The sequence below is a fragment of the Methylobacterium sp. M6A4_1b genome (assembly GCF_053345175.1).
In genome coordinates this window covers 1-100,555 of record NZ_JBKEZQ010000016.1, presented here as the reverse complement: position 1 = coordinate 100,555, position 100,555 = coordinate 1, and the positions used below count along the sequence as shown (strand labels likewise).

General features: G+C 70.1%; 83 protein-coding genes, 1 tRNA gene, 1 other RNA gene and 1 riboswitch. Of the genes, 34 read left to right on the top strand and 51 right to left on the bottom strand.

Annotated elements, in window-relative coordinates; all coding sequences use genetic code 11:
- The 7 genes from ACLBWX_RS16130 to ACLBWX_RS16100 all read left to right on the top strand — a co-directional run.
- Positions 1 to 1,110, top strand: a 1,110-nt coding sequence (locus ACLBWX_RS16130) for a polysaccharide biosynthesis/export family protein (RefSeq protein WP_447678031.1), incomplete at its 5' end; no start/stop codon positions are given.
- Positions 1,111 to 1,322: 212 nt separating this feature from the next.
- On the top strand, positions 1,323 to 2,459 hold the full coding sequence (locus tag ACLBWX_RS16125) for a branched-chain amino acid ABC transporter substrate-binding protein (RefSeq protein ID WP_447678030.1): 1,137 nt from the start codon (positions 1,323 to 1,325) through the stop codon (positions 2,457 to 2,459).
- A 192-nt stretch (positions 2,460 to 2,651) separates the two neighbouring features.
- Positions 2,652 to 3,764: a TRAP transporter substrate-binding protein gene (locus ACLBWX_RS16120; RefSeq protein WP_447678029.1), complete on the top strand. Its 1,113-nt coding sequence runs from the start codon at positions 2,652 to 2,654 to the stop codon at positions 3,762 to 3,764.
- Positions 3,765 to 4,180: 416 nt separating this feature from the next.
- A complete protein-coding gene (locus ACLBWX_RS16115) occupies positions 4,181 to 5,581 on the top strand; it encodes a deoxyribodipyrimidine photo-lyase (RefSeq protein ID WP_447678028.1) in 1,401 nt (466 codons plus the stop codon).
- A 157-nt stretch (positions 5,582 to 5,738) separates the two neighbouring features.
- Entirely contained in the window at positions 5,739 to 7,061 is a 1,323-nt protein-coding gene (locus ACLBWX_RS16110; RefSeq protein WP_447678038.1) for a chloride channel protein, read from the top strand.
- A gap of 74 nt (positions 7,062 to 7,135) precedes the next feature.
- Positions 7,136 to 7,315, top strand: coding sequence for a DUF1328 domain-containing protein (locus ACLBWX_RS16105; protein WP_056469231.1), 180 nt, complete (start codon positions 7,136 to 7,138; stop codon positions 7,313 to 7,315).
- A 13-nt stretch (positions 7,316 to 7,328) separates the two neighbouring features.
- Positions 7,329 to 8,189, top strand: coding sequence for an SDR family NAD(P)-dependent oxidoreductase (locus tag ACLBWX_RS16100; protein ID WP_447678037.1), 861 nt, complete (start codon positions 7,329 to 7,331; stop codon positions 8,187 to 8,189).
- A gap of 356 nt (positions 8,190 to 8,545) precedes the next feature.
- Here the strand turns inward: ACLBWX_RS16100 and ACLBWX_RS16095 are convergent, their stop codons facing one another.
- Positions 8,546 to 10,219 (bottom strand): lysine--tRNA ligase, encoded by a 1,674-nt coding sequence (locus tag ACLBWX_RS16095; RefSeq protein ID WP_447678027.1) that lies wholly within the window; start codon positions 10,217 to 10,219, stop codon positions 8,546 to 8,548.
- A gap of 343 nt (positions 10,220 to 10,562) precedes the next feature.
- On the opposite strand from ACLBWX_RS16095, the gene ACLBWX_RS16090 reads away from it, so the two are divergent.
- Positions 10,563 to 11,744, top strand: coding sequence for an MFS transporter (locus ACLBWX_RS16090; RefSeq protein ID WP_447678026.1), 1,182 nt, complete (start codon positions 10,563 to 10,565; stop codon positions 11,742 to 11,744).
- 182 nt (positions 11,745 to 11,926) lie between these two features.
- Here the strand turns inward: ACLBWX_RS16090 and ACLBWX_RS16085 are convergent, their stop codons facing one another.
- On the bottom strand, positions 11,927 to 12,742 hold the full coding sequence (locus ACLBWX_RS16085) for a transporter substrate-binding domain-containing protein (RefSeq protein WP_447678036.1): 816 nt from the start codon (positions 12,740 to 12,742) through the stop codon (positions 11,927 to 11,929).
- Positions 12,743 to 12,892: 150 nt separating this feature from the next.
- On the opposite strand from ACLBWX_RS16085, the gene ACLBWX_RS16080 reads away from it, so the two are divergent.
- Complete coding sequence (locus ACLBWX_RS16080) at positions 12,893 to 14,752, top strand: glycosyltransferase family 2 protein (protein ID WP_447678025.1); 1,860 nt, start codon at positions 12,893 to 12,895, stop codon at positions 14,750 to 14,752.
- A 320-nt stretch (positions 14,753 to 15,072) separates the two neighbouring features.
- Here the strand turns inward: ACLBWX_RS16080 and ACLBWX_RS16075 are convergent, their stop codons facing one another.
- The 12 genes from ACLBWX_RS16075 to ACLBWX_RS16020 all read right to left on the bottom strand — a co-directional run bounded on the left by ACLBWX_RS16075 (position 15,073) and on the right by ACLBWX_RS16020 (position 30,802).
- A complete protein-coding gene (locus ACLBWX_RS16075) occupies positions 15,073 to 15,957 on the bottom strand; it encodes a dihydrodipicolinate synthase family protein (RefSeq protein ID WP_447678024.1) in 885 nt (294 codons plus the stop codon).
- Between the two features lie 76 nt (positions 15,958 to 16,033).
- Positions 16,034 to 16,615 carry an SCO family protein gene (locus ACLBWX_RS16070; RefSeq protein ID WP_447678023.1) on the bottom strand — a complete coding sequence of 194 codons (582 nt, stop codon included), beginning with the start codon at positions 16,613 to 16,615 and terminating at the stop codon, positions 16,034 to 16,036.
- A gap of 240 nt (positions 16,616 to 16,855) precedes the next feature.
- Complete coding sequence (gene cysG / locus ACLBWX_RS16065; protein ID WP_447678022.1) at positions 16,856 to 18,349, bottom strand: siroheme synthase CysG; 1,494 nt, start codon at positions 18,347 to 18,349, stop codon at positions 16,856 to 16,858.
- 39 nt (positions 18,350 to 18,388) lie between these two features.
- Positions 18,389 to 21,061, bottom strand: a complete 2,673-nt coding sequence (locus ACLBWX_RS16060) for a nitrate reductase (protein ID WP_447678021.1) — start codon at positions 21,059 to 21,061, stop codon at positions 18,389 to 18,391.
- Between the two features lie 106 nt (positions 21,062 to 21,167).
- Positions 21,168 to 22,769 (bottom strand): sulfite reductase subunit alpha, encoded by a 1,602-nt coding sequence (locus tag ACLBWX_RS16055; RefSeq protein ID WP_447678020.1) that lies wholly within the window; start codon positions 22,767 to 22,769, stop codon positions 21,168 to 21,170.
- Positions 22,766 to 24,556 (bottom strand): NirA family protein, encoded by a 1,791-nt coding sequence (locus ACLBWX_RS16050; protein WP_447678019.1) that lies wholly within the window; start codon positions 24,554 to 24,556, stop codon positions 22,766 to 22,768. The genes ACLBWX_RS16055 and ACLBWX_RS16050 overlap by 4 nt, the downstream gene beginning before the upstream one ends.
- Before the next feature lie 11 nt (positions 24,557 to 24,567).
- Complete coding sequence (locus ACLBWX_RS16045; protein WP_447678018.1) at positions 24,568 to 25,791, bottom strand: NAD(P)/FAD-dependent oxidoreductase; 1,224 nt, start codon at positions 25,789 to 25,791, stop codon at positions 24,568 to 24,570.
- A gap of 16 nt (positions 25,792 to 25,807) precedes the next feature.
- Positions 25,808 to 26,602, bottom strand: coding sequence for an ABC transporter ATP-binding protein (locus ACLBWX_RS16040; RefSeq protein ID WP_447678017.1), 795 nt, complete (start codon positions 26,600 to 26,602; stop codon positions 25,808 to 25,810).
- Positions 26,603 to 26,614: 12 nt separating this feature from the next.
- Positions 26,615 to 27,484 carry a nitrate ABC transporter permease gene (gene ntrB / locus ACLBWX_RS16035; protein WP_447678016.1) on the bottom strand — a complete coding sequence of 290 codons (870 nt, stop codon included), beginning with the start codon at positions 27,482 to 27,484 and terminating at the stop codon, positions 26,615 to 26,617.
- Complete coding sequence (locus ACLBWX_RS16030) at positions 27,484 to 28,773, bottom strand: CmpA/NrtA family ABC transporter substrate-binding protein (protein ID WP_447678015.1); 1,290 nt, start codon at positions 28,771 to 28,773, stop codon at positions 27,484 to 27,486. Before ACLBWX_RS16030 ends, ntrB begins: the two co-directional genes overlap by 1 nt.
- 411 nt (positions 28,774 to 29,184) lie before the next feature.
- On the bottom strand, positions 29,185 to 30,201 hold the full coding sequence (locus ACLBWX_RS16025; RefSeq protein WP_447678014.1) for a CmpA/NrtA family ABC transporter substrate-binding protein: 1,017 nt from the start codon (positions 30,199 to 30,201) through the stop codon (positions 29,185 to 29,187).
- A gap of 13 nt (positions 30,202 to 30,214) precedes the next feature.
- Complete coding sequence (locus tag ACLBWX_RS16020) at positions 30,215 to 30,802, bottom strand: ANTAR domain-containing response regulator (RefSeq protein WP_056469287.1); 588 nt, start codon at positions 30,800 to 30,802, stop codon at positions 30,215 to 30,217.
- Between the two features lie 284 nt (positions 30,803 to 31,086).
- Between ACLBWX_RS16020 and ACLBWX_RS16015 the strand changes: the two genes are divergently transcribed.
- From ACLBWX_RS16015 to ACLBWX_RS16000, 4 genes are all read left to right on the top strand, one after another.
- On the top strand, positions 31,087 to 31,692 hold the full coding sequence (locus ACLBWX_RS16015; protein ID WP_447678013.1) for a hypothetical protein: 606 nt from the start codon (positions 31,087 to 31,089) through the stop codon (positions 31,690 to 31,692).
- Positions 31,693 to 31,837: 145 nt separating this feature from the next.
- A complete protein-coding gene (locus ACLBWX_RS16010) occupies positions 31,838 to 33,742 on the top strand; it encodes a glycoside hydrolase family 15 protein (RefSeq protein ID WP_447678012.1) in 1,905 nt (634 codons plus the stop codon).
- A gap of 51 nt (positions 33,743 to 33,793) precedes the next feature.
- Positions 33,794 to 35,869 (top strand): transketolase, encoded by a 2,076-nt coding sequence (gene tkt / locus ACLBWX_RS16005; protein ID WP_447678011.1) that lies wholly within the window; start codon positions 33,794 to 33,796, stop codon positions 35,867 to 35,869.
- A 108-nt stretch (positions 35,870 to 35,977) separates the two neighbouring features.
- A complete protein-coding gene (locus ACLBWX_RS16000) occupies positions 35,978 to 38,800 on the top strand; it encodes a bifunctional transaldolase/phosoglucose isomerase (protein ID WP_447678010.1) in 2,823 nt (940 codons plus the stop codon).
- A 138-nt stretch (positions 38,801 to 38,938) separates the two neighbouring features.
- Here ACLBWX_RS16000 and ACLBWX_RS15995 read toward each other — a convergent pair whose 3' ends face one another.
- Positions 38,939 to 40,384 carry a PAS domain S-box protein gene (locus tag ACLBWX_RS15995; RefSeq protein ID WP_447678009.1) on the bottom strand — a complete coding sequence of 482 codons (1,446 nt, stop codon included), beginning with the start codon at positions 40,382 to 40,384 and terminating at the stop codon, positions 38,939 to 38,941.
- Between the two features lie 203 nt (positions 40,385 to 40,587).
- Here ACLBWX_RS15995 and ACLBWX_RS15990 point away from each other — a divergent pair, with 203 nt between their 5' ends.
- Positions 40,588 to 42,033: an acetamidase/formamidase family protein gene (locus ACLBWX_RS15990; protein ID WP_447678008.1), complete on the top strand. Its 1,446-nt coding sequence runs from the start codon at positions 40,588 to 40,590 to the stop codon at positions 42,031 to 42,033.
- Positions 42,034 to 42,052: 19 nt separating this feature from the next.
- Here the strand turns inward: ACLBWX_RS15990 and ACLBWX_RS15985 are convergent, their stop codons facing one another.
- From ACLBWX_RS15985 to ACLBWX_RS15960, 6 genes are all read right to left on the bottom strand, one after another.
- Positions 42,053 to 42,802 carry a class I SAM-dependent methyltransferase gene (locus ACLBWX_RS15985; RefSeq protein WP_447678007.1) on the bottom strand — a complete coding sequence of 250 codons (750 nt, stop codon included), beginning with the start codon at positions 42,800 to 42,802 and terminating at the stop codon, positions 42,053 to 42,055.
- Between the two features lie 226 nt (positions 42,803 to 43,028).
- Positions 43,029 to 43,352, bottom strand: a complete 324-nt coding sequence (locus tag ACLBWX_RS15980) for a hypothetical protein (protein WP_447678006.1) — start codon at positions 43,350 to 43,352, stop codon at positions 43,029 to 43,031.
- 51 nt (positions 43,353 to 43,403) lie between these two features.
- Entirely contained in the window at positions 43,404 to 44,951 is a 1,548-nt protein-coding gene (gene ppx / locus ACLBWX_RS15975) for an exopolyphosphatase (protein WP_447678005.1), read from the bottom strand.
- A gap of 22 nt (positions 44,952 to 44,973) precedes the next feature.
- The gene (locus ACLBWX_RS15970; protein ID WP_447678035.1) at positions 44,974 to 47,451 is read right to left on the bottom strand and encodes an RNA degradosome polyphosphate kinase; all 2,478 of its coding nucleotides are present in this window, start codon (positions 47,449 to 47,451) and stop codon (positions 44,974 to 44,976) included.
- 118 nt (positions 47,452 to 47,569) lie between these two features.
- Positions 47,570 to 48,349 (bottom strand): hypothetical protein, encoded by a 780-nt coding sequence (locus ACLBWX_RS15965; protein ID WP_447678004.1) that lies wholly within the window; start codon positions 48,347 to 48,349, stop codon positions 47,570 to 47,572.
- Positions 48,350 to 49,441 (bottom strand): AI-2E family transporter, encoded by a 1,092-nt coding sequence (locus ACLBWX_RS15960; protein ID WP_447678003.1) that lies wholly within the window; start codon positions 49,439 to 49,441, stop codon positions 48,350 to 48,352.
- A gap of 221 nt (positions 49,442 to 49,662) precedes the next feature.
- Here ACLBWX_RS15960 and purM point away from each other — a divergent pair, with 221 nt between their 5' ends.
- Positions 49,663 to 50,730: a phosphoribosylformylglycinamidine cyclo-ligase gene (gene purM, locus ACLBWX_RS15955; protein WP_447678002.1), complete on the top strand. Its 1,068-nt coding sequence runs from the start codon at positions 49,663 to 49,665 to the stop codon at positions 50,728 to 50,730.
- Positions 50,730 to 51,386: a phosphoribosylglycinamide formyltransferase gene (gene purN, locus ACLBWX_RS15950; protein WP_447678001.1), complete on the top strand. Its 657-nt coding sequence runs from the start codon at positions 50,730 to 50,732 to the stop codon at positions 51,384 to 51,386. The genes purM and purN overlap by 1 nt, the downstream gene beginning before the upstream one ends.
- 22 nt (positions 51,387 to 51,408) lie before the next feature.
- Here the strand turns inward: purN and ACLBWX_RS15945 are convergent, their stop codons facing one another.
- The 4 genes from ACLBWX_RS15945 to ACLBWX_RS15930 form a co-directional block, all read right to left on the bottom strand.
- Complete coding sequence (locus ACLBWX_RS15945; RefSeq protein ID WP_447678000.1) at positions 51,409 to 52,353, bottom strand: aspartate carbamoyltransferase catalytic subunit; 945 nt, start codon at positions 52,351 to 52,353, stop codon at positions 51,409 to 51,411.
- A gap of 86 nt (positions 52,354 to 52,439) precedes the next feature.
- On the bottom strand, positions 52,440 to 55,424 hold the full coding sequence (locus ACLBWX_RS15940; protein WP_447677999.1) for a response regulator: 2,985 nt from the start codon (positions 55,422 to 55,424) through the stop codon (positions 52,440 to 52,442).
- Between the two features lie 235 nt (positions 55,425 to 55,659).
- Positions 55,660 to 56,430 (bottom strand): potassium channel family protein, encoded by a 771-nt coding sequence (locus ACLBWX_RS15935; protein ID WP_447677998.1) that lies wholly within the window; start codon positions 56,428 to 56,430, stop codon positions 55,660 to 55,662.
- A gap of 18 nt (positions 56,431 to 56,448) precedes the next feature.
- Positions 56,449 to 57,825, bottom strand: coding sequence for a pentapeptide repeat-containing protein (locus tag ACLBWX_RS15930; RefSeq protein ID WP_447677997.1), 1,377 nt, complete (start codon positions 57,823 to 57,825; stop codon positions 56,449 to 56,451).
- Positions 57,826 to 57,923: 98 nt separating this feature from the next.
- On the opposite strand from ACLBWX_RS15930, the gene ACLBWX_RS15925 reads away from it, so the two are divergent.
- Positions 57,924 to 58,982, top strand: coding sequence for an endonuclease/exonuclease/phosphatase family protein (locus ACLBWX_RS15925; protein ID WP_447677996.1), 1,059 nt, complete (start codon positions 57,924 to 57,926; stop codon positions 58,980 to 58,982).
- A gap of 24 nt (positions 58,983 to 59,006) precedes the next feature.
- On the opposite strand, the gene ACLBWX_RS15920 is transcribed toward ACLBWX_RS15925, so the two are convergent.
- The 4 genes from ACLBWX_RS15920 to ACLBWX_RS15905 form a co-directional block, all read right to left on the bottom strand.
- The gene (locus tag ACLBWX_RS15920; RefSeq protein ID WP_447677995.1) at positions 59,007 to 59,660 is read right to left on the bottom strand and encodes a DUF1345 domain-containing protein; all 654 of its coding nucleotides are present in this window, start codon (positions 59,658 to 59,660) and stop codon (positions 59,007 to 59,009) included.
- Between the two features lie 52 nt (positions 59,661 to 59,712).
- A complete protein-coding gene (locus ACLBWX_RS15915; protein WP_447677994.1) occupies positions 59,713 to 60,156 on the bottom strand; it encodes a thiol-disulfide oxidoreductase DCC family protein in 444 nt (147 codons plus the stop codon).
- Between the two features lie 48 nt (positions 60,157 to 60,204).
- Positions 60,205 to 61,494, bottom strand: coding sequence for a phosphopyruvate hydratase (eno, locus tag ACLBWX_RS15910; RefSeq protein ID WP_447677993.1), 1,290 nt, complete (start codon positions 61,492 to 61,494; stop codon positions 60,205 to 60,207).
- Between the two features lie 206 nt (positions 61,495 to 61,700).
- Complete coding sequence (locus tag ACLBWX_RS15905) at positions 61,701 to 61,904, bottom strand: hypothetical protein (protein ID WP_056183260.1); 204 nt, start codon at positions 61,902 to 61,904, stop codon at positions 61,701 to 61,703.
- Between the two features lie 123 nt (positions 61,905 to 62,027).
- Between ACLBWX_RS15905 and queF the strand changes: the two genes are divergently transcribed.
- Positions 62,028 to 62,489: a preQ(1) synthase gene (gene queF / locus ACLBWX_RS15900; protein ID WP_447677992.1), complete on the top strand. Its 462-nt coding sequence runs from the start codon at positions 62,028 to 62,030 to the stop codon at positions 62,487 to 62,489.
- 25 nt (positions 62,490 to 62,514) lie between these two features.
- Here the strand turns inward: queF and ACLBWX_RS15895 are convergent, their stop codons facing one another.
- The 10 genes from ACLBWX_RS15895 to otsB form a co-directional block, all read right to left on the bottom strand.
- Complete coding sequence (locus ACLBWX_RS15895) at positions 62,515 to 63,036, bottom strand: hypothetical protein (RefSeq protein ID WP_447677991.1); 522 nt, start codon at positions 63,034 to 63,036, stop codon at positions 62,515 to 62,517.
- Positions 63,037 to 63,184: 148 nt separating this feature from the next.
- Positions 63,185 to 63,514 carry a hypothetical protein gene (locus tag ACLBWX_RS15890; protein ID WP_056469351.1) on the bottom strand — a complete coding sequence of 110 codons (330 nt, stop codon included), beginning with the start codon at positions 63,512 to 63,514 and terminating at the stop codon, positions 63,185 to 63,187.
- A 212-nt stretch (positions 63,515 to 63,726) separates the two neighbouring features.
- The gene (gene kdsA / locus ACLBWX_RS15885; RefSeq protein ID WP_447677990.1) at positions 63,727 to 64,587 is read right to left on the bottom strand and encodes a 3-deoxy-8-phosphooctulonate synthase; all 861 of its coding nucleotides are present in this window, start codon (positions 64,585 to 64,587) and stop codon (positions 63,727 to 63,729) included.
- Between the two features lie 9 nt (positions 64,588 to 64,596).
- The gene (locus tag ACLBWX_RS15880; protein ID WP_447677989.1) at positions 64,597 to 65,109 is read right to left on the bottom strand and encodes a hypothetical protein; all 513 of its coding nucleotides are present in this window, start codon (positions 65,107 to 65,109) and stop codon (positions 64,597 to 64,599) included.
- 39 nt (positions 65,110 to 65,148) lie between these two features.
- The gene (locus tag ACLBWX_RS15875) at positions 65,149 to 65,622 is read right to left on the bottom strand and encodes a hypothetical protein (protein WP_447677988.1); all 474 of its coding nucleotides are present in this window, start codon (positions 65,620 to 65,622) and stop codon (positions 65,149 to 65,151) included.
- A gap of 82 nt (positions 65,623 to 65,704) precedes the next feature.
- Positions 65,705 to 67,000 (bottom strand): aminotransferase class I/II-fold pyridoxal phosphate-dependent enzyme, encoded by a 1,296-nt coding sequence (locus tag ACLBWX_RS15870; RefSeq protein WP_447677987.1) that lies wholly within the window; start codon positions 66,998 to 67,000, stop codon positions 65,705 to 65,707.
- Between the two features lie 285 nt (positions 67,001 to 67,285).
- A complete protein-coding gene (locus ACLBWX_RS15865) occupies positions 67,286 to 68,815 on the bottom strand; it encodes a Do family serine endopeptidase (protein WP_447677986.1) in 1,530 nt (509 codons plus the stop codon).
- An 86-nt stretch (positions 68,816 to 68,901) separates the two neighbouring features.
- Complete coding sequence (locus ACLBWX_RS15860; RefSeq protein WP_447677985.1) at positions 68,902 to 69,642, bottom strand: DUF2459 domain-containing protein; 741 nt, start codon at positions 69,640 to 69,642, stop codon at positions 68,902 to 68,904.
- 14 nt (positions 69,643 to 69,656) lie between these two features.
- Entirely contained in the window at positions 69,657 to 70,667 is a 1,011-nt protein-coding gene (locus ACLBWX_RS15855) for a glucokinase (RefSeq protein ID WP_447677984.1), read from the bottom strand.
- A gap of 66 nt (positions 70,668 to 70,733) precedes the next feature.
- Complete coding sequence (otsB, locus tag ACLBWX_RS15850; protein ID WP_447677983.1) at positions 70,734 to 71,489, bottom strand: trehalose-phosphatase; 756 nt, start codon at positions 71,487 to 71,489, stop codon at positions 70,734 to 70,736.
- 160 nt (positions 71,490 to 71,649) lie between these two features.
- Here otsB and ACLBWX_RS15845 point away from each other — a divergent pair, with 160 nt between their 5' ends.
- The gene (locus ACLBWX_RS15845) at positions 71,650 to 72,144 is read left to right on the top strand and encodes a DUF427 domain-containing protein (protein ID WP_447678034.1); all 495 of its coding nucleotides are present in this window, start codon (positions 71,650 to 71,652) and stop codon (positions 72,142 to 72,144) included.
- 87 nt (positions 72,145 to 72,231) lie between these two features.
- On the opposite strand, the gene ACLBWX_RS15840 is transcribed toward ACLBWX_RS15845, so the two are convergent.
- Entirely contained in the window at positions 72,232 to 73,350 is a 1,119-nt protein-coding gene (locus ACLBWX_RS15840) for a metallophosphoesterase (protein ID WP_447677982.1), read from the bottom strand.
- Between the two features lie 221 nt (positions 73,351 to 73,571).
- Between ACLBWX_RS15840 and ACLBWX_RS15835 the strand changes: the two genes are divergently transcribed.
- Positions 73,572 to 74,798 carry a serine hydrolase domain-containing protein gene (locus ACLBWX_RS15835; protein ID WP_447677981.1) on the top strand — a complete coding sequence of 409 codons (1,227 nt, stop codon included), beginning with the start codon at positions 73,572 to 73,574 and terminating at the stop codon, positions 74,796 to 74,798.
- 81 nt (positions 74,799 to 74,879) lie between these two features.
- On the opposite strand, the gene ACLBWX_RS15830 is transcribed toward ACLBWX_RS15835, so the two are convergent.
- Positions 74,880 to 75,542, bottom strand: coding sequence for a DUF2147 domain-containing protein (locus tag ACLBWX_RS15830; RefSeq protein WP_447677980.1), 663 nt, complete (start codon positions 75,540 to 75,542; stop codon positions 74,880 to 74,882).
- A gap of 319 nt (positions 75,543 to 75,861) precedes the next feature.
- Here ACLBWX_RS15830 and ACLBWX_RS15825 point away from each other — a divergent pair, with 319 nt between their 5' ends.
- The 5 genes from ACLBWX_RS15825 to ACLBWX_RS15805 all read left to right on the top strand — a co-directional run bounded on the left by ACLBWX_RS15825 (position 75,862) and on the right by ACLBWX_RS15805 (position 81,360).
- Positions 75,862 to 76,449, top strand: coding sequence for a phosphatase PAP2 family protein (locus ACLBWX_RS15825; RefSeq protein WP_447677979.1), 588 nt, complete (start codon positions 75,862 to 75,864; stop codon positions 76,447 to 76,449).
- Between the two features lie 84 nt (positions 76,450 to 76,533).
- A complete protein-coding gene (locus ACLBWX_RS15820; protein WP_447677978.1) occupies positions 76,534 to 77,409 on the top strand; it encodes an SDR family oxidoreductase in 876 nt (291 codons plus the stop codon).
- 318 nt (positions 77,410 to 77,727) lie between these two features.
- The gene (locus ACLBWX_RS15815; protein ID WP_447677977.1) at positions 77,728 to 77,943 is read left to right on the top strand and encodes a hypothetical protein; all 216 of its coding nucleotides are present in this window, start codon (positions 77,728 to 77,730) and stop codon (positions 77,941 to 77,943) included.
- A gap of 610 nt (positions 77,944 to 78,553) precedes the next feature.
- The gene (locus ACLBWX_RS15810; RefSeq protein ID WP_447677976.1) at positions 78,554 to 79,120 is read left to right on the top strand and encodes a TetR/AcrR family transcriptional regulator; all 567 of its coding nucleotides are present in this window, start codon (positions 78,554 to 78,556) and stop codon (positions 79,118 to 79,120) included.
- 245 nt (positions 79,121 to 79,365) lie between these two features.
- Entirely contained in the window at positions 79,366 to 81,360 is a 1,995-nt protein-coding gene (locus ACLBWX_RS15805) for a DUF3313 family protein (protein WP_447677975.1), read from the top strand.
- A gap of 104 nt (positions 81,361 to 81,464) precedes the next feature.
- Here the strand turns inward: ACLBWX_RS15805 and ACLBWX_RS15800 are convergent, their stop codons facing one another.
- The 3 genes from ACLBWX_RS15800 to ACLBWX_RS15790 all read right to left on the bottom strand — a co-directional run bounded on the left by ACLBWX_RS15800 (position 81,465) and on the right by ACLBWX_RS15790 (position 85,647).
- Positions 81,465 to 81,866: a glyoxalase gene (locus ACLBWX_RS15800; protein ID WP_447677974.1), complete on the bottom strand. Its 402-nt coding sequence runs from the start codon at positions 81,864 to 81,866 to the stop codon at positions 81,465 to 81,467.
- Between the two features lie 230 nt (positions 81,867 to 82,096).
- Positions 82,097 to 83,512 (bottom strand): PepSY domain-containing protein, encoded by a 1,416-nt coding sequence (locus tag ACLBWX_RS15795; protein ID WP_447677973.1) that lies wholly within the window; start codon positions 83,510 to 83,512, stop codon positions 82,097 to 82,099.
- Entirely contained in the window at positions 83,512 to 85,647 is a 2,136-nt protein-coding gene (locus tag ACLBWX_RS15790; RefSeq protein ID WP_447678033.1) for a TonB-dependent receptor, read from the bottom strand. Before ACLBWX_RS15790 ends, ACLBWX_RS15795 begins: the two co-directional genes overlap by 1 nt.
- 418 nt (positions 85,648 to 86,065) lie before the next feature.
- Positions 86,066 to 86,266: riboswitch (cobalamin riboswitch) on the bottom strand.
- 145 nt (positions 86,267 to 86,411) lie between these two features.
- Here ACLBWX_RS15790 and ACLBWX_RS15785 point away from each other — a divergent pair.
- Both ACLBWX_RS15785 and ACLBWX_RS15780 read left to right on the top strand, forming a co-directional pair.
- Positions 86,412 to 86,600 carry a DUF2934 domain-containing protein gene (locus ACLBWX_RS15785; RefSeq protein WP_447677972.1) on the top strand — a complete coding sequence of 63 codons (189 nt, stop codon included), beginning with the start codon at positions 86,412 to 86,414 and terminating at the stop codon, positions 86,598 to 86,600.
- 42 nt (positions 86,601 to 86,642) lie between these two features.
- Positions 86,643 to 87,995 carry an acyltransferase family protein gene (locus tag ACLBWX_RS15780; protein ID WP_447677971.1) on the top strand — a complete coding sequence of 451 codons (1,353 nt, stop codon included), beginning with the start codon at positions 86,643 to 86,645 and terminating at the stop codon, positions 87,993 to 87,995.
- A gap of 42 nt (positions 87,996 to 88,037) precedes the next feature.
- Here the strand turns inward: ACLBWX_RS15780 and ACLBWX_RS15775 are convergent, their stop codons facing one another.
- Positions 88,038 to 90,011, bottom strand: coding sequence for an acyltransferase family protein (locus ACLBWX_RS15775; RefSeq protein ID WP_447677970.1), 1,974 nt, complete (start codon positions 90,009 to 90,011; stop codon positions 88,038 to 88,040).
- A gap of 572 nt (positions 90,012 to 90,583) precedes the next feature.
- Here ACLBWX_RS15775 and ACLBWX_RS15770 point away from each other — a divergent pair.
- Positions 90,584 to 90,829: a hypothetical protein gene (locus ACLBWX_RS15770; protein ID WP_447677969.1), complete on the top strand. Its 246-nt coding sequence runs from the start codon at positions 90,584 to 90,586 to the stop codon at positions 90,827 to 90,829.
- Between the two features lie 43 nt (positions 90,830 to 90,872).
- Here ACLBWX_RS15770 and ACLBWX_RS15765 read toward each other — a convergent pair whose 3' ends face one another.
- Positions 90,873 to 91,250, bottom strand: a complete 378-nt coding sequence (locus tag ACLBWX_RS15765) for a hypothetical protein (protein ID WP_447677968.1) — start codon at positions 91,248 to 91,250, stop codon at positions 90,873 to 90,875.
- A 277-nt stretch (positions 91,251 to 91,527) separates the two neighbouring features.
- Positions 91,528 to 91,604: transfer RNA gene (locus ACLBWX_RS15760), tRNA-Arg, on the bottom strand.
- A 439-nt stretch (positions 91,605 to 92,043) separates the two neighbouring features.
- Here ACLBWX_RS15760 and ACLBWX_RS15755 point away from each other — a divergent pair.
- On the top strand, positions 92,044 to 92,430 hold the full coding sequence (locus ACLBWX_RS15755; protein ID WP_447677967.1) for a hypothetical protein: 387 nt from the start codon (positions 92,044 to 92,046) through the stop codon (positions 92,428 to 92,430).
- Between the two features lie 52 nt (positions 92,431 to 92,482).
- Positions 92,483 to 93,172, top strand: coding sequence for a hypothetical protein (locus ACLBWX_RS15750; protein ID WP_447677966.1), 690 nt, complete (start codon positions 92,483 to 92,485; stop codon positions 93,170 to 93,172).
- 202 nt (positions 93,173 to 93,374) lie between these two features.
- Here ACLBWX_RS15750 and ssrA read toward each other — a convergent pair.
- The 4 genes from ssrA to ACLBWX_RS15730 all read right to left on the bottom strand — a co-directional run bounded on the left by ssrA (position 93,375) and on the right by ACLBWX_RS15730 (position 95,637).
- Positions 93,375 to 93,740, bottom strand: a transfer-messenger RNA (tmRNA) gene (gene ssrA / locus ACLBWX_RS15745).
- Positions 93,741 to 93,745: 5 nt separating this feature from the next.
- A complete protein-coding gene (locus ACLBWX_RS15740) occupies positions 93,746 to 94,087 on the bottom strand; it encodes a hypothetical protein (protein WP_447678032.1) in 342 nt (113 codons plus the stop codon).
- A 31-nt stretch (positions 94,088 to 94,118) separates the two neighbouring features.
- A complete protein-coding gene (locus tag ACLBWX_RS15735) occupies positions 94,119 to 94,301 on the bottom strand; it encodes a hypothetical protein (RefSeq protein ID WP_447677965.1) in 183 nt (60 codons plus the stop codon).
- A 163-nt stretch (positions 94,302 to 94,464) separates the two neighbouring features.
- Entirely contained in the window at positions 94,465 to 95,637 is a 1,173-nt protein-coding gene (locus ACLBWX_RS15730) for a zinc-dependent alcohol dehydrogenase (protein ID WP_447677964.1), read from the bottom strand.
- Positions 95,638 to 95,875: 238 nt separating this feature from the next.
- On the opposite strand from ACLBWX_RS15730, the gene ACLBWX_RS15725 reads away from it, so the two are divergent.
- The 4 genes from ACLBWX_RS15725 to topA form a co-directional block, all read left to right on the top strand.
- On the top strand, positions 95,876 to 96,106 hold the full coding sequence (locus ACLBWX_RS15725; RefSeq protein WP_447677963.1) for a hypothetical protein: 231 nt from the start codon (positions 95,876 to 95,878) through the stop codon (positions 96,104 to 96,106).
- Positions 96,107 to 96,381: 275 nt separating this feature from the next.
- On the top strand, positions 96,382 to 96,765 hold the full coding sequence (locus tag ACLBWX_RS15720; RefSeq protein ID WP_056469573.1) for a response regulator: 384 nt from the start codon (positions 96,382 to 96,384) through the stop codon (positions 96,763 to 96,765).
- Between the two features lie 85 nt (positions 96,766 to 96,850).
- The gene (locus tag ACLBWX_RS15715; RefSeq protein WP_447677962.1) at positions 96,851 to 98,755 is read left to right on the top strand and encodes an AI-2E family transporter; all 1,905 of its coding nucleotides are present in this window, start codon (positions 96,851 to 96,853) and stop codon (positions 98,753 to 98,755) included.
- Between the two features lie 159 nt (positions 98,756 to 98,914).
- The coding region (topA, locus tag ACLBWX_RS15710) for a type I DNA topoisomerase (RefSeq protein ID WP_447677961.1) at positions 98,915 to 100,555 on the top strand (1,641 nt) is incomplete at its 3' end.

Below are 100,555 nucleotides of genomic sequence, written 5' to 3'. Positions count from 1 at the left end.
CTTCCCGCGGCCGGACCGACGACGGGTGCGGTTGTGGAGGGGGCCGACATTTCGACGAGCGAGGGCACGTTCGCGCGCTACGAGATCGTCGACCTGTCGGCGGCGACCATCGAGGCCCTGCGGGGTCGTGCGCTGGACAGCCTGCTGGCCTCCTTCGGCGACCGGCGCCCGTCCCTCGAGCCCGTCATCGGGGTGGGCGACTACGTGGCGATCTCGGTCTGGGAAGCCGGCTCGGGCGGCCTGTTCTCCGGGCCGCTGGTGGCCGACCGCTTCTCGGCCGGCTCCAAGTCTGCCCTCATCCCCGAGCAGGTGGTGCCCCGGGACGGGGCCATCAGCGTGCCCTATGCCGGGCGCATCCAGGTGGCCGGGCGCCGGCCCCAGGACGTGCAGGCCCTCATCGAGACCGAACTCGCCGGCAAGGCGATCCAGCCCCAGGTGCTGGTCTCGGTCACCAAGGCGGTGTCGCAGACGGTGACCGTCACCGGCGAGGTCGTGGCCGGCGCCCGCGTGCCGCTCTCGGGCAAGGGCGACCGCCTGCTCGACGTGGTGGCCACCGCCGGCGGCGTGCGCGCAGCCGTCAACGAGACCTTCGTGCGCCTCTCGCGCGGCCAGCAGACCGCCACGGTGCCGCTGACCACGGTGGTGTCGAACCCGGCCGAGAACATCTTCCTGCGCCCGGGCGACACCCTGACCCTGGTGCGCGATCCCCAGACCTTCCTGGCGGTGGGCGCCCTGGGCAACTCCACCGAGATCCCGTTCCAGGCCGAGGGCATCACGCTGGCCCAGGCGCTGGCCAAGGCGCGCGGCCTGTCCGACTTCCAGGCCGATCCCTCCGGCACCTTCATCTTCCGCTTCGAGCCCGCCGCGGTGGTGCGCCGCCTCAAGCCCGGCAGCCCCCTGCTCGGCACCCCCCTGGTGCCGGTGGTCTACCGCATCAACATGCGCGATCCCAACAGCCTGTTCCTGACCCAGGCCTTCCGCATGCGCAACCGCGACCTCGTCTACGTCTCCAACGCCCCCTTCACCGAGGTCCAGAAGGTCCTCTCCGTCTTCTCCACCATCACCGCCCCCGTCTCCGCAGGAGCCTCGGTCTACAGCGTCTCGCGCTGAGGCCGGGTTCGGAGGGGCGTGAGGCTTCGCCGCCTCGCGCCCGTGCCGAAAGTCCCTCTTGCGTTCTCGCGCGGCATCGCGCACGGGTCCCACGGCCCGATCGATGCCGGAAGGCGCCGGGCCGTGGACCTGGTGCGCCCGCCGAACCTTGGCGGCTGGCCGATCCGCCTCTATGTTTCTGCGAGGTCGACCGAGGCGTGAGACGGGGCGGGATGAGGTTCAGACGCGCGGCCCGGCGCTTCGGGCGCGCCGGCGGCTTGGCTGGCAGCCTGTTCCTCGGCGCCGCCGCGCTCGTCGGCGTGACGGCGGCCCGGGCCGACGTGGTGATCGGCGTCGCCGTGCCCCGTTCCGGTGCCTACGTGGCGGTGGGCGAGCAGGTCCTGCGTGGGGTCCAGGCCGCGGCCCGCGACGCCAACGCCAAGGGCGGCCTCGACGGCCAGACCATCGTGCTCGACGTGCAGGACGACGCCTGCGATTCCAACAAGGCCGTGGCGGTGGCCAATCACTACGCGACGCAAGGGGTGCGCCTCGTGGTCGGCCACGTCTGCTCGAACGCGTCGCTGGCGGCCTCCGAGGTCTACGCCGCCAACGGCACGGTGATGATCACCGCCGCCTCGGTCGCCGCCAAGCTCACCGACCGGGGCCTGCCGACGATCTTCCGGGTGTGCGGCCGCGACGACGACCAGGCCAAGCTCTCGGCCACCGTGCTCGCGGAGCGGTTCCGCGACAAGAAGATCGCCATCCTCAACGACCTGACGCCGGGCTCGCGCAACCTCGCTGCCGCCACCAAGGAAAACCTCAACCGGATCGGCATCAATGAGGCCATCGCCACCGCCTTCGCGGCGGGCGACGCCGACGACGCGGCCCTGGCCGACCGCCTGAAGGAGGCCGGGATCGCGGTGGCCTATTACGGCGGGGACGCCCGCGAGATGGGCCGCCTCGTGCGGATCTCGGCCGAGCGGGGCTTCAAGCCGCAATGGTTCGGGACCTCCGCCATCGCCACGCAGGAATTCGCCACCATCGCCGGGCCGGCGAGCAACGACGTTCTGATGACCTTCTACCTCGATCCGCGCCGCAAGCCGGAGGCCGCCGCCGTGGTCGCGGCCTTCAAGGCCGAGGGCGTCGAGCCCGAAGGATCGACGATCTACGGCTACGCGGCCCTTCAGGCCCTCGTGGCGGCCGGCAATTTCGCCCATACGGCGGAGTCGAAGCGCATCGCCGCCACCCTGCACGCGGAGCGCTTCGACCTCGTGCTCGGTTCCGTCGGCTTCGACGGCAAAGGCGACGTCACCGCACAGGGCTACGTCCTCTACGTCTGGAACGACGGCACCTTCACGTACGCCAAGTAGTTCTACGCCAAGTAGTTCACTGAACGCGGGTCGTTCTCGCCGCCTCGCGTCCTTCCGGTCGACTTCCGGGCGGCCAACGGAGACATCCGAACGTTTCGGGATCGTTTCCGGCCGTCCGTCGTTCGTGAACGGCGGACGTTCGGGGCGGCGCCGGCCGCAACGGGACGATTCCAGATCGAGCAGCGAGGCGTCATGCCCCCATCCTCCGCACGCCCGACATCCGGGCGCCGTGCTCTCCTCTCCGCAGGCCTCGGCGGCGCGGCGGCCCTCCTGGCCGCGCCCGTGCGGGCCGAGGCGACGCCGGACCTGCGCTGGCGCCTCGCCTGCGCCTTTCCCAGGACCCTCGACATCCTGTTCGGCGCCACCGACATGCTCGCCCGCATCGTCGCCGAGGCCAGCGACGGCCGGTTCCAGATCCAGCCTTCCGGGCCGGGCGAGCCGGTCCCGGCCGAAGGGCTCTTCGATGCCGTGGCCGCCGGCACGGTCGAGATGGGCTACGGCCCGGCGACCCTGGGACTGGCCAAGGATCCGACCTTCGCGCTGGCGACCGCCCTGCCCTTCGGCCTGAACGCCCGCGGCCAGAGCGCCTGGTGGCTCCAGGGCGGCGCCGCCGACCTGTTCGGCGAGATCTTCGCCAGGCACGGGCTGGTCGCCCTGCCGGCGGGCAATACCGGGGCGCAGATGGGGGGCTGGTTCCGCCGCGAGATCAAGGCGCAGACGGACCTCCAAGGGCTGAAGATGCGGATCGGCGGCCTCGGCGGCCAGGTGCTGGCCAAGCTCGGGGTGGTGCCCCAGGCGACTCCGGGGCCGGACATCTACGCCGCCCTGGAATCCAAGGCGATCGACGCCGCCGAGTGGATCGGCCCCTACGACGACGAGAAGCTCGGACTGCAGAAGGTGGCGCCGACCTATCACTATCCGGGATTCTGGGAGGGCGCCTCGACGGTCCATCTCTGGATCCAGGCCGAGGCCTGGAAGGGACTGCCCAAGAGCTACCGGGCGATCCTTCAGGCCGCCGCCGCCCAGGTCCATGCCGACGTCCAGGCGAAGTACGATGCGCGCAACCCGCGCGCCCTGCGCCGCCTCGTGGCGGCCGGGGCGCAGCTGCGCCCGTTCCCGCAGGAGGTGATGGAGACCGCCCTCAAGACCGCCAACGACGTCTATGCCGAGATCGGTTCCAGGAATGCCGACTTCAAGCGCGTCCACGAAGCCATGAAGACCTTCCGGAACGAGGAATACCTCTGGTTCCAGGTGGCGGAATACACCTACGACAATTTCATGATCCGCGCCCGCGCCCGCGGGTGAGGGGCCGGAAAAGAAAAAAGGCCGCTCCGAAGAGCGGCCCGAAGTCTAGGGAGGAAACGCCCAAGGAGGGCAGCAGGACCGCGACGCCATCGCGTTCCCGCAATGCACAATCTGAACCTCTCCCATAAAATTGCAAGGCGGATAGGGCAGCATCCATGTCGCTTTTGGTGCCGCGGCACACATTGCCCTATTTCTGTATCCAAAATGACGCACCCGAGCAGCGGCAAATGCTCATGGCATCGCGCGGCTCCAGCCCCAGATGAGCTTGCATCAAAGGATTGGTCGAATTCAGTTTTCGCGGCTGCGTCTGCTCGGTTCGCGCGGGCAGGCCTGCCCGGGGCGGCCACTCTGCCTCGGGTGCCGGACGGATGCGGCGACCCGACCTTTCACGACGAACCAGGAGACGACGAGCGGCGATGGCGATTCAGGCGGGACGGATCCGACTCCTCAAGGACGCTGAGCCCCGGGCGGAGGGGCGCTACGTGCTCTATCTCCTGCAACAGGCGAATCGCGCGCATGAGAATCCCGCCCTCGAGCTGGCGATCGAGGAAGCCAACCGGCTCGGCCTGCCGGTCCTCGCCTGCTTCGGTCTGCTCGACGGCAAGAACGGGTTTCCGGAGGCCAATGCCCGCCACTACGCCTTCCTGCTCCAGGGGCTCGCCGACGCGGCGTCCGGCCTGAAGGCCCGGGGCATCGGCTTCTGCCTGCGCAAGGCCTCGCCCGCCCAGGTCGCGATCGACCTGGCCAAGGATGCCGCCCTCCTGGTCCTCGACCGGGGCTATCTCGCGATCCAGAAGCGCTGGTACGCCGAGATCGTCGAGGGCGTCGACGCGCGGATCGTGCAGGTGGAGGGCGACGTCGTGGTGCCGGTGGAGGTCGCCTCGCCCAAGCACGAATACGCCGCCCGTACCCTGCGCCCGAAGCTGCACAAGCACCTCGACGACTACGTCGCGCCTCTGACCGCCCGGAAGGTGAAGCACCCGGCGGGGCGCGGCCTTCCGAAGTCCGAGGTGGACATCGCCGATCCGGATGCGGTGCTGGCCGGCATGAGCCTCGACCGCATCGTCGGCCCGGTGCGCCGCTTCACCGGCGGCGAGACCGAGGCGCGCCGGCGCCTCGAGGCCTATCTCGAAGGCCCGTTCGCCGATTATGGCAGCGACCGCAACCGGCCCGAGGCCGGGGCGGCCTCGCACATGAGCCCCTACCTGCATTTCGGGCAGATCTCGCCCGTGGAGATCGTGCTGGCGGTCCGGGCCGCCAAGGCCGGCGGACGCGAGGACAAGGCGGCCTACGTCGAGGAGGTGGTCATCCGCCGCGAGCTGGCGATGAACCACGTCCATTACACGGACGGCTACGACAGCTACGCGCGCGCCGTTCCCGAATGGGCCCGCAAGGCCCTGGCCGAGCATGCCGACGACCCGCGGCCGAAGACCTACACCGAGGCCGAGCTCGCGGAGGGCAGGACGCATGACGTCTACTGGAACGCCGCCCAGGCCGAGATGCGCGAGACCGGCTACATGCACAACCACCTGCGCATGTACTGGGGCAAGAAGATCCTCGAATGGTCGCCCACGCCCGAGGAGGGCTTCGCCCGCACGCTGCGGCTCAACAACCGCTATTTCCTCGACGGGCGCGACGCGAACTCCTTCACCAACGTCGCCTGGGTCTACGGCCTGCACGATCGCCCCTGGGCGCGGCGCAAGATCTTCGGGACGGTGCGCTACCAGAGCGAGAATTCCCTGCGGAAATTCGACGCGAAGGCCTATCTGCGGACCGTCGAGGCGCTCTGCCGGGCGGAGGGCGAGGACAAGGCTTGAGTCTCCCCGGGGTATGCCCCTTGCCTGAAGCCCGCCCGACGCTCCGCCTCCCGAGTTCCCGCCCCGAGCCTTCGATCGCATGCCCTCCACCCGTCCCGCCAAGGTGCCGCGCGTCAAGGTTCTGAGAGCCAAGGTCCGCTCCGGGGTCGTGCCGCGCATGCGGCGCCTGCGCGGGGCCACCCGCGACGCCTTCGGGCTGTGGCGCCATCGTCTCCTGTTCCTCGTCGGCGGCATCGGCGTCGGGCTCGCCGCCGTTCTGATGGCGGGGCTGGCCGATGCGGCCCAGGGCGCCTTCCGGCGCCTGCTCGGCCTCTCGCCCCTGGTGGCCCTCGGCCTGACGCCCTTCGGATTCGCCCTCTGCGCCTGGCTCGCCTGCGCGGTGTTTCCGAACGCGCAGGGCTCCGGCATTCCTCAGGTGATCGCGGCGCGCCAGACCGGCCAGCTCGCTCTGCGCCGCGCCCTCGTCTCCCTGCGTGTCGCGGCGGGCAAGATCGTGGTGATGAGCCTCGGCCTGCTGTTCGGCGCCTCCACCGGGCGCGAGGGGCCCACGGTGCAGGTGGGGGCCGCGATCATGGCGGCCGCCGGTCACCTCACGCCGGAGCGGGTGCCGGGACTGATCCTGGCCGGCGGAGCGGCCGGCGTGGCCGCGGCGTTCAACACGCCGCTCGCCGGCATCGTCTTCGGGATCGAGGAGCTCGGCCGCGCCTACGAGGCCCGCACCGGCGGGCTCATCGTCGCCGCCATCGTGGCGGCCGGCCTGACCGCGATGGCGCTGACCGGCAACTACACCTATTTCGGCACATCCAGCGCCGCCCTGCCCTTCGGGCCGGGCTGGATCGCCGTCCCGGTGATCGGGGCGCTGGGGGGCCTCGCCGGCGGCGGCTTCGCCCGCATCGTCATCCTGTTCGCGCGGGGCCTGCCCGGACGCCTCGGGGCGGCCATCGCCGCGCGCCCCGTCGCCTTCGCGGCCGCCTGCGGCCTCGGGGTCGCCCTCTGCGGTCTCGCCTCGGGCGGCACGGTCTACGGCACCGGCTACGAGGAGGCGCGCGCCCTCCTGCACGGCACCGCGGAACCCCATCCCGACTTCGCGCCGCTCAAGTTCGTCGCGACCCTGCTCTCGGCGATCAGCGGCATTCCCGGCGGCCTGTTCGCTCCATCCCTCAGCGTCGGGGCCGGCCTCGGCGCCGCCCTGCACGGCTGGTTCTCCGGCGTTCCCGTGGCGGCCCTGGTGCTCATCGGCATGGTCGCCTACCTCACCGGCGCCCTGCAGGCGCCGATCACCGCCTTCGTCATCGTCACCGAGATGACCCAGGACCACGCCCTGATGATCCCCCTCATGGTGGCGGCCCTGATCGCCGACGCGGTCTCGAAGGCGGTCTGCCGCGAGGGGCTCTACCACGCCCTGGCCCACCTCCTCCTGGAGCGGGCCGGCACGCAAGCGCGCCCGGTGGCCCCGGCCCGGCCCGGGACCCTATCGTAAAACAGCCGAGCTTGGGCGGAACGCTTGCGGGCGCAGGCGGTTGACGGTCGGTTCCGCGAGCTGGAGTGTTGCGCATGACCCTGTTGAAATGGGCCCTCATCTGTTTCGTGATCTCCCTCATCGCGGGCGGCCTCGGTTTCACCGGCATCGCGTCCGGCGCCGGCTCCCTGGCCCGCATCCTGTTCGGCCTCTTCCTGCTGGTGGCCATCGTCATCGTGGTCGTCGCCTTCGCCATCGGGCAGGCGGTGTTCTAGCGTGAGCCAGGCGATGCCGGAGCGGATCGCCCTCGTCACCGGAGCGACCTCCGGCATCGGCGCGGAGACCGCCCTCGGCCTTGCGCGGGCAGGGTTCCGCGTCGGCCTCGTCGGCCGGGATGCCGACCGCACCGGCCGTACCGCCGCCCGGATCCGGGAATCCGTGCCCGGTGCCGTGATCGACGGCTTCGTGGCCGACCTCGCGTCGCAGGCCGAGATCCGCCGCCTCGCCGGCGAGGTCCGGGCGCGGTATCCGCGCCTGGACGTCCTGGTGAACAATGCCGGCGCGATCTTCGACCGCTACGCCGCGACGGTGGACGGGATCGAGCGGACCTGGGCGCTCGACCACCTCGCCTACCTGAACCTCAGCCTCGAACTCCTCGACCTCCTGAAGGCGAGCGCCCCGGCGCGCATCGTCAGCGTCGCCTCGACGGCGCATCGGCGCGGACGGATCGCCCTCGACGATATCGGCCACGCCAGCCGGTACAGCGCGATCGCCGCCTATTCGCAGGCCAAGCTCGGCAATGTGCTCTTCAGCGCCGCCCTGTCACGGCGGCTCGCCGGCACCGGCGTCACGAGCAACGCCCTCCATCCCGGCGTCATCGCCAGCGGGTTCGCCTCGGGCACCGGCGGCTGGTTCGGCCTCGGCTGGCGCCTGATCCGCCCGTTCCTGTCGAAGCCCGAGGACGGCGCCGCGACGTCGCTGTATCTCGCGACCTCCCGGGACGTCGAGGGCGTGACCGGTCTCTACTTCGATCGGTGCCGGGCCGTGGCCCCCTCGGCTCTCGGCCGGGACACGGCGCTGCAGGAGCGGGTCTGGGCCTTCAGCCTGGGGCAGCTCGGGATGCCGGACATCCCGCCCGCCGGGGCCTGAGGGTCGGTTTCATGCAAACCGCGCATACCCCATCCGACTCGGGAAGCGATTGCATGGTGCGGTGCGACATGGCATTTGGACGCCATGCACCGCGGCGATGGCGTCGCCGCGGTGTGCCCTTCTTGGGCGTTTCCTCCCTAGACTTCGGGCCGCTCCCTCACCGGGGCGGCCTTTTTTCTGTCCAGTGGTTGGGCGTTTTATCTGCGGATTGGCGCCCCGACAAGCACAATTGTGCGCAATCACACCGCGACACGCAGACATTATCCTGCGCCGCCGACATGGGACCGGCGCAGGGCGTCCGGGCTTACCGGACTCTTTGGCCCGACTGAATTCCCGGGCTTACTGAATTCCTGACGTCACGCGGCCGGCGTCTGCACCAGGAAGGCACCGGACAAGGCCTGTCCGATCAAGGCCCGGGTCTCGGCGACGCCGTACAGGGCGATGAACGAGCCGAAACGGGGTCCGCGCGCCTCGCCGAACAGGACGTTGTAGATCGTGCCGAACCAGGCCTGCGAGACGCCGGGGCGCCCGTCCGGGCTCTTGGCCTTGCCCGACAGATCGGGGAAGTGCCGGCGCCCCACCTCGTAGACCACCGCCTGCAGGCCCTCCGGATCGACGGAGCCCTCGTGCGCGGCGAGCGTCGCGGAGAGGTCTTCCAGCGCCGCGCGCTCGGCTTCGGTGGCGGCCCGGTAGGTCTTGGCCGGTCGCACGAGATCGCGGAAATACGCGAGCGCGTGCCCGACGAGGCGCGCGAGCACCGGGTGGGTCTCCGGCCCGACATCCGGATCGTAGCGACGGATGAAGCCCCACAGGACCGCCGGATCCTCGGTGTTGGCCACCGCCGCGAGGTTGAGGAGCATGGCGAAGGTCAGCGCACCGCCCTTGCCGACCGCCTCGGCCGCCGGCGGGTGCCCGGCATGCAGGTGCCAGACCGGATTGCCGAGCTTCTGCGCCGGCTCCTGGGTCGGATACTTTTCCAGGAAGCTCAGGTAGTCGTCGACCTGGCGTGGGATCATCTCCACGAACAGGCGCTTGGCCTCGCGCGGCTTGTTGTACATGAACAGCGCCAGGCTGTCGGCGGTGCCGTAGACCAACCAGTCGTCGATCGAGAGGCCGTTGCCCTTCGACTTGGAGATCTTCTTGCCGTCCTTGTCGAGGAAGAGCTCGTAGTTGAACCCCTCCGGCGGCTCGGCCCCCAGGGCGCGCGCGATCTCGCCGGAGAGCTTGACGGAATCGATCAGGTCCTTGCCCGCCATCTCGTAGTCGATGCCCAGCGCCACCCAGCGCATGGCCCAGTCGGGCTTCCACTGCAGCTTGGCGTGGCCGCCCGTCACCGGGGTCTCGTAGCCCTCGCCGGTCTTCGGATCGCGCCAGACCAGGGTGCCGGCCGAGACCCGGACCTCGTCGATGGCCACCTGCATCACCTCGCCGGTGACCGGGTGGATGGGCAGGAACGGCGAATAGCTCGCCGAGCGCTCGGCCCGCAGCGACGGCAGCATGATCGCCATCACCGCGTCGTAGCGCTCCAGCACCGTGAGCAGGGCCGTGTCGAACACGCCCGCCCTGTAGCACTCGGTGGCCGAGCGGAACTCGTAGTCGAAGCCGAAGGCGTCGAGGAAGCGGCGCAGTTCGGCGTTGTTGTGGGCGCCGAAGCTGTCATGGGTGCCGAACGGGTCGGGCACGCGGGTCAGGGGCTGGTTCAGGGCACCGATCAGCAGGGGCTTGTTCGGCACGTTGTCCGGCACCTTGCGCAGGCCGTCCATGTCGTCCGAGAACGCGATCATCCGGGTCGGCACGCTGTCGTTGGTGAGAACCCGGAAGGCGTGGCGCACCATGGAGGTCCGCGCGACCTCGCCGAAGGTGCCGATATGCGGCAGGCCCGAGGGCCCGTAGCCGGTCTCGAACAGGACCTCCGCTTTCGGGCGACGTTCCAGCCGCGCCACGAGCTTGCGCGCCTCCTCGAAGGGCCAGGCCGCGGCGGTGGCGGCCGCCGCAATGAGATCGGGGTCGGAGGGAAGCGGGGACGGCATGGGGCCAGCGTCAGTTCTGCAAGGATGTCGGGACGGGTGATCGCGAAGGCCGGCACCGTAGGGAGGGCGACCGGGAGGGTCAACGCGTGCCTGCGCGGCCGCGACGGCGACACCGTTCCGCGGATCCGGCGCCGGTCCGGCCCTTCGATCGCCGATCTCCGGAGGCAGGACGGCTCGATGCTCGACCGGGCATCGGCATCGGCTGCCGATGCAACCTTTGCAGACCTGAGACGAGCCGGGCGCAGCCCCGGAGGCGGCCCGGCTTCACACCGTTGCCGTGTCCACCTGCGAGACGTCGGCCCGTCCCGCTGCGCGGCCCCGGCCGGCCTGCCCGAAAGGCGTCATGACCTCAAGCTCGACGATCACGAGCGCCGCGCCCGCCGCGCGCCGCCTCGCACGCGCGGCCGGCCCCGTCGAGGCGCGCGCGACCCGGCTCCTGTTCCTCGTCGTCGGCTTCGGCGTCGCGGCCTGGGCGCCCCTGGTGCCCCTCGTGAAGGCGCGGGCGGGCCTCGACGACGGCACCCTCGGCCTGCTTCTCCTCTGCCTCGGCGTCGGGTCGCTCGCCACCATGCCGATGGCGGGCGCCCTGGCCGGGCGCTTCGGCACCCGCCCCGTGCTGGCCGCCGCCGTGCTCGTCACCGGGGCGGCTCTGGTGACCCTGTCGCGCGCCGCCGGCCTGCCCGTCCTCGCCGTGGCTCTCACCGCGCTCGGGATCGGCCTCGGCCTCCTCGACTGCCTGATGAACCTGCAGGCGGTGGTGGTGGAGCGCCGGGCCGGACGGCCGATGATGTCGGGCTTCCACGGCCTCTACAGCCTCGGCTGCATCCTGGGCGCGGCCGGCTTCAGTGCCCTCCTGAGCCTCGGCCTGGAGCCAGCGGTCGCGACCCTGGTGGTGGTGGTCGCCATCGCGGTCGCCTTCCTCGCCGCCCTGCCGGGCATCCTGCCGGCGATGGCGGAGGGACCCCGAGGCCCGGCCTTCGCCCGGCCGCGGGGGCCGGTGCTCCGCATCGGGCTCCTGTGCTTCGTGGTCTTCCTCACGGAGGGCTCGGCCCTCGACTGGAGCGGCGTCTTCCTGATCCAGGAGCGCGGCCTCGATCCGGCCCGCGCCGGCCTCGGCTATGCGGCCTTCTCGCTGTCGATGACGGTGGGCCGCCTGACCGGCGACGCGCTCGTGCGCCGGATCGGACGCCGCCGCATCGTCGTCCTGGGCGCGCTCCTGTCGGCGGCCGGCCTCGGCCTCGCCACCGCCGTACCCCTCTGGCCGGTGACGCTCCTCGGCTACGCCCTCGTGGGGGCGGGCTGCGCCAACATCGTGCCGGTCCTGTTCACGGCCGCCGGCCGCCAGGAGGCGGTGCCCGCCGCCCTCGCGATCCCGGCCGTGACAACCCTGGGCTATGCCGGCGTTCTCGCCGGCCCCGCCGCCATCGGGCTCCTCGCCCACGCCACCAGCCTGACCCTCGCCTTCCTCGCGGTGGCCGCCCTCCTCCTCGCCGTCGCGGCCGGCGCCCGGCGCCTGCGCCCCTGAGGAGGCCGACGGTCCCGGCCAGGAGAAGCGGATGCCGCCGTCGCGCAGGCCCGCCTGCACGAGCTCGACGCCGCCCGACCGGGCCATCCCTTCGAGCCGGTGGTCACGGTCTTCGCGGCGCGCGGACAGCCGCTCGCGTCACCGCCCGATCGCCGCGCGGCCGCCGCCGGTGCACCGGTCGTTCAGAACGGACTCACCGGGAAGAACCGCAGGTACAGCTCGGCATATTTCCCCTCGTCCCACAGGCGTTGGAGCGCGTCGTCCAGCGCCCGCGACAGGACCGGGTCGTCGGGGCGGGTAACGAGGCCGATGCCCTCGCCGAAGTAGCGGTTCTCGAGGTAGTCGCCGCCCGTGAAGGCGCAGCATCCCGCGGCGTCGACGCCGCCGATCCAGAGGGCGAGGTTCAGGCCGTCCGCGAAGACGTAGTCGACCTCGCCCCGGCGCAGCGCCCCCTCGGCCGTCGCGAGATCGGTGAAGTCCTTGGCCGCTGCTTTCGGGAAGAACGCCTTCAGGTAGGCCGCGTGCGCGCTGCCGCCGACCACGCCGACGCTCCGGTCCGCGAGGGCGGTCGCCGAGGGGGCGGGCAGGCCCTTGTCGGTGCGGGCGGCGAAGCGCGCCGGCCAGCGGAAATACGGCCGTGTCGCCAGAAAGCGCGCGCGCAGGGCCGGGGTCAGCGGGATCGCTGCGGCGACGACGTCGCCCTGCCGGTCGGCCAGGGCATCGAGCAGGGTGTCGAAGCGCCGGGCCTGGACCGTGCAGGTCATGGCCAGGCGCTCGCAGACCGCCCGGGCGAGTTCCACCACGAAGCCCGTGGGGGTGCCGTCCGGGCCGGCGAAGTGAAGGGGCGGGAAATCGTCGTCGGTGAGAAAGCGGACCGTGCGCGCGCTCGGCTGGGTCTCCATGCGCTCCTGGCGCGCGCGCGGATTCCAGAAGTTGGGGATCGTCACGCCCTCCGCTCGGGCCGGCGGAGCGGCGGCGAGGCACGCCAGCGCCGCCAGTGCACAAGCCGCGTCCCAGCCCCGGAGCCGCCTTGCCTTTCGGCGGATAACCGCAGAAGTTGTTCTGGTGGCGCGCGGGTTGCGCGTGGAAACGGACTGGCTCACGGCCCTCCCCTAGCACATCCGCGGGCCGCCGGGAGGCCGCGCGCGGTGTCGCTCCTTGGTTTCGGCACCTCCGATGAACGGCCCGCCTCGCTGCCGCCCGAAATCGCGTTCCTCGCGCGCCAGGGGTTCGATCCGGGCCTCCTGGCACAGGCCGCCGCGCTGGCGCGGGCCTGCGGAAGCGACGCCGCCACGGCGCTCATCCATGCCGACCTGATCACCGAAGAAGCCTATTACCGTGCCCTCGCCGCCGCCCTCGGCGTCCCGTTCCTCGCCGGTGATCTCCGCCTCGGCGAGGACACGCATTTTCCCGACAGTCTCGTGGCCGGGATCGCGCCTCTCTGCCCGAGTGGTTCCCGGGCGTTCCACGGACCTCGCACGGTTCGCGCCCCGCGTGGGGCGGCCATCGCGGCGCTGCTGCGGAGGGGGACCCGTTCGGCCATCACCACGCCGCGGGCCCTGCAGGCGGCGGTCTTCGCCGCCAATCCGGCGGGCATCGCGGCCTACGCCGCCGATACGCTCCAGCGTCACAGGCCCGATTGGGCGCTGGAGGCCGGCAGCCAGGCGCCACGCCTCGCCATCGTTGGCCTCGTCGTCGGCGCCGTTGGCCTCGTCGCCGGGCTGATCCCCGGGGCCGTCCTGATCGGCGCCTGGACGCTGGTGCAAGTCGGCTTCCTGGCCATGGTGACGGTCCGCATCGCCGCCGTCAGCGTCGAGGCCGAGGCGGCACCCGAGGTGCCGCTGCCGGACACCGCCCTGCCGGTCTACACCGTACTGGTGGCTCTCCACCGGGAGGCCCGGGTGGTGCCCCGCCTCGTGGCGGCCCTCTCGCGCTTCGACTACCCGGCGGCCAAGCTCGACCTCAAGCTGGTGATAGAGGCCGACGACCGCGAGACGGATGCGGCGCTCGGGGCGGCCGGCCTCCCGGCCCGGTTCGAGGTCGTCCGGGTGCCGGCGGGCCTGCCGCGCACCAAGCCGCGCGCCCTCAACGCCGCCCTGCCCCTGGCGCGGGGGGCCTGCCTCGTGGTCTACGATGCCGAGGACGTGCCCGATCCGGGGCAGCTCCGCGCCGCCGCGACCCGCTTCGCCCGCGCCTCCCGCACCACCGCCTGCCTGCAGGGCCGCCTCGTCATCGACAACATGGACGACGGGCGCCTCACCCGCTGCTTCGCCATCGAGTACGCGGCCCTGTTCGACGTCCTGATCCCCGCCCTCGCCTCCTGGTGCGTGCCGATCCCCCTCGGAGGTACGTCGACGCATTTTCGCACCCGCGTCCTGCGCGAGCTCCACGGCTGGGATGCCTGGAACGTCACCGAGGATGCCGATCTGGGCATCCGCCTCGCGAGGGCGGGCTATCGCGTCGGCGACCTGCGCAGCGACACCCTGGAGGAGGCGCCGCGCACCGTCCGGTCCTGGCTGCACCAGCGCACCCGCTGGATGAAGGGTTTTCTGCAGACCAGCCTCACCCATGCGCGGACGCCGCGCCGGACCGCGCGGCAGCTCGGCGTTCTCGGGACCTTCTGCGCCGTCGCCCTCGTGCCCGGGACCGTGATCTCCGCCCTCGCCTATCCCTTCCTGATGGGGCGGGCGGCCTACGATTTCGCGGCCTTCGTATGGAACGGCTTCCCAGCGCCCGGTGGCTTCTGGGCGAACTTTCCCACCGGCGCCGCCGTCACGCTGTTCGTCGCCGGACTGCTCGCCATGCTGCTGCCGGCAGCCCTCGGCTGCGTCCGGCGCAACTGGTTCGATCTGCTCGCATTCGTGCCGTGGATGCCGGTCTACTTCCTGCTCATCAGCCTCGCCGCCTGGTCCGGTCTGTACGAACTCGTCCGTGCGCCCAACCGCTGGAACAAGACAGAACACGGCCTCGCGCGCACCTCCCGCACCGGCGCGCTGCGCGCGGAGTGAGGGCCGGACTTGACCATCGCCTCCACCGCCCGGGTGTTTGAGCCTACGGTTGCCGAAGTATTAATTTGGACGCATCGGAGTCCACGTCGATAGCACGATCCATCCACGCCGAGTCGCCGCTGCGGCCTCGGTGAACGCTACGCCCGCCGCGAGTATCAGGAAGAGGACGAGCAGTATGAAGCGGTTTTCTTCTTCCGGTACGTTGTCTGTTTCACTTCGGGCCATTGCCGTTCTCCGGGCGGGCGACTGCATGCGTATCGCAATCGACCGGCCACGAAGGTGTGAACGCTTTGTCCGACGACCTTTGCTTGGCGGTCTGGTCAGCCCAGTTCCAGCGCTGCGAGCGTGTCGGCCACCCGCTGGCGCGCCTCCCCTCCCAGCAGCAGGATCGGGCGCGGCGGCTCCGCCCGGCAGAGACCGAGGAGGTCGGCACAGGCGTAGATCACCCGCAGGCTCGAATAGGTCCGGAACAGGTCCCAGAGCGGCTCGAGCCGGGCATTGAGGCGGCGCGCCTCGGTGGCGTCTCCCGCGTCGACCGCCCGAACGATCGCCAGGGCGGTGTGCGGAAACAGCCCGGCGAGGACGCTGTACCAGGCCTCGCCGCCCGCCAGCAGCGTCGCGACGGCGTTCCAGTCGCCGCTGTAGCCGAGGGAGAACCCGGCCGGCACCACGGCGCGCAGCGCCGCGACGTGCTCCGCCGCCCCAGCCGGCTCCGGGGCCGGGCTCTTGATCGCGACGATTCCCGGAACCCGGGCGAGGCGGCCGGTGAGGGCCGGGGTGAAGCGGAAATGGGTCGTGCCGGGATTGTCGTAGAGGCAGAGCGGCAGGCCGGATTCCCGTGCCACGGTCTCGCAGTGCACGAACACCTCGTCCTCGGTCAACGGCGTGTAGGACATCGCCGCCAGGAGGCCCGCCTCGGCCCCGGCGCCCTTGGCGTCCTGGGCCATCCGCACCGCCTCGTCGGTGCGCAGGGCGCCGACTCCGACGAGGACCGGCAGGCGGCCCGCCGCCACTTCGACGGCAGCTTCCACGGCCCGGCGGCGCTGGTGGCGCGCGAGGAACGGATAGGTGCCGGTGCTGCCCAGCAGGCCGATCGATCCGACGCCGGCCGCGACCAGGGGATGCAGCAGGGCGCGCAGGGCGCCGAGATCGACCTGGCCGTCGGCATTCGAGGGCGTGATCGGGAAGGCCGACAGGATGGTCATGGTCGCTCCGGGGGCAGGCGAGACGGGAGGCGGCAGCCCCGGTCGTCAGTTCCGAAGGCTTACAGCATCTCGGTGGTCAGAGCATTTTGGCGAGTTCGCCCGCCGCCTCTTCGGGCGGGCGGGCAAGGTTCAGGGCGTTCAGGAAGCGGTTCTGGCCGTTCATCACGTAGACGAGGGCGGTATGCTCCATGGTGTAGTCGCCGTCCTTGGTCGGGACCTTCCGGACATAGGCCCGGTAGGCCTTCACCGCCGCGTTCACCTCCTCGGGCGAGCCGGTCAGACCGACGATGCGCGGGTCGAAGCTCGCCAGATAGGTCTTCAGGGCGGCCGGCGTGTCGCGCTCGGGGTCGACCGCGATGAACAGCGCCCGGGTGTCCCGGCCCTTCGGCCCGAGGGCCTGGAGCACGTCGCCGATCTGCTGCAGCGTGGTCGGGCACACGTCGGGGCAGTGGGTGAAGCCGAAGAACACGAGATGCGTCCGCCCCGCATAGTCGCGTTCGGTGACGCGCTGCCCGTTCTGATCGGTCAGGGTGAAGGGTCCGCCGACGCTGCTCGTCCCGGCCTCCTGGGTCTTCGGGGCGAGCACCAGGAAGGCGGCGACGCAGAGTCCCACGAGGCCGATCGCGAAGGCGAGAAGGGGCAGGAGCGTGCGACGCATGGGACGGCCTTGCAGTCGAGGGACGAGGCGGCTTCAGACCACAGGCGCCGCGCCCCGGCAATCCACCAAACCGTCGCCGCCGAACTGTCGCCACCGAACCTTGGCCGGACGGGCTCAGCCGGGTTGCGGCTCGTCCGTGCCCGGCTAGATTGGGCGCCGATCCTACGCCAGGGCCGCGCGCTCGCGCCGATGCCTCGGCTCGGAGCGTGCCGGCACGTGTTCCGCTGACCCCCCTTGCCCTCAGATCGCGCGCTTGCCCGGCTCGATCGCGGCGATCGCCACCTGGGTGCCCAGGCGGCGCAGGGCCTCGCCCACCATCAGCAGGGCGGGTCCCTCGTGGCCCGAGGCCTCGACCCGGTCGGCGAGGTCGGCGGCGCCGGCCTCCACCACCTGCTGGTTCGGGCGGGTGGCGTTGAAGACGAGCAACGCCGGGGTCGACGGCGCGAGGCCCTCGGCGATCGCCCGCTCCAGCAGCACGCCGAGGGTCTTCTTCGGCATGTAGACCACGGTGGTGACGCTCGGGTCGGCCAGGGCGCCCCAGTTCAGGTCCTCCGGCAGGACGCCGCGCCGGTCGTGGCCGGTGACGTATTGCAGGCGCCGCGCCGCGTCGCGGTTCGTCAGCGAGACGCAGAGCGAGGCCGCCGCCCCTTGCGCCGCCGAGACGCCCGGAACCACGCTGACGGGGATGCCGGCGGCCCGGCAGGCCTCGATCTCCTCGCCGGCCCGGCCGAACACCAGGGGGTCGCCGGATTTCAGGCGCACGACCTGCTTGCCGGATTTGGCGAGTTGCACCATCAGCGCGTTGATGTCGTCCTGGCGGCAGGACGGGCCATGCCCGGTCTTGCCCACCAGCATGGTGCGGGCCTCGCGCCGGGCATAGTCGAGGATCTCGGGCGCGACGAGGTCGTCGTACAGGATCACGTCGGCGTTCCGCAACGCGCGCAGGGCCTTGAGGGTGAGGAGCTCGGCATCGCCCGGGCCGGCGCCGACCAGCGTCACCGCCCCGCCCTTCGGGGCGGCCTCGGTCTGGCCCAGGAGCTCGGCGAGATCCTGGTCCGTGGGGATGCGGTCGGGCTCGGCGAAGGCGCGGTCGGTGAAGCGCTCCCAGAAGGCGCGGCGGTCTGAGAAGCCGTGGAAGCGGCTGGTGACCTCTTCGCGCCAGTCGCGTGCGGCGCCGATCCAGGCCTTGAACCCACGCGGCAGCATGCCCTCGATCCGGGCGCGCACGGTCTGGCCGAAGACCGGGGCGGCCCCCTCCGTCGAGATGCCCACCACCATGGGCGAGCGATTGACGATGGCGCCGAACTTCACGTCGCAGAGATGCGGCCGGTCGACCGCGTTGACGATGGCGCCGGTCGTCCGGGCGGCGGCCACGAAGGCGATGCAGTCGGCCTCGTCCTCCATGGCACCGATGCAGAAGGCAGCGCCTGCGAGGTCTTCGGCCTGCCACTGGCGCTCGTGCAAGGCGACGGAGCCCGCGACGATCTCGCCCGGCACGGCCCGCAGCTCTTCGCTGGGCTCGGGCGCGTAGACGTCCACGTGGGCCCCGGCCGCGGCGAGCAGCTTCACCTTCCAGGGGGCGCCACCGTTGGAGCCGGCCAGCACCGCGCGCTTGCCGTGCAGCGGCACGAAGACGGGAAGGACAGCCAGGGGCTCCAGGCCGGCCGGGCCGGCGCCACCGGCCGGATCGATGCCGGCGGGCCGGGTTTCGCGGGGGGTACGGGGCGTGCTCATGATGCTCGGAGATGGGGGTCGATTCGGCCCAAATTGAGCCTATGCGGCGTTGCGTGCAAGCGCCTCGGGCAGCAGCTTGCGGATCTCGGGGATGCACGAGCCGCAATTCGTGCCGGCCTTGCAGGCGGCGCCCACCGCCTCGACGGTGCCGGCCCCGGCAGCGATGACCCCCGCGATGATGTCGAGGCCGACCCCGTGGCAGGCGCACACGGTGGGACCGGCCGAGGCGGTCTCGGCGCGGCCCGACAGGAGGGCGCGCCGGGCCGAGGCCTCCGGGGCCGGCTCCGCGAACAGGGCCTTGGCCTCGTCCCAGACTGGGCGCGCCTCGGCCGGTCCGAGCGCCAGGCAGGCGACGAGGCGATCGGCCTCGTAGACGGCGCAGCGGTAGCGCCCGCGGGCGTGGTCGGCATACTCGGCGAGCTCGAGGCCCTGGAACAGGCCGCGCATCATCAGCGCCACCGCGCGGGAACTCTCCTGCGTGGCGAATTGCAGGCCCGAGCCGCCGGAGATCGTGGCCCTGGCCCACCACCAGCCCTCGGGCAGGGTCTGCTCGCCGCGGGTCAGGAGGAAGCCGCGGTTGCGGTAGGGCACCGGTGCGATTCCGGCCGGCGTCGCCTTCAACTCGGGCTGTCCCGAGACCGGGTCGGGCACGCCGCGCACCAGGGCGCCGACGCGGGCGTCGGAGGCGGTGGCCGCGCTCCAGTGGAAGGCGGCGAACAGGTTGCCCGGCCGCACGGCGTCGGTGACCATCGCCTCAAGGGTGGCGGTGCCGTGCGGGGTGGCGATCCGGGCCAGATCGCCCTCCTTCAGGCCCAGCGGAGCGGCATCGTCGGGATGGATCTCCACGAAGGGCACGGAGCGGTGCGCCGAGAGGCGCTGGCTCTTTCCCGTCCGCGTCATCGTGTGCCAGTGATCGCGGACGCGGCCGGTGTTGAGGACGAGGGGGTAGGCCTCATCAACCGCTTGGGCGAGCGCCGGAGCCTGCACGGCCACGAAGCGGGCGCGCTTGTCGAAGGTGTAGAACTGGCCGTCCGCGAAGAGCCGGGCCTTGGCCTTGCCCCGCCTGGGCAACGGCCATTGCAGCGGGGCGCTCGTCGCATAGGCCGCATCGGCCATGTCGCTGACGGCGCCGATGTCGAAGTCGCGGGTGCCGTTGTTCTCGAAGGCCGAGAGGCTGGCATGCTCGCGGAAGATCGCGGCGGGGTTCGCATAGGCGAAGGCTTCGGCGTGGCCGAGGCGCTTGGCGACGTCGCAGACGATCTGCCAGTCGGCCCGGGCCTCGCCGGGCGGTTTCAGGAAGCTGCGCTGGCGCGAGATCCGGCGCTCGGAATTCGTCACCGTTCCGTCCTTCTCGCCCCAGGCCAGGGCCGGGAGCAGGACGGTCCTGCGTCCCGTCGCCCGGGCGCTGTCGCTGTCGGCCACCGCCTCCGAGACGACGTAGAGGTCGAGGGCCTTCAGGCTCTCGCGGATCCGGTCGGCGCGCGGCATCGACACGATCGGGTTGGTGCCCATCACCCACAGGGCCTTGATCTTGCCGCGCTCGATCGCCTCGAACAGGGCGACCGCCTTCATGCCCTCGCCGGTGATGATGTTGGGCGCCGACCAGAAGCGGCGGACCCGGTCCACCTCCTCGGGGGTGAAGTGCATGTGGGCGGCCAGCATGTTGGCCAGTCCCCCGACCTCGCGCCCGCCCATGGCGTTGGGCTGGCCGGTCAGCGAGAAGGGGCCCGCCCCGGGCAGGCCGATGCGGCCGGTGGCGAGGTGGCAGTTGATGATCGCGTTGCCCTTGTCCGTGCCCTGCGCCGACTGGTTCACCCCCTGCGAGAAGGCGGTGACCACCCGCTTCGTGCGGGCGAACAGCTCGAAGAAGCGCGCCACGTCGGCCTCGGACAGGCCGGTGGCGGCGGCGGTGGCGGGAATCGTCGGCGCGATGGCGCGCGCCCGCTCCAGGGCGCCGTCGAGGCCGCTCGTGTGGTCGAGGACGAAGCGGTAATCGAGGGAGCCGGTGCTGGCGAGATGCACCAGCAGGCCGGAGAACAGGGCGGTGTCGGTGCCGGCCTTCAGGCCGAGGAAGAGGTCCGCCTCCTCGCCGGTCTGGGTGCGGCGGGGATCGATCACCACCAGCTTGGTGCCGCGCTTGGCCCGTGCGTCGACCATCCGGCGGAACAGGATGGGGTGGCACCAGGCGGTGTTCGACCCCACCAGGACGATGAGATCGGCCTCCTCGAGATCCTCGTAGCAGCCCGGCACGGTGTCCGAGCCGAAGGCGCGCCGGTGGGCGGCGACCGCGCTCGACATGCAGAGGCGCGAGTTGGTGTCGACGTGCGGCGTACCGAGGAAGCCCTTCGCCAGCTTGTTGGCGACGTAATAATCCTCCGTGAGAAGCTGGCCCGAGAGGTAGAACGCGATCGCGTCCGGCCCGTGCCGCTCGGCGATGCGGCGCAGGGACCCCGCCACGGTGCCGAGCGCCGATTCCCAGCTCGCGCGGGCGCCGTCCACCTGCGGGTGAAGCAGGCGGTTGTCGAGGGAGAGCGTCTCGCCCAGCGCCGAGCCCTTGGAGCAGAGCCGGCCGAAATTGGCCGGGTGTGCGGTGTCGCCGGCGATGTCCGCGCCGCCCTGCCCATCCGGCGTGGCGAGCACGCCGCAGCCGACGCCGCAATAGGGGCAGGTGGTCTTGACGGCGGCGGTCGGTGCCTGGACGTGCGCGGTCATGGCGTGTGCCTCGGCGGGTTTTTTGGTCTTGGGGTTGGAGGCAAGAGACGGGCCTGAAGGACGCCGCCGATCCCTCCCCCGCAGTGGGGGAGGGTTGAGGTCGCGCTCAGTACACGTCGGCCTGATACCGCCCGGTCTTCTTCAGGTGGGCGAGGTAGGCCACCGCCTCGTCCGGGTTCTTGCCGCCGTGGCTCCCGGCCACATCGATGATCGCCCGCTCCACGTCCTTGGCCATGCGCTTGGCGTCGCCGCAGACGTAGAAATGCGCGCCGCCCTCGAGCCACTTCCACAGCTCCGCGCCGTTCTCGCGCATGCGGTCCTGGACGTAGGTCTTCTCGGCGCCGTCGCGGGACCAGGCCAGCGACAGGCGGGTGAGGCACTTCTTGTCCTTCAGGGCGTTCAGCTCGTCCTTGTAGAAGAAGTCGCTGGCCTGCTTCTGGTGGCCGTAGAACAGCCAGTTGCGGCCCGGCGCCTGCGTGGCGTCGCGCTCGCGCAGGAAGGCGCGGAAGGGCGCGATGCCGGTGCCCGGGCCGACCATGATGACGTCCTTGCCCAGATCCTCCGGCAGGGCGAACCCATGGGCCTTCTGCAGGTAGACCTTGACCTTCATGCCCTCGGGGATGCGCTCGCCGAGATGGGTCGAGGCGACGCCGAGGCGCAGGCGCGAGCGGTGGCTGTAGCGCACCGCGTCGACCGTGAGCGAGACCCGGCCCGGATCGGCCTTGGGCGAGGACGAGATCGAGTAGAGCCGCGGCTGCAACTCGTCGAGCGCTTCCAGGAAGACCTCGGCATCGGGGCGTGCGCCCGGGAACTTGTGGAGCGCGCCGAGCACGTCGAGATGGGCGGCGTCGCCGTCCGGGTCCTCGCCGGCGGCGAGGGCCTGGGCCTTCCTGCGGGCCTCGCCCGAGGTGAGAAGCGAGAGCAGCTGGTAGAGTCCGTCGGGCGCGCCGCCGAGGGCATAGTCGGTCAGCAGCCGGTCGCGCAGGGTCTTGCCCCCGATCTTGCGCTCGGGCCGCGCGCCGAGTTCGGCGATGACCGCGTCGACCAGGGCCGGGGCGTTGGCCGGGAACAGCCCGAGGGAATCGCCGACCACGTAGTCGATCGGCGTGCCGGTGAGGTCGATCTCGATGTGCCAGGTTTCCTTCTCGCCGCCCGGCGCATTGAGGCGCGTGCGCGAGACGAAGGACGCCTCCACGGGGTTCTCCCGGCAGTAGCCGAGGGGGCCGAGTTCGGGAGCGGCCTTGGGCGCGGAATCCTCGGACGTCTTCGGCGCGCCGCCGCCGGCGCCGAACTCCTCTTCGAGCTTCTTCAGCATCCGGAGCGTGTCCTTGCCGCCGGGCTGGCACAGGTTCAGGCGCTCCTCGTTCTTGAGGAAGATGGCGTTCGCGTAGTCGGCGCAGTTGTAGCCGCACTGGCCGCAATCCTGCTGCGCCATGGCGGCCATCAGCTTCTGCGCCTCGGGCCGCTCCTTGGCCATCTCCATGCGCTCCGGCAGCGGCAGGGAGGGGTCGTGCCAGGGCGCGTCGTCGTTGTCGGCGAGTTTCGGCGCGCCGCCCGCCGGCGCATCACCGGGCGCGAGGGCGGTGGCACCCTCGACGGCGGGACCCAGCAACGCCGCGAAGTAGCCCGAGAGCCAGGCGCGCTGGTCCGGGTCGAAGGGGGCGGTCTCGGGAATGAGGACCAGGGGGGGCGTGACGTGCTCGCTCATGCGGCGGCCTTCAGGACGGGTTGCTCTTCGGCGATGTTGCGCAGGGATTCGGGGCCTGTGCGGGCGGTGAAGGCCTGGAAGCTCTCCTGCGGGCCTTGGCGGTTCGCGAGGTAGCTGCGCAGCAGGGCCTCGATGCGGGTCGGGCAATCCTCGGCCTTCACGGCCTTCCAGATCTCGGTGCCGATCTTTGGGGAATCGCCGAAGCCGCCGCCGACGACGATGTCGTAGCCCTCGACGGTGTCGCCCTCTTCCGAAACCACGACCTTGGCCCCGATGAGCCCGATGTCGCCGATGTAGTGCTGGGCGCAGCTATGGTGGCAGCCGGTGAGATGGACGTTCACTGGCACGTCGAGTTCCTTGAGGTTCGCCTCGATGTAGTCGGCGATGACCAGGGCGTGGCCCTTGGTGTCGGAGGCGGCGAACTTGCAGCCGCGGTTGCCCGTGCAGGCGACGAGGCCGGCGCGGATGCTCGACGCCTCCGTGGTGAGACCCAGGGCGGCGACCCGCGCCTGGACCTCGGACACCTTGGCGTCGGGCACGCCGGAGAACAGGAAGTTCTGCCAGACCGTCATGCGGATGGCGCCGTCGCCGCACTCGGCGGCGATCTTCGCGAGATCCCGCATCTGGTCGGTGGTGAGCTTGCCCACGGGCAGGATCACGCCGATCCAGTTCAGGCCGTCCTGGACCTGGCGGTGGACGCCCACATGGGCGAAGCGGTCCATCGGTCCGCGCGGGGCCACGTGGGCCGGGTCGACCCGGTCGAGCTTGTAGCCCAGCACGTCCTCGACGGCGGCGAGGTACTTGTCGAAGCCCCAGGCGTCGAGGACGTACTTCATCCGGCTCTTGTTGCGATTGGTGCGGTCACCGTTCTGGATGAAGACGCGCAGGATCGCGTCGGCGACCTTGTTGCAATCCTCCGGCTTCAGCACGACACCGGTGTCGCGGGCCAGATCCCGGTGGCCCGAGATGCCGCCCAGCACGAGGCGCATCCACACGCCCGGGGCGACGCTCGCGCCCTCCAGCACGTGCACGGCCTGGAAGCCGATGTCGTTGGTCTCTTCCAGCACCGGCATCACGCCGCCGCCGTCGAAGGCGACGTTGAACTTGCGCGGCAGGCCGAACAGCGAGCGGTCGTTGAGGATGTGGTTGTGCCAGGACTTGGCGAGGGGGCGCGTGTCGAGCAGTTCCTGCGCGTCGATACCGGCCACCGGCGATCCGGTGACGTTGCGGATGTTGTCGGCGCCCGCACCGCGTGCGGTGAGGCCGAGATCGATCAGCCCGTCGAGGAAGGGCTGGCCGTGCTCCGGGGTGATTTCGCGGACCTGCAGGTTGGCGCGGGTGGTGACGTGGCTGTAGCCGCCGCCATGGGCGTCGGCCAGGTCCGCGATGCCGGCGAACTGCCAGTGGTGCAGGATGCCGTTGGGGATGCGCAGGCGGCACATGTAGGAGTTCTGGGCCGGCGCCACCCAGAACAGGCCGTGATAGCGCCAGCGGAAATTGTCCTCGGGCTTCGGGCCCTTGCCCGTCGCGGCCTCCGCGATGAGCCGGTTGTGCCCGTCGAATGGGTTCTCGGCCCGCTTCCACTTCTCCTGCTCGCAGAGCTTGCCGCCGGCCTTGATCGTGGCGTCCTGCGCCTTGATGTGGATCGCGTCCGGGCCGGTGGGCTCGGCCGGCGGGGCGGAGGCACCGGTCCCGAGGGCGAGACCGCCGGTCATCCGCGCGGCGGCGATGCCGGAGGCGAAACCTTCGAGGTAGCGCTTCTGCTCGGCGTTGAATGCGTCGGCCATGGCTAGGCTCCTCACGCTGCGAGGGGTTGGGGTGCGGGCGCGACGGGGCGCCCGAACATGAGATCGTCGCGATGTTCGGCGATGGAGGCGCCGGTGCGGATGAGCTCCTTGCACCAGCCCTGCTCCGCGATGTCGCCGACGAAGACCGCGCCGAGGAGGCGATCCTCGGCGACGACGAGCTTGCGGTAGAGGCCGAGGCCGGGATCCGACATCAGCACGGTCTCGGCACCCTCCGGCGCCTCGATCTGGCCGGCGGAGAAGACCGGGAGACCCGAGACCTTGAGGCTCGTCGACAGGGACGTGCCGGTGTAGGCCGCCTCTTCGCCGACGAGGTGGCGGCTCAGGGTCTCGGCCTGCTCGTAGGCGGGCTCCACGAGGCCGTAGACCATGCCGCGGTGCTCGGCGCACTCGCCCAGCGCGTAGATGCGGGCATCCGACGACTGCATCCTGTCGTCGACCTTGATGCCGCGCGCGGTCTCGATCCCGGCATTCTGGGCCAGCCCCACATTGGGACGCACGCCCACCGACATCACCACGAGGTCGGCGGGCAGCACGGTGCCGTCGGACAGGACCAGCCGTTCGACCCGGCCCGTGCCCTCGACCGCAGCGGTATCGGCCTTGAGCAGCACCTTCACGCCGCGTGCCTCCATGGCGCGCTTCACGAGGCCGGCGGCGGCGTGGTCGAGCTGGCGCTCCATCAGCCGGTCCATGACGTGCAGGAGCGTGGTCTCGACGCCGAGCCGCGCGAGGCCGACGGCGGCCTCGAGGCCGAGGAGCCCGCCGCCGATCACGATGGCCCTGGCATGCGCGACGGCTGCCCGGCGGATGGCGGCGACGTCCGCGAGGTCGCGGAAGGTGAGCACGCCGGGCAGGTCCATGCCGGGCTTCGGCAGGCGGATCGGCAGGGAGCCGACGGCGAGCACGAGCTTGTCGAAGGGCAGGACGTGGGTCTCCCCCACCATCACGAGAGCGTTCTCCCGGTCGATCTCGGTGACCGGCGCGCCGGTGATGAGGCGGATGCCGTGGCCCGCATACCAGTCGAGGCCGCGGAAGGCGCAGCCCGCCTCGTCGACTTCGCCGCCGAGCAGCGAGGAGAGCAGCACGCGGTTGTAGGCCGCCTGCGGCTCGGCCCCGACGACGGTGACGTCGTAGAGGCCCGGCGCCCGTTCGGTGAGGCGTTCCAGGAAGCGCAACGACGCCATGCCGTTGCCGATCACCACCAGCCGTTCCCGCATCGTCCGAGACCCGTCCTCAGGCCGCGATGGCGGGTTTGGCGTGGCGCGCATAGAGGAATTCGAGCACCTCGGCGCGGGCGTGCGTGTAGGTCGCGTCCTCCACGAGATCGAGGCGGCGGCGCGGCCGCTCGAGGTCGACTCGCAGGATCTCGCCGACGGTGGCCGAGGGACCGTTGGTCATCATCACGATGCGATCGGAGAGGAGCACCGCCTCGTCGACGTCGTGGGTGATCATGATCACGGCGTTCTTCAGCCGGGCGTGGATGTCCATGAGCGAGTCCTGGAGATGGGCGCGGGTGAGCGCGTCCAGGGCTCCGAAAGGCTCGTCGAGGAGCAGCACCTTCGGCTCCATCGCCAGGGCGCGGGCGATGCCCACGCGCTGTTTCATGCCGCCCGAGATCTCGCTCGGGCGCCGGTCGGCGGCGTGGGTCATGTTCACGAGCGACAGGTTGTGGTCGATCCAGGCGCTCCGCTCCGCGCGGCTCTTCTTGCCCTTGAAGACCTTGTCGACGGCGAGCGCCACGTTCTCGCGCACGGTGAGCCAGGGCAGGAGCGAGTGGTTCTGGAACACAACGGCGCGGTCGGGGCCGGGGCTGTTCACCTCCCTGTCCTCGAGGAGCACGCCGCCGGTGGAGGCCTTGAGCAGGCCGGCGACGATGTTGAGCACCGTCGACTTGCCGCAGCCCGAATGCCCGATCAGCGAGACGAACTCGCCCCTGTCGATCTTCACGCTGACGTCGCGCAGGACCTCGTTGGTCCGGCCCGAGCGGGTGAAGCTGATGCCGACGTTCTCGATGCTGAGATAGCTCATGGGGATCCCTCCTCAGGCTGTCGCGGTGCCGCGGGTGACCAGGGTGCCGACGAAGGCGACGAAGCGGTCGAGGATGAAGCCGATGATGCCGACATAGACGAGGGCGACGATGATCTCGGAGATGTGGGAGGAGTTCCACGCGTCCCAGATGAAGAAGCCGATGCCGACGCCGCCGATGAGCATCTCGGCCGCCACGATGGCGAGCCAGGACAGGCCGACGCCGATGCGCAGGCCGGTGAAGATGTAGGGGGCTGCCGAGGGCAGCATGATCTTGGCGAAGAACTCCAGCGGGTTCAGGCGCAGAACCGCCGCCACGTTGCGGTAGTCCTGCGGGATATTCCGGATGCCCACCGCCGTGTTGATGATGATCGGCCAGATCGAGGTGATGAAGATCACGAAGATCGCCGAGGGCTGGCCGTCCCGGAAAGCGGCGAGGGAGAGGGGCAGCCAGGCCAGGGGCGGGATCGTGCGCAGCACCTGGAAGATCGGGTCGAGGCCGCGCATGGCCCATTCCGACTGGCCGATCAGGGTGCCGACGAGGATGCCGACCACGGTGGCCAGGGCGAAGCCGAGGGCCACGCGCTGGATGCTGGCGGCGATGTGCCAGAACAGGCCCTTGTCGGTCCCGCCGTTGTCGTAGAACGGGTGGGCGATGATGTCCCAGGCCTCGGTGACGACGCGCGAGGGCGGCGGCAGGCCGGCGCCGGGGCGCGAACACAGCATCTCCCAGATCACCAGGAACGCGACCAGCACCACGATCGGCGGGATCAGGTTCTTGGCGATGGTGTTGAGGGTGGCCATCGTGACGAGGGGCGCCCGCTTCGGCTTGGCCGCCGCGGCCGCCGCTGTCGGGCGGGCGGCGACAGTGCTGGTGTTGGCCATCACGCGATCCTCTTGATGCCGAGGCTGGACAGGTAGGCGGCGGGATCGGCCGGATCGAAGACCTTTCCGTCGAAGAAGGTCTCCTTGCCGCGCGAGGTGGAGGCCGGGATCGCGGTCACGCCGAGGGCCTTGGCGGCCTCGCGCCAGAGATCCTCGCGGTTCACCTTCGCGATGAGGGCCTTGGTGTCGGTCTGCGCATCGAACTTGCCCCAGCGGATGTCCTCGGTGAGGAACCAGAGGTCGTGGGACTGGTAGGGATACGACGCGTTGTCGTTCCAGAACTTCATCACGAAGGGGCTGTTCTCGACCACGCGGCCGTCGCCGTAGTCGATGGTGCCCTTGATGCGGCCGGCGACGTCCGAGACCGGGACGTTCATCCACTGGCGCTTGGCCGCGATGGCGGCGACCTCGTCCTTGTTCTCGGGCCGGTCGCACCATTGCTGGGCCTCGAGCACGGCCATCAGCAGCGCCCTGGTGGCGTTCGGGTACTTTTCCGTGAAGGACGCCCGCATGGCGAAGGCCTTCTCGGGATGGTCCTTCCAGAGCTCGCCGGTGGTGAGCGCGGTGTAGCCGAGGCCCTGCTGCACGAGCTGCGCGTTCCACGGCTCGCCGACGCAGAAGCAGTCCATCGTGCCGACCTTCATGTTCGCCACCATCTGCGGCGGCGGCACGACGATGGTCTCGATGTCCTTGTCCGGGTCGATCCCGCCGGCGGCCATCCAGTAGCGGATCCAGAGATCGTGGGTGCCGCCCGGGAAGGTCATGGCCGCCTTCACTGACTTGCCGGAGGCCTTCTTCTTCTCGACCGCGGCCTTGAACACCTTCGCGTCGAGGGCGACCTTCTGGTCGAGGTATTCCTTGGCCACCGAGATGCACTGGCCGTTGGTGTTGAGCCGGGCCAGGATCTGCATCGGCACGGGGACGTTGTTCTGCGTCACCCGTCCGGCCGAGATGAGGTAGGGCATCGGCGTCAGGATGTGGGCGCCGTCGATGCCGTTGCCCTCCGAGCCGAGGACGAGGTTGTCGCGGGTGGTGCCCCAGGACGCCTGCTTGAGCACCTCGACGTCGGGCATGCCGTGCTTGGCGAAGAAGCCCTTCTCCTTCGCCACGAAGAGCGGGCTCGCGTCGGTGAGCGCGATGAAGCCGAGCTTGGCCCCCTTCACCTCCGGGCCTGCGCCCTGCGCGAAGGCGCCGCCCGGCAGGGCGGTCCGGGCGAGTGCTGCCAGGGACAGGGTCGCGGCGGCGCCCTTCAGCAGATCACGGCGGTTGTTGCGGAAACCGTCAGTCATCGAACCCGACACCTTTGAAAGCATGGAGACCCGCCAAAGAAAAACCGCTGACCAAGCACATCCATCGAACGCGGGATCTGCGTTCCGTGGGGGACTCGGGTCAGCGGCTCTGCCGACGGATAAGGCTCGTCATCGTTGGCGAGCGATCCTGCAGTTGCATGGGGCGTGCCAAGTCTGGCCCGCCTGTCGGATCAAGGCGATGCGGATTCGATCGGAATCGTTCCAAGTTCTTCGGGGGACAGACTTTTATAGGGACCGCCTCACGGCGTCAGGGTCCGTGCGCCGCCATCGGAGCGTTCCGAGGGCCGCTTCGAAGGGCGCGCGCCGCAGCGCGTCTGCCGTGCCGCGCGCCACCTCTCGCACTGCACAATCGGCGGGCAGATTGCCGGTGCGGGCAGCAGAAGCCCCGGCTCAGGTCCCGAGGGCCGCCAGGTACAGGTCGGGTCGGTAGATCGCCCGCGCGCGCTCGGCCTGGGCATCGGTTGCGGCGATCTGGCCGGCGGCTTCCATCTGGCTGAGAATCCAGTCCGCGTGTCCGGATGCCGGCCGTGCCGCCTCCGCGCCGAACATCACGAAGCGCTCGGCGCGCCGCTCGGTTCCATCGGGGTCGACCACCACGGCGCCGGCCAGAGCGCGGCGGACGAGGCCCGGATCGACGCCGAGGTGGCTCGGATGGGCGAGCAGGCTCGCGAGCTCGCTGTGGTTCTCGGGCGCCGCGCACCATTGCCCGGCCCGGCGCAACGCCCGGATCAGGGGCGCGCTCGTCTTCGCCGCGAAGGCCGGCAGGGCCAGCACCTTTTCCGGGCAATCGGGGGCGAGTTCGCAGCCGAAGGCGGCGATGCGGCCGTAGCCCTCCGCCACCGCTACGCTGTTCCAGGGGCTCCCGACGCAGAACCCGTCGATCTGTCCGGAGCGCAGAGCCTCGGCGATCCAGGGCGGCGGGATCACCACCAACCGGGTGTCCGCGTCGAGGTCGAGGCCGCCGCGGGCCGCGAATATCCGGAGCTGGTACGTGTGGCACGAGAACGGGTGCACGGTGCCGAGCGTCAGGGGTCGGCCCCGCGCGACCCGTCCGCGCGCGACCCGGGCGAACGCCCGGGCGATGGTGTCGAGATCGTCGGCTTCAGGCGCCATCTCGGCCCAGAGCGGGCGCGAGATCGTGACGGCGTTGCCGTTGAGGCTGAGCCCGAGGGGCACGACCAGATCGGTCTCCGGCCCGCTGATGCCGAGGGCGCTGGCGAGGGCGAGGGGCGCCAGCATATGGGCCCCGTCGAGGTGGCCGAGCGCCAGCTTGTCGCGGAGCGTCGCCCAGGAGGGCTCGCTCACGAGGTCCACCGCCAGCCCCTCGGCCGCGGTGAAGCCGCATTCCACGGCGGCGATCAGGGGCGCCGCGTCGATGAGCGGGACGTATCCGAGGGCGTGTCTCATCCGAGCAGACCTCTCATCCCAGGAGGTCCGCCGCGGTGACGATCGCGCGGGCGATGTCGGCGATCTTGCGCTTCTCGTTCATGGCCTTGCGCCGCATCGTCCGGTAGGCCTCCTCCTCCGAGAGGCCCTTGGCCGTCATCAGGATCCCCTTGGCCCGCTCGATGAGCTTGCGATCGGCGAGCTCGCCGCGCGCCTCCGACAGTTCGCGCTGCAGGCGCGCGAAGGCGTTGAAGCGCAGGATCGCCACGTCGAGGATCGAACGGATGCGCTGCGGCTGCAGGCCGTCGACGACGTAGGCGGAGATGCCCGCATCCATCGCCGCCTGCATCATCGGCACGTCCGAGCGGTCGACGAACATCGCCACCGGTCGCTCCACGTGGCGCGACAGGCCCGACATCTGCTCCAGGATGTCCCGGCTCGGGCTTTCCAGGTGGATCACGACCACGTCCGGGTTCAGGGCCGCCACGCGGGCCGGCAGGTCGGCCGTGTCCGGCAGGACCACGACGCGGGTGAAGCCCGCGGCCGTGAGCCCCTCCTCGAGGATCGCGGCGCGCGCCCGGCTCGGATCGATCACGGCGACGGTGAGGGTCGGCTCGGTCATCGGGGTCTGAGAATGGATCGGAATCGAGAGATGCGGCAGGTCGCTGCCGGGCTGAGGACTGCCATGTTCCGTCGGCGGACGACAGGAGGACGGAAGAGAAAATTTCCGGGCGGAACGTGGGCAGGCAAGCGTCATGCCCCGGCAAGCGTCGTGTCTCTGTAAGCGTCATGTCCGGGCGAACGTTACCGTCTGGAGAGGAAACAGCCCAGGTTCCGCCGCAAACGGACGGGCTAATGCCGTCGGCCATCGGACCGATCGTCGAATCACGTAGCGAGGTGACCCGGATGTCAGCGTGCACGCCCCCCGCTCCCTCGGCGTTCGACACGGGCACGGCGCGCGGCGTGACCCCGCCCCTCCTGCCCACCCTGATGATGGCGGTGATCCTCGGCGCCGCCTCCTACCTCTGTCAGGAGCCCACGGCCGTGGTGCCGCCCGCATCGGTTCCGGCGACGGCCGTCGCGGCCGCGCCCGAGGCCGAAGCCGAGACGCCCCACATCCCGGCGCCCCTCGCCTTCCAGACTCAGTTTCCGCTGGCCATGGTGACCCAGGCGGACCCGGCGCCCGTCGTCCAGGCGCGTCGGACCACGCCCCGGACGGTGACCCGCCTGACGGTTTCCCGCCGGGCCGAGGCGCCCCGTGTCGCCGGCAAGGCCACTCCGGCGAACGAGCCGCTGCCGTTCGTGGCGGAGGTCGAGGCCGCCAGTGCCGTTTCCGACGCGGAAGAGGGCGTGCTGCCGGAAGCCGCCCTGCCCTTCGCACCGACGATTCGCGCCGTGACCCGCGCCAGCGCGGCGGCCGGTGCCTTCGTGGGTGCGCAGGGCGCGGCGCTGGGGGCCGGGACCGCCACCCTCGGAGCCGCCGTGTCCGGCTGGGTCGAGCGTCTGCGCTGAAGCCGGTCACCGTTTCGCGCGGAATGCACGCGGCAATCGCCTCGCCGACCCTGGACCCTGCCCCGTTCGGGGACTAGGTGGACGCCAGCGACGATGCACCGCCGCGCGCCGCGTGACGGCCGGCTGCGCGGACACGAGGACCTGGATGGCCGGACGGATCGAGGATTATGCGCTGGTCGGCGATGGCCGGACCGCTGCGCTGATCGCCCGCGACGGCAGTGTCGACTGGCTCTGCTGGCCCCGCTTCGACTCAGCCGCCTGCTTCGCCGCCCTCCTCGGCACCGAGGAACACGGCTCCTGGAAGCTCGGCCCCGTCGAGGAAGCCACCACCACGCGTCAGTACCGCGAGGGCAGCCTGGTTCTGGAGACCCGGCACGAGACCGCTGGCGGCAGCGTGCGGGTGACCGACTACATGCCCGCGAACGACGGCGCGCATCTCGTGCGGATCATCGAGGGACTCGAGGGCACCGTGCCCATGCGGATGCGGCTGCGCGTGCGCTTCGATTACGGGCTGGCGGTCCCGTGGGTCTCGCACAACGAACTCGGCGACCTGCGCGCGATCTCGGGGCCGCACAAGGTGGTGCTGCGCACCCTGGTGCCCACCCACGGGGAGGATCAGACAACCGTCTCGGAGTTCACGGTCGAGGCGGGCCAGAGCATGGCCTTCACCCTGAGCTATGGCGCCTCCCATGAGGACGACCCGGCGCCGATTCAGCCGCGCAAGGTGCTGTCCGAAACCGACCGGTACTGGCGCGACTGGTCGGGCCGGGCAGCCTCGGGCACGCCCTGGGACGCGATCCTGAAGCGCTCGCTGCTCACCCTGAAGGCGCTGATCTACCAGCCCACCGGCGGCATCGTGGCCGCACCCACCACCTCCCTGCCGGAGGATCTCGGTGGCGTGCGCAACTGGGATTACCGGTTCTGCTGGCTGCGCGATTCCACGTTCACCCTCATCGCCCTGATGGATGGCGGCTACATCGACGAGGCCCGCGCCTGGCGTGACTGGCTGGTGCGCGCGGTGGCCGGCAACCCGGAGCAGGCCCACATCCTCTACGGCATCGCCGGCGAGCGCATGCTGCCCGAGATCGAGCTCGACTGGCTGCCCGGCTATGAGAACTCGAAGCCCGTGCGCATCGGCAACGCGGCGGTGGAGCAGTTCCAGCTCGACGTCTACGGCGAGATCTTCGACGCCCTCTACCAGGCCCGCCAGCGCGGCCTGCTCGGCGATCCCGATGGCTGGCGGGTCGGCGAGGCCTTGCTGCGCCACCTGGAGAAGGTCTGGTGCACGCCGGACGAGGGCATCTGGGAGGTGCGCGGCGGGCGCCGGCACTTCGTGCATTCGAAGGTCATGGCCTGGGTCGCCTTCGACCGCGCCATCCGCTCCTTCGAGGAAGCGGAGGGCCACGAGCAGGACGCGATCCGCGTCACGGGCGTCAACCACCGCCCGAGCCGCGCCCGCGACGTGCCGGTGGCGCGCTGGCGCGAGATCCGCGACCAGATTCACGCCGAGGTCTGCGCCAAGGGCTTCGACCCGGAGCTGAACAGCTTCGTGCAGTCCTACGGTTCGAAGCGCCTCGATGCGAGCCTGCTGCTCATTGCCCATATGGGATTTCTGCCCCAGGACGATCCCCGGGTGGTCGGCACGGTGGAGGCCATCGGGCGGACCCTGATGCGGGACGGCTTCGTGCTGCGCTACGACACCGAGAACCAGACGACCGACGGGCTGCCCGGCGACGAGGGCGCGTTCCTGCCCTGCTCGTTCTGGTACGCCGACAACCTCATCGGCCTCGGGCGCTGCGAGGAGGCACGTGCGCTGATCGAGAGGCTGATCGGCGTCTGCAACGATGTCGGATTGGTGTCGGAGGAGTATGATGTGAAGGCCCGGCGCCTGGTGGGAAACTTTCCGCAAGCCTTCAGCCACGTCACGCTGGTGAACACCATTCTCAACTACAGCCGGGCCAAGGGTCCGGCCAAGGAGCGGAGCAGCGGCTCCGCGGATGCCGGATCCCCGGGTGCGGCCATGCCCGCCCTCCAACGGCGCGACGCCTGAGCGTTCCGGACGCCCACGGCGAACAAGCCCAGAGATGAAGGACGACGAGCAATGAGCGGAGCAGACACCAAGCCGAACGCGGCCCTGAGCGAGATCGACAAGCTCAGCATCGACACGCTCCGGACGCTCGCCATCGACGCGGTGCAGAAGGCCAATTCCGGCCATGCCGGCGCCCCGATGGCGCTGGCGCCGGTGGCCTACACCCTGTGGAACCGCTACCTGCGTTACGACCCGGCGCACCCGCACTGGCCGAACCGCGACCGCTTCGTGCTCTCGGCCGGCCATGCCTCGATGTTGCTCTACGGGCTGATCCACCTCGCCGGCGTCACCGAGAAGGACGGCGGCAACGCACCCGCTCTGACCCTCGACGACCTCAAGAACTTCCGCCAGCTCGACAGCCGGACCCCGGGCCACCCCGAGTACCACTTCACCACCGGCGTCGAGACCACCACCGGCCCCCTCGGCCAGGGCGTGGCGAACTCCGTCGGCATGGCGATGGGCGGCCGCTTCCTCGGCGAGCGTCTCAACCGGCCCGACCTGCCGCTGTTCGACTACAACGTCTACGCCATTTGCTCGGACGGCGACCTGATGGAGGGCGTCGCCTCGGAGGCCGCCTCCATCGCCGGGCACCTGCGCCTGTCGAACCTGTGCTGGATCTACGACAACAACACCATCACGATCGAGGGCCACACCGAGTTGGCCTTCTCGGAAGAGGTCGCGGCACGCTTCCTGGCCTACGGTTGGCAGGTGCTGCGGGTGGCCGACGCCAACGACGTCCACGCGGTCTCCTCGGCCATCGAGACCTTCCTCCAGTCCAGCGACCGCCCCACCCTCGTCATCGTCAACTCGATCATCGGCTTCGGCGCGCCGAAGAAACAGAACACTCCCAAGGCGCATTCGGACGCGCTGGGCGAGGAGGAGGCCAGGGGCGCCAAGCGCGCCTATGGCTGGCCCGAGGACGCGCAGTTCCTGGTCCCGGACGGCGTCTACGAGAATTTCCGGAACGGCATCGGCAAGCGCGGCGCCGAACTCTTCGCGACCTGGGAGGGCTTCTTCAACGAGGCCAAGGCGGCGGACGCGGAACATGCGGAGGAACTCTCCGCCTATCTCGAAGGCCGCCTGCCGGAAGGCTGGGACAGGGACATCCCGGTCTTCGCGGCGGACGCCAAGGGCCTCGCCACCCGTGAATCCTCCGGCAAGGTGCTCAACGCCATCGCGCAGCACGTACCGTTCATGCTCGGCGGCTCGGCGGATCTGGCGCCGTCGAACAAGACCAAGCTCGAATTCGAGGGCGCCGGCACCCTGTCGCCCTTCGAGCCGGGCGGCCGCAACATCCATTTCGGCGTGCGCGAACACGCGATGGGCTCCATCGTGAACGGCCTCGGCCTCGTGGGCCTGCGCGCCTACGGCGCCACCTTCCTGGTGTTCGCCGATTACATGCGCCCGCCGATCCGCCTGGCGGCGCTGATGGAGGTGCCGATCTTCCACGTCTTCACGCACGATTCGATCGGCGTCGGCGAGGACGGCCCGACCCACCAGCCGGTGGAGCAGCTTCTCACCTTACGGGCGATCCCCGGCCTCGTCACCCTGCGCCCGGCCGACGCCAACGAGGTCGCGGAATCCTACCGGGTCATCCTGGGCCTGAAGGACCAGCCGGCGGTGCTGGCGCTCTCCCGCCAGCCCCTGCCGACCCTTGACCGTGCGAAGTACGCCCCTGCGTCCGGCACGGCACGCGGCGCCTACGTGCTCGCCGATTGCGAGGGCACGCCGGAGGTGATCCTCATCGGCACGGGCTCAGAGGTCCAGCTCTGCGTCTCGGCCTACGAGGCCCTGAAGGCGGAGGGCGTGAAGGCCCGCGTCGTCTCCATGCCGTCCTGGGACCTGTTCGAGCGCCAGGACGAGGCCTACCGCAACAGCGTCCTCATCCCGGAGGTGCTGGCCCGCGTCGCCGTCGAGCAGGGCTCGGTCATCGGCTGGGACCGCTACGCGGGCTCGGCCGGCTCGATCATCGGCATGAGCACCTTCGGCTCCTCGGCCCCGATCAAGGACCTGCAGACGAAGTTCGGCTTCACCCCCGAGAAGGTGCTTGCAGCCGCCCGCGACCAGATCGCCCGGCACAAAAACTAGGGCTGCACGAACGTGGCCTTCTCTCCCTTCGTGGGGAGAGGGCACAACCGGTGATATCTGTCGGCGACGCGGCTCCAGGCCCGGCGCCCGGACGACGAGGAGTTTTCCATGAACCCGCTCAAGGCTCTCTTCCCCGAACAGGGTCAGGCCGTGTGGCTCGATTTCGTCGCCCGGGGTTTCGTCGCGCAAGGCAAGCTCAAGGCTCTGGTGGACGAGGACGGCCTGCGCGGCGTCACCTCGAACCCCTCGATCTTTGAGAAGGCCATCGGCGGCTCCTCGGAATACGACGATGCCCTGAAATCCGTCATGGACGAGGGTGATGCCCGCGTCATCGACCTCTACGAGGGCTGCGCGGTGGCCGACATCCAGGCCGCCGCCGATGTGCTGCGCCCGGTCTATGACGGATCCGACGGCGCCGACGGCTACGTCAGCCTGGAAGTCTCGCCCTACCTCGCCCTCGACACCGAGGAGACCCTCGCGGAGGCCCGTCGCCTCCACAGGATGGTGGCCCGCGACAACCTGATGGTGAAGGTGCCGGCCACGCGCGAGGGCATCCCGGCGATCCAGGCCCTGACCGCCGACGGCATCAGCATCAACGTCACGCTGCTGTTCTCGGTGGACACCTACGAGGCGGTCGCCCGTGCCTTCATCGCCGGGCTCGAGGTCTTCGCGGCCAAGGGCGGCGACGTCTCGAAGGTCGCCAGCGTGGCGAGCTTCTTCATCAGCCGCATCGACGTGGCCGTCGACAAGGCCCTGGACGAGGCCGGCGGCTTCGACGACCTCAAGGGCAAGGTCGCCATCGCCAACGCCAAGCTCGCCTACCAGCGCTTCCTGGCGATCCATGCCGAGCCGCAATGGCAGGCGCTCGCGCAGAAGGGGGCCAAGGCGCAGCGCCTGCTCTGGGCCTCCACGGGCGTCAAGAACAAGGCCTATTCAGACGTGCTCTACGTCGAGGAACTGATCGGCCCCGACACCGTCAACACCATGCCGCCGGGCACCATGGACGCCTTTCGCGATCACGGCACGCTGCGCGCCGCCATCGAGGACGATGTGGCAGGCGCGGAGGCCGTGATGAAGCGGCTGGCCGAGGCCGGCATCGACATCGCCAAGGTCGGCGACACCCTGGTCGACGAGGGCGTGCAGCTCTTCATCGATGCCGCCGACAAGCTCCTCGGCGCGGTGGCAGCCAAGCGCATCGACCTCCTCGGTCCCAAGCTCGACGCACAGACCTTGGTGCTCGGGGAGACGCTCGGCGCCGCCGCCAAGAAGGCGGTCGAGGAGTGGCGTGCGTCCGGCAGGATCCGTCGGCTTTGGGCGCACGACAAGACCGTCTGGAGCGGAGCCGACGAGGATCGCTGGCTCGGCTGGCTGCGCATCGTCGAGGACGAACGGGAGCGCGTCGCCGAGTACGAGACCTTCTCCGAGGAGGTGCGGGCGGGCGGCTTCTCCGACCTCGTCGTGCTGGGCATGGGGGGCTCGAGTCTCGGCCCGGAGGTGCTCGCCGAGACCTACGGCGGCCGCGAGGGTTTTCCGACCCTGCGCATCCTCGATTCCACCGATCCGGATCAGGTCCGCGAGACGGAAGCCGCGATCCAACTGCCCACCACGCTGTTCATCGTGGCGAGCAAGTCGGGCTCGACCCTCGAGCCCAACGTCTTCCGCGACTACTTCCTCGGCCGGATGAAGGAGACGGTCGGCGCCGAGAAGGCCGGCGCGCACTTCGTCGCCGTCACCGATCCGGGCTCGGCCATGGAAAAGGCCGCGAAGTCCGACGGCTTCCGAAAGATCTTCTACGGGGTGCCGCAGATCGGCGGGCGCTACTCCGTGCTGTCGGCGTTCGGCCTGGTGCCGGCGGCGGCCTCGGGCATCGACGTGAGGACCTTTCTAGACACGGCCCGGACCATGGTCCGCTCCTGCGGCCCGGCCGTGCCGCCGGCGCAGAACCCGGGCGTCCTCCTCGGCACCGCTCTGGGCGCCGCAGCGCTCAGCGCCGGCCGCGACAAGGTCACGATCATCGCTTCGCCGGGCATCGACACCTTCGGCGCCTGGGCCGAGCAGCTCATCGCCGAATCCACCGGCAAGGCGGGCAAGGGCCTGATCCCCATCGACGGTGAGCCTGTCGACGTGCCCGCCGTCTACGGCCGTGACCGCTTCTTCGTCTATCTGCGCCTCGACGGACGCGCCGATCCCCACCAGGACGAGGCGTTGCGCAATCTCGAGCGCGAGGGCCATCCGGTGGCGCACATCACGCTCGCCAACGAGGAGCAGCTGCCGCAGGAATTCTTCCGCTTCGAGATCGCCACGGCGGTGGCGGGCGCGATGCTCGGCATCAACCCCTTCGACCAGCCCGACGTCGAGGCGAGCAAGATCGAGACGAAGAAGCTGTTCGACGCGGCCGAGAAGAGCGGCGCCCTGCCAGCCGAGACGCCGATCTTCGCCGACGAGACGATCGCCCTCTATGCGGATGCGGGCAATGCCGGCGCCCTGCCCCAGGCCGCGGAAGGACTGGAGGCGGCCATCGCCGCCCACCTCGCGCGGGCGAAGGACGGCGACTACGTCGCGCTGCTGGCCTACGTGGCGCGCAATCCGAGCCATCACGCGATCCTGCAGGAGGCCCGGGTGGCTCTGCGCGACAAGCGCCGCCTCGCGACCTGCCTCGAATTCGGGCCGCGCTTCCTGCACTCCACCGGGCAGGCCTACAAGGGCGGCCCCGATACCGGCGTGTTCCTGCAGATCACCGCCGACCCCTCGGCCGATCTCGCGATCCCCGGCCGCAGCCTCGGCTTCGGCACGGTGGTGGCGGCCCAGGCCCGGGGCGACTTCGCGGTCCTGGCCGAGCGCAGGCGGCGAGCTCTGCGCGTCCACATCAAGGGCGGCGGTGTCGAAGCCGGCCTGAAGCGCATCGCCGCTGCGATCCGGTCGGCGCCGTAGCGGCGGTCGCCGGGCACCTCCGGCGAAGATCCCTGAACGCCGCCCGTTCCTGGCAGGAAACGGGCGGGGCCGCTCGTTGGCAGGCGATCCGAGACCCTCGCGAGCGGGGGTGGCGGCCGGCAGGTGCGAGGCCCGGGCCTACGACGCGAAGCCGTTGTCCCGGCCCCAGATGATCGCCTCGCCGCGGCGGTGAATGCCGAGCTTGCGATAGAGCGCGGCGGTGTGGTTGCGTACGGTGTTGGGCGTCAGGCTCAGGCGCTTGGCGATGGCGCCATCGCCGAGACCCTGGCAGATCAGGCGCAGTACCTCGCCCTCGCGACGGGTGAGATCGGGCCTCACCGGCGCGGGCTCCGACGAACGCGGCTGGCGCAGACTGCCGAGCTTCTCGATCAGGCCGCGGCTGAACCACGAGGTGTCGGCCATCACGGTTTCGATCGCATCGAACAGTTCGCGCTCGGAGCGCTTGCGGTCGCTGATGTCCTGCAGCACCGCGAGGAGGCAAGCCTCGTCACCGATGGTGACGCTCTCGGCCGAGACGAGGCAGTCGAGCTCGGCTCCGTCGCGGCTGCGCAGGCAGGCCTCGAATCCGAGGACGCTCCCCTGCGCGGAAAGGTCGGCCCGGAAGCGTTCGCGCTGGGCGTTGTCGGCCCAAAGGCCGATCGCGTCGAGTTCCTGCCCGACGACGGCGTCCTCGTCGTGGCCGAAGGTTCGGCTGAAGGCCTGATTGATCCCGATCACCGCGAGGCCGCCGGCCCGGCATAGCAGCGTCGGCACGGGCGTGAGGCGGAACGCCTTGGCGAAGCGCTCCTCACTGTGGCGCAGGGCCGTCTCCGCTTTCTTGCGCAGTTCGAGATCCGCGAAGGTGAAGAGCATGCAGGGCTCGTCGCCCATGTCGATGGGCTGGCCCGCCACGATGACGAACCGGGTGCCGCCGTCCGGCAGGCGCAGGCAGGCCTCCATCTGCGGGATCGTCTCGCCGGCATTGAGGCGGGCGATCGCGAGGTCCCGGCTGCGCGCTTCGTTCAGCACGTCGATCTCGTAGACGCTGCGTCCGATGACGTCGGCGCTGCGGTAGCCCGTCATCTCCAGGAAGCCGAGATTGACCTTAACGTGACGCAGGTCCGACAGGCGGCAGATCACGGCCGGGGCCGGGTTGGCGCTGAAGGTCTTCTCGAAGCGCTCCTCGGCTTCGAATTGTGACGTCACGTCGGCCAGGATCAGCACGAGGCAATCGGGTACGCCCGCCGCGTCGGTGATGACGAGGCTTCGGATCCGCTGCATCGCGTTGAAATCAGGTCGGTCCGCTCGCCGGACGTTGACGATGACCTCGTCGAAGGTCTCGCCAGCCAGCACCCGCTCGATCGGAGTGCGGGTGATGACGTGATTGTTGCGGTAACGCAGCACGAAGGTGTCGCGGAACGCCGAGACGGTTCCACCGAGTTCGGCGAGGTCGGCCGCCCCGTGCATCTCCAAGGCCGCCGCATTGGCCCAGGTGATGCGCTGATCGGGCTCGATGAGGATCACGCCCTCGGTGAGGCCGGCGATGATCTGGTGCAGCTGGGAACGGTCGACGCCCGTCGTCAAAGGTCTTGGCATCCTGTGTACAGAAGCGGCGCGTTCACCGGAGAGGACGCCCGGGTGCGACGGCGCTCCTCATGCGGACCGGACCGGCCGCTGGGGAACAAACGCTGGAGCGTCCGACTCGTTGCCGAAATGCCCTGGCAAGGGAAGCGTGGCCGCCGCTTTGCATGCAATATTCCTGCGGGATGGGACCACAGGAGAGCGCGATGTGCCAGGGTGACGATCCGAGTTGCGGCCACTTCGCCGAGCATCGCCGCCGCTTCCTCGGGGATCTCGCGCCGGAGCGGCGCGCCTTCCTGAAGAGCGGCTTCGTCGCCTCGGGCGGGGCGGCGGCCCTGATGGCCGGCGGCCTCACTCTGCCGGGACCCGCCCTCGCCGAGGCGAGCGCGAAGCGCAGCCTGAAGCAGACGACGCATTATCATCTCCCGGCCACGGCGGAGACGGTGCATTGGGGGTATTTCAGCCGCAGCCTCAAGCCGCAGGTCGAGATCGAGTCCGGCGACTACGTCACCATCGAGACCCTGACCCATCACGCCAACGACGATGCCGAGCGCATGGTCACGGGTGATCCGGGCGCGGAGAGCGTCTTCCTCTGGACGAAGGACAAGAAGGGCGTCACCCGGCGCGGGGCTGGGCCGGAGGACGCCAAGTTCGGACCGGGCGGCGGCCTCGGCGTGCATATCTGCACCGGTCCGGTGGCGATCCGGGGGGCGGAGCCCGGCGACGTGCTGGAGGTTCGCATCCTCGACGTGGCGCCCCGTCCCTGCGCCAACCCGGCCTTCAAGGGCCGCACCTTCGGCAGCAACGCCGCCGCGAACTGGGGCTACCACTACAAGGACATGATCACGGGCGACCGCCCGCGCGAGGTGGTGACGATCTACGAGGTCGACGCCACGGGCGCCCGCGACTGGGCGCAGGCAGTCTACAGCTTCCGCTGGCCCGGCGTCACCGACCCGAACGGCGTCGCCCACCCGACCATCGACTATCCGGGCCTGCCGGTGGACCACGCCGGGACGCAGCGCAACTTCGACGTGCTCAAGGGCTTTCGGGTGCCGATCCGTCCGCATTTCGGCACGATGGGCCTGGCGCCGAAGGAAGCCGAGATGGTGAACTCGATTCCTCCAAGTTACACCGGCGGCAACATCGACAACTGGCGCATCGGAAAGGGCGCCACCCTCTACTACCCCGTGGCCGTCCCGGGTGCCCTGTTCTCGGTGGGCGACCCCCATGCGAGCCAGGGCGATTCCGAGCTCTGCGGCACCGCCATCGAGTGCTCCCTCACCGGCACCTTCCAGTTCATCCTGCACAAGAAGGCGGATCTCCCCGGCACCGCCCTGGAGACCCTCGATTTTCCGATGATCGAGACATCCGACGACTGGGTGCTCTCGGGCTTCAGCTACCCGAACTACCTCGCCGATCTCGGCCCCGACGCACAGAACGCGATCTTCGCGAAATCTTCCGTCGACCTCGCCATGCGCGACGCCTTCCGCAAGATGCGTCGGTTCCTCATGCAGGGGCACGGCCTGACCGAAGACGAGGCGATCTCCCTGATGTCCATCGCGGTGGATTTCGGCATCACCCAGGTGGTCGACGGAAACTGGGGCGTTCACGCCATCGTCAAGAAGTCGATCTTCCCGATGCGGACGACCTGATCCGCGGGCTTCGACCCGGTCAGAGGCGACCGGTGCGCAGCGACAAGGGCCAGCGGATGGCCCTTTGCGCGTCGGGGGTGCCCCAGGCCGACACGAGAGCATCCTGGAACGCAGCGATCGGCGCGCGGCCGACGGCCGTCTCCATGGCCCGGACCGCCGACCAGGTCTCCGTGTAGCCGATGAGATCCGGCAGTCTCCAGGACAAGGCGATCGCGAGATCCGGCATCCCGATTTCCGGAAACGGGAACGGAAGCGCGCGATACCCATCCTCGACATGGCGGCGCTCCGGCGGCCAGTAAGGTCCGAGGGTCCGGCCGTAGAAATGCTGCATCACGGCGTCGACCGCCGGGTCGTCCACATGCAGCACGCCGTAGGTGACCAGGGCCAGGATCCCACCAGGGCGCGCGATCCGCCGGACTTCGGCGTAGAATGCCGGGAGTTCGAGCCAGTGCGCGGCCTGGGCGACGGTGACGAGGTCGACGCCGGTCTCCGGCAGGCCGCTCCGCTTGGCGGGTGCCGTGCCGTAGCGGACGCGGGCATGCGGCGTTGCATGAGCGATCTGCTCTGCGCTGGCATCGGTGGCGACGACCGCCTCGAAACGGCCGGCGAGCAGGACCGAGAGTTGCCCCGTGCCGCAGGCGCAATCGAGCGCGAGGGACTGCCCCGGCGCGGCGTCTGCGAGGGCGTCGACCAGGGCTCGCGGATAGGTCGGCCGGTATGCAGCATATCCGGCCGATTGGGCCGAGAAATGATCCTCGAAGATCATCATCGCCGGTGAGGCTCCTGCGCTGGAGCCCGCATCCGCCGACAACCCTGGTTGGCGACCGCTGCGTTTCGACTGGCGCCCACGCTTCGCGACGCTTCGAGGATCGAGTGGGACTCGGCCCGAGGGACTCGCGATACCCGGTACGCTCGACGGCCGGGGACAATCCCCCGGACATCGGGCCTTCGAAGCGCGGACCGTCCCAGCAAGGCTCGGGCTTCGAGCGTGCGCCTCAGCAGCTCAGACGGCGGCCTTCGCGACGGCCGAAGACCCGGTAATGCGCCGCGCCCGACTCCATCTGGCCCCGACTGACCGCCCGGCGCACGTCGGGATTGCAGCGCAGGTACTCGCCCTCGTCGAAACCGTAGTCCCGCCGGCCACGACCGCGGTCCCGAAAATCGCCGTCACGGTCGCGGTACCCGTCGTCCCGTCCCCGATAGCCCTCGTCGCGGCCCCGATAGCCGTCGTCGTAGCCGCGATAGGGCTGGGCCAGGACCGGGCTCATCGAGCCGAGGACCGCCAGCCCAAGAACCGCTGCTGCACAAAGTGACTTCATCTCGAGTTTCTCCTTACCGGCCGCGAAAAACGGTTCCGCCCGCGTTTTGGTTCAATCGGCCTCGACGATCCGGCCCTCGAGGCCGAGCAGGCGGCCGAGGCCGCGCACCCGGTTGAGGATACGGTCACCAGGCAGGGCGCCCTGGTCGGCCGGAAGGGTCAGCGTCACCCGGCCTCCCTCCACCGTGACGGGAATGCGTCCGAGGGCGCCTGCCATTCCGGCCGAAAGCGGAAAGGCGAGGCGCAACAGGGCGCCGAGCAGGCGCGCGCGCTCGAACAGGCGGGGCCCCGCGAGATTGCGCAGCATCGGGCTCGCCTTCTCCGGCGCGATGCCCTCGTGGCGGAAATAGATGGCCAGCGCGAGATAGGCCCGGCCCGGGTGATCGATGCCGACGAAAGCCGCGTGGGTGATGACGTTGACGCTCTGCTCGCCCCGATAGTCGGGATGGGCCCGCCAGCCGATGTCGGAGAGGAGGCAGGCGGCATGGCGTAGACGGCGCTCGTCGGCGGTCTCGGGCTGGTCGAGGCTGGCGATGAAGCGGTCGCTCCAGGCGATGAGGTCCCCGGCATGGCCCGGCGAGCGGGCGCGGAGGGCATTGAGCTCGGCCGCCGCCGCCAGGAGCGGATCGGCGAGGCGGGCGTCGCGGTCGAGCTGCTCGTAGAGCAGGCCCTCGCGCACGCCGCTGGCCGAAATCGCGAGCTCCCGCGGGCGCCCGATCCGGATGATCTCCTCCAGCACCACCGCGCCGTAGGCCAGCAGCGGGCGGCGCGCCTCCGAGACGCTCTCGACATCCTGCAGCAGGGCTGCGTCGGTGCGCTCCACCACTTCGAGGAAGTTGAGCTCGTCCGAGGGCTCGACGCTATAGCCGTGCATGACGTGGAGCGGATAGCCCCGGGCCGACTGGTGCAGCCGCGCGAGGGCCCGCCAGGTCCCGCCGACGGCGTAGAAGCTGCGCCCGCGCAGGGTCTCCAGCTGCGGCGCGGCCTTCTTCAGGTTCTCACGGACGATCTTGAGGGCCTTCTTGACGGAGCCACCCGAGAGATCCTGGAGGGCGAGGCCGCCGAGGGGCATCGTCACGCCCATCCCGACGGTGGCACCGCGCACGTCCACGAGCTCGAGGGAGCCTCCGCCGAGATCGCCGACGACCCCATCGGGCGCGTGGAAGCCGGAGATGACCCCCAGCGCCGACAGTTCTGCCTCGCGCCGTCCGGAGAGCAGCTCGATGCGCTGGCCGCAGGCGGCTTCCGCGGCCGCCAGGAATTCCTGGCCGTTCTGGGCGTCGCGCGCGGCGGCGGTCGCCAAGACGAAGGTCCGTGAGACCCGCATGGTGTCGCAGAGCACCCGGAAGCGCGCGAGTGCGACGAGGGCGCGGCGGACCGCCTCCTCGTTGAGGCGCCCCGTGGAGAGCACGTTGCGGCCGAGGCCGCACAGCACCTTCTCGTTATAGAGCGGTGTGGGGGCCCGGGTCAGGCCGTCATAGGCGACGAGTCGTACCGAGTTCGAGCCGATATCGATGATCGCCACCGGCTCGATGTGGTCCCCGGCCCCGTGCGAGGCGGTTGCCTGGACGGGCGTGAGGCGGGCTGGGTCGAGGCCCATGCGGGCTCCTCTGGACGGTCCGTCAGCCACGCTGCGCGCGTCGGCTCAGGGCGCGCGGGCTGGACTTCTTCGACGACTTGCCGCGCCCGGACAGGCTCGGGTTCGTCATGAAATACTTGTGCGCGTTGAACGGCTCTTCCCCCTCTGCGGGCTGGATTCGTTCGCTGGCACCCGACGCCAGTACACGCCAGCTCTGTCGGTTGTCGAGGAGGTTGGCGAGCATGATCTGGTCCAGCACCTGCTGATGCACCGTCGGATTGGTGATCGGGAGGAGCGCCTCGACGCGGCGGTCGAGATTCCGGCTCATCAGGTCGGCGGACGAGATGTAGACCACCGCCTTGGGATGGGGCAGCCCGACGCCGTTGCCGAAGCAGTAGATGCGTCCGTGCTCCAGGAAGCGCCCGACGATCGACTTGACCCGGATCGTCTCCGACAGCCCCGGGATTCCCGGCCGGAGGCAGCAGATTCCGCGGACCACGCAGTCGATCTGCACACCCGCCTGGGAGGCGTCGTAGAGCGCATCGATGATCTGTTGGTCGACCAGCGAGTTGCATTTGATCCAGATCGCGGCCGGCCGGCCGGCCTTCGCGTGGGCCACCTCCGCCTCGATGTTCTCGAGGAGGCGCGGCTTCAGGGTCAGCGGCGAGACCGACATCCGCTCCAGCTCGGCCGGTTCCGCATAGCCGGTGATGAAGTTGAACATCCGACTGACGTCCCGCGCCACCGCCGGATCGGCGGTGAAGAAGGAGAGGTCGGTGTAGATGCGCGCGGTGATCGGGTGGTAGTTGCCGGTCCCGACGTGACAGTAGGTGACGAGGCGGTCGCCCTCGCGGCGCACCACCATCGACAGCTTGGCGTGGGTTTTCAGCTCGATGAAGCCGAACACCACCTGCGCGCCGGCCTTCTCCAGGTTGCGCGCCCAGCGGATGTTGGCCTCCTCGTCGAAGCGGGCCTTCAGCTCGACCAGCGCCGTCACCGACTTGCCGAGTTCGGCGGCTTCCGCGAGTGCGGCGACGATCGGCGAGTTCGAGGAGGTGCGGTAGAGCGTCTGCTTGATCGCCACCACGTTGGGATCGCGGGCGGCCTGGGCGAGGAACTGCACCACGGCGTCGAAGGATTCATAGGGGTGGTGGACGATGAAGTCCTTCTGCCGGATCGCGGCGAAGACGTCGCCGCCGCTCTCGCGGATGCGCTCTGGGAAGCGCGGGTTGTAGGACTTGAACTTCAGGTCCGGCCGGTCGATGCCGACGATCTGCGACAGCTCGTTGAGGGCGAGCATGCCCTCCACGAAGATCACCGCATCGCTGCCGATCTCGAGCTCGTCGGCCACGAAGGCGCGCAGATCCTCTGGCATTCCGGCCTCGACCTCCAGCCGGATGACGACGCCGCGGCGGCGCTGCTTCAGGGCCGTCTCGAAATGCAGGACGAGGTCCTCGGCCTCCTCCTCGATCTCCAGGTCGGAATCGCGGATGACGCGGAACGCGCCCTGTCCGCGCACGGTGTAACCGGGGAAGAGCCGGCCGGTGAACAGCACGATGACCTGTTCGATGGCGATGAAGCGGGCGGTCGCATCGTTCTCGGCATCCGGCAAACGCACGAACCGGTCGAGCACCGCCGGGAGCCGGATCAGCGCGCGCAGGGTCCGGCCGTCGCGCGGACGCACCAGCATCAGCGCGATGGTGGAGCCCAGATTGGGAATGAACGGGAACGGGTGCGCCGGGTCGATGGCCAGCGGCGTCAGCACCGGCAGGACGAGGTTGAGGAAGTAGTCCTCCAGCCACGCCCTGTGCTCCTGAGTCAGACCGGCGGGCTCCAGGAGCTCGATGCCGACGCCGAGGAGTTCCCCGCGCAGCTCGCGCCAGCGCGTCTGCTGGTCGAGGGCGAGGCGCGAGACCTCGGTTCCGACGCGGGCGAGCTGCTCGGCCGGGGTCAGGCCGTCCTGCGAGGGCAGGACGAGGCCGGCGCGGACTTGATCGTGCAGGCCGGCGACGCGCACCATGAAGAATTCGTCGAGGTTGTTGGCCGAGATCGATAGGAAGCGAAGTTGCTCCAGGAGGGGATGGTTCGCGTTCGAGGCCTCCTCCAGCACCCGGCGATTGAACTGGAGCCAGGACAGTTCGCGGTTGACGAAGCGCTCGGGAGAGTGCCGCAGGGCGAGCCCCGCCTCCCGCACGGAATCGCGCGCTTCGGCGCCGGGCAGCACCTCGGCGGGCGGCGGCAGGTCTCCGGGCGGCGGCAGGTCGAGATCGGCGTCGGGCAGGGCCTCTGAGGCCGCAGCCACTGACGTCGGGGCTTCGGGGCGCGAAGATTCGGCGCGCGGAGATTCGGACGCCGGCACCCGCGCCTCCGTGGGGACCTCCTGGATCGCTTTTCCCGGCCGCGGCTTGGGAGAGCCCGAGACAGGGGGCGCGGTCCGCCGGGCGGTTGGACGGGCCGCCCGGGCGCGGCCCTCGGTGACACGCGGGGTTCCGTCATCCGCTGCGGTCGCGTCCGAGTCCATATCCGCCAAGAGTTCGTCTCCTACAGGTTGAGGGGTCGGCGTCGTAGCACGGCCCGGGTCGGTGTTTGTGACGGTTGAATGACGATCATCGGTCGCCGGACGAGCCGGCGCGCCATTCTCACGCGAGCGCTTCGTCCCCGGGCTCGGCTTGATCCTCATCCTCCGGTTCCTCGTCGTCCGGCGCTTCGACCCCGAAGCCGAGGCGCTGCAGCACCGCCAGCGCCAGGGGCTTGGTGATGCGCCGGCCCCGGCTCAGGGCATCCCGGTCCAGTGCGGTGACGACCTCTCGGGCCCGCCCGAGGGAGCGATCGATCCGCAGGGCCAGGGCCTCGACGATGGCGAGATCCACCACCAGCTGGCGGTCGACGAAGAGCTTGACGAGCACCGCGCGCAGCAGGGCGTCGTCGGGCGGAAGGATTGTGGCGCCGGGCGCGAGACGCAGGCGCGAGCGCAGGTCCGCCGTGGTCAGGCCCAAGCCTTCCACCGAGGTGGCGGAGGTGACGAGCACCGGGCAGCCGCGCTCGCGGGCGAGGTTCAGGAGGTGGAACAAGGCGGCTTCGTCGCGAGGTGCGGTTCCGTCGACTCCGGCGCGGTCGATATCCTCGATCACCAGGGCGCCGTTGGAGAGGAAGCGCGGGACGGTGGCGGCCGTGATCTCCGAGGCCTGCGCGGTCCAGGCGTGGGAGCGCGTCGCCCAGATCGAGGCGAGGTGGCTCTTGCCGCTGCCCGGCGGCCCGGTGAGCAGGCACACGGTGTCGGGCCAGTTCGGCCAGGCCTCGATGAGCGCGTAGGCGGCCTCGTTGGCGGGTCCGACGAGGAAGTCCTCGCGGCCGTAGCGTGGGTCGGCCGGCAGATCGAAGGCCAGCTGCTTCGGGGGGACGGTGTCGCGGGTGGCCATTCAGGGTTCGGGCTTGGACAGGAGCACGGGCGCGTCCGCGTGGTAGAGTGGGCTCTGGAGGTAACGCTCCAAGACGAAGCGGACGAGCACGCCGATGGAGGCCGCCACCGGGACCGCGAGCAGGAGCCCGAGGAAGCCGAACAGCGAGCCGAAGGCGAGGAGGGCGAACATCAGCCAGACCGGGTGCAGGCCGACCGACTCGCCGACCAGCTTGGGCGAGATGATGTTGCCTTCGAGGAACTGGCCGACGACGAAGACCCCGATGGTCAGCCCGATATGCAGCCAGTCGGAATCCGGCCAGAACTGGGCCAGGGCGACGCCGGCCGAGAGCAGGAACCCGGTCAGGGTCCCGACATAGGGGATGAAGGTCAGGAAGCCGGCGATCAAGCCGATGAGCACGCCGAAGTTCAAGCCGACCAGGAACAGGCCGACGGCGTAGAAGGTGCCGAGGATGAGGCAGACCAGGGTCTGGCCGCGGACGAAGCCCGTGACCGCCCCGTCGATCTCGCGTCCGAGGCGCCGCACGACCGGGCGGTGGCGCGGGGGTACCCACCGGTCGAGGGTCGCGATCATCCGGTCCCAGTCGACCAGGAGGTAGAACGCCACCACCGGCGTCACCACGAGGAGCGACGCGATGGAGATCAGGGCCTGGCTGCCCGACCACAGGGACTTGAGGAAGGCGAGGAACCAGGTGCCCCCCTGCCCGACCAGGGTCCCGACCTGCGACTGCAGGTCGGTGAGGACGTCGGCCCCGCCCACCCGCTGCAGCAGCGGCCCTGCCCGGTCCGCCAGGATGCCCTGCAGCCGCGAGACCATGCCGGGCAGGGTCGCGATCAGCGCCGAGATCTGGTTGGCGGCCAGCGGCACCGCGATGAGCAGGACCACCACGAGTCCGACCACGAACACCGCCAGGATGAGGAGCGAGGCGGCGAGTCGTCCAAGTCCGAGGCGCTCCAGCCGGTCGGCGATCGGATCGAGAAGATAGGCGAGGGCCAGGCCCGCCACGAAGGGCAGGAGCACGTCGGCGAGGAGGTAGACCAGCAGAGCGAGGCCCACGAGGGCCATCAGCCCGATCATCGCCCTGCCGCGCATCGGCCGTTCCCCGTTCACGTCGTCGTTCGCGGATCAACAGTGGGAACGGGAGGGGATGGGGTCAAGGCTGCGGGATGCATGCCGGCGCGCCTTCCCGCGCGCGCATCGGCCCCTGGGCGCCGCTCGGGGCACGAATATCCGCTCCCCGCGATGACGGACTCGCGGAGGCGCGCGGGAGCGGTTAGAGGTCGCGGAACACGGACCCTCGGAGAGCGGCGCGGATGACCGGCGAGCCCAAAAACGGAATGACCTACGCGCAGGCGGGCGTCGACATCGACGCCGGCAATGCCATGGTCGAGACGATCAAGCCGCTGGTGAGGGCTACCCGCCGGCCGGGCGCGGATGCCGAGATCGGCGGCTTCGGCGGGCTGTTCGACCTCAAGGCCGCGGGCTTCCGGGACCCGATCCTGGTGGCGGCCAACGACGGTGTCGGCACCAAGGTCAAGATCGCCATCGAGACGAACCGCCACGACACCATCGGCATCGACCTCGTGGCGATGTGCGTGAACGACATCATCGTGCAGGGCGCGGAGCCGCTGTTCTTCCTCGACTACTTCGCCACCGCCAAGCTGGTGCCCGGGGTCGGCGCCGACATCGTGCGCGGCATCGCGGCCGGGTGCCGGCTGGCCGGCTGTGCGTTGATCGGCGGCGAAACCGCCGAGATGCCGGGTCTCTACGACGGTTCCGACTACGATCTGGCCGGGTTCAGCGTCGGAGCGGCCGAGCGCGGCACCCTGCTGCCGCGCGGCAACATCGTGCCCGGCGACGTGGTGCTGGGCCTGCCCTCCTCTGGCGTCCATTCCAACGGCTTCTCGCTGGTGCGTCGGATCGTCGAGCGCAGCGGCCTGTCCTACGACGACCCCGCGCCCTTCGAGCCCGCCCGAACCCTCGGCGAGGCCCTGCTGGAGCCGACCCGGATCTACGTGAAGCCGCTGCTGGCGGCCCTGCGCACCACGGACGGGATCAAGGCGCTGGCCCACATCACCGGTGGCGGCTTCCCCGACAACCTGCCCCGGGTCCTGCCCGACGGCGTCGGCATCAGCATCGACCTCGACGCGATCATCCCGCCGCCGGTCTTCGGCTGGCTCTCGGAGGTCGGCGGGGTCGCCGAATCCGAGATGCTGCGCACCTTCAACTGCGGCATCGGCATGGTGGTGGTGGTGGCGCCCGAGAGCGTGAGCGCCGTGTCGAAGGCCCTCGACCTCGGCGGCGCCTCTCCGGTTCGCCTCGGCCGGATCACGCCGCGCGGGGCCGAACCCGTGACCTTCGAAGGCCGGCTCGCCTTCTGATGGCGCCCGCAAGAAGGACCCGCGTCGCGATCCTCATCTCGGGGCGCGGCTCCAACATGGCTTCGCTGATCGCGGCGGCGCAGGCGCCGGACTACCCGGCCGAGATCGTGCTGGTGGCGGCCAACCGTCCCGAGGCTCCCGGACTCGTCTACGCGGCGGAACGTGGCATCCCGACCCGCGCCATCGATCACAAGGCCTATCCGAGCCGGGAAGCCTTCGACGCGGCGCTGAACGCCGAACTGGAGGCGGCCGATATCGACCTCGTGTGCCTGGCAGGCTTCATGCGGATCTTCTCCGCCGGCTTCGTCGAGGCCTGGGCGGGGCGGATGATCAACATCCACCCGTCCCTGTTGCCGCTGTTCAAGGGCGTGCACACCCACGAGCAGGCCCTGGCCGCCGGGGTGCGGCTGCACGGTTGCACCGTGCACTACGTCGTTCCCGAACTCGATGCCGGCCCGATCATCGCGCAGGCGGCCGTGCCGGTTCGGCCCGGCGACGATGCCGACGCGCTGGCCGCCCGCATCCTGGTGCAGGAGCACCGGCTCTATCCCCAGGCCCTGGCTCTCGTCGCGGGCGGGCGCGTCGACCTCGACGGCGCACGGGTGGTGTTTTCGGAGGACGTATCGGGGGCGGAAGGAGCGCTGCGGAGCCTGTAGCTCGGCGGCTGCCGCGGCCGGATCACGCGTTCGGCAGGTGGGTCGCCAGCGCTTCGAGCACCGCCATGCGCACGGCGACCCCCATCTCGACCTGCTCGCGGATCAGCGACTGCGCCCCGTCGGCGATCTCAGAGGAAATCTCGACGCCGCGGTTCATCGGACCCGGATGCATCACCAGAGCATCGGGGGCGGCAAGCCGCAGCTTGTCGGCATCGAGGCCGAAATAGCGGAAATACTCCTTCACGGAGGGCACGAAGGAGCCGTTCATGCGCTCGCGCTGCAGGCGCAGCATCATGACGATGTCGCAGCCCTCCAGGCCCGTGCGCATGTCGGTGAAGACCTCGACGCCGAAGCGCTCGATGCCGGTGGGCAGCAGGGTCGAGGGCCCGATCACCCGTACCCGCGCGCCGAGAGCCTGGAGCAGGATGAGGTTCGAGCGCGCCACGCGGCTGTGCAGGACGTCGCCGCAGATCGCGACCCGCAGACCCTCGATCCGGCCCTTGTTGCGCCGGATCGTCAGCGCGTCGAGGAGCGCCTGCGTCGGGTGCTCGTGGGCGCCGTCGCCGGCATTGACCACGGCGCAGTCGACCTTGCGGGCCAGAAGGTGCACGGCGCCGGCCGCGTGGTGGCGCACCACGATGATGTCGGGCCGCATGGCGTTGAGGGTGGCGGCGGTGTCGATGAGGGTTTCGCCCTTCTTCACCGACGAGGAGGCCACCGACATGTTCATCACGTCGGCCCCGAGACGCTTGCCCGCGAGCTCGAAAGAGCTCTGCGTGCGCGTGGACGGCTCGAAGAACAGGTTGATCTGGGTGCGGCCGCGCAGGGTCGTGCGCTTCTTCTCGACCTGGCGGGAGAGGGCGACGGCGTCCTCCGCGCGATCGAGCAGGATCTCGATGTCGGGTCGAGTGAGTCCCTCGATCCCGAGCAGGTGCCGGTGGGGGAAGCTGGGGGGCGCGGCTGTCATGCTGGGTCCAGGCCTATAGGCCGCCCTGTCAAGGGCGGCAAGCGCACCCGGCCGGTGCGCTCCGGGTGCCGGCAGGCCCGGAGCCGTCAGGCTCCGGGCGCCACCAGCGGCCGCAGGGATTCGGCCAGGTCGGTGAGGCTCAGGCCGCCCTTCTGCAGCACCCGGTCCGCGCGTCCCGCGAGCCGCCTGCGGTCGTCGGCGGTGATGTCCTTGGCGGTCAGCACCACGACGGGAATGTCGCGCCACTCCGCCCGCTCGCGCAGGGCTCTCAGGAAGCCGAAGCCGTCCATCTCCGGCATCATCAGATCGAGGAGGATGAGGCAGGGCTTCTTGGCCGCGGTCGCCTCCAGGCCGGCGACGCCGTTCTCGGCCGCGGCCACGCGCCAGCCCTCGCGGGTCAGCATCGCGGAAAGGCGCTCGCGCGCATCCGGGTCGTCGTCGATGATCAGCACCGGACCCTTGTGCTCGGAGGGCTTGAACCGCTCCATGGCCGATTTGAGCTGGCCCCACTCGATCGGCTTCTGCAGGTAGTCGGTGGCCCCGAGGGAGAAGGCGAGGTTCTGCTCGTCGAGCACCGTCACCATGATGATCGGGGTTGCGCCGAGCTCCGGATCGGCCCGCAGGGTGCGCAGCACCGACCAGCCGTCCATGCGCGGCATCGTCACGTCGAGGAGGATGACCCGGGGCTTGAGCTCTCGCGCCCGCTCGACGCCTTCGCGCCCGTCGCGCGCGGTGGCCACGGTGAAGCCGTCGCGCTCCAGGAAGCGCGCGAGGAGGTCGCGCGTCGCCGCGTCGTCGTCGATGATCAGGACATGGCCCCCGGGGATCGATCGCGCTTCGCCGGTCCGGTGCAGGACGTCGAGGTCGTGGTGGGCCGCCTCGACCGGGTTCGGCGGCACATAGGTCGCGGGTACCGCCAAGGTGAAGGTGGTGCCGGCCCCTTCCTCGCTCTCCACTTCGATGCGACCGCCCAGCATCTCGGCGAAGGCGCGGGTGATGGCGAGGCCGAGGCCGGTGCCGCCGAACCGGCGGGTGGTCGAGGCGTCGGCCTGGGTGAAGCGCTGGAACAGCTTGGCCTGTTGCTCGGGATTCATGCCGATGCCGGTGTCGGTGATACGGAAGACGAGCCAGTCGGTTCCCGCACGCGGGGCGCGGGCGACCGACAGGGTGATGTGTCCGGCTTCGGTGAACTTTGCGGCGTTGCTCAGGAGATTGATCAGGCACTGGCGCAGCTTGGTCTGATCGGTCTGCGCCTCGCCGAGGTCGTCCGCCATCTCCAGGGCGAGGCTGTTGCCCTTCTTGTCGACCAGGGATTCCACGGTGGCGGCGACGTCGCGCACGGTCTCGGCCACCGGGAAGGTCTCGGCATAGATCTCCATGCGCTCGGCCTCGATCTTCGAGAGGTCGAGGACGTCGTTGATCAGGCCGAGCAGGTGGCGGGCATTCGCCTCGATCTTGCGCATGTCGGCGAGAAGCCCTTCCTCGCCGAGGTCTTCGATCTCCTCCTGCAGCATCTCGGAATAGCCGATCACCGCCGAGAGCGGGGTGCGCAGTTCGTGGCTCATGTTGGCCAGGAACTGGCTCTTGGCCCGGTTGGCCTCCTCCGCCGCCTCCTTGGCGGCTTCCAGGGCGAGCTCCGCCTCCTTGCGGGCCGTCACGTCGGAATGGGTGCCGACCCATTCGCGGATGTTGCCGTTCTCCTCCAGTATCGGGACCGCGCGAGCCGACATGATCCGCCACACCCCGTCCTGGCGGCGAATGCGGTGCTCGATCTCATAGGGCGAGAGGGTCTCCAGCGCCTGAAGCCAGGCCGCGCCGGTGCGCTCGCGATCGTCGGGATGGATCGAACCGAGCCACCCGGCCCCGGCGGCCTCCTGGGGCGTCTGGCCGGTGAAGCGTGTCCACTCGGACGGGGTCACCTCGAAGCCTCCCTCGGGATTGGTGGTCCAGACGATGGCGGTGGTCGCCTCGGTCAGGGAACGGAAACGCTCCTCGCTGTGGCGCATGCGCTCCTCGGAGAGCTTGCGCAGGGTCTCGTCGGAGACGACGAGCCCGACGCCGTCGGCCTGCACGCCGTCGGAACGTCCGGAGCCGGTGCGACCGCGCAGGGGGTAGAAACTCATCTGGAAGTGGCGCACCCCGCGTGGGGCGCTCGGCGTGGGCACCGCCACGTCGACGTTGGTGGTCACGAGGCCCTCGTCGCGGGCCGCCTTGAGCTTCGGGATCAGCTGTTCCTGGAGCATCGGCACGTTCGCCCAGATCGGCGCGCCGAGATCGGCCCCGAAGCCGCGCTCGTTCATGGTGGCGAGCGCCCGGTTCATGTGCTGGATCGTCAGGTCGCGGTCGAGGAAGCCGAGGCCGACGGGAGCGTTGGCGAAGACCCCGTCCAGGAGGGCCGCCGTGCGCTGCTCGTCGCGCCGACGCACCAGGGCGAGGCGCCCGAGGAGCCCGACGGCGCCGAGCGCCGAGGCGACCGACACCAGCAGCAGCACCAGGGAGAGCACGCGGTCGCGCTCCTCGCCCGTGGCGAGGACGGCGTTGGCATGGTTCTGCACGGTCTTGGCGGCCGCCCGCACGCCGTCCATGGTGCGCTTGCCCTCCCCCATCCGGGCCAGCGAGACAGCGGCGTCGTAGCCCTGGGTGCGGCGCAGATTGATGACGTGCGCGGCGTAGCTTCGCTTGGCCTCGACGAACCGGCGCAGGTCACGCATGTGCTCGGGACCCTGCGCATCGCTCGCCGTCGACAGGGCCTCGATGGCGTTGAGCTGCCCGTCGATGGTGTTCTGTGCCGCCTGGTAGGGCTCCAGGTAGGGCTCCTCGCCGAACAGCACGTAGCCGCGCATCCCGGTCTCGAGCTCGACCATGTTCGAGAGCAGGCGCTCGCTCTCGCTGAGGATCGCGTGCTGACGCGCGCCGTCGATGCGGCTCGCCTCGCTGGCCAGGTAGTTGCCCACCCCGGCTGCCACCGCGATGCCGATCAGCACCAGGGCGAGGGGCGAGCTCGGTACGCCCGCGAGGAGGCGCGGCTTGCGCCAACCACGCTCGGGACGCTTCGGGAAGGCGCTGGTCATGCGATACGATTCATGGGGTTGGCGCCCTGTCGGGCGGGAGGAAAATCCGGCTGAGCGCGGCGGCGGTGTCCCGCGTACGGTCTCGCTGCGTCGGGAGCGCAGGAAGCCGGGAGCGCAGGAGCCGGTGTCGCGGCGGCAGGACCAAGGCCCCGCCGCTCGCAAACGCGCCGGCTTCGCTTCCGTTCATCCCGCGTCTCGCCGCGCCGCATGGCAGGTGCCCTCACTCCAGATGTACTCAATCGCCGCCCTCATCGGGGATGGCGAGGAGCGTCCCGCAGGCCTTGCAATGGACCGCATCGGTCTCGTGGCGCTGGAGGCCGCAGGCCGGACAGGCGAAGCGCACCTTGGGCGGGCGGAACAACACCTGGGCGAGGCGCAGAAAAAGAGTCACCCCGAAAATCATCACCGCCACCGAGATGAGGCGGCCGGAGGTTCCCGGCAGCGTGATGTCGCCGTAGCCGGTGGTCGTCAGGGAGGTCACGGTGAAGTAGAGCGCGTCGACGGCGTTGCCGATCGCCGGGTTGGTGCCGTGTTGGGTGGCGTAGACGATCCCGGTCATCACGAAGACGAAGACCGCCAGATTGGTGCCCGCCAGGATCGCGTCCTCGTTGTCGCGGAAAAGGGCGCTGTCCGCGCGCATCCGGTCGAGGAGCTGGTAGGTCCGCAGCAGGCGCAGGGTCCGCAGAATGCGCAGGAAGCCGACGCCCTCCCCCACGACCGGCGCGAGGAACGAGACCACCGCGGCGATATCGGCCCAGGTCGAGAGGTGCCGGAACTCTCGGAGCCTGGCACGGCTGATGACGAGCCGGGCCAGGAAGTCGAGGAGTACGACGAGGCCCAGGGCGACGTCGATCCCCTCGATCCAGGGGTGGCGCGGCAGGAACGACGTCCCCACGACCCAGACCACCGTAGCCGCGTCGAAGACCAGGAGGCCGTAGCGGAAGCGGTGTGCCCGGTTGGTCGAGCCCTCGTAGAGGCCGGCGAGGCGCGCGGCGAGCGGGGTCATGGCGGTGGGGCGGGCTCCTCAGCGCCGGAGGCGGTTGCCGAGGACGAAGCCGAAGAGGCCCATCAGGATGATGCCGGCCGCCCCCTCGATGCCCACCAGAAGGTTGGTGACGCGGCCCACCGGCTTGACGCCGATCTCGGGTGGGTTCGCCGTCATCATGTTGAGGGCGCTGTAGCTCACGAGATCGAGGGGGTTGTAGGTCGCCCGGCCGTCGCTCCCTTCGGGGATGAGGCCGCCGGTGAGGCCGTAGAGGCCCGCGAACACGAAAATGAGGATGACGAAGGCGCGGGCGATGCGCGACAGGCTCTCGCCGTAGTCGCAGAGCCATTCCACGAAGCGATCGGCGACCCACTGATAGCCGTGCCGGGCAAGGTCCGGGCCCGCGCGCCGCTCCCACGCCGCCCGCGCCTGCGCGCCCGCGTGGAACCGCCCCATCCGGCGTCCGCGCTTGTAGGCCCAGCTCGCCGCATCCTGGCTGCCGATGCTCTTGAAGTTCTGCTCCAGGGCGAGGTAGCTCGCCTGGGCCGCGACGTAGTCCCGGGCGACCTCTTCGCCCACCGCGCCGCCGAGCTGGTCCACCCGCATCCGAGTGCCGTTGAGCCAGGCCCCGGCGAAGCGTGCGTGGCGCAGGTCGCAGGTGGAGAGGTTGAGCCGCACCAAGCTGGTCTCGGAGAGGTCCGCTCCCGACAGGTCGGCCCCGTCGAGCTTGACCCCGGTGAAGTTGGCGCCCCGCAGGCGCGAGCCGCTGAGCTGCGTCTTCTTGAGGCTGGCGCCCTCGAAATCCGCGTAGGTGAGGTTGACGCCGACGAGCTTGACCTCGTCCAGGCGAGCGCCGCGGAAATGCGTGTAGTCGGCATCCGCCCCGGTGAAGTCGGCGCCCCAAAGGTCGGCTCCGTCGAAGTTGGCGCCGTCGAGGAGCGTGCGGCGGAGCTTGGCGAAGCGCATGGCCGCGCCGCCGAAATGCGCATCCTCCAGCATCGCGTCGTCGAAGTTGGCCTCGCCCCCGGCGATGCCGGTGAAGCGGGCGCCGCTGAGATCGGCCCCGGCGAAGTTCGCCTCCTCCACCGTGGCGCCGGAAAAGAGCGCGGAGCGTCCGAGGACACCGCCGAGGGCGGCACCCGCGAGGTTGGCTCCGGTGAGGTCCGTATTCTCTAGGTGCGCATCGGTGAGATCCGCCCCGGCAAGGGCGAGGCCGGCGTGCTTCGGGTCCCACCAGGCCGGTGGTTCCGGACTGTCGCCGAGCCGGGCCGCGAGGGCGTCGCGTCCCAGGGGCAGTCCGCCGAGGTCGCGAGATTCATCGTCGGTAAAGCCGAAGGGACCCCCGCCTTCGAAGCGGGCGAGGAGCGCCTCGACCCGCGCGCGCGCTGCGGCGGCCTCCCCCGCGTCAGGCTCCATGACTGGCCTCCCGGCGGGCCGCGCGGGCACCATTCCGGCCCTCGGGCGTTCCGCAACGCTTGGCCACGGCGCGCCAGCGATGGCGCGGGAGATGAAGTGTGGCGGGGACGTGGATGGCACTCGGCCTGAAGGCCTTCGGGATGCTCCTCGCGGCGGCGACGCTGCTGCCGTTCATTCCCAGCAATTCGGGCTTCATCCGCACCTTCGATTTCCCACGGCTGCAGATTGCGGCCCTGATCGTGCCGGTGGTCCTGGGCCTGCTGCTCGTCGCCCGCGATGCCACGGGACTGACGCTCGCCGCGAGCCTCCTCGCAGCCCTAGCCTACCAGGTGGTCTGCATCTACCCGTTCACGCGGCTGGTCTCGCCGCAAGCGGTGGCGGCGGAGGCCGGCGCGTGCCGCTCCGAGTCCGGCATGTCGATCATGGTCGCCAACGTGCTCGAGTCCAACCGCGCCTATGCGCCGATCCTCGATCTCGTCGCCGCGCAGGATCCCGACCTGCTGCTGCTCGTCGAGACCGATGCAGCCTGGGCTCAGGCGCTCGAACCCCTGCGGACGCGCTATCCCCACGTGCTGGCCCGGCCTCAGGGCAACACCTACGGGCTGATGTTCTACTCGAAGCTCCCCCTCATCGACCCGCAGGTGCGCTTCCTCCGGGAGGATGACGTTCCCTCCGTCCGCACCGGCGTGACCCTGCGCTCGGGCGAGACCTTCACCTTCTTCGGCGTCCATCCGCGCCCGCCCCATCCGGGCCAGAGCAGCGCCGCGCGCGACGCCGAACTCGTCCTGGTGGCGCGTGAGGTGAAGGCGGAGGGGCGCCCGGCAGTGGTGGCGGGCGACCTCAACGACGTCGCCTGGTCCAAGACCAACGATCTCTTCCAGCGGATCAGCGGGCTTCTCGACCCGCGCATTGGGCGCGGTCTCTACCCCACCTTCAACGCGAAATGGCCCCTGCTGCGCTGGCCCCTCGATCATATCTTCTTCAGCGACGACTTCCTGCTCGGCCGAATCGAACGCCTGGGACATATCCAGTCCGACCACTTTCCGATCCTCATCAGCCTGTGCCGCAGCGAGAAGGCCCCGCACCTGCAGGAGGCCCCGGAAGCCACGGCGGACGATCACGCGGACGCCCGGGCGGCTCTGGAAGCCGCGCCTTGAAGGCCGGCGCCCGCGCCGGCACGCTCAATGCTGCGCGACGCCTGCCGCCATGTTGATCGCCAGTGCCAGGACGCTCGTGTTGAAGACGTAGGCGTAGATCGTCTGCACCGTCGCGACCCGGCGCATCGCCTTGCTGGTGATGTCGGTGTCCGAGGTCTGGGACGTCGCCCCAATGGTGACGGAGAAGTAGAAGAAGTCCCAGAAATCCGGGTTCTCGTCGCCGTTGAAGTCGAGCCCCCCGCGGGAGGTGTCGTCGTCGGCGCCGTAGTAGAGGTGCGCGTAGTGCACCGTGAACACGACCTGCACGAAGAGCCAGGCGCAGATCATGGTCGCCGCGGCGAGGGCGAGATGGCTCAGGCGGTAGGCCTCGCTGCCGTTGCCGCCAAGGACCAGCATGGCCACGGCACCGAAGCTCGCCGCTGCCGCCAGGATCGCGAAGAGCGAGACCGCGAAGGCGCTGTCGTCGAGGCGCGAGGCCTCGGCCCGCAGCGAATCCTGCGACTGACGCGCCGCCCTGCCGACGATGAGCCCGCAATAGACGATGACGCCGAGGCACCAGCCGATGAGGAGCCGGACCGACAGGTCGGCGAAGGGCAGGACCAGGGCGAGCACCAAGGTGAGCCCGACGCTGCCGAGGAGGCGCGGCCGAAGCCAGAAGGCCTGGATGGGATTGAGCATGCGCCGCCTCGAAGAGTGAGCCTGAGGCTTCGCTCCTGCGCCCGTGGGCGCCCTATCCGCAAGCCTTGTCGCAGCTTGGTCCACCGCCCCGAACGAACCGGGCGATCCAGGGCCGTAACGGCACGAAGAGGCGGTAGGCGACCTCGCCCAGGCCGAGCACGCCTGGCAGGCGGGCGAAGCGCGCGAGGATGTGCCAGCGCGGCAGCACGGCCCAAAGGGCGGCGAAGCCGGCGGCGCCCGAAGCCAGCGTGCCATCGGGGCGTCGGACATGAAAGCGCGCCCGCGCGGCACCGAGTGTGAGATCCGGCCCGAGCGCCGGATCCTCGATGCCGACATCGACCCAGGCGACCCGCTCGGCCCCATCCGAGCGCCGGTACGCCCGGATCTCCGCGGCACAGAGGGGACAGGCACCGTCGAAATAGACGGTCAGCGAAGGGGTCGCGGTCTGGGAGGCGAGCATCCCGGAGACATAGGGCGCTGCCCCACGACGAAACACGGCCGCGGATCGCTCCGCGGCCGTGCCGGATTCACTCAGGCGCCGGCTTCAGCGGCGGGCCAGCGCCTTGAGGGCGTTGCGGCCGGCATAGAGGGCCTGGGAACCGAGGCCCTCCTCGATGCGGATGAGCTGGTTGTACTTAGCCAACCGGTCCGAGCGGGCCAGCGAGCCGGTCTTGATCTGTCCGCAATTCGTCGCGACCGCGAGATCGGCGATGGTCGAATCCTCGGTCTCGCCGGAGCGGTGGGACATGACGGCGGTGTAGCCCGCACGCTGGGCCATTTCGACGGCGGCCAGCGTCTCGGTGAGGGAGCCGATCTGGTTGACCTTCACCAGGATGGAGTTGCCGGTCTGCTCGGCGATGCCGCGCGACAGGCGCGTCACGTTGGTAACGAACAGGTCGTCGCCGACGAGCTGGCAGCGATCACCGACCCGATCGGTGAGCAGCTTCCAGCCCTCCCAATCGTCCTCGGACATGCCGTCCTCGATCGACAGGATCGGGTAGGCGTCGACCAAGCCGGCGAGGTAGGCGACCTGCGCCTCGATATCGCGGGTCTGGCCCTCCCCCTCGTAGTGGTAGGCGCCGTCCTTGAAGAACTCAGTGGCGGCGCAGTCGAGGGCCAGGACCATGTCGGTGCCGGGCTTGAAGCCAGCGGCCTGGATCGACTGCATCACGAAGTCGAGGGCGGCCTCGGCCGAGGGCAGGTTCGGGGCGAAACCGCCCTCGTCGCCCACGTTGGTGTTGTGGCCGGCCTTCTTGAGGGCGCCCTTCAGGGTGTGGAACACCTCGGCACCCATGCGCACGGCCTCGGCGAGCGAGGACGCGCCCACCGGCATGATCATGAATTCCTGGAAGTCGATCGGGTTGTCGGCATGCGCGCCGCCGTTGATGATGTTCATCATCGGCACGGGGAGCACCCGACCCTGCGTCCCGCCAATGTAGCGGTAGAGGGGCAGGCCGGCGGTCTCTGCCGCCGCCTTCGCGACCGCGAGCGAGACGCCGAGAATCGCGTTGGCGCCGAGGCGGCTCTTGTTCGGGGTGCCGTCGAGCTCGATCATCGCCTCGTCAATGGCGATCTGGTCCTCGGCATCCATGCCGCCGATGGCGTCGAGGATGTCGGACTGCACAGCGTTGACCGCCTTGCGAACGCCCTTGCCGCCATACCGGCCCTTGTCGCCGTCGCGCAGTTCCATCGCCTCGTGCGCGCCGGTGGAGGCGCCCGACGGAACCGCCGCGCGGCCGAAGGACCCGTCCTCGAGCAGCACGTCGACTTCGATGGTCGGGTTCCCCCGGCTGTCGAGGATCTCACGGGCGGCGATGTTGGTGATCGCGGTCATGCAGGCGCCTTCTCGGACGTTACGGCGTGTCGAGGCCCCAACGGCGGGGCCGGATCCGTCCCCGATGAGCCGAATGGCCGCATCCGGGACAGGGTGATTCCGCCGAGGCTTATCCGCCAACGCTTCGCCTCCGGCAAGCGCTCTGCGCAGCCTGCCCGTGCCAGAAGGCTCGAATCCCGCAATCGGACCCTGGAAGACCGATCGGTCTAGCGGTCGCCTGCGCCCGACAGGAGCAGTTCGATCTGCGCCATCCCGTTCTCCCGGGCCTTGGCCTCCGTCGGGTGATTCCGATCCGACCGCTGGATCAGCTTCCCTTTCCGGCGGATCGCCCATTGGTAGGGGGAGCCCGGGGCCTTGGGCGGCTGGATCTCCAGGGTGTAAGGGTAGGTAGCCGTGTTTTCGTCGCTCATGGCTCACATATGGCACGCGGATTCGGCGGCTGCCACTCATGGACACCACTTGGGTGGCAAATTGATCGTTTTTCCGCCCCAACGCCTGTGGCCGAATTCCCCGTCAGCTCCGAAAGGTTCGTTATGACCCAGCATTCAGGGCCCGAGGGCCTGCAACTCGGGCAGATGAGCCCCCTGCCCGCCTCGCCGGAGGAGGCTCGACTTGACCGGGTGCCGAACCCACATCCCGGCACCGACTATCTCGCCCGCTTCACCGTGCCGGAATTCACTTCCCTCTGTCCGGTCACCGGCCAGCCGGACTTCGCGATTCTGGTCATCGACTACGTGCCGGATCAGTGGCTCGTCGAGTCGAAGTCGCTGAAGCTCTACCTCACCGCCTTCCGCAATCACGGAGCCTTCCACGAGGATTGCACGGTCGGCATCGGCCTGCGCCTGACCGAGCTTCTGGGTCCCCGCTACCTGCGGATCTGTGGGTTCTGGTACCCGCGCGGCGGGATTCCCATCGACGTATTCTGGCAGACCGGCGAGCCGCCGAAATCCGTCTGGCTGCCTGATCCCGGCGTGCCGCCCTATCGGGCGCGTTGACGGACGGCCAGCCGCCTGCATCTGCCTACCGGTCCTCCAGGATGGCCCGCCGAACCTGTTCGACGAGCTGGCTCTGCGCTGCCGTGGGACCGCCGTGGATGGAAGCCACGGCCCGAAGCATGTCGACGAGGTCATCGACCTCGGATGGCGTGAGCCGGTCATGCAGCAACGGGGCCACGTCCCTGATCGCGATCTGAGGCTCGCGGGTCTGGTCCGCCGCATGGCGGATCACCGCCATGCGCGTCGCGAGGTTCTCCTCCGACATCTCCGTCACTGAACGCATCCGAGACAGGATCTCACGTTCCTGCTCTGGCGTCGCCAAGCCTCGCTGGCGGGCGACCAGCATCATCAACACTCCGGCGACATCGGCCGGATTTCGCATCGATCGCAGGGGCGCCAAGCGTTGCTGGACCTCGCCCGCCCTGCGGCGGCGGTCCCTGCGCCAATCGTTCAGAGCACGGTCGAGATGAGCCAGGCCGTTTCCGTAGCGGATCCAGTAGGTCAGTCCCGTAATGAAAAGGCCGACGATCGCAAGGAGAAAGGGCATCGTCGTCCGCCCGGCAGAGATTCACGGAATGCGCCCTGATGCAACCTTAGCGGGAATTTTGCAAGAGACGACGGGGCCGGCGATACGCACGCAAAAGGGCAGCCGGCTCGCACCGGCTGCCCCCGCAAATCGGACAAAACCCGATGGTTCAGTAACCGTAGCCGTAGGCGGGCGCGCCGTAGCCATAAGCGGGACGGGCGTAACCGTCACGGTAATAGGCGTCGCGGGCAGCGCCGGCGGCGATCGCACCGGCCGCGAGACCTGCGATACCGAGGCCGACGGCAGCGCCGGTTCCGATCCCACGGCGACGGCCGCCGTAGGCATAGCCACGGCCGTAACCCCGACCGCCATAGGCATGGCCGTGGCCGTAGCCGCCGTGTCCATAGCCGTGGCCGCGCGGACCGGCCTCGGCCGAGGTCGCGGCAGCGAGGCCGCCGAGCGAAAGGGTCAGGGCAGAAACGAGGGCGAGCTTGCGCATGATATCCTTCGGCATTCGAAAACGTATTGGATATTCCAACGTCAAGCTGACGCGATCGTTCCCTCAGGCCATCGGAAGCGGCAGATGCACGGCCCGCATCATCGGTCTTGGTGAATCAATCCCAGTCGATCGCGTGCGCTCCGGCCCTGCCTGGACTTCCCGTAACAGGGCTGGGATCTCCGCAGTGCCTGAAGGCCGCGGGCTGATGGTGCCTAACTGGTGGTGCGCGCCTTGGCGAGGCGATCGAAGGCCTGCAATTCGGCGAGCAGTGCTGGCAACTGCTTCAGCGGCACCATGTTGGGTCCATCGGAGGGGGCGTGGTCCGGGTCGGGATGGGTCTCGATGAACAGACCCGCGACCCCCACCGCCACGGCGGCGCGGGCGAGCACGGCGACGAATTCCCGCTGACCGCCCGAGGTGGCACCCTGTCCGCCGGGCTGCTGTACGGAGTGAGTCGCGTCGAACACCACCGGAGCGCCGTGCGTGACCCGCGCCATGATCGGCAGGCTGCGCATATCCGAGACGAGGGTGTTGTAGCCGAACGAGGCGCCGCGCTCGGTCACCAGCACGTTGGGATTGCCGGCTCCGGTTACCTTGGCGGCTACGTGCGCCATGTCCCAGGGCGCCAGGAACTGGCCCTTCTTGACGTTTACCACCCGTCCCGTGGCGGCGGCCGCGAGCAGCAGGTCGGTCTGCCGGCAGAGGAAGGCCGGGATCTGGAGCACGTCGATCACCTCGGCCGCTGGGGCGCACTGCGCCGCCTCATGCACGTCGGTAAGGACGGGCAGACCGAAGCGCGCCTTGATCTCCGAAAAGATCGGCAGCGCCTCGGAGAGACCGAGGCCGCGCGCGGTGGTGCCCGAGGTCCGATTCGCCTTGTCGAAGGAGGCCTTGAAAACGAGGCCGATCCCGAGCCGGTCCGTCATCACCCTCAGGGCATCCGCGATCTCGATCGCGTGGTCGCGACTCTCGAGCTGACATGGACCGGCGATGAGTGCGAAGGGCAGATGATTCGCGAAGGCGACTTCACCGGCGGTGACGATGGGGGCGGCGGAAAGGGAAGTCTCGGACATGGGGTCGGTCTAGACCGGCCGGGCTCCCGCGGGAAGGCCGGCGCGGCGGCGAAGCCCGGCCCGGGCGCTCGGCACCAGCACGCAGCGGGTGCGCGGCGACGCGAACGGGTCGACGTCGGGGGCCGTCTCGCAGCGGAGCGCCGCGCGCCCGGCGATGCCCTGCCGCGGCTGTCCCGTGACCAGGGCGTCTTGGTGCAGGCCGAGGGCGAGAGCCTCGACCGCCGCGGGCTTCGCTCCGGTGAGCGCTCCCGCGGCGAGGCCGATCAGCGCGTAGTAGCGACGGGCCGGCTCGCGCTCCAGCGCGGAAAAGGCCATCCGGCGGGCCCGGCAGTCGAGGCTCATCCGCTCGGCATCGGCCGCGCGAAACACGGCACGGGACCCCTCCCGCCCGGCGAGCGACGCGCCTGTCGCGCGGATCATCCGCGCCGTCAGGGCATCGCAGGCATCGGCCGCCGTTGCAGGCGTTGCAGCCCCGAGGACCAGGGGAATCATGATCGCCGCGAGCCGGATAGGAAACATCATCGGCTCGATCTAGCGCAGGGGGTGCCGACCGCCCACCGCTTACCGCCGCTGGGCGATCGAACCCGTGGCTTCACCCTGGCAGGCCTCGTGAGCATGGGAGCGCAGGACCCGCGGCAGGTGAACCGGATGCGCGCCGGCTTCGTCCTCGAAGGTGCCGGTGAGCGCATCGGCGCCGGCGACGCCCTGGAAATGAAGCGGCCCGGCTTCGGTCTCCACCGCGAAGCTGATCGCTTTGGTGACATCGTCGAGGGTGACTTCGGCGGCTGCACGGGGGCCGGGATGCCCGGCCCCCTCGTACGTCAAGCCGTCGCCATTGGGTGAGCGCCGCAGGGTGATGCGCTGGCCGGTCCGTGTGCCGCTCTCCGGCAGGGTGCAGAGGTCGGCATAGACGAAGGTGCCGGATGCCCAGGCGGTACGCGCCTGGACCGGGTCCGCTTCGGCCATGAGGATGCCGAGGGCCAGGCCGAGCAGGATTCGCCCGATCGAACGCTCAAGAAACGTCGCCGCGGTCACCGTCCTCAGGGTCACCATCGCGTTGCCTCCCGGATGCACGCCGCATCATCCGGTGCCGACGTTTCCGGATTGCGACAGGGTTTCAGGCCGCCGTGCGTGCGCGGGCCCGGTGCTCGGCTTCGAGGGATGCAAGAAGGATGCAGAGGGCGATGCCCTCGGCCGCCTTCGTGACGTCGCCGAGGCTGGGGAAGGTCGGCGCGAGGCGCAGGACGCTGTCCTGGGGGTCGCGGCCGTAGGGCGAAGTCGCCCCGGCCGGGGTCAGGGCGATACCGGCCTCCTTGGCGAGCCTCACCACCTCGGTTGCCGTGCCCTCGCGAGCCTCGACGGTGATGAAGTAGCCACCTTCGGGCCGCGTCCAGCGCGCGGCGCCGGTGCCGGCGAGGTGGCGCTCGAGGGCCTCCTGCACGGCCGCGAACTTCGGCGCGATGAGCGCACGGTGAGCATCCATGTGGGCCTGGAGCCCGGCGCCATCGCGCAGGAAACGCACGTGCCGCAGCTGGTTCAGCTTGTCGGGGCCGATGGTCTGCTTGGCGGCACGGGCCAGGAACCAGCGAGTATTCTCGGGCGAACCCGCAAAGATCGCGAGACCGGCCCCCGCCAGGGTGATCTTCGAGGTCGAGGCGTAGAGGAAGGGGCGGTTCGGATGGCCGGCCTCGGCACAGACTGCCAGGATATCGCGCACCGGGTGGCGATCGGTGGTGAGGTGGTGCACCGCGTAGGCGTTGTCCCAGAACAGGCGGAAGTCGGGGGCGCCGGTCTTCATGGCGGCGAGGCGCCGGACGGTCTCGTCGGAGAAGATCTCACCCGATGGGTTGGCGTATTTCGGCACGCACCACATGCCCTTCACGGCGGGGTCGGCGACCAGCTCCTCCACCAGGTCCATGTCCGGACCCTGACCCGTCATCGGCACCGGGATCATGCGGATGCCGAACTCCTCGCAGAGGGCGAAGTGGCGGTCGTAGCCCGGGACCGGGCAGAGGAAGACCGGCGTCTCACCCTGCGACCACGGCCGCTCGGAGCCCGGGACGCCCTTCAGGAGCGCCCACACGATGGTGTCGTGCATCAGGGCCAGGCTGGAATTGCCGCCGACCACGATCTGGTCGGCCGGCGCATCGATGAGGTGGGAGAACAGCGCCCGCAACTCGGGCAGGCCCTGCTGGCCTCCGTAATTGCGCGCATCCTCGCCGGCCGCGGTGGTGTAGTCGCCGTTGCCCGGCAGGGTGAGCATGCCGGTCGAGAGGTCGAGCTGCTCGGGCGCGGGCTTACCGCGCGTCATGTCGAGCTTGAGGCCCCGAGCCTTGAAGGCGTCGTAGGCGCTCCGGGCCCGCGCGTGCAGGTCCGCGAGTTCAGCCGTGCTGCGGTCGGCGATCGTCGTCATGCTGAGTCAGGTCCGGATGGGCGCGCGCGAGCGGTCTGAGAAGAGCGCGCACCATGACGCCTCGCGGCGCCCGCGTCACCCCGCGCGGGCGCGGGGCTCGGGGTTTCAGGGTTGCGTGGCATGCCAGGCGGCGCGGCCCTGTGCGTCTGCCCCGATTGGAAATGGCTGCCGCATAACGCATCGAGGGATCATCCGTCGCAGACGCGAAAGCGCCGGCCCTCGGGGGAGGACCGGCGCTTCGGCGTTCTGCTGACGGCCTCCGAGCGGCGAGGCGCCAGCCCCGGATCAGCCGGCCTTGTTCAGGGCCACCGCGACGAAGCGGGTGACGCCCTTGGCGCTCCTGACCCGCATCAGCACCGCTTTGCGGCCGCTCGACTCTGCGGAGCGGACACGCTCGGCGACCTCCGAGGGCTGCGAGACGCTGGAGCCGGCCACATCCAGAATGATGTCGCCCTGCTCGATGCCCTTGGCCGCGGCCGGACCGTCGGGATCGACTTCCATCACCGCCACGCCCTCGGAGCCGGCCCCGACTTCCGAGGCCGGGGCGAGGCTGAGGCCCAGGCGCGGCTGCCCGTTGGCCGAGGAACTGCGGTCGGTGCTCGCCACCTTGGTGTCGTTGGGCAGGACGCCCAGCTCCACCGTCGCGGTGTCGGATTTGCCGCCGCGCAGGTAGGTCAGCTCGACCTTGGCCCCCGGCTTGATGCCGGCGATCTTGCGGGACAGCTCCTTGGCGTCGTTGATCGGTGTGCCGTTGACCGACTCGATCACGTCGCCGGACTTGATGCCCGCCTTCGCCGCGGGCGTGCCTGCCTCGGCATGGTCCACCAGGGCGCCCTTGGCCTTGTCGAGGCCGAGGCCGTCGGCGATGTCCTTCGTCACCGGCTGGACCTGCACGCCGAGATAGCCACGCGCCACCTTGCCGTCGGCCCGGAGCTGGTCGACCACCGCCTGCACGGTCTCGGCCGGGATGGCGAAGGCCAGGCCCACGCTGCCGCCGGAGGGCGACGCGATGGCGGTGTTCACGCCGACCACCTCGCCGCCGACGTTGAAGGTCGGGCCGCCGGAATTGCCCTTGTTGATCGGCGCATCGATCTGCAGGAAGTCGTCATAGGGGCCGGCGCCGATGTCACGTCCGCGGGCCGAGACGATGCCCGCCGTCACCGTGCCGCCGAGCCCGAACGGGTTGCCGATGGCGACGACCCAATCACCGACGCGGGGCGCCGACTTGCTGAGCGAGACGTAGGGGAAGGTGCCGCCCTCGGTGATCTTAAGGAGCGCGAGGTCGGTCTTGGGGTCCTTGCCGATCACCTTGGCGTCGAGGGTGCGGTTATCGTCGAGGGTCACCTGCACGGACTTGGCCTTGTCGACCACGTGGTTGTTGGTGACCACGTAGCCGTCCGCCGAGATGATGAAGCCGGAGCCCATGGCGCCGCGTTGGCCCTGGCGCTTGGGCGTGCCGAAACCTTGGCCTGGACCGCCTTGGCCTGGACCACCCTGGCCGAACCGCTTGAAGAACTCGCGCAGCTGCGGCGGGACCTGCTGGTTCTGACCGGGGCCGTCCTCGTCGTCGGAATCGGCGCTGTCGTCGAGCTTTACTTTCACGGCGACGACGCCGGGCTTCACCTTGTCGACAACGCTGGCAAAGGAGCCCGGCGGGTGGTCGGGGGTCTCGATGGGGTTCTTGGAGAGGGATTGGGCGTAGGCCGGGGTAGCCGGCTGGGTCAGGCCGACACCGGCGGCGCCGGTCGCCACGAGGGCGGCCACGGCGACCGAGGCGAGGGCGTTGCGGCGCAGGCGATTGGGCTGAGCAGACATAGGAGTCTCCGGATCGGGGGGCCGCCATCGGCAGGCCGTGATCCGGTTTGTAGGGGGCGGCGTCTGACCCGGGCGTGGCGTGAAGATTACGGTTTGGACAGGTTCGCGGTCGGCGGCGGTAGAGTCAGGAGGCCGGCCCGCCAGCGCAGGTCGAGGAGCAGCCCCGCCGGGTGTGTGTCGAGGACCGGGGTGACGGGCAGACCGGCGGCATTCAGCAGGCGCGCCGCCCAATGATTGCAGACGTTGGCGTAGGAGAAGCGTCCCGCTCCGTCATAGAACAGGCTCGGTCCGTAGAGGCCCGGACCGCCGGCCACCGGTTGCCCGTCCACGAGGCGGAAGCTCCCCTCCAGGCGGGCGAGGAGGCGCGCGAGGCCCTGGCTCGAGACCCGAAGCGGCACGAGGTCGGAAGCCGGGAAGCTGTCGCGGACCGGCCGCACCAGGCCGACCACCTGGACGCTCCCGTCCCGGCCGCCCGGCGTGAACAGGGCCGCAAGGGCGAGGCCGAGATCGAACTCGGCCAGAGTCGGGGTCGCCCTGTAGAAGCGCGCCTCCCCCCAGCCGAACTCGATCTCCGCATAGGCGCGAAACCGCGTGGCGATGCTGGCGAGGGCCGGTCCGCTCCCCGCCCCGGTCAGGGCGGTCCGCGGCAGCACGAGGCCGGAATGCCAGCCGTGCGATACCAATGTGATCGCGGTGCCCTCCGCGTCGGACGCCGGATAAAGCTTCGGGTCGCCCGGCCGCGCCGTCACCAGCGCGGCGAGGACGAGGAGGCCGACCAGGATGGCGAAGACGCTGGCCAAGGCCGCCAGTGCCCGGCCCGCGCGCACGGCGATGCGATCGGTCAGGACGCCTGCCAGACCTGGCCGTGATAATCGAACCGGTCGGGCTGGCTCGCCAGGGCAGCGAGGCCCGTCAGCGCCGGATCGTGCACGGCGATCACGCTGGTCGGGATTGCCTGCATCTGCGCGACGAAGGGCGGCTTGTTCTCGAAGGCCGCGCGGAATGCGCCGCGCCGGAACACTTCGATGATCCGGGGCGCGATGCCGCCGCCGATATAGACGCCTCCGGTGGCCAGGAAGGTGAGCGCCAGGTCGCCGCAGACGCGGCCCAGGAGCTTGGCGAACAGGTTGAGGGCGGCCGCCGCGTCCGGGTCGGTGCCGGCGAGCCCGGCCTCGGTGATCGCGGCGGGGTCGAGCCGCGGCCCGTCCGCGCCGGTCCGCAACCGGTGCAGGCCGGCATAAAGCCGGGTCAGGCCGGGACCGGAAAGCAGGGTCTCGACGGTGACGCGGCCTTCCACCCGCTCCAGATGCGGCCAGAGGGCGAGCTCGGCCGGCGAGCTCGGCCCGAAATCGACGTGGCCGCTCTCCGTGGAGACGATGACCAGGCGCTGTCCCACCGGCAGCAGGGCCGCTGCGCCGAATCCGGTGCCGGGCCCGAGGACGAGGCGTGCCCCCTGGTCCCCGGCCCGGCCCTCCTCCCGGTCGGGTCCGATGGGCGTCAGCTCGGAGGGGCTGATCCCGGCGGCACCCGCCGCCACGGGCACGTAGTCGTTGACGACCACCGAGCGCGACAGGCCGAAATCCTGTCCGATCCGCGCGCCCTCGATCACCCAATGGGCATTGGTCAACTGGACCGCCGGTCCGTCGACGCGGGCCGCTACCGCCAGGATGGCCGAGCGCGGGGCAGTGCCGCTCCCCTTGGCCAGGGAAGCGCGGATCGCAGCACTCGGGTCGGGGTGGCCGGCCGTCTCCTCGTGGGAGAGGAGGACCGGTTTCGCCTCCGCCTCGGGAACCAGCGCGAATCGGGCATTGGTGCCGCCGATATCGCCGACGAGGACGGGAAATTCGAACATGTGCGCCGCTTCCGTCTGGGGCCCGGGAGAGAACGGGGGTGGAGGTGATCGGTCGGGGATGTCGTCTCAGGCGGCCGGCAGGGCGTCGGGGTCGACCTCGGCCCCGTCGGCCCAGGCGTAGAGCAGGCGGCGCACGTCCTCGGGATCGATGAGGCGGCGGGAGGCGATCGTTTCGGCCCCCCCGATGCGGACGCTCACGCCGCCATCGGCGTTGACCACCGCGAAGGCCTTCTCGTCTGTAAGGTCGTCGCCGAGGAAGATCGCCCGGCGGCCGGCATAGGGAGGGTTCTCGGCGAGCGCCCGGATGGCGTGCCCCTTGGTGGCGGAGGCGGGCACGATCTCGCCGACAGCCTTTCCGAGCTGCAGTCGATAGGCGGATCCGAGGGTAGCGACCGCGGCCTTCACGGCCGCTTCGGCCGCGTCCGCGTCGCTCGGCGTGGCGAGGCGCCAATGCACCGCGACCGAGGCGCCCTTGTCCTCGATCAGCACGTGCTCGAGGGCGGCCACGGCCGCGTGCAGAGCCGGCACCTGGGCTCGCAGCTCCGGGTGATCCGCGGCGGAACCGCCCGAGACGACGCCGTCGACCCGGCGCTCGACCCCGTGCAGGCCGGCGATGTCGAAGCGGGCGGGGGTCAGGAAATCGTCGATCACCCCGATGGGGCGGCCCGTAACGATGGCCAGGGCGCCGCCGAGCCGATCGCGCAGCCGCTCCAGGGCCGGGGCGAGGGCCGGGTCGACCCGGACCTGGTCGGGCTTGGGCGCGATCTCCACCAGGGTGCCGTCGAAGTCGAGGTAGAGGGCGAAGCCGGTCGGGTCGGTCACGCGGGATGTCCCTTCGTCTGATCCGGGCCTGCGCTAGCATGCCCTGCGCCAGGGGAAAACGCGGGACGGGGGAAATCAGGGCGTGGGAAATCGGGGCGGGCGCAACACCCTGCCCTATCTGTCCGGACTTCCGACCCCGAACGGCAAGGTCCCCGATCGCATGTGGCCCACCCCGATCCCGCCCGGCCCGAACGAGGAGAGCGTCTGGGACTATCCGCGCCCGCCCAGGCTGGAGGCAGCCCCTGATCGCCTGCGGGTGGTACTCGCCGGCCAGACCATCGCCGATACCGATGCCGGATACCGGGTGCTGGAGACCAGCCATCCGCCGACCTACTACTTCCCGCCCGGCGATGTGGTGGCCGGCGTGCTCGGGCCCGCCCGGCGGGCGGGCATCTGCGAGTGGAAGGGGCGCGCCGTCCTGTACGAGGTCGCGGCGGGCGGACTTCGCGTCGAGGGCGCCGCGTGGGCCTATCCCGACCCGACGCCGGACTTCACCGCGATCGCGGGCTACATCGCCTTCTATGCCGGCCCGATGGAAGCCTGCTTCGTCGGCGATGCGCGGGTGACGCCGCAACCCGGCGGCTTCTACGGCGGCTGGATCACTCCCGGCATCGTCGGCCCGTTCAAGGGCGGCCCCGGCAGCATGGGTTGGTGAGGCGCGGGCCGGGCTGCGCCGGCACTGTCCCTCCGTCCGAAATCCCGCCGAAAGGCGCCGAGGCACCTGCTGCGAGCGCCCGCTCCGTCAAGTCGCGCGGCGCAGGGTGATGCGGGTCAGTTCGGACGGGCGGCCGAGCCGGAGCGCGAAGCCGGCCCACAGGCCGGTCCCGTTGTTGACGTAGAGGATCATGCCGCCGACCTGGTAGGCGCCGGAGACGAACCCGTTGTTGCCGCGGGCCACCAGCCGGTCCAGCCCGACGATCATGCCGCCGTGGGTATGGCCGGACAGCTGCAATGCCACGCCACGCGCGGCGGCCCGGGCGGCATTCGCCGGCTGGTGGTCGAGCAGCACGATCGGCGCGTCCGCGGGCGCGCCCGCCAGGGCGGCATCGAGGTCTGGACCCGGATGGCCAGTGGCGGGCGCCGAACGGTCGGTGACCCCTGCCAGCACGAGCGCGCCTCCGCCCCGCGTCACGACGGCATGGGCATTGGCGAGGATGTGCATCCCCATGCTGGCGAAGTGGCGCATCCAGGCGTCGACATCGAAGAAGTATTCGTGGTTGCCGGGGATCGCCCAGACACCGTCCCGCGCCGCGAGGGCGCGCAGCGGTTCGACGTCGGCCCGCCGCGTCGCGAAGGATCCGTCGATGAAATCCCCCGTCACAAGGATCACGTCCGTGCCGAGCCCATTGGCGCGCGCGACGACCGCCTGCGCCCATTCTGCGGGGAACAGGCGGCTGATGTGCAGGTCGGTGAGGTGCAGGATCGTATAGCCCTCGAAGGCGGGCGGCAGGTCCCTGACCGCGACTGTGACGTCCTTCAAGGGCGGCACGCGCACGGCCTGCTGGACCGCGATCGCCGCGAGCAGCGCGACCGCCAGGGCGGCCCCCATGCGCCATGCGGTGGAAACCTCCCAACCCCCGCCGGGCAGGGCCAGGGAGGCCAGGGCCGCGGCATCGAACGCGAACAGCAGGAGGGCCAGCAGGATGATCGCGCCGAATGCCCCGCTGAACAGCATGACCACGGGCCGCGGGAATTCGGGCGAGAAGACGGACCCCGAGGAGAGGCGGCTCCACAGGTGGTACTGTGAGGCGACCAGCAGGATCACGGAAAGACCGAGCTTGAGCGGGAAGGGCCAGGGCAGCGGCCAGACGCCCCGGGCGATGACATAGAGGCAGGGCAGGCTGAAGATCAGATGGATCATGGCTGTTCCATGGACCGGGGCACGGTCCGCGCGCAAAGCTTTCCGCTGGCGCGCGCGGGGCGGCTCCGGATCCGCGACCCGCCGGCCCGGAGAGGCCGGGCAGCCTGCGAGGCGGGATGGGGTCTGCGGTCGATCGCGTCTGCGCGCTGGCGCACGCCGGGGTTTGCGTCGTCCGGCCGCGCCGCTATGCCGGCGCGAAGGGCCAGAGCGGAGCAGGTTTGATGCACGGTGAGATCGCAAGCGAACCGCGGGCCCTCGGGCTCTGCCCGGACCGCCTGGAGCGGATCGACGGCTGGATGCGCCGCCTCGTCGACGACGGCAAGGTCGCCGGGCTCTCGGTGATGCTGGCCCGCGGCGGGAAGACCGCGTTCTTCCGCGCCCATGGCCGTGCCGACATCGCCCGCGATACGCCCTTCGCGCCCGAAACCATCGCGCGCATCTACTCGATGACGAAGCCGCTGACCTCGGTGGCGGTGATGATGCTCTACGAGGAGGGGCTCTTCCAGCTCGACGACCCGATCACCCGCTTCCTGCCGGAGTTCTCCGACATGCGGGTCCTCACCGGCGGTAACCGGGCGAAGTTCGACAGCGAGCCCGCCCGGCGCCCGATCACGATCCGGGACCTTCTGACCCACACCTCCGGCCTGACCTACGGCTTCATGGAAGCGACCCTGGTCGACGCCCTCTACCGTCAGAACGGCGTCGATTTCGGGGAGGCCCAAGAGGCGAGCCTCGCCGAGGTGGTGGGGCGCCTCGCCCGGCAGCCCCTTCTCGCCCAGCCCGGCACCGAGTGGAACTACTCCAACGCCACCGACGTCCTCGGCCACCTCGTGGCGGTGGTTTCGGGCCAGGACTTCGCGGAATTCCTGCGCCGGCGGGTCATCGAACCCCTCGGCATGGTCGACACCGATTTCCACGTGCCCGCCGGCAAGCTGCCGCGCCTGGCCGCGAACTACAGCCTGTTCCGGGACCGTACCCTGAAACTCTACGACGATGCGGTGGGCAGCCGCTTCGCCCGCCCGCCGGCTCTCGCCTCGGGCGGCGGGGGCCTCGTCTCGACGGCGTCCGACTACATGCGCTTCTGCCGCTTCCTGCTCGGGCGCGGCGCGCTCGACGGCACCCGCCTCCTCGGGCGCAAGACCGTCGACCTCATGCTGACGAATCACCTCGACGGGGACCTGGCCGCCATGGGCCAGCCGCGCTTCTCCGAGACCGCCTATACGGGCATCGGCTTCGGCCTCGGCTTCTCGGTGATGCTCGATCCGGCCCGCGCCCAGGTCGTCGGTACGCCGGGCGAGGTGGCCTGGGGCGGACTTGCCAGCACCGCCTTCTGGGTCGACCCGGCCGAGGACCTCGCGGTGGTGCTGCTGACGCAGCTCATTCCCTCCTCGGCCCTGCCCCTGCGACGCGAGCTGCGCGTGCTCACCTACGCCGCCCTGGTGGATTGAGGGACGTCCGGAACGCGAACCGCCGCCGGCCCGGGGCGGGACGGCGGCGGTTCAGGACTTGTTGCCCGGAGCGGCGCCGGTCTACTCGGCAGGCGCCGCCGCCGGAGCGGCGCCCGGCTTGGCCGCCGGCTTCGGCGCCGGCGGCTTGGCCGTACCGGTCGCGGCGGCCGCACCCGCTCCGGCGGTTGTCGGAGCCTTGGGCGCCCATTCCGCATCGGCGCGCGGGCCGCCCGGGCCGTTGGTCGGGCCGGTGAGCTGGCCCGGCACCACGTCGTTGACCCGGTTCCAGGTCTGCGAGCCGCAGAGGAAGCCGAGGAGGCAGCCGCGCACCGACAGCTCGGTCGGCTGATCCGACCACATCGTCACGTCGTAGAACTTGCCCTCGTCGGCGTTGTAGATTTTGCCGCCGTAATGGCCGTCCGGCTGCGGCTTCAGGCCCATGATCAGCTGGAGGCCGAGGGAGGGACGGGACTGTTTCTTCGGATCGGGGTTCTTGAAATCGATCCGGGGCTGGCCCTGGTCGTTCAGGGGCACCTTCAGCCAGACCACGTAGCCGCACAGGTTGGTGTTCTGCGGGCCGCACTTCTCGGTGCGGATGCGGGCGCGCCCATCCTCCGTCAGCCAGGTTCCGCTGGCCTCATTGGGGGCGGCGGCCATTGCGAGACCCGGCAGAAGGGCGGCGGCGAGGCCGGCCAGGGGCGCCAGCCGGCGCACGGCGCCCGCGATGGTGGATCGATTCGTCATGCTTCCAACAACCCTCATGCGCTCGCCCCGTGGCGACCCGCCCTCGTCCGCAGGACGGCAAGCGCTTGTCACGTGATGCCTCGCCATCCGATGCGAAGGTGACGGGATCATGGCCGGCGCCGTGGGAATCCTGCAGATTCGCCCGGATCGTGCGCAGGATCCGCGCCGACGGTGCCGGACCTCGCCTGCCTCGACGGCGAATGGACCATCGCCGTCGGGAGACCGGTGCGGGGCGCTGCGAACGATCTGCCAAGGTCCGCGTTTACGGCCGGGCTTCCCGGGGACGGCGGACGGTTTGATGCGCGATGGATCGGTCGGGATGGCCCGACGCTTCGAGGCTGCGGACATCCGTGTCGGCCTGTCGCTCGCCCGGGCCAAGGACACCCGCCGGATGCGGGCGCTGGCGGCGGCGAGCGAGGCGGGTGGCTGGAAATGGCTGCTCGCCCTCTCCACCGGCACCCTGGCGCTCGGTTTGCTGAAGCGGGACCCGCGTCTCGCCGAGGCCGGGCGGCACATGCTCGTGGCCGGCATCCTGGCGGCGGCCACCAAGACGACGGTGAAGCGGGTCGTGCATCGGACCCGGCCCAACGTTCTGATGGACCAGGGTTTTTACGAGAAGGGCTGGTTCGGGCCGAATGTCGGGCCGTGGCAGTCGTTTCCGTCGGGACACTCGGCCCTGAGCGTCGCCGTGGCGACGGCCGCCGGCCGGGCCTATCCCGAGGTCCGGGGCGTCGCGACCGCGGCGGCCCTCGGGGTCGTGGCGGTCCAGGTCCTTCGCGGTGCGCATTTCCCGGTGGACGTGACCGCCGGGGCGCTGATCGGGCTCGCGGCCGAGGCGGTCGACCACCGGGCCGCGCTCGGGCGGGACGCCGTCGCCGGCCTCGCGGCGCGCGGTATACCAGCGTGATCGTGTCGAGGTCGCGCGGCATCGCGCTCCGGGAACGCGGCGACGCGGCCTCCGGTTGACGCGGCGTTCCAATGGAGACGCCGCGTGACCGACAACCCCCTGACGACCCATCCCCGGCCGCCCTTCGAGGGCCAGCCGCAGAGCTTCCCCGGCAAGACCGGCAAGATGGTGCCCGAGCCGGATCACGGCGAGGAAAGCTACCGCGGCTCGGGCAAGCTGACGGGCCAGGCCGCGCTGATCACCGGCGGCGATTCCGGCATCGGCCGGGCGGTGGCCATCGCCTTCGCCCGCGAGGGGGCCGACGTGGCGATCGCCTACCTGCCCGAGGAGCAGGCGGATGCGGAGGGCGTGGCCGGCTGGGTCGAGAAGGCCGGCCGGCGTGCCCTCCTGCTGCCGGGCGACCTGAAGGACCCGGCCCATGGCCGCGCGTTGGTGGAGCGCACCATCGCCGCGTTCGGCCGCCTCGACGTGCTCGTGAACAACGGCGCCTTCCAGCAGCCGAACCAGGGGCTCGACGCCATCGAGGATGCGGTCTTCGAGGACCATTTCCGCACCAACGTGTTCGGGCCGTTCTACGTGACCAAGGCCGCCCTGCCCCACCTGAAGCCCGGCGCCTCGGTGATCTTCACCTCCTCGGTGAATTCCAAGCACCCGATGCCCTCGCTGATGGCCTACAGCGCCACCAAGGGGGCGCTCAGCAACATGGTCCTGAGCCTGGCGCAGCTGCTGGCGGAGAAGGGCATCCGGGTGAACGGCGTGCTGCCGGGACCGATCTGGACGCCCTTCATCCCCTCGGGGATGAGCGAGGATTCGGTGAAGTCCTTCGGCAGCCAGGTCCCGTTCGGGCGACCGGGCCAGCCTGCGGAGCTCGCCTCCGCCTACGTGATGCTGGCCTCGGCCGAGAGCAGCTACACCTCCGGCGCCCTCGTCACCGTGGCCGGGGCGATGCCGGTCCTCTGAACGCGCTCCGCGCCGGGCCGAACGGTTCGGCGGGTTCGCGCGTTCCTGTCGACTGGGAGCGGGAGGGCGGGATGCGTACCTGGAGGGCGATGGATCGGGCCCCGCATGACGGACGCTGGATCATCGCGATCCACCGGTCCGATCCGGACCGGCGCGCGGTGATCCGCTGGGACCCGGCGAGCCTCGGCGATCCCAAGCCGTGGCACGTCGCCTCCTGCCAGCACAGCTACCCGGCCGAGGCCTTCACGGACTGGATGGACTTCCCCGATTGTCCGCCCTCCGCCGAAATCCTCGAACCCGTCACCGCAGGAGGTCACGATGCCACGCGAAGCGATGGGTCCCCTCACCCTGGACGTTGAGTGCTGCCCCGAGGACGCCACCCGGTACCGCTGGACCGTCCGGGAGGCGGACCAGGCGGTGCGGAGCGCCCCCTACTCCCTGCCCGATGCGGAGGCCGCCCTGCGCCAGGGCCGCGCGGCGATGGCCGAGGCGGTCGCCCTGTGCCGCGACACCGAGATCCACGGGTCCGACTGAGCCGGCTCTCCGGAACACGGCTCGAAACGCACCGTCGGGGAACAGGGGCCGAAGCCCGTGGGCGGGGGCTCGGCGCCCGCATCGGATCGCGGCGCAGGCCGACCCGATCCCGGGCGGGTCGGGGCGTGTCCGGTCCATCGAAGGCCGCGACATTCCCGCTGCGGCAGGACAGGATGCGATCGGATCGCATGCCGCTCGGGTGGTCCGGCGCCGACGAAGCGGACCCGGCAACCTGAGGCGGCGGCCGACCGAAGCATGGCGTGGACGCCGATCGACGCCGCCTCCGAAAGCGGTCGTTCGTCCCCCCGTGACCGGCAGCCCCCCGCAGCGTCGGCAAGAGCGCCAGGAAGGGGGCCATCGCGTTCGCGCGACGGAAACCTTCGAAACGGATGTCTGCCGAAGGGGTGGAGCGGACAGGAAGCCGACGTTCAGGCCCCGTCCGGACGGCCGATCGTCATGGCCCCCGGAAGAATAACACCGGGAGCGCTTGCACTTGGACCGTCCCGGGTGGATCGACGGTCCGATGTGCTTGAACGCACACGATACGGCCTCTATTAAAATGACTGACTAGACGCTCTTCTTTATCGTGCTACCTTGAATGGACAGGGCCATGGCGAGACCAAAAAACGAGGATCGGCGAAGCGCGATCGTTTCCGCTGCGATCCGTGTGATTGCTGCTCATGGCCTCGAAGCCTCGACGGCAGCGATCGCGAAAGAAGCAAAAATCTCAAACGGGTCTTTGTTTACATACTTCACCACAAAATCAGATCTTCTTAATCAAGTTTATGTAGATCTGAAGGAAGAGATGGCGGCGATTTCTTTCCAAGACTTGGGTGCGAAAGACGATCCCAAGGAGCAAATGCGACAGCTATGGTCACAACGATTGCGCTGGGCCGCATCATCTCCTGAGAAGCACAGGGCGCTCATGCATCTCACGGTCTCCAACGAGATCACACCGCAGAGTCTGGAAATCGGGCAAAGAGCCATGGCGGGCATCACCCGTATGTTGGAACGAACACACCGGAACGGCCCCATGAGTCACACGTCGATGGCTTTCGTGACGGCTCTCGTCCTGGCCGTCTCCAACGCGACTGTCGAGCTTATGATCAAGGACCGGGCGAATGCCGAGACGCATTGCGCGACGGGATTCGACGCGATCTGGCGCATGCTCAGCTGAGTGGGCGCGGGAACCCAATCTGCGGAATGGATATCGTCAGCAGTGATTGGTTATTGTCGGCAGAACGTTTCTTAATGGTCGGATTAATTTCAGAATACAGCCGTTAATCTCAGGTCTGTCAGGTTAAATCTTTTCAATTAATCTTGCAAGACATACAAATAGCGTCTGCTGAAAAACAAGAAATACAGTTTTCTAATTCGTAACAACGCCACAACTCGATGATCCATCTTCGGGATAGCTGAATCATGCCCAATTTACCGAACAGTGCCGCCGATGGCAGCGAAGATCTCGATCGCCGCCGCTTTGCCGCACTTCTGCTGGCGGCCACTGTCGGTGGGGTCGTCCCCAACCTTCCGACCGACGTGTCGGCGCAAGCAGATCCGCCCACCGGTCGCGTCTTCGAGTTCGCTTGGACGGACACCCTTCGGGCGCGCGCCGTGCCCGCGCGATTGTACTGGCCGGCCACGGCTCAGGGACGGGTTCCCCTGATCGTCTTCTCGCATGGTCTCGGGGGCTCGCGGAACGGATACCGCTACCTCGGCGAATACTGGTCGGCGCATGGATATGCGAGCCTGCACGTGCAGCATACCGGCAGCGACGACTCGCTCTGGCGCGGCGATCCATTTCAACTCGTCGCTCGCCTGACCGATGCCGCTCGCATCCAGGAGGCCGTCCAGCGCGCGCACGATGTGAGCTTTGCCCTCAACCGCATCCTCGATCCGTCGAAGAGCCGCTTCGGCGCGACGATCGATACCAGCCGAATCATCGCGGCAGGACATTCTTACGGAGCGAACACGGTGCTGATCCTGGCCGGTGCTCGTGTTCATCGGGATGGGAAAACGATACGCGCACCGGATGCCCGTATCCGGGCCGGCATCGCCATCTCGGCGCCCGCTTTCTACGGGGAAACGGATCTCAAGTCTGTCTTGGGTGGCATTTCCATACCGACCCTGCACGTCACGTCCACGGGCGATGACATCAATATTCCGGATTATCGCTCCGGTGCGGACGACCGCTACGCCGTCTACGAAGCCGTGGGGACGCGCGACAAGCTCATGACGGTCTTCGAGGGGGGGTCGCACGGCATGTTCACCGACCGGCCGCTGACGGGTGGGGTGGTTCTCAATCCTCAGGTCAAATCCGCGACGGCCGAACTGACGTTGGCGTTCTTCGACCTCGTGTACCGCGCCGACCGCCTGCCCCTTTCGGCCTGGACCGAAAAGTGGGGGGCCATCCTCGCATCGCCGCCCCGGATCGCGCCCACGGCCTTCGCGCCGCCTCCCGCCGCTCGCAGGCGTTCCCCGCGTTCGGCCCTCCGGGGCGGTCGAGACGGAAGCGATGGGACGAACGGCCGCGCCCGTCCGGTCGTCGCTCAATCGACCGCTTCGGGCCGTGGGATTCCCCTGAAGCTCAAGCGCATCCTCGGCATCGTCGGGCCGCTCCTCCTGTCGGTCGGCTGCGTGACGGCGCCCCCGCGCGGAGCGAGCTCCCTCAGCTCCGAAGGCTTGGTGCGCTCGGATGGCGTGCTGACGCAATCGATGATCGACGTGAAGAAGGAGACGGTCCTCGCCGCACAAACGGTTCGCATCGTCCCCACGCGATTCGCGGCCGACATCGGCGATATCGGCATGGGACCCGGTCAGCGAGCGCTGATCGCCAATGCGACCGATCGGGCTCTGTGCAGGGCCCTCGGGGAGCGCCTCGAAATCGTGACGGATCACACGGCGGACCTCACGGTCAGCGCGACCGTGACCCACGCCACGCCGACAAATCCGGCCGCGTCCGGTCTTTCGCGTGTGGCTTCCGTCGGCGTTCCGCTCATGCTCCCGGGCATACCCATGTACGTACCACGGCTGCCGATCGGTTTGGGCAGCTTGTCGGTCGAAGCGGAAGCGAAGGACAAACGTGGGCGACGGGCGGCCGCGATGATCTGGGGACGCAGCGCGGACGTGATCACGAGTGAGCCGCGCGTCTCGACCGACGGGGATGCCTACGACCTTGCCGGCGTCTTCGGCGAAGACTTCGCGAATCTTCTGGTGACAGGGGAAAGTCCCTTCGCCGAATGGCCTCGGCTGCCGCGCTCCAAGGAAGTGTCGCGCGCGCTCGGTCTGGGTCCCGACGCGGTGGCTTGCGACGCTTACGGGGCCTCACCCGGATTGGTCGGACATATCGGTCGTCGGATCGGACTCCCGCCGGATTGGACCGATCGCGGTGCACCCGCACCCGACAAGGCGCTTTGAAGTCGAAACCCGATCGGCTCGATCGTGCGAGAGGCCGTTCGGAGCGGGGGGCGGACGCCGTCCCCTCAACCGGCGGCGGAGGTTTTCCGCGCCCGACCCGGTCGTCACGGCTGCTCGACGGTGTCCCGCGAAAGCAGATGGCTGGGCCAGCCCATCCGGACCAGCAGATCGTCCGGCCCGTTCAGCGCGATCTCATACATGCCCCAGGGCTTGTGCTCGGGCCTGCGGGATGGCCCGATGATCGCATCGACCATGAGCGCGGCGCAGGCCTCGACCCTCGGCGTGTAGACGTAGACGCCGAACGGGTTCCGGCCCGGCACGACCCATCCCGCGACCGCCTCGGTGAGGTGGACGTGCAGCCCGGCGTCGTCCGACAGGATGCGATATCCGTCATAGGTCCGATCGGAAGACCGTGAGAACCCGAGCCGGCTCCACCATGCTTCCGCGCCGTCGAGATCGTTGCACGGGATGACCGCGACGACAGCGGGTATCGGTGCCTGGTTCATCGCTCGGCCCTCACGCCCGGGTGTCCCTGCGGCGAATGTACCGCCCGAAGGCGGGCCGCCGAAATCCAGCCGTCCCTGACGTTCCGGGGCGGGCCTCCGGGGCCGAGCCGGTGCAGGAAGGCCGTGACGGCGCCGTTGCCGCCGATGCGGCCGGCGGCGGTCACCCGGTCGCCCGCGATCCAGGCGCCCTCCGCGCGCTCGGGGTCCGCCGACCGGGGGGGCGCGGCCCCCTACCCCATCCGCGCCGTGCGCCGCAGGCGCCGCCAGCCCAGCACCACGCCCGAGAGGGCGATGCCCGCGCCGAGGCCGTTGAGGAGCCACATCACCGCGTCCCAGGCCGGGCGGGCCTGGAACAGGTTTCCGAAGTCCAGGCGGTGCGGCGCCTCGAACAGCCAGCGCTGGAGCCGGCCGCTGGCATCGAGGCGGTCGAGGAGCGCGCCGCTCTCCGGATCGATGTGGAGCCAGGTCGCGGCCGGGTCGTCGAAGCGCACGCGCAGGACCGGCAGCGGCCGGGTGTCGTGGTGGGGATACCAGTAGGCATCGTAGGCCGTCAGCGTCTCGGCCCCGGCGATGCGGGCCTCCGGCAGGGCGCGGGCGGCGGCCGCGCGAAGGGCCGCCTCGGGTTGCGGCGGCGCCGCCACCCGCCCGCCCCGCGCATCGGCGGCGACCAGCACGGGCCGGCCGTCCACCCGCGTGACGCGGACCTCGACGGTTCCCGCGCGCGGGATTCCGTCCAGGGCGGCGCGCGCGATCGGGGCGGGCGGTCCGGCATAGGCCTCCCGCAGCGCCGCCGGGGGCGTGCGGGGCGAGAACCAGTGGTTCGGGTTCATGGAGAGCCAGCCGCTGGCGACGAAGGTCAGGAGGCCGACGCCCCCGAGGGTGCCGAGCAAGTGGTGCCATCGGCCGAGGCCGCGATAGGGCGTCACCGCCCCGGAGGCGTAGGGCCGGCGCAGGCGCAGGCGCCAGATCCCCAGGGTCAGGCCGCTGAGCACCCCGGCGGTCGCGATACCCGAGACCCACAGCACGGTGCCGCGCCAGAGATCGGCCCGCGCCCGCAGGGGGGTGGGATAGAACCAGTGCGGGATCGCCCCGAGCCAGTTCCACAGGCGCTCCCGGCGGGTGGTGTCGAGGACGACGGCGCCGGTGCGGGCCGAGACGTAGAGCTCGGTGCCGGCCGCGTCCCCCAGCGCCACCACGTGGAAGGGGCGCAGCGGGTCGTAGCGGTCCCGCACCGTCCACTGGTCGCGGGTCACCGCCCGCACGGTGGCGCCCGGCCCGAACGGGGCCAGGGCCGCCGGCGCCTCGACGGGGCCGAGGGCCTGCCCGGTCTCGGCCGAGACCGTGTGCCGGGCGCCGTCGCGGGTGCCGACCTGATAGACCGGCGCCCCGGCCCGCATGGACAGGCTGAGGTCGCCCGGGGCCGGGTCGAGCCCGGCCCGGGCCAGGGCCTCGTCGGGGCCGAGGAGGACCCGGTCGAAGGCGAGGGGCGCGAGGCGGGACAGGCGCTCGGCCTCGGTGAGCGCCGGGAACGCCACGTAGAGCATCACCAGCCCCGACAGCACCCAGGCGGCGAGGAACAGCCCCGTGGCGATTCCGAGCCAGCGATGGCCGAGGATCAGCCAGCGCTTGAGGACCTTCGGCCGCATCAGAACCGCACGCTGTAGGCGACCTCGACGGAGCGCGGCCGCCCGAGCAGCCAGTTGGTGCCGACCCCGTTCACGGCGTTGCCGCTGATCGCGTAGACCGCGTCGAACAGGTTGTAGGCGCGCAGGGACAGCCGCGAGGACGGCGTGACCTGATGGTCGAGTCCGGCATTGACCAGGGTGTAGGCCGGGCGCCGCGCCTGGTTGCCGAAGTCGCTGAAGGTCTCGCCCACGTGCTGCAGGCCGATCCGCGCCTCCCAGGCCGGGGCGAAGGCCCAGTTGACCCAGAGGTTGCCGACGCGCTCCGGCACGTCGATGGGCTGGCGCCCGGCATAGGACACCACCGCGCCGCCGACCGCCTGGTCGAAGGCGTCGTACTGGGCGTGGAGCAGAGCGAGATTGGCGTCGACGCGCCAGGCCTCGAACAGGTGCAGGCTCAGGGCCGCCTCGACGCCGACGGAGGATTGCCGGCCGACCTGCGTGGACAGCGTCGGCTGGCCCGGCACGGCCGAGATCAGGTTGTCCTTGACGATGCGGTAGCCGGCCAGCGTCCACTCGGCCCGGCCGCCCCAGGTCACGCCCTTGGCGCCGACCTCCACCTGCTCGCCGGTGGAGAGCTTGAAGTTGGCCAGGCTCTGCGAGAGCGAGATCAGGCTGCCGACGGGATCGGTGGCGGTGGCGTATTGCGCGTAGAGCGCCAGCAGCGGCGTCGGGTTGTAGACGGCGCCGAAGCGGTAGCTCAGCGCCTGGAAATCCTGGTCGAAGGTCGCGCCGGTGACGAGTTTGGTCCGGTGCAGCACCGGCGCGTCGTAGCGCACGCCCGCCAGCAGGGAGAGCTGGTCGGACAGGATCAGCCGGTTCTCGGCGAAGACCGAGGCCTGGCGCGTGCTGGTGGCGTAGGCCGGGCCGGCGCGGCCGTTGGCGGGAAACAGCCCGGGCTCATAGGCGAAGGGGTCGACGCTCGTGACGAGCCCGCCGCCGTCGGAGGCGAAGTTGTTGGTGTGCCGGAAGGCGATGTGGTTCACGTCGAACCCGGCCAGGAATTCGTTGCGGAACCCGAACAGCGTGCCCCGGACGGTCGCGTCGAGCCGGTTCCCGACCTGCTCTTGCTGGTGGTAGATCTCGATGTAGTCCGAGCGGTCGATCCGCCCAGTGTCGCGATCGAAGGCGTATTGCTCGACGTCCCGCCACTGGCGCCGGCTCTGGAGCCGGTAGGCGGTGTTGCGGATGGTGACGTCGGCGCTCGGGCTCCATTCGGTGCGCAACTGGGTCCAGTTGTCGGTCCAGAGGATCTGCGCGTCGCGGACGTTGTAGTTGTTGAACCGGAGGGCGTCGCGGATGCGCCCGTCGACGAGCGGCGTGCCCCAGTAGCGGGCCGGCTCCTGGTAGCCGAAATCGTGGCTCAGGGTGACGGCGAGGTCGGGGGTCGCCTGCAGGGTCAGGGCGCCCGAGACCGCGAGGTTGCGAAAGCTGCCGTCCGGGGAGATCCAGCCCTCGGCGCGGTTGCCGCTGACGTTGAGGCGGTAGGCCAGGGCCTCGCCGATCGGCCCGCCGGAATCGAGGGCGAGGCGCGCGAGGCCGTCCGAGCCGACCGCGGCGCGGGCCTCGTTGAGGGGCGTGAAGACCGGCTTCTTGCTCACCACGTTGACCACGCCGCCGATGGCGCCGTCGCCGTAGAGCACGGAGGCCGGGCCGCGCAGGACCTCGATGCGCTCGACGTTCCAGGTGTCGAACGGGAAGGTCACGGTGCCGGCGCCCACGAACAGGCGGGTGCCGTCGTAGAGCTGCTGGATCGAGTTCGGGCCGGCGAAGCCCCGGGCCGTGAAGGCGCCGTTGCCGTTGCCGGGCGACGCCACCGTGGTGATGCCGGTGGCGTTCTGGGTGACGGCCTCGGCGACCGTGTTCTGGCCGCGCAGGCGGGTGGTCTCGCCCGCGATCACGTCGACGCTGGCGGGGGTTTCCAGGGGCGTCAGGCCGAGACGGCTGGCGCTGCGGCCGGGGCTGCGCAGGTTGAGGCCCTCGGCGGGCGCCGGGCCGCCCCGCCCGGACCCCGAGACCTCCAGGGTCTCCAGGGTCACGGCGGGCGGGACCTCCCGGGTCTGGGCCTCCCGGGTCTCGGCCCCGGCGGAGACCGGCATCAGGCCGCCGAGCAGGGCCGCCAGGCGCAGGACCTGTCGCGCGGGCAAGGTCTGACCTTGCAACCCGCGCGTGTTCGCGGTTCGGGATGGGATCGGGGCGACGAGCATGGAACAACCAGGGATGGGCGCGGGCATCGGTCGGGGCCGACCTGCCGTCTCCGCTAGAACGAATGTTATAACATTACAATCATGCGGCCGGGCTCCCAGCATCCTTGTCCGCAGCGCAGCCGCGTCCGGGCCGCGCGGGGCGGCCGGAGGGAGCATGCGGGAGCGGGGTGCGCGGGCGAGCACGGACATCGACGGGACGGCTGACGCGACGGGTCGCGCGAAGTGGCACGTCACCGCGAACGAGGCCGACCCGTTCGCGATCCGCGAACGCCCCGACACCCGCCGGGGCACCCCGCCCAGCGCGTTTCGCGTGTGACCACGACTGACGGCAGGTCTCCTGGCTCGCGGGTCACCGCCCTCTCATCGTCTTCCCAGGCCCGAGGACCCAGTGACGTGTTGATGATGGGCTCGCCGCTCACAGTTGCGGGGGCAGCCGCGGCCTCGGGCCTGCACCCTCACCGCGTTCCCTTTTGATCCTCGATAAAGAGGAACCGTCGAAGACAAGCTAAGCGGTTTCCGGGGCGGGGGTCAAACGGCGCCGGCCGCCTGTGGAAAACCGCCGGGCGGCAGGATTCCGGGGACGAAACCCGCGCTGGAGCGTTGGCCCCGCGTCGACGCGGCGTGCTGTGACCGAGACAGAAGGAGCAGGAAGCACGATGTCCGATGAGGAGATCACGTTCGAGCGGATCCGCGAGCGCGCCCATGAGATCTGGGAGCGCAACCACCGCCCCGAGGGATTCGAGGTCGAGTTCTGGCTGATGGCCGAGCGGGAGCTGCGCGCCGCGCGCGCCCGCAACGAACCGAAGACGGCCGCACGGGAGCCGGAGGGCTCCGCGGCGTCCTGAACCGCAGGACCTGGGCACCGGCGTCCGGACCCACGCCCCCGCGTGACCGCGCCGGCCCGCCTTCGTCACGGCCCCGCCGGCGAAGGGATTGCGGCACGATCGGGCACGATGGCCTCGATCGGGCTATCAAATGCTAACATTGAGGCTTTCCCCGACCCGGATCAGGGCTTATGCCGGACATCGAGCGTCACGCCGTCTGGTGCGCCGGCAAAAGATTTGCAAGATGTCGGGGGCCTGGATTTGAGTTTATCGGTCAACATACCGATTTCAATTCAAGATTTCGGCAACCGTGAGCGCGCTCGGTCTATCCAGGCATCGAAACACGCGCCACTATACGCCATTCAGATCTTGCGGTGCCTCGTCGCGTCGTTCGTGATCGTGGATCATATCCTTCTGTATTTTGCTACGGAAGAGATCTACGGCGTCAATCTGAAGAGCATCGCGTGGATGTTCGGCGATCTCGGGGTCGAAACCTTCTTCGCGATCAGCGGCTGCCTGATGATGGTGACGTCGCAGACGACGTACGGCCAGCGCGGGGCGCCGGCCACGTTCATCCGGAAACGCTTCCAGCGCCTGATCCCCCTCTACTGGTTCATCACCGCGCTGCTCCTGTTCGCCATCGTGCGGAAGCACCCCCTGCCGCCGATGAACGAGATCCTCGCGTCGTTCCTCTTCCTGCCCGTGACCAATTCCCTCGGGGAGGTCCGGCCCGTCCTGCCCCAGGGATGGACGCTGAACTACGAGATGCTGTTCTACCTCATCTTCGCGTTCAGCCTGCTGTTCGCGAAGCGGACGGGGATCGTCGTTCTCTGCGCGGTGTTTCTCGCGCTGTTCGGAATCGGCCTGTCCCAGAAGTCGCTGCTCGACACGCGGTCCGCGTCGACCACGCTGGAGTTCTGCACCGATCCGATCATCCTGACCTTCCTGGGAGGCGCCCTCGCCGGGCTGATCCGCCCCGCGCTCGCCGCCCGCCTGCCGGCGACCTCGCCCGCCCTCGGCCTCGCCCTCCTCGCCGCGTTCCTGCTCTGCTTCGTCGGTGGCCTCGCGATCCTGGTGGACGATTCGGTGCCGCGCTCGGTCTTCGCGAAATGGGGCGTGCACGTCGCGGCCGTCCTCGCGATCCTCGTCTGCCTGATCCCCCACAGAGCCCCCGAGACCCCGGTCGCCAGAACCCTGAACCTCCTCGGTGACGCGTCCTTCTCGACCTATCTGGTGCACACCTTCGCGATCCGCTGGGGCTTCATGCTGGTCGGGGCGCTGTCGATCGACCAGGCCTTCGCCCGGATCGTTCTGGTGCTGATCTTCGCGAACCTTCTCGGCCTGGCCGTCCATTTCGTTCTCGAGCAGCCGCTGCTCCGGGCGTTCCGCTTCCGGCCCTTCGCCAAGCGGGCCTGACCTCGCTTCCGCGCATCTGTGGCCGGATGCGGGCCGGGCTCCTCAGAGGTCCGCGATGCCGTCGAGGAACCGGAACCGGTCCGTGCGGATGGCGGTGGCGCGGAAGTGGTTGGAATCGCGGTAGAGCGGGTAGCCCCGTGCATCCAGCGCCGGACAGGTCTCGGGGCCGCACAGGGAGGCGACGGGATCGACGACCTTCGCCGCGACCCGCCGCGCCAGCGTGCGCAGCCGCGCCTCGATCGCGGCGTTGCGGGACTCGAAGCCGGCACGGTCGATGGTGTGCAGGTCGGCGATGCTGCTGCCGCGGAAGATCCGCTTCGAGATCTCCATGGTCAGGTCGTCCTTCATGCGCGGAAACGGCAGGACCAGGACGATTTCGGTGCCCCGCTGCCGGATCCCGCGGAGCCGTTCCTCGAGCTTGGCGAAGGCCGCGTCGACCCGCTCCTCGAAGATTTCGGGGGCGGCTTCCGTCAGACATCTTTCGCCCACGACGAAGCAGGTCCGGTCGACACTGGGCATCGTGCCGGGGATGGGGGGCACGAAGTAGGGTGTCCAGATCGACGCCAGGACGACCCGCGCATAGCCCCCGGTCTCGGCCTGGGCCAGCGCCTTCTCGGCGAAGACGTCGCAGCGGATGCTGGTGGTGCGGCCCACCGTCGGCACCGGCGAGCAGCCGTTCGCGGTGATGAATTCCAGCCGCTCCCGCGGCATGCGGTGGCCCTCATCGGCGAACCGCGCATACATCATCTCCGCGTGGGAATCGCCGATGACGAGGACCTTCGGCCCGTCGCCGGAGCCGAGCCGGCAGGGCCGCAGGGCACCGAAATTGTCGAGGCCTCCGCAAGTGCGCGGATAATCGCCGTCGTTCCGCGCCGCCTCCAGTTCCGCGAACCGCGAGGTCTCGCCCGGCACGCGGGCGGGCAGGCCGTGGCCGAGGAACACGAGGCCCGCCAGGACGCCTGTCGCCGCGAAGCCGGCCCCGCCGAGCCGGACGGTCGTCCACCCGGACGGCCGGACGGCCGGACGGTGGCGCGACGCGATCCGGGACAGGCCGGCCCAGCCGGCCAGGAGGCCGACGAGGAGGGCCAGCATCGCCGGACGGTTCTGGGGCAGGTCGAAATAGGCGAACCCGACCACGATCGGCCAGTGCCAGATGTAGATGGCATAGGACCAGCGTCCCACGGTCTGGACCGGCCGGTTGCTGGACCAGAGCGCGTGGGGGCGCCGTGCGGCGATGACGAGACAGGCGCCGAGGACGGGCAGGAGAGCGCGGTAGGACGGCCACGGCATGGTGCCGTCGAAGGTCAGCACCGCGACCGCGATCGCGCCCAGCCCGGCGAGTTCCAGGACGCGGGCGCGCCCGGCGCCGATCTGCCGGCCCTCGAAATGGAGGAAGACCAGGCCTCCGGCCAGCATCTCCCAGGCGCGCGTCGGCAGCAGGAAGAAGGACGCCTGGGGTAGGATCGGCGTCGCCAGGATGCAGGTCGCCAGCGAGAGCAGGAACCCGGCCCACAGGATCGGCCCCTGCCACCGGCGCAGCCGCTCGACCATCCGGATCAGGACCAGGATCACCGGATACACCATGTAGAACTGCCACTCGGCGGAGAGCGACCAGGTGTGGAGGAGCCACTTGGTGTCGGAGCGCGCGTCGAAGTACCCGGACTCCCGGTAGAACACCACGTTCGAGACGAAGGTCAGGGCCGCGAGCGCATGCTTGCCGATCTGCGCGTAGGTGATCGGCTCCACGAAGAGGTAGCCGAAGATCAGGACGAACGCGCAGAGCCCGATCAGGGCCGGGACGATCCGGCGGGCGCGATCCTTGTAGAACGTCCAGATCGAGAACGTGTCGTTCGCGAGGCGCGAGCAGATGATCTTCGTCATCAGGTAACCCGAGATGACGAAGAACACGTCGACTCCGGCGAAGCCGCCGCTCGCCCATGTAAATCGGAAATGGAACAGCACGACCGCCGCGACAGCAATGGCGCGCAGGCCGTTGATGTCAGATCGAAAAGACATGCGTCACTCCAGTTGTCGAGGGAGTGATACACGAATTTACCGTCGTTCAAAATTTGGAAACAAGATGTCATGAGTACCATCATTTGATTAAAACAAATGATAATTTTCTAAGACAGGCACGCATCTCTGTAAAAGCGTATTTCGTCCGACCTATAGCTTTCAGGTGATCGGCTATAACAAAAGGTATCTTCTGAGGTATCTTCCAAGGTCTCTTCCGAGCGCGCTCGATCTCTGCGAATCGGCGGCGGGATCGGCACGGTTCGGGTGCGCGCATGCGCGTCGGCCGTGCCGGGGCACGAACCGGGCGGCCCCGCGCGGAGTGTTCCGGGCGCTCACCCGATGCGGTCGGTGCCGGGGGACGGCCCCGGCGCGATGCGGCCCGCGCCTGCGGTCCCGCGGATCGCTCGAAAGACCGGCGCTTGGGTCCGGGCTCCCGATGTTCGGCTGTGCCTGACGGGACGGGCGCTTTTGCAGTGCAACTCAAATGTTGCGAAGCACAAAACTGCCTTTTATTTATTCTTGTATCCTCTTTATACCTAGGTAGTCTGACTGCTGCTGATGTTGGTGTGGAAATGCTCCTGATCTGTTTCGTTTCGCTCGGTGCCGCCGCAAGTCAAGCCGTCCGCCTGCCCGGGCTTCTTCTCATCGTCCTGGTGCTGGCGCTGGCCATCGGGCTCGAGGGCGCGCTCGCGCAGCGGTCCCTCGGGACGGTGCTGGCGGATGCCGCCTGGATGCTCGTGGCGGTCGAGGCGACCTACGTCGCGACGTCCCTGCTCTGGAACGCCGAGCCTTCGCCCGTCTCCCATCGGAAGGCCTGACCGGACACGGTCAGGCAGACGTGCCGGTCGGAGACGCTGGGAGTCAGCGCCCCAGGATCCGGGTCCTGATCAGCAGGCGGGCCAGCATCGTGCCGCCCAGGGCGCCGAGGACTGCCCCCGATCCGCTCGCCGCGAAGTCGATGACCTGGGCGGTCCGGCCGGGAATCCAGAATTGCCCCACCTCCAGAACGGCGCCCAGGGCGACGAGGGGGAGGCCGACGCGCCACCAGGGCCGCCCGTGGTAGCCGAGGACGAACAGGCCGGCCGTCCCGCAATAGGCGATGGCGTGCTCGAACTGGCCGGGCAGCGACGTCCGCGCCTCCCAGTCCCGCGGGATCCACGAGAGCCAGACGAGCGCGCCGACGCACAGCCAGGCCGCCACGCGGAACAGTCTCGGATGAACGGCGCCGATCTGCGACATGACGGACCCCCCTCGCGCGTGCCGGTCGCGGGCGACCCCGCCGGCGCGCCGGCCTCGCCGGTGTCCTACAGGACGCGTGCCCCGCGCGGATAGGGATCTCAGCATCCGGGTCGCCGAGCCCTGCGCTGCCGCCGGGCCGGCCGTGAATCGCCAGGACGATCGACGACGGCCCTCTGCGGACCGGGCTTCGCCGCTGCGGTCGCCGCCCTCGAACGGAGGCTGCGCGACGGCGGCCGGTCCCCCGGGGGACGGTCTGCGAAGATTTCAGGGAATGAAGTGGCGCGCCCGAAAGGATTCGAACCTCTGACCCCCAGATTCGTAGTCTGGTGCTCTATCCAGCTGAGCTACGGGCGCCTGCGACCGGTGGGCGGGTTGGTGCCGCCCCGGTGTGAGCGGGTGTTTAGAGGCTCCCTTTTGCGCTGGCAACCCTGGCCGGACAGATTTTTCGCACGGACGGGACGGCCGTCCCGGCTGCGCGGCGCCCGGCGCGGCCGCGGCGGCACGTCCGGCCGCGATCCGTGGATGCCGCGCGGTGCGGGAAGGTGTTTCCGCGCTCCGGACCGGGTCGGAGCGCGACGCACAGCGTATGCATCGATCAAATCCCATGCTTTGCCGGAACCTGATCTTGTCGTTTCATTCGATGATCTGTGTCAGGCCAAGGTGGAACAAATATGACAATGCTCCAGCGTGGCCATTCGCACGTGAATTCGTCGGCTCTGGCCTGGAACGCTTTCGCGTTCTGCGGGATTGAGAGGGACTTCCGCCAGTCGCAGATTTATCCAAGGAGAACGCCGTGAAACGGTCCCTGACCACCCTCGCCATCCTGACGGTCCTCGGTGCGGGTTCGGCCTTCGCCCAGACCACCGTCACCGGCACGCCCGCCCCGGACGCGAAGTCGAGCGCCACCTCCGGCGGCCAGGAGGCCGTGACCCGGCCCAACACCGACAAGCCCGACGCCACCAAGCCCGCCACCGCCAAGGCCGCGTCCAACGCCAAGCTCGAGGAAGGCGCCAACAGCTTCACCGAGGCCCAGACCCACCACCGCCTCACCGAGGCCGGCTACAAGGACGTCAAGGGCCTGACCAAGGACGACAAGGGCATCTGGCGCGGCGAAGCGGTGCTCGACGGCAAGCCGGTCAAGGTCGGCGTCGACTTCAAGGGCAACGTGGCGGCGCAGTAAGCCCGCCCGTCGAACCCGCCTGCACCCCCTCGCCCGCCCACAGGAGTTTCCCATGGCCCAGCAGACCATCACTGCCCTGTACGACGACTACACCGATGCCAGCGCGGCCGTCTCCAAGCTGGAGGCCGCCGGCGTGGCGCATTCCGACATCAGCATCGTCAGCAGCAACGAGGGCGACCGGCATGCCGGGCGTCTGCGCACCACCACCGACCTCGATGCGCCCGGCCAGACCGGTGCGGTCCATGGCGACACCCCCGAGAAGGCGTCGAGCGGCGCCGGCGCGGGTGCCACCGTGGGCACGGTCCTCGGCGGCGCCGCCGGCCTGCTGACGGGCCTCGGCCTCCTGGCGATCCCGGGCGTCGGCCCCGTCGTGGCGGCCGGCTGGCTCGTGGCCACGCTCACGGGCGCGGGCATCGGGGCCGCGGCCGGCGGCCTCGCCGGCGGGCTCACGGGCGCGGGTCTCAGCGAGTCCGACGCCCATACCTACAGCGAGGGCGTGCGCCGCGGCGGCACCCTCGTGACGGTCCGGGCCGACCAGGCCCATGCCGCGCGGGTGATGGACATCCTCGAGGAGCACGGTTCGATCGACGTCGACGAGCGCGCGCAGAACTGGCGGGCCGAGGGCTGGACCGCTCCGCAGGCCGCCGCCGCCACCTCGCCGGATGCGATTCCGGGCAACGCCCTGGGCGGCACCGTCGAGGGCCGCAATCGCGTGCGCGCCTACCCGACCACCCCGGTCTGAGCCGGAAGGCGCGGCCGCCTGCCTCGCGCAGGCGGTCCGGAACGGACGACAACCCCGGTGCCTTCGGCGCCGGGGTTTTTCGTGTGCCGGGATCGGATGGATGGGGCGCTTGGGAGCGTGGGCGCAGAAGCGCCCCGGGCCAGCGGGTCCCGCTCTCTCGACGATCCGCGCGTAATAAGGAAAGGGTGGGTCCCGGAGCCGAAGCTCCGGGTTCTGTTTCGACGGTTACCCTACCGCAAGATGCTTACGCCGCGAGGCGGGCATCCATGACAACGTTATCGTTGGCATTTAGAGTTTTGGCCAGATGCTCGAAACAGGGGTTGCCTGCGTCGAACCGGTCGAGTCCTTACCGACAGTCGCATCGTCCTTCACCGGAGTGAAAGCGAACTCGCGATCCCTTTACCGCCCAGTCGATCCTATTTCGCCCCCATCAGAAGACCACTCGCATCGGCAAATGGGCTTCTGGTGGAGGCGCCGGAGTACTGCCCTCCGGGTCCTGAAACGTTATTACGAACCGGTCATCAACCGCAGGCCCGATATAGGCGAAATCGCCGCGCGGGTCCAGCCGGCGCGCTATCCGGCCGCACCGGTCTCGCGATCGGCCTCCTGCAGCGTCTCCTGCGCGAACCAGGCGGCATAGGGCGTGGTCCGGGCCATGTGCCGGTTGAGATCGGGCGCGCCGTCCTCCCACCAGACGGGGCCGCGTTCGCCGAGGCCCCGCTTGGCCGCGTCGACGGCGCGACGGGCCGCGGCGACGGCCTCCGGGTCTCCGGCCGCCCGGCCGGCCTTCACGGCCCGGCGCGCGTCCATCAGGGCGGCGACGAGGGCTTCGCGCTGGGCCGGCGCGAGGTCGGGCCGGGTCCGGCGCCAGAGCCGGCCGCGGACCACGAGGTAACGGCCGTCCGGAGTCACCAGCGGCGCGGCGGCCGTCTCCCGTGGCGCGGCTCTAGCCCGTGGCGCGGCCGCGGCGATGGGCCTGCTCCTCGATCAGGGCCTCGACGGCCGCGATGGTGTTCTCGAGGTCGGCGACGCGGCGCAGCACGCTGTCGGGCGGCAGCATCTCGATCTTCGCGGCTTCGGTGATGAGGGTCCTCTGAGCGTCCTTGAGACGGTTGAGGAGGGAATCCAAGTCTGACATCGTTCGGCTTTAGCGGATGCCGGGGCCGGCCCGCAATGCACATCGCGGCGAGAGACGTAAGATATCCTTGGCTGTTGTCCGGTCGCGCGTCGAAATCCGACGCGCGACAGGGTTCGGACTTCCAAGATCCTGATTCCGTCTTGGCGCTCCCGGCTCAGTTCGGGTGGAAGACCACCTTCACGCAGCCGTCCTTCTTGTCGCGGAAAGTCTTGTAGAGGTCGGGACCGTCGGCGAGGTCGGCGGAACGGTGCGTGATCAGCGAGGTCATGTCGAACTTGCCTTGCTGGATCAGGCTCGTCAGCGTCTCGAGGTAGCGCTTCACGTGGGTCTGCCCGCTCTTCAGGGTCAGGCCCTTCTGCACGATCGAGCCCATGTTGACCGGCACCGGGCCGCCATAGACGCCCGGCACCGAGACGATGCCGCAGGGGCGCACGGCCTTGATCGCCTCGGCGAGCACGTAGGGCCGCTCGGTCGAGGTCAGCTTCTCCTGCAGGGTGCTGAGCATCCCGGCCATGCCGTGGCCGGCGGTGGCCTCCATGCCCACGCAGTCGATGACGCCGTCGGCGCCCTCGCCCTTGCTGATCTCCTTGATGCGCTCGAAGACGTCCTCCTTCATGAAGTCGATGACGTCGGTCGCGCCGTATGTCCAGGCCAGCGCGATGCGCTCCGGCACGGTCTCGATGGCGATGATGCGCTCGGCGCCCATGATCTTGGCCGACTGGATCGCGAACAGGCCGACGGGTCCGGCCCCCCAGACCGCGATGATCTCGCCGCCCTTGATCTCGCAATGCTCGGCGCCCTGCCAGCCGGTGGGCAGGATGTCGGTGAGGAACAGGACCGACTCGTCGTCCATGCCGTCCGGCACCTTCATGGGAGCCACGTCCGCCATGGGCACGCGGACGTACTCGGCCTGACCGCCCGCATAGCCGCCGGTGAGGTGCGAATACCCGAACAGGCCCGCGGTGGTGTAGCCGAACTGGGCGGCCGCCATCGCGGCGTTGCGGTTGGAGCGCTGGCACACGGAGAAATTGCCGAGGCGGCACTGGCGGCATTCCCCGCAATTGATGTTGAAGGGGACGACGATGCGGTCGCCCTTGCGGAACTTGGTGAAGCCGCTCCCGACCTCGACCACCTCCCCCATGAATTCATGGCCGAGCACGTCGCCCGATTCCATGGTGGGCATCTGCCCGTCCATCAGATGCAGGTCGGAGCCGCAGATCGCGCAGGACGTCACCTTGATGATGACGTCGCGCGCATCCTCGATCCGCGGATCGGGGACGGTGTCGCAGCGGATGTCGCCCTTGCCGTGCCAGCACAATGCCTTCATCGCGGATCTCCGCCCGCCCGGGGCCGGAATCCGGCGCGCGGCAGGTTTGATGGTGAGGGAAGCGGTGGCCGTGAACCGGCCGTCCCGACGAGAAGGCGCCCGCGCCGGGCCTTGTTCCCCGAAGGGTCCGGTCTCCCCGGATCGATCCGGCGGGTGGAACGGGAGCGGCCGTCGCCCCGTTGGCCTCGCGATCCGCGCCGGGCATCCGCGTCGGATCTGCCCGTCCCGCGAAGGCCGCATGCTGCTCCTCGTCCTGTTCCTCCTGCTCTTCGCGACCCTGGTGCTGATGGTCGTCCGGCGGCGCCACATCGGCCGCCTCACCTCCTTCGCGACGCTGCTGGCGGTCGCCATGCTGATGATCTGGATGCAGGACAACGGGCTCCTGCCCGGGAGCCAGGGCCGGTTCAGCGACAGCCGCCCTCACACCAGCCTCGATCCGCCCCTGCCCGCGCCGCCGCGCGCGCCCTGACGGACCGGGCCGTCACGGGCGTCGCCCCCATTCTCTTCGGCCCTGTTTCTCTTCCGCCCCTGTGTCGCTCGATCGCGTGGGATGCCATGGACCGTTCGGGCCGATCGTGCGTTCACAGCACGGTCCCAGCCCGTGTCTTGCTCGGGAGGCCGCGTGCGTGGAAGACCGCGTGCTCGGAAGACCGCGTGTCGGGGCCTCGGGTCCCGTGCGGACCGCCCGGGCTGCGATGGGTCCGGCGCGATCGGGGCCGGCGACGAACGAAGGATATGGGGGCGATGGCGAAAATCCTGCTGGTGGAAGATCACGAGGAGATCTGGGACTTCCTGTCCCGCCGGCTGAAGCGGCGCGGCTACGACGTGATCCTGGCCCATGACGGCGAGTCCGGCGTGCAGCAGGCGCGCACCGGGCGGCCCGACGTCATCCTCCTCGACATGAACCTGCCGATCCTCGACGGCTGGTCGGCGGCCCGGGTGCTCAAATCCGGCAGCGACACCAAGGGCATCCCGATCATCGCGCTGACCGCGCACGCCATGTCGGGCGATCGCGACAAGGCGATCCAGGCCGGCTGCAACGACTACCACCCGAAGCCGGTGGATTTCTCCAAGCTGCTGACCCAGATCAACGCCGCCGTCGGACCCCAGGCGCCCGCCGTCGCCTGAGACGCCCCGGCGGTCCGCGCCTTCCCCTCCCGGCGCCCCAGGCCCGGGCACCCGCGTCGCTCACCCCAACGAGACCCACCCATCCATGAGCGACGATCCCATCACCGCCCGCCTCCTCCGGCAGGCGATGCCGGTCTTCACGACCCTGGCCTCCTGCCTCCTCGTGATCACCATCGCGGCGGCCCTGTATCTCGGCCGCGACGTCTTCGTGCCGGTGACCCTGGCGATCCTGCTCAGCTTCGTCCTCGTGCCGGGGGTGCGCCTCCTGCGCCGCATCCGGGTGCCGCGGGCGCTGGCCGTCCTCGCCGTGGTGCTCACGGCCTTCGGGGCGCTGCTCGGAATCTCGCTCCTCATCGCCAACGAGGCGGCGCAGCTCGCCTCGGACCTGCCGCGCTACCAGGTGACGATGCGCGAGAAGATCGCCTCCCTGAAGGAGGCGACCGCCGGCAGCGGCACCCTCTCCCGCATGGTCGACATGGTGCAGGACCTCGGCGCCGAGCTGCAGCCGGACCCGAACGCGGCCACCCCCGAGGGCAGCGCGGGCAGCCCCGCCCATCCCCTCCACGTGCAGATCGCCTCGGCCAAGGCGGGGCTGCTCGGGACCCTCGGCGCCGTCGCCGGGCCGATCCTGCATCCCCTCGCCACCACGGGCCTGATCCTGATCTTCACGATCTTCATCCTGCTGCAGCGGGAGGACCTGCGGAACCGGGCGATCCGGCTGGCGGGCTCCGGGGATCTCCGCCGGACCACGGCGGCCATCGACGACGCGGTGGCCCGCCTCAGCCGCTTCTTCCTCGCCCAGCTCGTCCTCAACATCGCCTTCGGAATCGTGATCGGCTTCGGCCTGTGGTGGATCGGCGTGCCGAACCCGATCCTGTTCGGGGTGCTGGCCGCGATCATGCGCTTCGTGCCCTATATCGGCGCGGCGATCAGCGCCCTCCTGCCCCTCATCGTGGCGGCCGCCGTCGATCCGGGCTGGAGCATGGTCATCGCCACCGCGATCCTGTTCGTGGTGGTGGAGCCCATCGCCGGCCACGTGGTCGAGCCGCTGCTCTACGGCCATTCCACCGGGCTCTCGCCCATCGCGGTGATCCTGGCCGCCACCCTCTGGGCCTTCCTGTGGGGGCCGATCGGCCTCGTGCTGGCGACGCCCATCACCGTCTGCCTCGTGGTGCTGGGCCGTCACATCGAGCGCCTGTGGTACCTCGACGTCCTCCTGGGCGACCGCCCGGCCCTGTCGCCGCCGGAGATCTTCTACCAGCGCATGCTGGCGGGCGATCCCGAGGAGGCGATCGACCAGGGCCGGATGTTCCTGAAGGCCCGCGCCCTCGTCACCTATTACGACGAGGTCGTGCTCGCCGGCCTGCTGATGGCGCAGGAGGACCTCTCGCGCGGCACCCTCGACCGAACCCGCCAGGACGAGGTCGGCGCCGCCCTGCGCGCCGTGGTCGCCCGCCTCGGCACCGTGCCGGTGGGCCGCAGGGGCGGGTCCGCCGTCTCGGCCGGCAACTCGGAGACCTCGGCGGCCATCGCGGCCATCGGACCCGACCGGCAGGTCGCCGCGGTGGTCCTGCGCCCCGACGACCTGCCGGCCCGCTGGCGGGCGCCCCGGCCGGTGCTCTGCGTCTCGAGCCGCGGCCCCTTCGACGAGGCGGCGACCCTGATGCTCGGGCAGATCCTCGGCCGCCACGGCCTCGGGGCGCAGGTGATGTCGATGGCGCAGCTGCGCCGGGGCGAGACGCCGGACGACCTCTCGGGGATCGCCCTGGTCTGCTTCTCCTACCTGGAGCCCGTCAGCCTGTCGCAGATCCGCCTGAACGTGCGCCAGGCGCGCCGGGCGATTCCCGGCGTCCGGGTCCTGGTCGGCTTCTGGCGCGAGCGCGATCCCGCCTCCCTCGACCGCCTGCGCCGCACCCTCTCCGCCGACGTGCTGGTGACCACCCTGAACGGCGCCCTCGACGCGGCCCTGACCTTCGCCAAGCGGGCGTGAGACCGGTCCGGACCGCGGGGGCCATTTGACATCCCCCTGGGCTTGACCCACTTCTCCCCCGCGCCGACCCCCTCTGCGGACGGATGGCGACGCCCCCCGCACAATCTGCGACCGGTCGTTGCCGCGGGTCAGGCCCTGACGAGAGGCTCGTATCAGCACATGAAAGTCGTCGTCGTCGAGTCGCCGGCCAAGGCCAAGACGATCAATAAGTACCTCGGCCGCGACTACGAGGTTCTCGCCTCGTTCGGCCATATCCGTGACCTTCCGGCCAAGGACGGCTCCGTCGATCCGGAGGCGGACTTCCACATGCTGTGGGAGCTCGACGACCGCGGATCGAAGCGCGTCTCCGACATCGTCAAGGCGCTCAAGGGGGCCGACGGCCTGATCCTCGCCACCGATCCGGATCGCGAGGGCGAGGCGATCTCCTGGCACGTGGTCGAGGCGCTCACCGCGCGGCGCGCCCTCAAGGGCATGCCGGTGGAGCGCGTGACCTTCAACGCGATCACCAAGACGGCGGTGGAGACCGCCATGCGCCAGCCCCGGCAGATCGACCAGGCCCTGGTCGACGCCTATCTGGCCCGCCGGGCGCTCGACTACCTCGTGGGCTTCAACCTCTCGCCGGTGCTCTGGCGCAAGCTGCCCGGCGCCCGCTCGGCCGGCCGCGTGCAGTCGGTGGCGCTGCGCCTGGTCTGCGAGCGCGAGCGCGAGATCGAGGTCTTCAAGCCCCGCGAGTACTGGTCGCTGGTGGCGACGCTGATCACGGAGACCGGTGCCAGCTTCGAGGCCCGCCTCACCGGCGCGGACGGCAAGAAGATCCAGCGCCTCGACGTCGGCAGCGGCGACGAGGCGGCGGCGTTCAGGCGCGACCTCGAACTCGCCACCTTCCAGGTCGGCAGCGTCGAGGCCAAGCCGGCCAAGCGCCACCCCGCCCCCCCCTTCACGACCTCGACCCTGCAGCAGGAAGCCTCCCGCAAGCTCGGCATGGCGCCGGCCCAGACCATGCGCGCCGCCCAGAAGCTCTACGAGGGCGTGGAGATCGACGGCGAGACGGTGGGCCTCATCACCTACATGCGGACCGACGGCGTCGACATGGCGCCGGAGGCCATCGAGGACGTGCGCCGGGTCGTGGCCAAGGAGTACGGCGAGCGCTACCTGCCGGGGAGCCCCCGCAAGTACAGCGTCAAGGCCAAGAACGCGCAGGAAGCGCACGAGGCCGTGCGCCCCACCGACATGAGCCGGCTGCCGAAGGCGGTGGCCCGCACCGTCGATGCCGAGCAGGCCAAGCTCTACGAGCTGATCTGGACCCGCACGGTGGCGAGCCAGATGGAATCGGCCGAGCTCGAGCGCACGACGGTGGACGTCGTCGCGGGGGTCGGCCCGCGCAAGCTGGAGCTGCGCGCCACCGGCCAGGTGGTGAAGTTCGACGGCTTCCTCACCCTCTACCAGGAGGGCAAGGACGACGAGGAGGACGAGGACGGCCGGCGCCTGCCGCCGATGAAGGCGGGCGACCCCCTGAAGCGCGAGCGCATCGCCTCGACCCAGCACTTCACCGAGCCGCCGCCGCGCTATTCCGAGGCGAGCCTCGTCAAGCGCATGGAGGAGCTCGGCATCGGCCGCCCTTCCACCTACGCCGCCGTGCTGCAGACCCTGCGCGACCGCGAATACGTGCGCATCGACAAGAAGCGCCTCGTGGCCGAGGACAAGGGCCGCCTCGTCACCGGCTTCCTCGAGAGCTTCTTCAAGCGCTACGTCGAGTACGACTTCACCGCCGACCTCGAGACCCAGCTCGACCGGGTCTCG

Excerpts from the sequence above, each read along its gene's own strand:
- ACLBWX_RS16075 (WP_447678024.1), bottom strand. The coding sequence starts at position 15,957 with ATGACCATCCTGTCGGCCTTCCCGATCACGCCCTCGAATGCCGACGGC.
- ACLBWX_RS15715 (WP_447677962.1), top strand. The coding sequence starts at position 96,851 with ATGAGCGACGATCCCATCACCGCCCGCCTCCTCCGGCAGGCGATGCCG.
- ACLBWX_RS16115 (WP_447678028.1), top strand. The coding sequence starts at position 4,181 with ATGGCGATTCAGGCGGGACGGATCCGACTCCTCAAGGACGCTGAGCCC.
- queF (WP_447677992.1), top strand. The coding sequence starts at position 62,028 with ATGACCCAGCATTCAGGGCCCGAGGGCCTGCAACTCGGGCAGATGAGC.
- ACLBWX_RS16120 (WP_447678029.1), top strand. The coding sequence starts at position 2,652 with ATGCCCCCATCCTCCGCACGCCCGACATCCGGGCGCCGTGCTCTCCTC.
- ACLBWX_RS15800 (WP_447677974.1), bottom strand. The coding sequence starts at position 81,866 with ATGAACCAGGCACCGATACCCGCTGTCGTCGCGGTCATCCCGTGCAAC.
- ACLBWX_RS15810 (WP_447677976.1), top strand. The coding sequence starts at position 78,554 with ATGGCGAGACCAAAAAACGAGGATCGGCGAAGCGCGATCGTTTCCGCT.
- tkt (WP_447678011.1), top strand. The coding sequence starts at position 33,794 with ATGAGCGGAGCAGACACCAAGCCGAACGCGGCCCTGAGCGAGATCGAC.
- ACLBWX_RS16050 (WP_447678019.1), bottom strand. The coding sequence starts at position 24,556 with ATGGCCGACGCATTCAACGCCGAGCAGAAGCGCTACCTCGAAGGTTTC.
- ACLBWX_RS15940 (WP_447677999.1), bottom strand. The coding sequence starts at position 55,424 with ATGACCAGCGCCTTCCCGAAGCGTCCCGAGCGTGGTTGGCGCAAGCCG.
- ACLBWX_RS15730 (WP_447677964.1), bottom strand. The coding sequence starts at position 95,637 with ATGAAGGCATTGTGCTGGCACGGCAAGGGCGACATCCGCTGCGACACC.
- ACLBWX_RS15845 (WP_447678034.1), top strand. The coding sequence starts at position 71,650 with ATGTGGCCCACCCCGATCCCGCCCGGCCCGAACGAGGAGAGCGTCTGG.
- ACLBWX_RS16010 (WP_447678012.1), top strand. The coding sequence starts at position 31,838 with ATGGCCGGACGGATCGAGGATTATGCGCTGGTCGGCGATGGCCGGACC.
- eno (WP_447677993.1), bottom strand. The coding sequence starts at position 61,494 with ATGACCGCGATCACCAACATCGCCGCCCGTGAGATCCTCGACAGCCGG.
- ACLBWX_RS15965 (WP_447678004.1), bottom strand. The coding sequence starts at position 48,349 with ATGGCCACCCGCGACACCGTCCCCCCGAAGCAGCTGGCCTTCGATCTG.
- ACLBWX_RS15890 (WP_056469351.1), bottom strand. The coding sequence starts at position 63,514 with ATGCGCAAGCTCGCCCTCGTTTCTGCCCTGACCCTTTCGCTCGGCGGC.
- ACLBWX_RS15720 (WP_056469573.1), top strand. The coding sequence starts at position 96,382 with ATGGCGAAAATCCTGCTGGTGGAAGATCACGAGGAGATCTGGGACTTC.
- purM (WP_447678002.1), top strand. The coding sequence starts at position 49,663 with ATGACCGGCGAGCCCAAAAACGGAATGACCTACGCGCAGGCGGGCGTC.
- ACLBWX_RS16095 (WP_447678027.1), bottom strand. The coding sequence starts at position 10,219 with ATGCCGTCCCCGCTTCCCTCCGACCCCGATCTCATTGCGGCGGCCGCC.
- ACLBWX_RS15990 (WP_447678008.1), top strand. The coding sequence starts at position 40,588 with ATGTGCCAGGGTGACGATCCGAGTTGCGGCCACTTCGCCGAGCATCGC.
- ACLBWX_RS16070 (WP_447678023.1), bottom strand. The coding sequence starts at position 16,615 with ATGCGTCGCACGCTCCTGCCCCTTCTCGCCTTCGCGATCGGCCTCGTG.
- ACLBWX_RS16060 (WP_447678021.1), bottom strand. The coding sequence starts at position 21,061 with ATGACCGCGCACGTCCAGGCACCGACCGCCGCCGTCAAGACCACCTGC.
- ntrB (WP_447678016.1), bottom strand. The coding sequence starts at position 27,484 with ATGGCCAACACCAGCACTGTCGCCGCCCGCCCGACAGCGGCGGCCGCG.
- ACLBWX_RS15920 (WP_447677995.1), bottom strand. The coding sequence starts at position 59,660 with ATGCTCAATCCCATCCAGGCCTTCTGGCTTCGGCCGCGCCTCCTCGGC.
- ACLBWX_RS15725 (WP_447677963.1), top strand. The coding sequence starts at position 95,876 with ATGCTGCTCCTCGTCCTGTTCCTCCTGCTCTTCGCGACCCTGGTGCTG.
- ACLBWX_RS15785 (WP_447677972.1), top strand. The coding sequence starts at position 86,412 with ATGTCCGATGAGGAGATCACGTTCGAGCGGATCCGCGAGCGCGCCCAT.
- ACLBWX_RS16110 (WP_447678038.1), top strand. The coding sequence starts at position 5,739 with ATGCGGCGCCTGCGCGGGGCCACCCGCGACGCCTTCGGGCTGTGGCGC.
- ACLBWX_RS16045 (WP_447678018.1), bottom strand. The coding sequence starts at position 25,791 with ATGCGGGAACGGCTGGTGGTGATCGGCAACGGCATGGCGTCGTTGCGC.
- ACLBWX_RS15750 (WP_447677966.1), top strand. The coding sequence starts at position 92,483 with ATGGCCCAGCAGACCATCACTGCCCTGTACGACGACTACACCGATGCC.
- ACLBWX_RS16030 (WP_447678015.1), bottom strand. The coding sequence starts at position 28,773 with ATGACTGACGGTTTCCGCAACAACCGCCGTGATCTGCTGAAGGGCGCC.
- ACLBWX_RS15935 (WP_447677998.1), bottom strand. The coding sequence starts at position 56,430 with ATGACCCCGCTCGCCGCGCGCCTCGCCGGCCTCTACGAGGGCTCGACC.
- ACLBWX_RS15880 (WP_447677989.1), bottom strand. The coding sequence starts at position 65,109 with ATGATGTTTCCTATCCGGCTCGCGGCGATCATGATTCCCCTGGTCCTC.
- ACLBWX_RS15895 (WP_447677991.1), bottom strand. The coding sequence starts at position 63,036 with ATGCCCTTTCTCCTTGCGATCGTCGGCCTTTTCATTACGGGACTGACC.
- kdsA (WP_447677990.1), bottom strand. The coding sequence starts at position 64,587 with ATGTCCGAGACTTCCCTTTCCGCCGCCCCCATCGTCACCGCCGGTGAA.
- ACLBWX_RS15985 (WP_447678007.1), bottom strand. The coding sequence starts at position 42,802 with ATGATGATCTTCGAGGATCATTTCTCGGCCCAATCGGCCGGATATGCT.
- ACLBWX_RS15825 (WP_447677979.1), top strand. The coding sequence starts at position 75,862 with ATGGCCCGACGCTTCGAGGCTGCGGACATCCGTGTCGGCCTGTCGCTC.
- ACLBWX_RS15770 (WP_447677969.1), top strand. The coding sequence starts at position 90,584 with ATGCTCCTGATCTGTTTCGTTTCGCTCGGTGCCGCCGCAAGTCAAGCC.
- ACLBWX_RS15870 (WP_447677987.1), bottom strand. The coding sequence starts at position 67,000 with ATGACGACGATCGCCGACCGCAGCACGGCTGAACTCGCGGACCTGCAC.
- ACLBWX_RS15835 (WP_447677981.1), top strand. The coding sequence starts at position 73,572 with ATGCACGGTGAGATCGCAAGCGAACCGCGGGCCCTCGGGCTCTGCCCG.
- ACLBWX_RS15855 (WP_447677984.1), bottom strand. The coding sequence starts at position 70,667 with ATGTTCGAATTTCCCGTCCTCGTCGGCGATATCGGCGGCACCAATGCC.
- ACLBWX_RS16000 (WP_447678010.1), top strand. The coding sequence starts at position 35,978 with ATGAACCCGCTCAAGGCTCTCTTCCCCGAACAGGGTCAGGCCGTGTGG.
- ACLBWX_RS15960 (WP_447678003.1), bottom strand. The coding sequence starts at position 49,441 with ATGCGCGGCAGGGCGATGATCGGGCTGATGGCCCTCGTGGGCCTCGCT.
- purN (WP_447678001.1), top strand. The coding sequence starts at position 50,730 with ATGGCGCCCGCAAGAAGGACCCGCGTCGCGATCCTCATCTCGGGGCGC.
- ACLBWX_RS15865 (WP_447677986.1), bottom strand. The coding sequence starts at position 68,815 with ATGTCTGCTCAGCCCAATCGCCTGCGCCGCAACGCCCTCGCCTCGGTC.
- ACLBWX_RS15840 (WP_447677982.1), bottom strand. The coding sequence starts at position 73,350 with ATGATCCATCTGATCTTCAGCCTGCCCTGCCTCTATGTCATCGCCCGG.
- ACLBWX_RS15970 (WP_447678035.1), bottom strand. The coding sequence starts at position 47,451 with ATGGACTCGGACGCGACCGCAGCGGATGACGGAACCCCGCGTGTCACC.
- ACLBWX_RS15765 (WP_447677968.1), bottom strand. The coding sequence starts at position 91,250 with ATGTCGCAGATCGGCGCCGTTCATCCGAGACTGTTCCGCGTGGCGGCC.
- cysG (WP_447678022.1), bottom strand. The coding sequence starts at position 18,349 with ATGAGCACGCCCCGTACCCCCCGCGAAACCCGGCCCGCCGGCATCGAT.
- ACLBWX_RS15905 (WP_056183260.1), bottom strand. The coding sequence starts at position 61,904 with ATGAGCGACGAAAACACGGCTACCTACCCTTACACCCTGGAGATCCAG.
- ACLBWX_RS16125 (WP_447678030.1), top strand. The coding sequence starts at position 1,323 with ATGAGGTTCAGACGCGCGGCCCGGCGCTTCGGGCGCGCCGGCGGCTTG.
- ACLBWX_RS15945 (WP_447678000.1), bottom strand. The coding sequence starts at position 52,353 with ATGACAGCCGCGCCCCCCAGCTTCCCCCACCGGCACCTGCTCGGGATC.
- ppx (WP_447678005.1), bottom strand. The coding sequence starts at position 44,951 with ATGGGCCTCGACCCAGCCCGCCTCACGCCCGTCCAGGCAACCGCCTCG.
- ACLBWX_RS16020 (WP_056469287.1), bottom strand. The coding sequence starts at position 30,802 with ATGACCGAGCCGACCCTCACCGTCGCCGTGATCGATCCGAGCCGGGCG.
- ACLBWX_RS15790 (WP_447678033.1), bottom strand. The coding sequence starts at position 85,647 with ATGCCGGTCTCCGCCGGGGCCGAGACCCGGGAGGCCCAGACCCGGGAG.
- ACLBWX_RS16040 (WP_447678017.1), bottom strand. The coding sequence starts at position 26,602 with ATGAGCTATCTCAGCATCGAGAACGTCGGCATCAGCTTCACCCGCTCG.
- ACLBWX_RS16025 (WP_447678014.1), bottom strand. The coding sequence starts at position 30,201 with ATGAGACACGCCCTCGGATACGTCCCGCTCATCGACGCGGCGCCCCTG.
- ACLBWX_RS15980 (WP_447678006.1), bottom strand. The coding sequence starts at position 43,352 with ATGAAGTCACTTTGTGCAGCAGCGGTTCTTGGGCTGGCGGTCCTCGGC.
- ACLBWX_RS16055 (WP_447678020.1), bottom strand. The coding sequence starts at position 22,769 with ATGAGCGAGCACGTCACGCCCCCCCTGGTCCTCATTCCCGAGACCGCC.
- ACLBWX_RS15815 (WP_447677977.1), top strand. The coding sequence starts at position 77,728 with ATGCCACGCGAAGCGATGGGTCCCCTCACCCTGGACGTTGAGTGCTGC.
- ACLBWX_RS15830 (WP_447677980.1), bottom strand. The coding sequence starts at position 75,542 with ATGACGAATCGATCCACCATCGCGGGCGCCGTGCGCCGGCTGGCGCCC.
- ACLBWX_RS15795 (WP_447677973.1), bottom strand. The coding sequence starts at position 83,512 with ATGCGGCCGAAGGTCCTCAAGCGCTGGCTGATCCTCGGCCATCGCTGG.
- ACLBWX_RS15805 (WP_447677975.1), top strand. The coding sequence starts at position 79,366 with ATGCCCAATTTACCGAACAGTGCCGCCGATGGCAGCGAAGATCTCGAT.
- ACLBWX_RS15775 (WP_447677970.1), bottom strand. The coding sequence starts at position 90,011 with ATGTCTTTTCGATCTGACATCAACGGCCTGCGCGCCATTGCTGTCGCG.
- ACLBWX_RS15930 (WP_447677997.1), bottom strand. The coding sequence starts at position 57,825 with ATGGAGCCTGACGCGGGGGAGGCCGCCGCAGCGCGCGCGCGGGTCGAG.
- ACLBWX_RS16105 (WP_056469231.1), top strand. The coding sequence starts at position 7,136 with ATGACCCTGTTGAAATGGGCCCTCATCTGTTTCGTGATCTCCCTCATC.
- ACLBWX_RS16015 (WP_447678013.1), top strand. The coding sequence starts at position 31,087 with ATGTCAGCGTGCACGCCCCCCGCTCCCTCGGCGTTCGACACGGGCACG.
- ACLBWX_RS16090 (WP_447678026.1), top strand. The coding sequence starts at position 10,563 with ATGACCTCAAGCTCGACGATCACGAGCGCCGCGCCCGCCGCGCGCCGC.
- ACLBWX_RS16100 (WP_447678037.1), top strand. The coding sequence starts at position 7,329 with ATGCCGGAGCGGATCGCCCTCGTCACCGGAGCGACCTCCGGCATCGGC.